This window comes from Aeribacillus sp. FSL M8-0235 (assembly GCF_038000355.1).
GTDB lineage: Bacteria > Bacillota > Bacilli > Bacillales > Aeribacillaceae > Aeribacillus > Aeribacillus composti.
The window spans coordinates 1,250,072-1,365,414 of sequence record NZ_JBBOBW010000001.1 but is presented as its reverse complement, the minus strand read 5'-3'; the positions used below and the strand labels follow the sequence as shown (position 1 = coordinate 1,365,414).

Annotated in this window: 97 protein-coding genes, 3 pseudogenes and 1 riboswitch (2 of these 101 running past the window's edge); of the genes and pseudogenes, 26 read left to right on the top strand and 74 right to left on the bottom strand. The window is 39.4% G+C overall.

The window, feature by feature from the left end:
- From NSQ71_RS06670 to NSQ71_RS06590, 18 genes are all read right to left on the bottom strand, one after another.
- Positions 1–301, bottom strand: the 5' end (the start) of a protein-coding gene (locus NSQ71_RS06670) for a long-chain-fatty-acid--CoA ligase (protein WP_240326789.1). 1,268 nt of this gene lie to the left of the window's left edge; only the first 301 of its 1,569 coding nucleotides appear in the window; its start codon is at positions 299–301; the stop codon falls past the left edge of the window.
- Between the two features lie 35 nt (positions 302–336).
- A complete protein-coding gene (locus NSQ71_RS06665; RefSeq protein ID WP_063389426.1) occupies positions 337–786 on the bottom strand; it encodes an acyl-CoA thioesterase in 450 nt (149 codons plus the stop codon).
- A gap of 33 nt (positions 787–819) precedes the next feature.
- The gene (locus tag NSQ71_RS06660) at positions 820–2,403 is read right to left on the bottom strand and encodes a benzoate-CoA ligase family protein (RefSeq protein WP_094245477.1); all 1,584 of its coding nucleotides are present in this window, start codon (positions 2,401–2,403) and stop codon (positions 820–822) included.
- 109 nt (positions 2,404–2,512) lie between these two features.
- A complete protein-coding gene (locus NSQ71_RS06655; protein WP_327863630.1) occupies positions 2,513–3,313 on the bottom strand; it encodes an enoyl-CoA hydratase/isomerase family protein in 801 nt (266 codons plus the stop codon).
- Between the two features lie 17 nt (positions 3,314–3,330).
- Positions 3,331–4,116 (bottom strand): enoyl-CoA hydratase-related protein, encoded by a 786-nt coding sequence (locus tag NSQ71_RS06650; protein ID WP_340733449.1) that lies wholly within the window; start codon positions 4,114–4,116, stop codon positions 3,331–3,333.
- A 5-nt stretch (positions 4,117–4,121) separates the two neighbouring features.
- Positions 4,122–4,769 carry a Phenylacetic acid catabolic protein gene (locus NSQ71_RS06645; RefSeq protein ID WP_445684686.1) on the bottom strand — a complete coding sequence of 216 codons (648 nt, stop codon included), beginning with the start codon at positions 4,767–4,769 and terminating at the stop codon, positions 4,122–4,124.
- Positions 4,766–4,996, bottom strand: a complete 231-nt coding sequence (locus tag NSQ71_RS06640; protein ID WP_063388948.1) for a hypothetical protein — start codon at positions 4,994–4,996, stop codon at positions 4,766–4,768. Before NSQ71_RS06640 ends, NSQ71_RS06645 begins: the two co-directional genes overlap by 4 nt.
- Positions 4,993–5,319, bottom strand: coding sequence for a metal-sulfur cluster assembly factor (locus NSQ71_RS06635; protein ID WP_340733447.1), 327 nt, complete (start codon positions 5,317–5,319; stop codon positions 4,993–4,995). Before NSQ71_RS06635 ends, NSQ71_RS06640 begins: the two co-directional genes overlap by 4 nt.
- Positions 5,319–6,254, bottom strand: a complete 936-nt coding sequence (locus tag NSQ71_RS06630) for a Phenylacetic acid catabolic protein (RefSeq protein ID WP_066251026.1) — start codon at positions 6,252–6,254, stop codon at positions 5,319–5,321. The genes NSQ71_RS06635 and NSQ71_RS06630 overlap by 1 nt, the downstream gene beginning before the upstream one ends.
- Positions 6,255–6,460: 206 nt before the next feature.
- On the bottom strand, positions 6,461–7,435 hold the full coding sequence (locus tag NSQ71_RS06625; RefSeq protein WP_340733443.1) for an MBL fold metallo-hydrolase: 975 nt from the start codon (positions 7,433–7,435) through the stop codon (positions 6,461–6,463).
- Between the two features lie 22 nt (positions 7,436–7,457).
- Complete coding sequence (locus tag NSQ71_RS06620; protein ID WP_066251023.1) at positions 7,458–8,333, bottom strand: PaaX family transcriptional regulator; 876 nt, start codon at positions 8,331–8,333, stop codon at positions 7,458–7,460.
- Positions 8,334–8,599: 266 nt separating this feature from the next.
- A complete protein-coding gene (locus NSQ71_RS06615) occupies positions 8,600–9,400 on the bottom strand; it encodes an enoyl-CoA hydratase/isomerase family protein (protein WP_339199470.1) in 801 nt (266 codons plus the stop codon).
- A 122-nt stretch (positions 9,401–9,522) separates the two neighbouring features.
- Positions 9,523–10,998 carry an aldehyde dehydrogenase family protein gene (locus NSQ71_RS06610; protein ID WP_445206620.1) on the bottom strand — a complete coding sequence of 492 codons (1,476 nt, stop codon included), beginning with the start codon at positions 10,996–10,998 and terminating at the stop codon, positions 9,523–9,525.
- Positions 10,999–11,003: 5 nt separating this feature from the next.
- Complete coding sequence (locus NSQ71_RS06605; protein WP_340733437.1) at positions 11,004–12,212, bottom strand: thiolase family protein; 1,209 nt, start codon at positions 12,210–12,212, stop codon at positions 11,004–11,006.
- A gap of 85 nt (positions 12,213–12,297) precedes the next feature.
- Entirely contained in the window at positions 12,298–13,023 is a 726-nt protein-coding gene (locus NSQ71_RS06600) for a 3-hydroxyacyl-CoA dehydrogenase family protein (protein WP_066251107.1), read from the bottom strand.
- Positions 13,013–13,870 (bottom strand): 3-hydroxyacyl-CoA dehydrogenase NAD-binding domain-containing protein, encoded by an 858-nt coding sequence (locus NSQ71_RS06595; RefSeq protein ID WP_130156789.1) that lies wholly within the window; start codon positions 13,868–13,870, stop codon positions 13,013–13,015. The genes NSQ71_RS06600 and NSQ71_RS06595 overlap by 11 nt, the downstream gene beginning before the upstream one ends.
- Positions 13,871–13,875: 5 nt before the next feature.
- On the bottom strand, positions 13,876–14,040 hold the full coding sequence (locus NSQ71_RS18515) for a PaaD-like zinc ribbon domain-containing protein (protein WP_430732319.1): 165 nt from the start codon (positions 14,038–14,040) through the stop codon (positions 13,876–13,878).
- Between the two features lie 1,234 nt (positions 14,041–15,274).
- Complete coding sequence (locus NSQ71_RS06590) at positions 15,275–16,567, bottom strand: homocysteine synthase (RefSeq protein WP_063389432.1); 1,293 nt, start codon at positions 16,565–16,567, stop codon at positions 15,275–15,277.
- A 637-nt stretch (positions 16,568–17,204) separates the two neighbouring features.
- Here NSQ71_RS06590 and NSQ71_RS06585 point away from each other — a divergent pair.
- The 3 genes and pseudogenes from NSQ71_RS06585 to NSQ71_RS06575 all read left to right on the top strand — a co-directional run bounded on the left by NSQ71_RS06585 (position 17,205) and on the right by NSQ71_RS06575 (position 21,375).
- Positions 17,205–18,563 carry a transposase family protein gene (locus tag NSQ71_RS06585; RefSeq protein ID WP_094245205.1) on the top strand — a complete coding sequence of 453 codons (1,359 nt, stop codon included), beginning with the start codon at positions 17,205–17,207 and terminating at the stop codon, positions 18,561–18,563.
- A gap of 302 nt (positions 18,564–18,865) precedes the next feature.
- Positions 18,866–19,630 (top strand): IclR family transcriptional regulator, encoded by a 765-nt coding sequence (locus NSQ71_RS06580; protein WP_094245469.1) that lies wholly within the window; start codon positions 18,866–18,868, stop codon positions 19,628–19,630.
- Between the two features lie 617 nt (positions 19,631–20,247).
- Positions 20,248–21,375: pseudogene (locus NSQ71_RS06575) on the top strand (IS110 family transposase).
- Between the two features lie 216 nt (positions 21,376–21,591).
- Here the strand turns inward: NSQ71_RS06575 and NSQ71_RS06570 are convergent.
- From NSQ71_RS06570 to NSQ71_RS06540, 7 genes are all read right to left on the bottom strand, one after another.
- The gene (locus NSQ71_RS06570; RefSeq protein WP_327847659.1) at positions 21,592–21,843 is read right to left on the bottom strand and encodes a hypothetical protein; all 252 of its coding nucleotides are present in this window, start codon (positions 21,841–21,843) and stop codon (positions 21,592–21,594) included.
- A gap of 33 nt (positions 21,844–21,876) precedes the next feature.
- Complete coding sequence (locus NSQ71_RS06565; protein WP_340733433.1) at positions 21,877–23,196, bottom strand: ammonium transporter; 1,320 nt, start codon at positions 23,194–23,196, stop codon at positions 21,877–21,879.
- Positions 23,197–23,267: 71 nt separating this feature from the next.
- A complete protein-coding gene (locus NSQ71_RS06560; protein ID WP_063389436.1) occupies positions 23,268–23,855 on the bottom strand; it encodes a dimethylamine monooxygenase subunit DmmA family protein in 588 nt (195 codons plus the stop codon).
- Positions 23,856–24,023: 168 nt separating this feature from the next.
- Positions 24,024–24,755: a hypothetical protein gene (locus tag NSQ71_RS06555; RefSeq protein ID WP_063389437.1), complete on the bottom strand. Its 732-nt coding sequence runs from the start codon at positions 24,753–24,755 to the stop codon at positions 24,024–24,026.
- Between the two features lie 29 nt (positions 24,756–24,784).
- On the bottom strand, positions 24,785–25,741 hold the full coding sequence (locus tag NSQ71_RS06550) for a PDR/VanB family oxidoreductase (protein WP_340733431.1): 957 nt from the start codon (positions 25,739–25,741) through the stop codon (positions 24,785–24,787).
- Between the two features lie 68 nt (positions 25,742–25,809).
- Positions 25,810–26,784 carry a heme-dependent oxidative N-demethylase family protein gene (locus NSQ71_RS06545; RefSeq protein ID WP_339211258.1) on the bottom strand — a complete coding sequence of 325 codons (975 nt, stop codon included), beginning with the start codon at positions 26,782–26,784 and terminating at the stop codon, positions 25,810–25,812.
- Positions 26,785–26,871: 87 nt separating this feature from the next.
- Positions 26,872–27,288 (bottom strand): hypothetical protein, encoded by a 417-nt coding sequence (locus NSQ71_RS06540; RefSeq protein ID WP_066251087.1) that lies wholly within the window; start codon positions 27,286–27,288, stop codon positions 26,872–26,874.
- Positions 27,289–27,769: 481 nt separating this feature from the next.
- On the opposite strand from NSQ71_RS06540, the gene NSQ71_RS06535 reads away from it, so the two are divergent.
- Positions 27,770–28,990, top strand: a complete 1,221-nt coding sequence (locus NSQ71_RS06535; protein WP_082830405.1) for an acyl-CoA dehydrogenase family protein — start codon at positions 27,770–27,772, stop codon at positions 28,988–28,990.
- A 432-nt stretch (positions 28,991–29,422) separates the two neighbouring features.
- On the opposite strand, the gene NSQ71_RS06530 is transcribed toward NSQ71_RS06535, so the two are convergent.
- From NSQ71_RS06530 to NSQ71_RS06495, 8 genes are all read right to left on the bottom strand, one after another.
- Positions 29,423–30,805 carry an ammonium transporter gene (locus NSQ71_RS06530; RefSeq protein ID WP_066251084.1) on the bottom strand — a complete coding sequence of 461 codons (1,383 nt, stop codon included), beginning with the start codon at positions 30,803–30,805 and terminating at the stop codon, positions 29,423–29,425.
- Between the two features lie 31 nt (positions 30,806–30,836).
- Positions 30,837–31,994, bottom strand: a complete 1,158-nt coding sequence (solA, locus tag NSQ71_RS06525; RefSeq protein ID WP_340733427.1) for an N-methyl-L-tryptophan oxidase — start codon at positions 31,992–31,994, stop codon at positions 30,837–30,839.
- A 35-nt stretch (positions 31,995–32,029) separates the two neighbouring features.
- Positions 32,030–33,388, bottom strand: a complete 1,359-nt coding sequence (gene glnT, locus NSQ71_RS06520; RefSeq protein ID WP_199757349.1) for a type III glutamate--ammonia ligase — start codon at positions 33,386–33,388, stop codon at positions 32,030–32,032.
- A gap of 23 nt (positions 33,389–33,411) precedes the next feature.
- Positions 33,412–34,770 carry an FMN-binding glutamate synthase family protein gene (locus NSQ71_RS06515; protein ID WP_063389442.1) on the bottom strand — a complete coding sequence of 453 codons (1,359 nt, stop codon included), beginning with the start codon at positions 34,768–34,770 and terminating at the stop codon, positions 33,412–33,414.
- On the bottom strand, positions 34,752–35,459 hold the full coding sequence (locus NSQ71_RS06510; protein ID WP_063389443.1) for a GltB/FmdC/FwdC-like GXGXG domain-containing protein: 708 nt from the start codon (positions 35,457–35,459) through the stop codon (positions 34,752–34,754). The genes NSQ71_RS06515 and NSQ71_RS06510 overlap by 19 nt, the downstream gene beginning before the upstream one ends.
- Complete coding sequence (locus tag NSQ71_RS06505; protein ID WP_063389444.1) at positions 35,447–36,343, bottom strand: class II glutamine amidotransferase; 897 nt, start codon at positions 36,341–36,343, stop codon at positions 35,447–35,449. The genes NSQ71_RS06510 and NSQ71_RS06505 overlap by 13 nt, the downstream gene beginning before the upstream one ends.
- 172 nt (positions 36,344–36,515) lie before the next feature.
- Positions 36,516–37,268, bottom strand: a complete 753-nt coding sequence (locus tag NSQ71_RS06500; protein WP_063389445.1) for an IclR family transcriptional regulator — start codon at positions 37,266–37,268, stop codon at positions 36,516–36,518.
- A 938-nt stretch (positions 37,269–38,206) separates the two neighbouring features.
- Positions 38,207–38,905, bottom strand: coding sequence for a helix-turn-helix domain-containing protein (locus tag NSQ71_RS06495; RefSeq protein ID WP_144598256.1), 699 nt, complete (start codon positions 38,903–38,905; stop codon positions 38,207–38,209).
- Between the two features lie 1,096 nt (positions 38,906–40,001).
- Here NSQ71_RS06495 and NSQ71_RS06490 point away from each other — a divergent pair.
- From NSQ71_RS06490 to NSQ71_RS06460, 7 genes and pseudogenes are all read left to right on the top strand, one after another.
- The gene (locus tag NSQ71_RS06490; RefSeq protein WP_063389449.1) at positions 40,002–40,238 is read left to right on the top strand and encodes a hypothetical protein; all 237 of its coding nucleotides are present in this window, start codon (positions 40,002–40,004) and stop codon (positions 40,236–40,238) included.
- A gap of 328 nt (positions 40,239–40,566) precedes the next feature.
- The gene (locus NSQ71_RS06485) at positions 40,567–41,865 is read left to right on the top strand and encodes a globin-coupled sensor protein (protein ID WP_340733420.1); all 1,299 of its coding nucleotides are present in this window, start codon (positions 40,567–40,569) and stop codon (positions 41,863–41,865) included.
- Positions 41,866–42,497: 632 nt separating this feature from the next.
- Positions 42,498–44,480 carry a bacteriocin-associated integral membrane family protein gene (locus tag NSQ71_RS06480; RefSeq protein WP_340733419.1) on the top strand — a complete coding sequence of 661 codons (1,983 nt, stop codon included), beginning with the start codon at positions 42,498–42,500 and terminating at the stop codon, positions 44,478–44,480.
- Position 44,481: 1 nt separating this feature from the next.
- A complete protein-coding gene (locus tag NSQ71_RS06475; RefSeq protein ID WP_340733418.1) occupies positions 44,482–45,090 on the top strand; it encodes an ABC transporter ATP-binding protein in 609 nt (202 codons plus the stop codon).
- A gap of 186 nt (positions 45,091–45,276) precedes the next feature.
- A pseudogene (locus tag NSQ71_RS06470) lies at positions 45,277–45,423 on the top strand (transposase); the annotation flags it as partial.
- A gap of 45 nt (positions 45,424–45,468) precedes the next feature.
- Positions 45,469–45,960 (top strand): DUF7878 domain-containing protein, encoded by a 492-nt coding sequence (locus NSQ71_RS06465; RefSeq protein WP_066246766.1) that lies wholly within the window; start codon positions 45,469–45,471, stop codon positions 45,958–45,960.
- A 242-nt stretch (positions 45,961–46,202) separates the two neighbouring features.
- Positions 46,203–46,514 carry an ATP-binding cassette domain-containing protein gene (locus tag NSQ71_RS06460; protein WP_340733416.1) on the top strand — a complete coding sequence of 104 codons (312 nt, stop codon included), beginning with the start codon at positions 46,203–46,205 and terminating at the stop codon, positions 46,512–46,514.
- 577 nt (positions 46,515–47,091) lie between these two features.
- Here the strand turns inward: NSQ71_RS06460 and NSQ71_RS06455 are convergent.
- Together NSQ71_RS06455 and NSQ71_RS06450 are read right to left on the bottom strand one after the other, a co-directional pair.
- Positions 47,092–48,681, bottom strand: coding sequence for a class I adenylate-forming enzyme family protein (locus NSQ71_RS06455; protein WP_340733414.1), 1,590 nt, complete (start codon positions 48,679–48,681; stop codon positions 47,092–47,094).
- A gap of 102 nt (positions 48,682–48,783) precedes the next feature.
- Entirely contained in the window at positions 48,784–49,185 is a 402-nt protein-coding gene (locus NSQ71_RS06450; RefSeq protein WP_063386378.1) for an acyl-CoA thioesterase, read from the bottom strand.
- Positions 49,186–49,489: 304 nt separating this feature from the next.
- On the opposite strand from NSQ71_RS06450, the gene NSQ71_RS06445 reads away from it, so the two are divergent.
- Positions 49,490–50,734 carry an IS110 family transposase gene (locus tag NSQ71_RS06445; protein WP_340733413.1) on the top strand — a complete coding sequence of 415 codons (1,245 nt, stop codon included), beginning with the start codon at positions 49,490–49,492 and terminating at the stop codon, positions 50,732–50,734.
- Between the two features lie 105 nt (positions 50,735–50,839).
- Here the strand turns inward: NSQ71_RS06445 and NSQ71_RS06440 are convergent, their stop codons facing one another.
- The gene (locus tag NSQ71_RS06440; RefSeq protein WP_066251651.1) at positions 50,840–51,688 is read right to left on the bottom strand and encodes a fumarylacetoacetate hydrolase family protein; all 849 of its coding nucleotides are present in this window, start codon (positions 51,686–51,688) and stop codon (positions 50,840–50,842) included.
- 46 nt (positions 51,689–51,734) lie between these two features.
- Complete coding sequence (locus tag NSQ71_RS06435) at positions 51,735–52,850, bottom strand: cupin domain-containing protein (protein ID WP_066251654.1); 1,116 nt, start codon at positions 52,848–52,850, stop codon at positions 51,735–51,737.
- A gap of 1,099 nt (positions 52,851–53,949) precedes the next feature.
- On the opposite strand from NSQ71_RS06435, the gene NSQ71_RS06430 reads away from it, so the two are divergent.
- A complete protein-coding gene (locus NSQ71_RS06430) occupies positions 53,950–55,170 on the top strand; it encodes an MFS transporter (protein WP_340733410.1) in 1,221 nt (406 codons plus the stop codon).
- A 130-nt stretch (positions 55,171–55,300) separates the two neighbouring features.
- Here the strand turns inward: NSQ71_RS06430 and NSQ71_RS06425 are convergent, their stop codons facing one another.
- From NSQ71_RS06425 to NSQ71_RS06375, 11 genes are all read right to left on the bottom strand, one after another.
- Complete coding sequence (locus tag NSQ71_RS06425) at positions 55,301–55,795, bottom strand: hypothetical protein (RefSeq protein WP_339194877.1); 495 nt, start codon at positions 55,793–55,795, stop codon at positions 55,301–55,303.
- Positions 55,796–57,196: 1,401 nt separating this feature from the next.
- Positions 57,197–57,961, bottom strand: coding sequence for a metallophosphoesterase (locus NSQ71_RS06420; RefSeq protein ID WP_340734411.1), 765 nt, complete (start codon positions 57,959–57,961; stop codon positions 57,197–57,199).
- 167 nt (positions 57,962–58,128) lie between these two features.
- Positions 58,129–59,379 carry an IS4 family transposase gene (locus NSQ71_RS06415; RefSeq protein WP_340733408.1) on the bottom strand — a complete coding sequence of 417 codons (1,251 nt, stop codon included), beginning with the start codon at positions 59,377–59,379 and terminating at the stop codon, positions 58,129–58,131.
- A gap of 572 nt (positions 59,380–59,951) precedes the next feature.
- Positions 59,952–61,826 (bottom strand): molecular chaperone HtpG, encoded by a 1,875-nt coding sequence (htpG, locus tag NSQ71_RS06410; protein WP_339194874.1) that lies wholly within the window; start codon positions 61,824–61,826, stop codon positions 59,952–59,954.
- A 304-nt stretch (positions 61,827–62,130) separates the two neighbouring features.
- Positions 62,131–62,601, bottom strand: coding sequence for a DUF1641 domain-containing protein (locus tag NSQ71_RS06405; RefSeq protein ID WP_063386390.1), 471 nt, complete (start codon positions 62,599–62,601; stop codon positions 62,131–62,133).
- Positions 62,594–65,539, bottom strand: a complete 2,946-nt coding sequence (gene fdhF, locus NSQ71_RS06400) for a formate dehydrogenase subunit alpha (protein ID WP_094245451.1) — start codon at positions 65,537–65,539, stop codon at positions 62,594–62,596. The genes NSQ71_RS06405 and fdhF overlap by 8 nt, the downstream gene beginning before the upstream one ends.
- A gap of 12 nt (positions 65,540–65,551) precedes the next feature.
- Entirely contained in the window at positions 65,552–66,340 is a 789-nt protein-coding gene (gene fdhD, locus NSQ71_RS06395) for a formate dehydrogenase accessory sulfurtransferase FdhD (RefSeq protein ID WP_311067091.1), read from the bottom strand.
- Positions 66,341–66,743: 403 nt separating this feature from the next.
- Positions 66,744–67,532: an ABC transporter permease gene (locus NSQ71_RS06390; RefSeq protein ID WP_327863096.1), complete on the bottom strand. Its 789-nt coding sequence runs from the start codon at positions 67,530–67,532 to the stop codon at positions 66,744–66,746.
- A gap of 1 nt (position 67,533) precedes the next feature.
- Positions 67,534–68,310, bottom strand: a complete 777-nt coding sequence (locus NSQ71_RS06385; RefSeq protein ID WP_340733404.1) for an ABC transporter permease — start codon at positions 68,308–68,310, stop codon at positions 67,534–67,536.
- Positions 68,300–69,280 carry an ABC transporter ATP-binding protein gene (locus NSQ71_RS06380; protein ID WP_340733402.1) on the bottom strand — a complete coding sequence of 327 codons (981 nt, stop codon included), beginning with the start codon at positions 69,278–69,280 and terminating at the stop codon, positions 68,300–68,302. The genes NSQ71_RS06385 and NSQ71_RS06380 overlap by 11 nt, the downstream gene beginning before the upstream one ends.
- A gap of 57 nt (positions 69,281–69,337) precedes the next feature.
- Entirely contained in the window at positions 69,338–69,634 is a 297-nt protein-coding gene (locus NSQ71_RS06375) for a DUF3219 family protein (RefSeq protein WP_094245447.1), read from the bottom strand.
- A 153-nt stretch (positions 69,635–69,787) separates the two neighbouring features.
- Between NSQ71_RS06375 and NSQ71_RS06370 the strand changes: the two genes are divergently transcribed.
- The 4 genes from NSQ71_RS06370 to cydS all read left to right on the top strand — a co-directional run bounded on the left by NSQ71_RS06370 (position 69,788) and on the right by cydS (position 72,829).
- Positions 69,788–69,982 carry a hypothetical protein gene (locus NSQ71_RS06370; protein ID WP_339211236.1) on the top strand — a complete coding sequence of 65 codons (195 nt, stop codon included), beginning with the start codon at positions 69,788–69,790 and terminating at the stop codon, positions 69,980–69,982.
- A 402-nt stretch (positions 69,983–70,384) separates the two neighbouring features.
- Positions 70,385–71,692 (top strand): cytochrome ubiquinol oxidase subunit I, encoded by a 1,308-nt coding sequence (locus NSQ71_RS06365; RefSeq protein ID WP_375338803.1) that lies wholly within the window; start codon positions 70,385–70,387, stop codon positions 71,690–71,692.
- A complete protein-coding gene (locus NSQ71_RS06360; RefSeq protein ID WP_063386398.1) occupies positions 71,689–72,708 on the top strand; it encodes a cytochrome d ubiquinol oxidase subunit II in 1,020 nt (339 codons plus the stop codon). The genes NSQ71_RS06365 and NSQ71_RS06360 overlap by 4 nt, the downstream gene beginning before the upstream one ends.
- Positions 72,709–72,721: 13 nt before the next feature.
- Entirely contained in the window at positions 72,722–72,829 is a 108-nt protein-coding gene (gene cydS / locus NSQ71_RS18510) for a cytochrome bd oxidase small subunit CydS (protein ID WP_445684685.1), read from the top strand.
- Positions 72,830–72,893: 64 nt separating this feature from the next.
- Here the strand turns inward: cydS and cydC are convergent, their stop codons facing one another.
- Together cydC and cydD are read right to left on the bottom strand one after the other, a co-directional pair.
- The gene (gene cydC, locus NSQ71_RS06355) at positions 72,894–74,615 is read right to left on the bottom strand and encodes a thiol reductant ABC exporter subunit CydC (RefSeq protein WP_340733400.1); all 1,722 of its coding nucleotides are present in this window, start codon (positions 74,613–74,615) and stop codon (positions 72,894–72,896) included.
- Complete coding sequence (gene cydD, locus NSQ71_RS06350) at positions 74,612–76,345, bottom strand: thiol reductant ABC exporter subunit CydD (RefSeq protein ID WP_340733398.1); 1,734 nt, start codon at positions 76,343–76,345, stop codon at positions 74,612–74,614. Before cydD ends, cydC begins: the two co-directional genes overlap by 4 nt.
- Before the next feature lie 347 nt (positions 76,346–76,692).
- On the opposite strand from cydD, the gene NSQ71_RS06345 reads away from it, so the two are divergent.
- The gene (locus NSQ71_RS06345) at positions 76,693–77,127 is read left to right on the top strand and encodes a hypothetical protein (RefSeq protein WP_117017355.1); all 435 of its coding nucleotides are present in this window, start codon (positions 76,693–76,695) and stop codon (positions 77,125–77,127) included.
- A complete protein-coding gene (locus NSQ71_RS06340; RefSeq protein WP_311067085.1) occupies positions 77,115–77,408 on the top strand; it encodes a YxcD family protein in 294 nt (97 codons plus the stop codon). Before NSQ71_RS06345 ends, NSQ71_RS06340 begins: the two co-directional genes overlap by 13 nt.
- 131 nt (positions 77,409–77,539) lie before the next feature.
- Here the strand turns inward: NSQ71_RS06340 and NSQ71_RS06335 are convergent, their stop codons facing one another.
- The 6 genes from NSQ71_RS06335 to NSQ71_RS06310 form a co-directional block, all read right to left on the bottom strand.
- Entirely contained in the window at positions 77,540–78,346 is an 807-nt protein-coding gene (locus NSQ71_RS06335; protein WP_311067084.1) for a hypothetical protein, read from the bottom strand.
- 244 nt (positions 78,347–78,590) lie between these two features.
- The gene (locus NSQ71_RS06330; RefSeq protein WP_130156735.1) at positions 78,591–80,168 is read right to left on the bottom strand and encodes a type I restriction-modification system subunit M; all 1,578 of its coding nucleotides are present in this window, start codon (positions 80,166–80,168) and stop codon (positions 78,591–78,593) included.
- 84 nt (positions 80,169–80,252) lie between these two features.
- Entirely contained in the window at positions 80,253–81,131 is an 879-nt protein-coding gene (locus NSQ71_RS06325) for an IS982-like element ISGth1 family transposase (RefSeq protein WP_311066496.1), read from the bottom strand.
- A gap of 661 nt (positions 81,132–81,792) precedes the next feature.
- Positions 81,793–82,101 (bottom strand): hypothetical protein, encoded by a 309-nt coding sequence (locus tag NSQ71_RS06320; protein WP_063386406.1) that lies wholly within the window; start codon positions 82,099–82,101, stop codon positions 81,793–81,795.
- A gap of 66 nt (positions 82,102–82,167) precedes the next feature.
- On the bottom strand, positions 82,168–82,458 hold the full coding sequence (locus NSQ71_RS06315; protein WP_063386407.1) for a hypothetical protein: 291 nt from the start codon (positions 82,456–82,458) through the stop codon (positions 82,168–82,170).
- 427 nt (positions 82,459–82,885) lie between these two features.
- On the bottom strand, positions 82,886–84,154 hold the full coding sequence (locus tag NSQ71_RS06310; RefSeq protein WP_339211227.1) for a methyl-accepting chemotaxis protein: 1,269 nt from the start codon (positions 84,152–84,154) through the stop codon (positions 82,886–82,888).
- 515 nt (positions 84,155–84,669) lie between these two features.
- Positions 84,670–84,758, bottom strand: a riboswitch (cyclic di-GMP riboswitch).
- 835 nt (positions 84,759–85,593) lie between these two features.
- Between NSQ71_RS06310 and NSQ71_RS18505 the strand changes: the two are divergent.
- A pseudogene (locus NSQ71_RS18505) lies at positions 85,594–85,722 on the top strand (ATP-binding cassette domain-containing protein); the annotation flags it as partial.
- An 85-nt stretch (positions 85,723–85,807) separates the two neighbouring features.
- On the opposite strand, the gene NSQ71_RS06300 reads toward NSQ71_RS18505, so the two are convergent.
- Positions 85,808–86,002, bottom strand: a complete 195-nt coding sequence (locus NSQ71_RS06300; protein WP_063386410.1) for a hypothetical protein — start codon at positions 86,000–86,002, stop codon at positions 85,808–85,810.
- A 578-nt stretch (positions 86,003–86,580) separates the two neighbouring features.
- On the opposite strand from NSQ71_RS06300, the gene NSQ71_RS06295 reads away from it, so the two are divergent.
- On the top strand, positions 86,581–87,624 hold the full coding sequence (locus tag NSQ71_RS06295) for an LLM class flavin-dependent oxidoreductase (protein WP_063386411.1): 1,044 nt from the start codon (positions 86,581–86,583) through the stop codon (positions 87,622–87,624).
- 65 nt (positions 87,625–87,689) lie between these two features.
- Here NSQ71_RS06295 and NSQ71_RS06290 read toward each other — a convergent pair whose 3' ends face one another.
- The 3 genes from NSQ71_RS06290 to NSQ71_RS06280 are packed head-to-tail and all read right to left on the bottom strand — an operon-like array spanning position 87,690 to position 88,676.
- Positions 87,690–88,070, bottom strand: coding sequence for a VOC family protein (locus tag NSQ71_RS06290; protein ID WP_066249966.1), 381 nt, complete (start codon positions 88,068–88,070; stop codon positions 87,690–87,692).
- Positions 88,063–88,524, bottom strand: a complete 462-nt coding sequence (locus NSQ71_RS06285; protein ID WP_066249963.1) for an SRPBCC family protein — start codon at positions 88,522–88,524, stop codon at positions 88,063–88,065. The genes NSQ71_RS06290 and NSQ71_RS06285 overlap by 8 nt, the downstream gene beginning before the upstream one ends.
- The gene (locus tag NSQ71_RS06280) at positions 88,509–88,676 is read right to left on the bottom strand and encodes a hypothetical protein (RefSeq protein WP_235600397.1); all 168 of its coding nucleotides are present in this window, start codon (positions 88,674–88,676) and stop codon (positions 88,509–88,511) included. The genes NSQ71_RS06285 and NSQ71_RS06280 overlap by 16 nt, the downstream gene beginning before the upstream one ends.
- A 1,281-nt stretch (positions 88,677–89,957) precedes the next feature.
- On the opposite strand from NSQ71_RS06280, the gene NSQ71_RS06275 reads away from it, so the two are divergent.
- On the top strand, positions 89,958–90,821 hold the full coding sequence (locus tag NSQ71_RS06275) for an SDR family oxidoreductase (RefSeq protein ID WP_066249957.1): 864 nt from the start codon (positions 89,958–89,960) through the stop codon (positions 90,819–90,821).
- A 485-nt stretch (positions 90,822–91,306) separates the two neighbouring features.
- On the opposite strand, the gene NSQ71_RS06270 is transcribed toward NSQ71_RS06275, so the two are convergent.
- From NSQ71_RS06270 to NSQ71_RS06215, 12 genes are all read right to left on the bottom strand, one after another.
- Positions 91,307–91,693 carry a retroviral-like aspartic protease family protein gene (locus NSQ71_RS06270; RefSeq protein WP_327848800.1) on the bottom strand — a complete coding sequence of 129 codons (387 nt, stop codon included), beginning with the start codon at positions 91,691–91,693 and terminating at the stop codon, positions 91,307–91,309.
- Positions 91,683–91,937: a hypothetical protein gene (locus tag NSQ71_RS06265; protein WP_327848799.1), complete on the bottom strand. Its 255-nt coding sequence runs from the start codon at positions 91,935–91,937 to the stop codon at positions 91,683–91,685. Before NSQ71_RS06265 ends, NSQ71_RS06270 begins: the two co-directional genes overlap by 11 nt.
- A gap of 914 nt (positions 91,938–92,851) precedes the next feature.
- Positions 92,852–94,300, bottom strand: coding sequence for a restriction endonuclease subunit S (locus NSQ71_RS06260; protein ID WP_339199364.1), 1,449 nt, complete (start codon positions 94,298–94,300; stop codon positions 92,852–92,854).
- Positions 94,297–95,778, bottom strand: coding sequence for a class I SAM-dependent DNA methyltransferase (locus NSQ71_RS06255; protein WP_340733380.1), 1,482 nt, complete (start codon positions 95,776–95,778; stop codon positions 94,297–94,299). The genes NSQ71_RS06260 and NSQ71_RS06255 overlap by 4 nt, the downstream gene beginning before the upstream one ends.
- Positions 95,779–99,024, bottom strand: coding sequence for a type I restriction-modification system endonuclease (hsdR, locus tag NSQ71_RS06250; protein ID WP_340733378.1), 3,246 nt, complete (start codon positions 99,022–99,024; stop codon positions 95,779–95,781).
- A gap of 448 nt (positions 99,025–99,472) precedes the next feature.
- Positions 99,473–99,562 (bottom strand): ImmA/IrrE family metallo-endopeptidase, encoded by a 90-nt coding sequence (locus NSQ71_RS06245; RefSeq protein ID WP_339195707.1) that lies wholly within the window; start codon positions 99,560–99,562, stop codon positions 99,473–99,475.
- A gap of 249 nt (positions 99,563–99,811) precedes the next feature.
- A complete protein-coding gene (locus tag NSQ71_RS06240) occupies positions 99,812–101,104 on the bottom strand; it encodes a TIGR02679 family protein (RefSeq protein WP_340733376.1) in 1,293 nt (430 codons plus the stop codon).
- 12 nt (positions 101,105–101,116) lie between these two features.
- Positions 101,117–105,268: a TIGR02680 family protein gene (locus NSQ71_RS06235; protein WP_340733374.1), complete on the bottom strand. Its 4,152-nt coding sequence runs from the start codon at positions 105,266–105,268 to the stop codon at positions 101,117–101,119.
- On the bottom strand, positions 105,258–106,388 hold the full coding sequence (locus NSQ71_RS06230) for a TIGR02678 family protein (RefSeq protein WP_117017513.1): 1,131 nt from the start codon (positions 106,386–106,388) through the stop codon (positions 105,258–105,260). Before NSQ71_RS06230 ends, NSQ71_RS06235 begins: the two co-directional genes overlap by 11 nt.
- A gap of 47 nt (positions 106,389–106,435) precedes the next feature.
- Positions 106,436–107,932: a TIGR02677 family protein gene (locus tag NSQ71_RS06225; protein ID WP_339199350.1), complete on the bottom strand. Its 1,497-nt coding sequence runs from the start codon at positions 107,930–107,932 to the stop codon at positions 106,436–106,438.
- Positions 107,933–108,084: 152 nt separating this feature from the next.
- A complete protein-coding gene (locus tag NSQ71_RS06220; RefSeq protein ID WP_340733372.1) occupies positions 108,085–108,213 on the bottom strand; it encodes a hypothetical protein in 129 nt (42 codons plus the stop codon).
- Positions 108,214–108,857: 644 nt separating this feature from the next.
- On the bottom strand, positions 108,858–108,980 hold the full coding sequence (locus NSQ71_RS06215) for a hypothetical protein (RefSeq protein ID WP_261308773.1): 123 nt from the start codon (positions 108,978–108,980) through the stop codon (positions 108,858–108,860).
- Between the two features lie 410 nt (positions 108,981–109,390).
- On the opposite strand from NSQ71_RS06215, the gene NSQ71_RS06210 reads away from it, so the two are divergent.
- The 3 genes from NSQ71_RS06210 (at position 109,391) to NSQ71_RS06200 (ending at position 111,705) form a co-directional block, all read left to right on the top strand.
- On the top strand, positions 109,391–109,909 hold the full coding sequence (locus NSQ71_RS06210) for a type II toxin-antitoxin system PemK/MazF family toxin (RefSeq protein WP_311067069.1): 519 nt from the start codon (positions 109,391–109,393) through the stop codon (positions 109,907–109,909).
- An 871-nt stretch (positions 109,910–110,780) separates the two neighbouring features.
- Entirely contained in the window at positions 110,781–111,119 is a 339-nt protein-coding gene (locus tag NSQ71_RS06205; protein WP_144597540.1) for a thioredoxin family protein, read from the top strand.
- 220 nt (positions 111,120–111,339) lie between these two features.
- On the top strand, positions 111,340–111,705 hold the full coding sequence (locus NSQ71_RS06200) for a hypothetical protein (protein ID WP_340733370.1): 366 nt from the start codon (positions 111,340–111,342) through the stop codon (positions 111,703–111,705).
- 47 nt (positions 111,706–111,752) lie between these two features.
- On the opposite strand, the gene NSQ71_RS06195 is transcribed toward NSQ71_RS06200, so the two are convergent.
- Both NSQ71_RS06195 and glcD read right to left on the bottom strand, forming a co-directional pair.
- A complete protein-coding gene (locus tag NSQ71_RS06195; protein ID WP_340734410.1) occupies positions 111,753–113,069 on the bottom strand; it encodes a (Fe-S)-binding protein in 1,317 nt (438 codons plus the stop codon).
- On the bottom strand, positions 113,069–114,481 hold the full coding sequence (gene glcD / locus NSQ71_RS06190) for a glycolate oxidase subunit GlcD (RefSeq protein ID WP_063386437.1): 1,413 nt from the start codon (positions 114,479–114,481) through the stop codon (positions 113,069–113,071). The genes NSQ71_RS06195 and glcD overlap by 1 nt, the downstream gene beginning before the upstream one ends.
- A gap of 134 nt (positions 114,482–114,615) precedes the next feature.
- Between glcD and NSQ71_RS06185 the strand changes: the two genes are divergently transcribed.
- A protein-coding gene (locus NSQ71_RS06185; RefSeq protein WP_339211216.1) for a CdaR family transcriptional regulator crosses the window boundary here: on the top strand, positions 114,616–115,343 show its 5' portion. 403 nt of this gene lie beyond the right edge of the window; 728 of the gene's 1,131 nt are visible here — the first part of the coding sequence; its start codon is at positions 114,616–114,618; the stop codon falls past the right edge of the window.

Genomic DNA, 115,343 nt, shown 5'->3' with positions numbered 1-115,343 from the left:
AATTGGCCACTATATAAGACAATTCTTCAACACGATATCGCGTATTGCATGGAACTAATATGGCGCCTATTTTTGCAATTGCAAAATATATGGCAAGAAACTCATGCCAGTTCGGCAGGCATGCAATGATGCGGTCTCCTTTCCCTATACCGAGCTGGTGGAAAGCGGAGGCGATGGAATCGGACATTTGTTTGATATCTTTGTAAGTTAAACGTTTATAGCCATCGTAAATGAATTCTTTATCAGGATAGCGCTTATATGCTTTTTCAAACACATCATGAATGGATACGTTAAGATCCACGCTACTCTCCTCCATTACATTTTTTCAATGTTCATTTATGCGCTGAGCCATGGATTGATCTGAGCCTGTTCACCAAACCCGTCTTCTTGAAGCAATTTTTTCACCTCTTCAGGTATGGGCACTGCAAATTTTTTTCCGTTTTCTTCTTTCACCCACCCCCTGAGCTCATATCCGTGCCCGGTTCTTGTATCTTCACGATATACTTCATGCTTCAGTTTTATTGTTTTCCGGTTCACTTCCATTACTTCTGTTTTAATAGTGATAATGTCGTCATAATATAACGGCTGCTCAAACGTACAGCGGACATCAAGCAGCGGAAGAATGATGCTGTATTCTTTGATGAGTTTAGCCGGAGCAAGGCCGATACTTCTAAAAAATTGATGCCCTGCAATATCAAACCATTTAAAATAATTCGGATAGTATACAATGCCGGCTGCATCCGTATCTCCAAAGTTCACCCTGAGCTGAAATTCGTTTCTTTTCAAATGTACGTACTCCTTTCAATGCTATGTCTTAAACTATTGAGCTGAATTCGATTTTAATAATTCCCGAAGTTTAAAACGCTGAATTTTTCCTGTTGCTGTTTTCGGAAGTTCGTCAATAAATTCTATAATTCGCGGGTATTTGTAGTGGGCCAGCTGCTGCTTCACGAAGTTTTTTAATTCATCTTCCATTTCTTTGGAGGGCGTTCTATCTTTTAAAACAACATATGCTTTTGGAATGACAAGATTATTTTCATTTTGCACGCTGACAACTGCAGCTTCCAGTACATTTTCATGTTGAAGAAGGCAATTTTCGACTTCTACAGGCGATACCCAAATCCCGCCAACCTTCAGCATATCGTCGGAGCGCCCGCAATACCAAAAATATCCTTCTTCGTCTTTATAATATTTGTCACCTGTATGAAGCCATTCTCCGACAAATTTTTTCTTGTTTTGCTCATGAAGGTTCCAATATCCATGTGCGATGCTGTCTCCGCGAATCAACAAATCTCCCATTTCATTTGGAGGCAATTCTCTGCCCATTTCGTCGACAATTTTTGCTTCATAACCAGGAACGACTTTTCCAGAGCTTCCTGCCTTTACATCTCCAATCCGATTGGATAAAAATATGTGGAGAGCCTCTGTTGAACCAATTCCGTCTAAAATATCGACATTGTACATTTCTTTCCATTTGCGGTAAAATGCTTTCGGAAGCGCTTCTCCAGCTGATACACAAACTCTGAGCGAGCTCAAATCGAATTGTTTTCCCGTTCGCGACACATAATCAATCATCGCTCCATATAAAGTCGGAACCCCAAAGAAAATGGTCGGTTTGTACGTTTCAATCGCCTGAAACATTGCTTCCGGAGTTGCGCGTTCTTTCACTAATACAGTTGAAGCTCCTGCTCCTAATGGAAAGTACATTCCTCCGCCAAGGCCATAGGCGAAAAACAGTTTAGATGCGGACAAGCATCGGTCTTCTTCACTTATATGCAATATTTTTTTCGCATATGTGCTGAAAGCATATTCCATATCATGCTGCAAATGGATGACGCCCTTTGGATTACCGGTGCTTCCGGAGCTGAACAGCCAAAAGGCCTGATCATCCTTGTTCGTCATGGCTGCATCAAGCTTTTTGCTTGCCCTATTCATCAGTTGGAGGAAATTTAAATGTGTGCCTGATTGTTCGCTTTCACTGTCCGGAATGATAATGATATCCTTCAAAAAGCAAAACCGTTCTTTGTAAACTTCAATCTTTTCCCAAATATCTTCATGGATGATTAAGCCCTTTGCCCGGCTGTTGTTTAAAAAATATTCATAATCGGATGGCTTCATCATGGTGTTGACCGGAATGGGGACAGCACCAATTTTTATGGCGCCAAAAAATGAATAAATAAATTCGGGTGTATCGTGGCAAACCATTAAAAGGCGGTCTTCCAATTTATAACCGAGCTCACGGAGCATGTTGCCTGTCTGATTGACTTTCTCCTGCAATTCATTATAGTGTATGCGCTCATCGCGATAACAAATGGCTATTTTATCGCCCAAACCTTTCTCTACACTTTCATCAATGAACCGCACTGCCGCATTGTAAAGCAAACCTAATCCGCGGAGATCCATTTTTTCACCATCCTATATATCAATTTTTTGAATAGATGAAGCGGCATTGAAGCCGCCTGAAGAAGATATATATTCAGGAGGCTTCACAATATATATGAAAAGCTAACGTTTATATCCCTTTCCAATTTGGTTTTCTCTTTTCTAAAAATGCGCTTAATCCTTCTTTTGCATCCTCGGAGCGGAACAACAAGTTTTGCAGCTCTCCTTCGTAGCGGATGGCTACGTTCAATGGCATTTCCTTTCCGTTCATGATCGACAGCTTGATGTTGGAAACCGCATAGCTTGCGCTTTCAGCTATCCTTCTCGCATACTCGAGCGTCCGCTCTCTCGTTTCCGCCTGCGGGAACACTTTGTTGACGAGACCAATGTCCAGCGCTTCCTGCGGTGTCAGCGTTTCCCCAGTTATGTTCATATCCAGCGCTCTCGAATACCCGATCAACCGCGCGAGCCGCTGCGTTCCTCCCGTTCCAGCCAGCACCCCAAGCGATACTTCCGGCAAGCCGATTTTTCCTGCTTCATCTCCCATGAATCGCAGATCGCAGCCTAGCGCCATTTCCAATCCTCCGCCGACTGTATGCCCTTCCAAGCAGGCGATATATACTTGCGGCGAACGGGCGATTTTATCCAGCGTTTCATTACAGAACAGGCAAAACTGTGTTTTATAGCGCGGATCCGCTGCTTTTAAGAAATTGATATCCGCTCCTGCCGAGAAAAATTTCGGCACATCGCTCATCAGCACGACCACTTTTATGTTTGGATCGAAGCGAAGCTCATCGATCGCTGCGTTGAATTCTTGGTAAAACTCCAGTCCATAGGCATTCGTTTTATTGATGTGAAGATGGATTTCCGCCACTCCGCTGTTTTTGACCACCGTTAAATTTTTGTTAGCAGTTGTTTCAACTGTCATCATTATTCTCCTTCCATTGTTCATTTATTATTTGAAAAATCAGGTTTGCGTTTTTCTTGAAAAGCCGCCAATCCTTCTAAACGATCCGGATGATAAATCGTTTTTTGATAACAATCCCATTCCGCTATCAGACCCTTTTCCATTAGTTCTCGAGCAAAACTGTCGACAGCCTGCTTCGCTAAACGGACAGAATGAATTGAATTTTCCGAGATTTTTTTCGCTATGTTAAGCGCTTTCAATTCTGCCTCGCCAGCTTCACAAATATATTCGACAAGTCCTATTTCATACGCTTTTTCGCCATTTATTTTTTCAGCTGTAAAAATAAGCTGCTTGGCCCTGCCGATTCCTACTAATTGCGCCAGCCGTTGAGTGCCGCCGGCTCCCGGGATTATTCCCCAAGAAACTTCCGTCAACCCGATGAGCGCCCCTTTTTCCATGACACGAATGTCACAGGCAAGAGCAAGTTCACATCCCCCTCCAAGAGCCAATCCTTTTACAGCCGCAATCGTCGGCATTGGTAAAGATGCGATATTTGTAAATGTTTTCCTGAGCAATGCGACATATTCTTCCACTTCTCGTTCGCTCATGGACTGCCTTTCTTTTAAATCCGCCCCTGCACAAAACGCTTTGCTTTCACCTCCCGTAAAAATAACTGCGCTTACATTCGAATGATCTTTTATCGTGTTTATCGCATAAGAAAGATCTTTTACTAAAAATTTGCTTAATGCGTTGGCACGTTTTGCGTTATTTAATTGAATGATAGCCACTTTGTTTTGAATTTCTAAAAGAACGCCTGATTCTGACATGAGCATCACTCATTTGCTTGAACAAGCTGTTCCGCATTTAATTGCTGCAGCCGTTTTTCAAATTTTTCCGGGAACGAAGGAGTTTCCGGGAAATAACCTTCCTTTTTCAATTCTTCACTTTTTTCAACTTTTGCAAGCCAAGCCTTTGCTTCCTCTGCAGCCTCCCTTAATGCTTCTTGAAATCTGTAGGGGACAGCTCCTTGATCAAGAAGAAGTTGTTTTGCCCAATTTTCTGCATAGATGATATGATCGTGTTGTTCGCGGACAAGCTTTTGAATCCGTGAAGCAACCTTGGAATGACTTGTTTTTAACACCGTTTGAAAGACGATATCGATTGCGGCATTGATTGCATATAGCGAAGCAATGAGAGAAATCCAGTTTTGAACGTTTACAGCTGTTTGAAAAGCTTTTCCTGTTTGTGCTTGAATGTCAGGCTTCTTGCCTTTTACCCCTTTTAAATCAAAACACCAATTGTACAAAAGTCTTGCATGCCCCAGTTCTCCTTGAGCCATAGCTATAGCAGACAAGGTCGCTTCCAAATTCGGACCGCTTACACCAACTTCCACTAAACGGTCGCCAAGCACATATTTGTTATCCGCTATTGTCTCCAGCAATTCAATCAAAGAATGCGTTCCTTGTTCCATTACGCTCACAATGCTTCAGCTCCTTTCTCTGAAAATAGCCAATCAGGTTTTTTCACCCAATTCAGCTTGTTTCGTTCCACGACAACCATTTCGGTCCAATCCTCTTCGTCGTACGTAAACGTTGCATACACTTTTGCCAGCTCGCTGTTTTCTGCTTCTACCGTGCCTATATGCATTAAGTTGTCTCCCCGATTAATGCGGGCAAAAATATCATAGGTTATTTTTTCTGCGATCATTTTGCACTTACACCCCAATACTTTAATTTTTCCCTTCCCTCTGGGCTAAGACGGTCGACCGTCCATGGAGGATCCCATACGACATTTATGTGTACTTCCTTTACTTCCTCTTCTGCAAGAAGCCGATTTTTTATATCGCTTTCAATCCATTCCATGCAGGCGCAGGAAACGGCTGTGTATGTCATCGTCACATGCACTTCCCCGTCATTCATTTGAATGTCGTAAATGAGCCCCATATCGACAACGCTTATTGGGAATTCAGGATCCATCACCTCTTTCAGCGCCTCCCAATATTTTTTCGTATCCACAGCTTGTTTGTGCATCATACCACCTCTTTTCTCAGCTGTTCTAATTCTTTTGCCCCTTTTTGAATTCTTCCTACAAACCGTTCATTTTGCGGCCCTCTTTGTTTAAATCGTTTAATGACGTTTTCCCATGTGTCCGGCTGGTCGAACAGCCATTTTTTATTGACTGGATCAAATTTACAAGGGAATGGGACATCGAGCACATATTTTCCTTGTTCTTCATCATAATGAGCTGGAACTTTTACTCCAATTGATTCACAGAATGGAACTGCTGTCGACAGCCATTTTTGACGGAGCTCATCGTTTGTTCTTCCTTTTAAGCGGTATTCAAGCTGTGCGGATCTGGATTTTAAACGGTCTTCTACACCAAAAAATTCAAGCGCCATTAAAAACATCCAATCAACCGCTTTTTGAACTTCCTCTTGCAATTTCGGATCATTCATGGCTGTTCTCATAATGATTTCACCATTTCTAAGATGGAACAATTCTTCTTTATCAACTTTCACTAATGCGCGTTTCCATGGCCCGTAAGATGTATGCTCAAACGCATCCCCAAGCAGTGTGTAGCCGGCGCGGTCAAAGAACGCATTAAACACTCCAAGCTCAATCCAATTTGACAGTTCAAAGTCAAAGGCATAAGGGTTTTTCCATTTATTTGGGGCTCGATTGTACAATAATTCGTCTGTATCTTCGCCCAAATCTTTCAGTAGCCTGAAAGCAATATGTGCATGACCGATTTCATCCTGCATAATGGCGAGTGCTGTAATTTTGTTATTTAAAGTGGGCGCTTGATCATAAACAGTAAGGAGCGGCGGCACACTTAACAATTCTGTATCTCCGACAATAATCAACGTCTGTTTTAATGCCTTTAAATATTCCTCATTCATGTCACCGACGCCTTCAACAATAAAACCGTTTTGAATTTTTTCTTTTAAAAGGGCTGCCTGATCCATTTTTCCACCTCTTTTATATTACGTTTTTATTTATTTCGTCTGTTTAACATAATATTATTTTACAACCGCCTCTTTTGTCAAGAAAAAATAGAAAAATCAAATTTTTTTGTTAATTTAAAAAATAAAAGGTTTTTCTCCTTCCTTTCGTTCTTGCCGTTTTTACGACCGCAAAAAAAGCGCATAGCTTTTTGCTATGCACTTATCCATTATTTATTTTGTTTATAAAAGACAATATCGTTACGATTCTCTTTTTTAATTTGCCCTGTGAAAACTAAATACTCCAAGTGCGACAAAGTTTCTGCGATCGCAAACCGCCATTGATGCGAATTCAAGCTTTTGTGCTGAAATAAATCTTGGGCAATATCATAGGCGGTACGGCCATCCTTCGCAAGTCGAAATATTTGATCCAAGCGCTTTTGATGATGATGGATGATTTCTGATATTCTGTCGTCAACTCGTTCGATCAATGCCCCATGGGCAGGAAGCGCCAGGTCTACCTTCAATTGCTGTATTTTTTCAAGCGAAGATATGTAGTTTCCAAGCGGATTTTTGCTTGAACCGGGCCATATGCTAATGTTCGGAGTAATTTTATCCAAAATATGATCGGCTGCAAGCAGCAGTCTTTCTTCTCTTTGATAAAAGCAAATGTGTCCATCGCTGTGACCAGGTGTCGGTATAACTTCCCATTTTCTTTCGCCTAGAATGACCTCGTCATCCTCTAGAATCGTCAATTCCGGAAACGTTACATGCTTTGCCAAACTTCTCATACTTTCTTCAATTTCATCCGCAAGATCTTCCGGTGTACCGTTTTTTCTGCACATTTCACCAATTTGCTCCGCCTGGCTGCTGTTTTTTCCCCAAACACGCTGCGCCATGGCAAAATCTTCTTTGCTTATATAAGCTTTTGCCCCTGTTCTTTCCTGCATCCACCCTGCCAACCCGAAGTGATCAGGATGAAAATGAGTGAAATAAATCGAATGAATCTGTTCATAACGAACATTCATTTGTTTCAATACTTGCTCCCAAGCTTCAATCGCTTCGGTATTATGAAATCCTGCATCAACAAGGCTCCATCCGTCTGCACCGCGCACCATATAACAATAGATGTATTTCATCGGAAAAGGGATTGGAACCGGAATGCGATATATATTTTTCCCGATTTGTTCAATATTGACCACCATTATGCACCTACTTGCTTTTATTTTAAACAATGTCCATAAAAGGGTTGATCGCTCTGTCCCGATTCGCTTCCAATTCACAATCGGGAGCTTTTTCAAATAAAGTTTCAAAATATCGAATAGCAGGTACAGACAAAAGCTGATGTACATTGAAAAATAGCTCTCTAGCTTTTAAGCCGCTCCAGTCAGCAGGCAGCAGGTCGTTCGGAAACCCCGGGTCGATAAAGAAAAAGCTGCGATATTCATGAACAAGCTTCGTTCTCTCAATAAAACATTCTTGATCTGATAATTCATTATTCCAAATGCGTTCCTTAAAATCATCATACTTTTGCCGATATTGATCAATGAATGATTCATACTCTTTGGCAATTTCGTCAAAATTCCATCCTCTATGAATCAACTCATGATTATCATGGGATACTACTGAACTGGAAGTAAATAAAATCACATACGGCTCGAGATGGTAATCTTTTATAAACTCCATCACCCGATCTTCAATAGGGTTTGGACTTGCCCACGTACCGTGCGAAATCAAGCCGAATCCCATGAGGCTCAGCTCTTTTCGAATTTGATTGCGAAGCTCCCTTTTTTCTTCCGGGACCGAATAGGTCAAAATTCTCCAATTCCCATCCCATTTGTAATTTCTCATTGAATAAACGCGGGCAAACCCGTCCATCATCGTTCTCTTCCCTTTATTTGTAAGAGAATAATAGCTTTTATTGCCAATTTTGCGAACTTTAAAAAAGCCTTGCTGAACCATTCTTAACGTGGCTCCCCGTATCGAAGATTCAGAAATGCCGAAATGGGACATCATTTGAATTAAGCTGCCAATCCAAACTTCTGTGCTGTAATGCTGAATGTACTCACCGAATAGTGTAAACATTAATGATCTTGGCTTCATTTTCTTACACCCGTCTTTTTCCTGAATTTTGCTTTTATTTTTATTATGCTGGATGGAATTCCATTTTTACAAGTTTTTTCTTCAAGATAGGGAGCCTTTTAATCTATTTTTTTATAAGTCTGAAGCTGTTTAAATCGACTCTGCCGATCAGAAAAAAAACTGCCTCCTCCTTGAGGAAGGCATATGACTTGTCTTTAAATTTCCGCATTATTTTCTGGATGAAAAAATACCGGCCGTTTATGGCCGATATGCTTCGTCCTTCTTTTTTATATCCCTTTCCAATTTGGTTTTCTCTTTTCTAAAAATGCACTTAATCCTTCTTTTGCATCCTCGGAGCGGAACAACAAGTTTTGCAGCTCTCCTTCGTAGCGGATGGCCACGTTCAATGGCATTTCCTTTCCGTTCATGATCGACAGCTTGATGTTTGAAACCGCATAGCTTGCGCTTTCAGCTATCTTTCTCGCATACTCGAGCGTCCGCTCTCTCGTTTCCGCCTGCGGGAACACTTTGTTGACGAGACCAATGTCCAGCGCTTCCTGCGGTGTCAGCGTTTCCCCAGTTATGTTCATATCCAGCGCTCTCGAATACCCGATCAACCGCGCGAGCCGCTGCGTTCCTCCCGTTCCAGCCAGCACCCCAAGCGATACTTCCGGCAAGCCGATTTTTCCTGCTTCATCTCCCATGAATCGCAGATCGCAGCCTAGCGCCATTTCCAATCCTCCGCCGACTGTATGCCCTTCCAAACAGGCGATATATACTTGCGGCGAACGGGCGATTTTATCCAGCGTTTCATTACAGAACAGGCAAAACTGTGTTTTATAGCGCGGATCCGCTGCTTTTAAGAAGTTGATATCCGCTCCTGCCGAGAAAAATTTCGGCACATCGCTCATCAGCACGACCACTTTTATGTTTGGATCGAAGCGAAGCTCATCGATCGCTGCGTTGAATTCTTGGTAAAACTCCAGCCCATAGGCATTCGTTTTATTGATGTGAAGATGGATTTCCGCCACTCCGCTGTTTTTGACCACCGTTAAATTTTTCTTTTCTATTGCTACTGTATCTGACATTGCAATTCCTCCTTTATTTATACGTTTAATATTTTATCGTTTCATAAACATAATATACTAAATATTCTAATAATTCAATAGAAATTATATTTTTTTTAAACGATCTTTTTTTATACATATAATTAGAGTCCAAAGAGATTTAATGGTTTGCTGCCGATATAAGAAACGACGCTTTTCGTTTCCGTGTACAAATTCAATGTTTCCAATGCCAGCTCCCGGCCAAATCCCGATTGCTTATAGCCTCCAAAAGGTGTTCCAGGAAATGCAGAAATTGGCGAATTCACCATAACAATTCCTGTCTTTATTTGTGCCGCAACACGGTGTGCCTTTCCATGATCGTTCGTCCATATAGCCGAACCTAATCCAAAAATGGAATCATTTGCTTGTCGGATCACATCTTGCTCGTCGCTGAATTTCATAACAACTACGACAGGCCCAAAAATTTCCTCTTGTGCAACTCTCATATCATTTGTGACATCCCCGATAACCGTCGGCAAATACCAATACCCTTTTTCATACTCTCCGCCTTCCGGTATTTTGCCGCCGTATAAAATTTTTCCGCCCTCTTCCACCGCTAATTTCACGTAATGATCAATTGTTTGCTGATGACTTTTGGAAATGACGGCCCCCATATGCACGCCTTCATCAAACGGATTTCCTACTCGTATACGGGAAGCTTTTTCGAGAAATTTTTCCATAAATTCATCATAAATGTTTTCATGAACAAACAAGCGGGATCTTGCTTCACAAGATTGTCCTGTGTTGTAAAAAATTCCATAAAGCGAACCGTTTACGGCTCCTTCCAGATCACAATCGTCAAAGACGATGTTCGGCGATTTTCCTCCTAATTCCAAAGTTACCCGTTTTAACGTTTCAGAAGCGCGCTTCATAATGTCCTTTCCGGTTTCCGTTTCGCCTGTAAACGCAACTTTGTCGATTCCAGGATGCTCCGTCATATATGGTCCGATTTCAGACCCGCTGCCTGTAATAACGTTCAGGACTCCTGCCGGAACACCTGCTTCATGGCATATTTCCGCAAGCATATAGGCTGTAATTGGAGTGTAGCTAGCAGGCTTCAAGACAACAGTGCAGCCGGCAGCCAATGCAGGCGCCACTTTCCAAGCGGCCATCATGAGCGGATAATTCCAAGGAATAATTTGACCGCATACCCCGACCGGCTCTTTAAGAGTATAGTTAAAAAAGCCGTTTGGAACTTGATTGACATCACCTTGGAGAGTTAAGCATGCAGCGGCATAAAATTCAAAATCTTCAATCGCCTGCATAATTTGACCCTTGGCAGCAGCAACGGTCTTTCCGCTGTTTAATACTTCAACGCGAACCAATTCTTCAAATCGCTCTCTCATCATTTCCGCTATACGGTTTAACAGGCGAGCTCTTTTCGCTGCCGTCATTCTCGGCCATTTGCCCGACTCAAATGCAGCACGGGCTGCCTCCACCGCTTTGTCAACGTCCTTCTTTGTTGCTTTGGCTACCGTTGCTATGACTTCGCCGGTTGCAGGATTATGCGTTTCGAATACTTCTCCGTTTGAGCTGTCTACATATTGTCCATTAATAAAAAGCTGATAGTGTTTTTTCATATTTTTCATTCCTTTCTATATTTTTCGACAATCGTGGCGATTCCTTGCCCGACGCCTATGCACATCGTCGCGAGTCCATATCTAACGTCTCTTCTTTTCATTTCATGAACGAGAGTGGTAACAATTCTCGCCCCGCTGCAGCCGAGAGGATGACCTAAAGCAATTGCTCCACCGTTGACATTCACCTTTTCCATATCAAATCCCAGCTCCTTAATGCAGGCAATGGATTGGGATGCGAATGCTTCATTAATCTCGATTAAATCCAGTTGGCTGATAGATAAACCAGTTCTTTGCAGCACTTTTTTCGTTGCTGGAATCGGGCCAATCCCCATATAAGATGGATTCACCCCAGCGACAGCGGAGCCGACAATCCGTGCCAGCGGCTTAAAGCCAAGTCTTTCTGCTATCGATCTCTCCATGATTAAAAGTGCGGAAGCGCCGTCATTGATTCCAGAGGAATTTCCAGCGGTCACTGTTCCGTCTTGAACAAAAGCAGGCTTTAATTTATTCAGCTTTTCCAAAGTCGTATCAGGCCTCGGATGCTCATCTGCATCTACTATCGTTTCTTCCCCTTTTTTCCCTGTTATTGTCACCGGAACAATTTCATCTTGAAAACGCCCTTCTTGTATAGCTTTTCCGGCTTTTTTATGGCTTTCCAACGCAAATTCATCTTGCTCCTGCCTCGAAATTTGATAGCGCGCAGCTACATTTTCAGCCGTCTCGCCAAGACTGATCGGCGGATACATTTCCGCTAATTTATCATTGACAAGCCGCCAGCCGAGAGTTGTATCATAAAAAGTTGGCGTGTCCCTCATTCCAGAAAGCTGCGGCTTCATCATGACATATGGAGCTCTTGTCATGCTTTCGGTTCCGCCTGCAATATAGACGTCTCCCAATCCGCCTTGAATCGCCAGCGCTGCTTGATTAATTGCTTCCAGACCCGATCCGCATAAACGGTTGACGGTCACGCCTGGAACTGTTTCAGGCAAACCCGCAAGAAGCACGGCCATTCTTGCCACATTGCGATTATCTTCTCCGGCTTGATTAGCGCAGCCAAAAATTACATCCTCCACATCGGAAGGATCAATCGGATTTCGCTTGAGCAGCTCTCTTACGACGTGAGCTGCCAAATCGTCCGGGCGGACCTCTCTTAATGCCCCGTTGAACCTGCCGATCGGGGTTCGGACAGCATCAACAATCACAGCTTCTTTCATTTTCTTACCCCCATTTTGACCGTTTTTTCAGGCATTTTCATTCATTTTGAACTTTTCCCGAAGTTACCATCATCAACTGGAATTTTTAATCATATTGATAAAAGCCTCTTCCCGTTTTCTTTCCGAACCATTTGGCATACACCATCTTTTTGATAAATGGAGCAGGCCGGTAGCGGTCCTCCCCTGTTTCTTTAAACAGTCCGGCTAAAACAGCATAAACATCATCAATACCGATATGATCCGCCCAGCGAAGGGGGCCCATCGGGTAATTCGTTCCTTTCATCATTGCTTTGTCTATGTCCTCTGCACTTGCAACACCTTCTGTTAAAGCAAAAGCAGCTTCATTAATAATTAATGATAAAATTCTAGGAAATACTAATCCTACGCCGTCTTCCACTACTTCGACCTCTTTTCCAACTTCTTCAAAAAACTGCTTAGCTTTCTCAACATTTTCTTTTTCGGTTTGCAAAGCCGGTGCAAGTTCGACAAGTTCACAATCTTCCCAAGGGAAAAATGCGGCAAATCCGACTAATCGTTCAGGATGTTGGAGCCAAGAAGCGGTTTCTGTTGCTGTTACACCAAGACATGTAGACAAAATGACCGTTTCCTTTGGCAATGTTTTTTCGATTTCGACCAACAGTTTTTTCTTTTGGTCGATGTCGAGATTTGTCGTTTCGATCACAATATCAAAATTTGAATGAACAGCCGATTGATCTTCGAGCTGATGGCCTGTTTCGCGCAATTGCGCTATGATCGAATCGGCTAAAGAGCCTTCTCCAGCTACTTTTACAGTGAATGATTTAGTTTTCATAGCGATAATATCCTTCACCGGCCTTTCTGCCAAGCTTACCTGACTGAACCATGCGCTGCTGCAAATAATGCGGACGAAATCTTTCCTCTCCGAAAAAACTATTGTAGACGGTTTCCGTTGTGGAAAAATTCACATCAATACCAATTAAATCTTGCAGTTCAAAAGGACCCATTTTAAAACGTCCAGCCTTTTTCATGATCCTGTCAATCTGTTCGGGCTTCGCCAAACGTTCACCTGCAATTTTCAATGCTTCATTGTAAAAAGGACGGGCAATTCTGTTTACAATAAATCCCGGTGTGTCTTCGCAAACAACCGGATCTTTATGAAGAGAAGAGACAAATTGTGCAAGCTTTTTCAACGTGTCCTCAGATGTTTTCACCCCTCTTACGACTTCTACTAAAGGCATTAGCGGAACCGGATTAAAAAAATGAAGACCTGCCACTCTTTCCCCTGTTTTGGTAACGCTTGCAATTTCAGTGACAGAAAACGATGATGTGTTGGTGGTTAAAATGGTTTGTTCTGGACAATGTTCATCCAGCGCTTGGAAAATGTCTTTTTTAATATTGATTTTTTCCGGAACTGCTTCAATCACAAGATCACACGCTTTCATCAGTGATAAATCGGTGCAAGTCTCAATTCGTGATATTGAATCTTGAAACGTTTGTTCCTCCATTTTTCCCTTTTCTACTAATCTGTTAAGGCGTTTTTTAATTTGAGTAAATGCTTTCTGAACGATCGCATCATTTAAATCATAAAGCAATACACGAAATCCATGCTGCACACACGTTTGGGCAATGCCAGAGCCCATCGTTCCGCTTCCTACAACTCCAACCGTTTGGATCGTCAAACAGACTACACCTCCTTGTTCAAATCATTTTGCCATCTTATAAATTCAAAAACGCTTTTACATTGGTTGCAGTAATATTGAGAAACGAGCTGAGCAGTGCCGAAAACAGCTATTTTCTTAACATTTGTAGAATCGCAAAAGGAACAATGCACCACATATTTGTCGGACACCGGTGTCACCTCTCTGTTATATTACGTTTTTTTTACTATCGTTTATTTAACAAAATATTAATAAAAACAACAGGTTCTGTCAACGAAAAAATTAAAATGTTATTTATTTTCTGGAAATTAAAATTAAAACGGTGGTGTCCAGAAAATCAAATCCCCATTAAAAACAAAAAATCATAAACATCGATATATCAACGTTTCTAAAACATTAAAGGGGGCGTCTATAAGGCCGGAAAATCGACTTATTAGACAGCCCCCTAAAATCAACATATGTATCATTTTTACCTATAAATGAAACGAGAGAATTTTACAGCGAGGGTGGTTTTGACGACAGCTAAACCGCGGCAGTTTTCTTTCTAGTTTCATACTGCTATGAGCGCTGGTTTCGAGAATAGTTTCATACTGCTATGAGCGCTGGTTTCGGGAAACGGTAATATGCAGAGTATGTCCATAAGTCCATAAATCGAGTAGGAGGGAGCGATTAACTCCCGTCCTCTCACACCACCGTACGTACGGTTCCGTATACGGCGGTTCAATTAAGATAATTGACGCAAGTCTTTATAACTTCCGTGAATAGCTGTTCTCTTTATGCCAGTGGTCACTCCACCCTCCAAGAGATCTCCCACGGGATTCACCGCTTCCTCCCTCAAGTGAGGTACTACGTTTTCTGTGTTCATCATGACTCACTGAATGCCAAGGGCTATTCTCTCTTAATTGTTCGGTCCTTCTTAGTTGTTCTAGACCAACTAATACTATGACCTCTGCTGACTTCTGACGGTTCAGCTATCTATCACTAGATAGGTTACCAAGGTTACTTGGCGTGCCAGCCAGACCTCCCCGGGTAAGAGTGTAATCTTTCCTTCCATCCATCTGCTTCATTTACTCTGTATCACCTTCGGCAGAAAGGGCTTTGTTTTGTCTTGCAAACTCACCCAGTGATACCTAGCCTCATATGAAGTTCGTGTTCCTCAGACCGGAAGTTTGCCGCTCGCTTCCTTCAGATTCCGCGTCACCACGGACACCCTTGCGTTAAGCTAACTGCTACTTCTGCCTTCGCAGCTCGGGACTTTCACCCTATAGATTACACCCATGCCGGGCGCACAATAAAAGTAGAGAAAAACAGTCGTTTTCCTCTACTTCTTTCGATATGAAAGCAGCTGAAGGTTGCCTGCTGCTTTTCAGTGTGAAGTGGGCTTATGCCGCAATCCCTGCAAAATTTTTAACTGGCGATACGATCTTAAGCTTGGCTTGCTCGAATCGCTTGTTCCAGATCGTAAATAATGTCATCAACCGATTCCGTACCGACTGATAACCGGACAAGACCAGGTGTAACACCTGTTGCCAGCTGCTCTTCGCTCGTTAATTGCTGATGAGTCGTGCTGGCAGGATGAATAATCAACGATTTCGAATCGCCGATGTTGGCAAGGTTTGAAAATAATTGAACCGAATCGATCAGTTTTCTTCCTGCATCAACGCCGCCTTTAATTTCGAATGTCAAAATGGCTCCCTGACCTTTCGGCAAATATTTTTGTGCAAGTTCGAATGAAGGGTGATTTTTCAAGCCTGGATAGCTGACAGATTCGACCGCTTCATGCTCAAGTAAATAATTCGCAACTGCAAGCGCATTTTCACTATGGCGCTGCATTCGCAAATGAAGCGTTTCAAGCCCTTGCAAGAATAAAAATGAATTGAATGGAGAAAGTGAAGCTCCAAGGTCTCTCAACAGCTGAATGCGCGCTTTCGTAATATAAGCAGCTTCACCAATGTCATCAGCATAAACGAGACCATGATAGCTTGGGTCCGGCTCGGTGAACTCAGGGAATTTGCCGCTTCCTTTCCAATCAAACTTGCCGCTGTCGACAATGACGCCTCCGATTGAATTTCCGTGTCCTCCAATAAATTTCGTAGCCGAATGAACAACTATATCTGCGCCGAATTCAATCGGACGGAGCAAGTAAGGGCTTGGAATTGTATTGTCAACGATAAGCGGAATTGAATGTTTATGAGCGATTGCTGCCACCGCTTCAATATCAAGCACATCCCCTCTTGGGTTTCCGATCGTCTCGGCAAATATTGCTTTTGTTTTTTCAGTAATCGCTGCTTCAAGATTTTGCGGATCCGTCGTATCGGCAAATTTTACCGTGATGCCAAACTTCGGCAAAGTATGTGTGAACAAATTATAGGTTCCTCCATATAAGCTAAATGAAGAAACAATTTCATCGCCGCTTCCAGCAATATTCAAAATCGAATAAAAAACAGCGGCTTGTCCAGATGAAAGCGCCAGCGCCCCAATTCCGCCTTCAAGCGCAGCTACACGCTTTTCAAATACATCAGTCGTTGGATTCATGATCCTTGTGTAAATATTTCCTTCTTTCTTTAAACTGAATAAATCTGCCCCATGCTGACTGTCTTCAAATACATACGAAGTCGTTTGGTAGATCGGAACAGCTCTCGACAAAGTCGTCGGATCAGGCACCTGTCCTGCATGCACAGCTAGCGTTTCGGGCTGAAGTTTTCTTTCGTTTGACATAGTTTATTTCTCCCTTCAATTCTAAACTTATATATTCGCAAAATTAAACCTACTAAAATAATAGGTTTAATTATATATAAATAAAATGTACTGCTTGTTCAGCCGGATGTCAATTACTTATCAAAACTTTCAAAAATTTTTTAGACTTCTTCAGTATAGCATAAAATCTCAATTGGAAGATAAACTTTTTGGATATCATTTCATGTAATGGAATGCTTTATAAGTAACCTTTCCTCGTATTTTCATTTGATAATAATTTTCCAATCTACTTATTCTTTTTTAAAGGGAATGCAGGATGAGTAAAAGGAATAAAGAATATACTGAGAGCAGTCCGAAAATGAAATTTCTTAAATTGATGCAATAAAAAAACAGTTTGCCATCATTAAGCAAATGGCGAGGAACTTCATTTTTCTCTTCAGACTTTTTTGAGAGGATTTTTCTCGCATCCCGGACAAATTTTTTATCCTTTCACACTTCATCTATTGCTAGTTTATATTTTCATTGACAAAGTCTTAGTAGTTTTTCAGCCCTGAAGAGTAAAAATTCTTCGAGATAATTCCACCCAAACTTTGCCAAATATGTGATAATAAGGGTATGTAAAAAACCTAATATATTGGCATTTGGGGGGGATTTTTTTATGGTAACGAGGAAGGAAAAGCGTGAAAAGGAAAAAGAGGTAAATTATTTATTCGAGTTGCTAAAAACACAAAATCACTTTTTTAAAAATTTAAACAAATTGCTCAAAACTATTGATGATCCAAGGCACCAAAGCTATATTACCTATGACACGGAAGTCCTTTTGATGATGGTTATTTTGAAAAATGCATGCAACTTAAAAAGTATGCGCGAAATGACAAACGAATTTAATAAGGAAGAGTGCATTAAAAATTTGGGGAAATTGTTGGGGAATGAAGATTTGGAAGAACTGCCCCATTATGACACAATCAATGATTTTTTGGCACGAGTGAACCCGGCAGAACTTGAAAGGATCCGAATCGATATGATCAAGAAATTATTCAAAAAGAGGTGTTTTGAATCCTATCGTATCAATGGGAAATACTGGGGTATTGCCATAGATGGGACCGGTATTTTTACTTTTGACAAAAAACATTGTGAACACTGCCTGAAACGGGAGCGCAAATACATAGACAAGGAAACGGGTGAAGAAAAAATAAAGACCATCTACATGCATCATGTCTTGGAAGCCAAGTTAATTGTGGGAAATATGGTACTAAGTGTGGCCTCCGAGTTTATTGAAAATGAATCAGAGGACGTGGAAAAGCAAGATTGTGAGTTGAATGCTTTTTATCGACTGACTGCTAGACTGAAAGACACCTTTAAAAAACTGCCTATCTGTCTGATTGCCGATAGTCTTTATGCCTGCGAAAATGTATTTAAACAATGCAAGGCGAATAATTGGAACTACTTATTCCGTTTTAAGGAAGATCGTATTAAAAGCATCACCGATGAGTTTCAAGCGTTAAAAAATATGGAAGAGGAGGAAGGCAAGAAAGCCAATGTGGTAAAGATACGTGAAAGCGAACAGCGAGGGGAAATCACCTGGGTGAACGATATTGATTACAGAGGCTTTGGGGTGAATGTTTTCGAATGCGAATTAGAAGATGAAAAAAGAAAACAAAAATTTACCTTTATCACAGATATAAAAATCACAAAAAACAATGCAAAGAAACTGATGAACGCTGGCAGAAGCCGCTGGAGAATAGAGAATGAGGGGTTTAACAGACAAAAAAACCTGCGCTACCACATTGAACACGCAAGCAGCCAAGATTACAATGCCATGAAAAATCACTACCTATTAACCCAAATTACAGAGATTATCATGGTGTTACATGAGCATGGGTCAAAAATATTGAGAAGCATGAAGAAAACGATAAAAGAAATATCCTCGCGATTGTTAGAAGCCTTCCGTGGGCAAACACTAACAGACGAGGATATCGCACAACTGGGAAAACCTATGCAAATTAGGTTTACCTAGCGAATTAATTGTACCAAAGGATGTGATGTTTGGCAAAGAAAAAAAGTTATCCACAACAAACAAAAATAAGTTATCCACATTTTTTAAAAAAATAAGCAAAATTGGTTCTTTTTGACCCTTTTTGTAAATAAATTTAACTGGAAAATTTTACCAACTGTGGATAAGTCGTAATTGCATAATACTACCGAAAATTGATAAATTTACTCCTCATAGCTGGTAGTTTTTTGAAAATATAGAAAAAATTTTGTTGAAGTGGTAAAATAAGATGAAGTATGCCTATCAGTTGAAGGATGGTTTTAGCAATGACAGAAAATAAAAAACATGCACAAATTCAGTCTTTGCTTGTAGGATTCTCAATTATTGACCTGATTGCCAAAAACGGCAGTCCGATGAAATTTAACGACATTCATCATTATACTAATATAGCAAAAAGCAATTTATATAAATATTTAAATACCCTTACGAATCTCGGTGTCCTTCATCGGGATAAAGGAAGCGGCTTATACTCTTTAGGGAGCACGCTCATTCAATATGGAATGGCAGCTGTCAATCAAGAGGACCTCATCGGCAAAATCACGCCATTTTTGCATGAAATTAATGCCAAATCGAAAGAAACGACTCTCCTTGCCGTATGGACAACAAACGGCCCAATGATCGTCAAAATGATCCATAGTCATTTAGGGCTTAACTTAGGCGGACAGGTCGGAACAATCCTTCCGATCTCCTCGGCAGCCGGAAAACTTTTTGCGGCATTTAAAAACGATCCAAGTGTAAACGTTTGGAAGGAATCGGAGTTGTCAAAGCTAAGCAAACAGGCGAAAGACGAGCTAATGACAGAGTTTCAGCTTATTGCCGATCAAAAAATATCGTTTGCGCAGGAAGCTTTAGCGCCAAGCATCGCTTCTGCCGCCATTCCGATTTTTAATTTTGAGCGGGAAATTTTAGGGTCTATTATTGTTGTCGGCTTTGAAAAATCGATTCCAGACACTATCGAACATGAGCTAAGCGAATATTTGCTTATAAAAGGAAAAGAAATTTCCGCCGTTTTCGGATGGAAAGAAGAATAAAAAAGAGCTTTTTGCACCCTTTTAAAGTAGAAGTGAGATGGAATTTAAAAAATAGGAATTGATTTTTACTATTTCATATGTTTCAGTAAAAAAGACGGTGTTCGCCTTCTTGTCATTTATAAGGTCAGATGTTATTTTTATCCTTATATGAAAAACCGAGCGTTAAAAAATCAACGCCCGGTTCTTTTGTGTACATACAAAACCCTCTTTTATTGATAACAGAAAATTCTGCTATCATCTTGTCGGTACTATTCTCCCAATAATAATTGATTAATCTCCTCATTTCAGAATCCCACAGCTTTCAAGGCTGTGGCTGACACAAAACTTAATACTCTCTTATTGTTAAATTTAAAATAAAAACATCCATGAGTAATTTTACTCCCCACCCATGCATGAAAATCCATCATTCCTTCCCATAATGGATATGAACGCAAACAGTTTTGAAAGACGTTCTCTTTAATGGTGGTTCGACCCTGTAATAAAAACTGTTTGAGTCCATTTGGTGTTCCACCCATTGTCAGCCCTTTTCGTGTGAAAAGGTGACTACGAACAGAAAAATGCCTAACGTGCAAATGGACTCCCTGTTTGCGAATTTATCGATGGAAGGAGTAAGAATCATGGATGTTCTTTATCATCGTTGTGCAGGATTAGATGTCCATGCCGAAACAATTGTCGTTTGTGCTCTTCTTGGAGAGGAAGAACACGTTCAAAAGGAAGTTGAAACATTTCCTACTTTCACGAAAGACTTGTTTCGTCTTCTGAAATGGTTAGAAGATCGTGGTGTCACTCATATTGCGATGGAGAGTACGGGCGTTTACTGGAAACCTGTGTTCAATATTTTGGAAGATTACTTTGACATTACACTTGCCAACGCTCAGCGAATCAAAAATGTACCGGGGAGAAAAACCGATGTTTCCGATGCAGAATGGATCGCCAAATTGTTGCGTTACGGATTGATCGAGAAGAGTTTCGTACCTCCTGAGAACATTCGAGAATGACGGGATTTAACTCGCTTGCGCAAAAAATGGATCGGGCAGTTAACCGCGGAGAAAAACCGCATTCAAAAAGTGTTGGAATGTTCCAATATCAAGTTAAGTTCCGTGATTTCGGATGTATTTGGTGTATCTGGGCGAAAGCTACTGGAACGTTTAATGAAACAGGGATACATCGAAGAAACCGAAGTCGATGCTTGCATTCACAGGAGTATGAAGAGGAAAAAACAACAAATTCAGGATTCTCTCTTTGGTACATTGACCAACCATCAACTGTTCATGATTCGCCAATCGTGGAAGCACATCGAATCGTTGGAAAGTTTACTTCGAGACATCGAAGAACGAATCGACCAACTCTTACAAGTATACAAACAAGAGATGGAGCTTCTTGTGACCATACCGGGGATCAAGAAGGAAACCGCTGCCGTGATTATCGCTGAAATCGGAGTCGATATGGGACAATTTCCAACGTCTCAACACCTCGCTTCATGGGCGGGAGTCGCGCCGGGAAATCATGAAAGTGCTGGAAAACGAAAAAGTACCCGAACGACGAAGGGGAATCCGCATATCAAATCGGCGTTATGTGAGGCGGCTTGGGCTTTGTCTCGATGTAGGAATCAACGTTTGGCAGCGAAATATTGGTCATTGGCGGCACGCAGGGGAAAGAAAAAAGCACTCGTTGCGATCGCGCACCGAATGCTTACCATCATTTACTGCATCATTTCTCGAAAAGAACCGTTTCGAGAGCAGTAAATAAATTAGTATAACCAAAAAGGTTCAGAAATATACGAGATACCTAAAAATAAGGTAGCTCTGCTTTCCTATTTCCTTTTTTTGGTCGTTAATAGGGTATCCAATTTGATTGTGGGGTATACCGCTTCAGCCATGGTTAATTGATTTTCACAGAAAAAAGAGTTTGAGTATGAAAACTCCTATTTTGATAAATCAGGACAGCAACCTGCTCTTATACTAGTTTACATTTTCCATTAATGGATCTGCGTACGTACCCTCTTTCGGAAAATCCAATTTTTCATCAACTGCTTTCGAAGCTAATAGATTTACTTCCGAAAAAGCTTGATTCTCATGTCGAAACATTGCGTAAATCAACGCAACACAGATGCCGATCGCAGCTATAATCGATAACACAACTCCTATAGAATGCGGGCCAAAGGTAAAATAAGCACCGACATGCTCCCAATTTGTTATTGGACTTGTATTCATTTACTATTCCTCCTTTACATTTTTATCCTTTTATTAACTAGTTTTGCTCTTTGACATGATCATTTTTAATCTTCCATTTTCTTGAGTAGATGGAATTCCTTCCGGAAAAGCTGTTGCAGGTATTTCAGTTAAATCAATACCAAGCATCTCTGCTTGCTTTGGTATTCTCAACATATTAAGCTTTTTCAAAAGCAGTGATGTCCAGTAGCCTGGGAGAAATCCTAGAAGGATCACAACCGCTGCACATACGAGTTGTCCAATAAAAGTGATTTCCGGGCCGTTTATATTGGGATAGCCGGAGGCAAATATCCCGACTGCAAGGACTGACCAGATCCCGATAAATCCGTGGACGGTAATAGCACCTACAGGATCATCAATCCCCTTCCTTTCGAGAAAATTTCCAATGAATGGACACATCAATCCTCCAATGACAGCTATAACAAATGCAAGCGCTGGATGATATAAATCTAAACCCGAACCTACTGAAATAACCCCGGCCAGCCCGCCTGAAGCGACCCAAAACGGTTCCCCTTTTGAACCTAAATATGCCCCTATTAAACCTCCCGCTAATCCCATTAAAGCATTGAATACAAAAGCCGATAAATTGGTGGGAGTACCGTAAATCGTCATCCATTCCCCATTTGTAACAGCGATTATACAGCCTCCGAGGAAGCCGAAAAAACCAACATAAATGAGCATCAGTCCTAATAAAGTGGACGGAAGATTATGCGGCAGAATATTAACAATTTTCCCATCCCCTGTATATTTGCCGATTCTAGGTCCTAAATTGACCACGACTCCTAATGCAAAAAACCCAGCTATTGCATGAATAACGCCTGCAGCGGCAACATCATGATAACCAAATTGCGTTAAAAACCATCCTTCTCCGTGCCAGCCCCAAGAAGCAGCTAAATTCCAAATAACTGATCCAAGAATAGCGGCAAGAATAAGAAATCCACTTAATCGAACCCGTTCGATCAGCACGCCGGATAAGATGGAAGCTGTCGTAGCTGCAAACAGCGCAAAAGCACCCCAGAAAACTCCACTCGCATGATCCGTTATATTCGGACCCATATTTTCACTCCAAGGCAATGCAGCTAATGCCGCTTCACTCATTCTCGGAATCAAACCGTCTGGAAACGCATTGTATATCCACCAGCCAACAAAATAGAAAGCAGGTAACACGACTGCTAACGTCATAATATTTTTCAAAGCCGTTGCCAATACGTTTTTTACACGGGAGATGCCGACTTCAAGAGTCAAAAACCCCGCATGGATCTGCAGCATGATTGCAATGCACCACCAATAGAATACTTCTATTTGGATTGCGGCAAACTGTTCAAATCCCTCCACATGATCATCCCCTTATTCTAAAGATTTCAAAGCCTTTAACCTACCATTTTTCAGGCCCTCCTTCTTCTGTTTCATGAAATTATTTTTAAATAACCTAAATATGCATCATGGAGCCTAGAATAGTGTCTTGAAACCTCTAACGATGCATGACACTTTTCACACGTTACTTGTTTTTGTGCTGTCAGCTTGTTCAGATGATAACACTTTACACAAAATACCCTTTCCTCTTTCTCCCCCCATCCTTGTGCCTGGATCTCATCTTCATTAAAACCAGCCCGCAATGCCAGTTTTTTCAGCTCTTTTAACATTGACCATTGAACTGAAAGAAATAGCTTTGTACCGATAAATTGACTTTCAAATATTTTGTAAATTTCCTCACTGGATGTTGATGAAAGGACAGTCGCTTCATTCGGAAAAAATTCTGTCCCCTTATACGAATGAAGGCTGCTATCATTTTTCTTCAATATATAGATTTGTTTCTTCGTCTGTTCTGGAATTTTTTTAATAAACATCAACGTTGGCAAAATCATCGGTTCATCAATGATAAACAAAAATTGTTTCCCAGTGATGAATTGAAATAGATTGCCAGCTTGCTGATTTTGCGCAAAAAATTCATCTGCTTCAGAAGCGCTTGTTTTCCCATCTGCTGTTTTAGTCATTTTTCAACCTCCTTGTTTGTTTTTCAACATGGTCGAATCGAATAAGCAATTTGTAATTTTCTCAATTCGAATTTTTCGAATATCAGGATATTCTCCAACGATAAGCTGCAGCTAGTTCGAATCAATATTAAGCAAACAAAGCATTGCCGTAACTTGATTTCTATCAAATTACAACATAGAAAGATAACGGCTAGTTGTGAAGCCCGGACCGTTCGAGCGTGTAAGCATATAAAGAGCATCTGTTAAAGGAATCCGGCGATAAGTTTCAATAACACGCCCATTGACAAATAGATTCTCCCGTTTTTGTTTTAATTGGGCAGCCGTTTGTTGAAAAAGTTTCTTAGATCTATTAAACGAGTCAAAAACGAAGCGTTCTGCTGCTGGACAGCTTGCAATACTCACATCGCCGAAATGAACCCGTCCTGACGGTGAATATGCTATCGCACTGACGATTCGTTGCTGCGCACTGCTGATGGTTTCTTGTAAAAAAGTCGCATGAACGGGTTTGATATCTTCCACAATCAGCCGGGTGATGCCCCGATCGTTAATCGCTTCTAAAATTTGTTCAGGGTCATCCTCCACGATAACCTCTTTATGGGGCGGCCATATATCCATCCAATAATGATCTAAGTGCTGTTTTCCGACATGGAAAATGAAATAATCAGGATAAATTCGAAGTCCGCCCTCCTCATCTGTTAAATCCTGACGATAAAAATCATAAAATCTGGTGACAGCTGCCATAAGCAAGGCGCTAGCACCAGCACTTCCTGCCGGTTCCCGTACGACTATTCCTAGTCGATCATATTGATGAAATCCCGGCAGCAACTCCTCAAAAGAACATTTCACGTCGTTTATCTTGAATTCAAAATCATCGATTCCGATAACCTTTGTTGTGTGCACAATTCCATTTGCTCCTTTCTTGTATGCTCTTAAAGATCTAAAACAAGACTGCCGGATTTTGCCCTTGAAACACATGTTAAAATGACATTGCTTTCTTTTTTCTCCATTTCGGTAAGAAAAAAGTCTCGATGGTCAATTTCTCCTTTTAAAACATGCAGCTGACAGCTGCCGCATCCCCCGATTTTACATGAATATGGCACATCAATATGAAGCTGTAATAAAGTGTCCAGCAAGCTTTTCCCTTCAGGCACCTCAATCACTTTGTTGCTTTTATTGAGTTTTACCCGGAATGGCTGCATCGGTCCTGATTTTGGCGGTGTAAAGAGTTCAAAGTGGATGCTTTTTTCAGAATAACCAATGACTTTAGCAGCATCGGCAAATTCTTTGATCATGGCCTCTGGACCGCAGAAATAAACATGGGTTCCTATCGGTTGATTTTCCATTAACTTTGTTGACATTTTCTTGTTTTCCTTTGAAAAATAAAAATGAGTTTCCTCTGAAAAAAAAGTGGAGAGATGGCGATAAAAGGCACATAATTCCTTTGAAGGAGCGGCATAATGTATTTCAAATGGAGCCTTCTTCTTTTTTAATTCCTTCGCCATCGAAAGAAAAGGTGTAATGCCAATCCCAGCTGCAAAAAATAAATGGCGTTTTGCTTGAAAGCTTAGCGGAAAATAATTTTTCGGATAACTAATGGAGATCTTATCCCCTTCTTTCACATGATCGTGCCAATAAATTGATCCTCCATTTGAATCCTCATTGCGGCGAACGGCGATTCGATAGTAGCCTGTATTGTCCGGATCACTTGTAAGAGAATAGTGGCGTTCGATTAAGCCTGTTTCAGTTTGCAAATAAGTCGTAATATGAGAACCCCCACTAAAACGAGGCAATGGCGAACGGTCTGCTGACACTAGCTTAAAACTTTTAATCGCAGCTGTTTCATGCGTAATTTGTTCTACAATCACTTCAAGTGTTCGCGCCATCATGTAATCCTCCTTTCATGTTTTTTAAAAACAGCTTCTTCACACGCTATTTTCTTCCAATTTTCCCAATTTCAATCTGTCAAGCTTTTTTCTAAATAGCGAATGATTTCTCCTTTGTATAAACTAAATCCTTTATATTCAGCCATATAGTCAGGTAAATCCTTTAAAACTCGAAAAAAACGTTTCAACCAATCTTCATTTTTTTTCAGCTCATCAAGTGATATTAAATGAGTATGAATACTAAATAAAATCCCATTGCTTCGCGGCATACGAAATAGCCTTTGATCCTCCACTCTTAAGTGGACAAGCTGACCGGCATTTTCTGAAGTTACCTTTTCCTTTTTTGGACCCCATTCATCAAAATTCTCAGGGAACGTGTCAAGGATTGGCTCCACTGTTAAAGTCCAGTTTAACCGTGTCCACGGTTTCCCTGCCTCGATTCTCAAAAGAAAATTGAGGACTTTTTTCGCTAAACCGCTGTCGAAAAAAACCGGTACAGGAGAATGGAACTCGGTGTAAGTCATGCCAATATCAAAGGCAATCGACCAATTGGCAGGAAAACACAATTGTCCTGCATCCATATATAAATCACCGTCTCTTTGCCCCATAAAAATGAGATCCTCTTGAACGTGTCTGCCGATAAAATCTAAAGGCTCGTAGGGCAATGTCGATAGATCGCCAAAAGTAAATGTATGTTTCTCATCCAAAAGCTTATTTTCAAACGTCCATTCATGACCATTTTTTATAACCGAGAAATACTCAGGGTAAATAATGGCAAGTTCATCTATTAAAAATTCCAGCACTTCCCACTGTCCATCGATTGAATGTTCTAAAGATTGAAAAGCACGTTCATGGTGGTTTAATAGTATTTGACGCTTTTTATCTATTTCTTCAAAATATTCGGGAGTAATATCTGCAAGTTTCCCGGATTCTAGAGGCCTCAAATTATTAGAATACCTGTAAGAGTCCTTTTGAAATGGAAATGGGAACCTTTTAATAAGCGGAATTTCTTTGATCATATGTTGGTTAGTCGTTTTTACACTCACTGCCCTCTCTCCTCCTCACGATCAAAACTGGATGAAAGAACCTCCCCATGAAGCCGCGTTACGACAAGGGGAAATTCTTTCATTTGTTTAATTTAAAAATGTTGGCTCCGGCAATCGATGTGCCGTATAAATCGCATCTCCATCGCTTTCAGCATCAAAGATCACTTTCGTTTCAGGGGTAAAGATAAAAACATCTCCCGCTTCCCCTACATATTTGTTTCCTTGTTCATCTCTGACGATGATCTGCCCCTTTATAATTACCTTTACTTCTAAGTAAGTATACAAAAATTCAAACTCTTCCGACTTTTGCATAGAGAAATATCCAATTGTTAAAGGCTTCTCTAATGGGCTAATCGGAACGTCAATAATTTGACTTTTCAAAGCCGGTATACTCAAAACATTGTTCAACTCAATTTTTTCATACGTTCCAGCTTTTATTAGCTGAATTCCTGGCTTTTGACTTAAAAATTGATGATCCATAGCTGTTACCGCTGATTCACTCATTCTTTCCACTCTCCTTTTTCAATTTTTATAATCAGAGTTATGTTATGTTATGTTTTGTAACAAAAAATGTATTATTTTATAACTCTGATGATCCTATTATAGTAACAACCGTAACGTTCTCACAACCGTTTTTTCTCAAATGGCGGGAATATTCGCAAAAATCTGTAAAATGTTCTGACAATTAGAGCTTTTCCTTTCGGATCATTCAACATGAGCAGGCAATGAAATTTTATTTCTTTGAGAACTTAACATTATTAGCGCCAATAATGAGATCAGCAACGATGTTTTACACGGAAAGGAGACAGGGAGAGTACCGAATCATTGTAAAATGTAATGACAAGGTTTTTGATTTATTCCCACTATTTAGGAAATCTCTGTTTCTTTGAAAGAATCGTCTATGTAAAAATAAAAGTACAATATTCATAATATTGTAATTTTTGTTAACATTCTTAACAGTAACCTTTAAAAAGGAGTGATGTCAATGGTAGTCAATCAGACAGAACTGCAGGAAGAAATTATGCAAATTCCAAAATGGTGGTCTTACCCAGAAGGATTCGAAAAACTAATTGAAAAAGCACATGAATTAGGCAAAAAGGAGCTGCTGCCCCGTGCTTCTATTTCAGACAAGGAGTGCCGTTATCCTCGGGAAAGCTTACAAGCAATTGCGGATGCTGGATTTGGAGCAGTTACAATCCCTGTTGACGACGGAGGCCTTGGCGCTGGACTAACTGGATTTGCTTTGTTAGCCGAAAGTTTTTCTCAATATTGCGCTTCCACTACTATGTGTTGGGTTATGCACACTGCTGCCGTCCAAACGCTTTATACAGCTGGAACTAGAGAGCAGCGGCAGCGTTATATTCCTGGGGTGCTAAAGGGAAAGATTGGCGCATTAGCCTTTAGTGAACCAGCGACTGGAAGCCACTTCTGGAATGTTGTTAGTTCGGCTCCCCGCAAAGGAAACGGATATTTGTTAAATGCGGAAAAATCATTTGTCACCAGTGCGGGCGAGGCGGATTGGTATATTGTTTGCACCAATTATCCAAATAGCATAGAAGACGATCCATTAATGTTTTTAATTGTAGATCATAATCAGAAGGGAATCGAATATTTTCCTTTTTCAGCTATGGGGCTTCGCGGAAATTCAAGCGGACCGATGAAGTTTAAAGATGTCTTTGTCCCTATTGAAAATCGTCTTGGGACTGAAGGCGGAATGAATGTTTATAATGAAAACGTCATTGATCCGCTCTTTTTATTAGGCACAAGTGCTTGCTGGGTTGGTATTGCTCAAGGAGCCTTGAATGCAGCAATTGACCAGGCAAAGAAAAAAGTCCATAAAGATACAGGAAAATCAGTTGCCGGCTACCAAGTCATTCGCCACGAATTGGCAAAAGCGCAAATTTTAATCGATAGTGCAAGAAGCATGCTTTATCGTACAGCTGAAGGGATGGATCAATGTTTAAATAGTGGAAAAGAATTGTCAGAATGCTTATACCCGCTTTGGGAACTCAAAACTCATGCAGCAGATATAGTCATACAAGTTACAAATCAAGCATTACAAGTTTCTGGAGGAAGAGGATATCTAACCGGGCAAGTGGAAAAATTTTTACGTGACGGTCGAGCAGGTGCAGTCATGGGACCCACAAACGAAATATTGCGCGAATGGATTGGCCGCACGTTAATTGGTGTTCCTTGGTTTGAATAATTTGTATCACTTGATCTGAAATATAACTGTTTGTGCCAATAACTTGTTTCTGAAATGCAAAAAAAGAGAATCGTTAGCCGAATAAATCGCCTTACGAGAGGAGGGAGCCCTGCCTTCCGATTAGTCGAAAGATATTTCAGAAACAAGCTCCACACCCTTTTGTATATTTTTTGCTTAAAATAGTTTTAAAGAAATAAGAGAACAAAACGATCACATGACGACAGATTTTTAATCTTTTTCTTTACAGTATAAAAAATTAACAATAATCGGCTGTTTTTCTTTGTCGAAATCTACTTGTTGTGTTTTTACAAATTCATCAAAACAAACATGAATCCTCACACTGTTTATCAGGTGAGGATTCTTTTATGCGTATACAATTGAATTGGTCATAGCTTTGCCGTTTTGACAACCAATGAAAAATACATTGCCATGCTAGGACATTTGAGAAGCAATATCGTTTGATTTACCCTTCTCTTCTATCGACTGATCAACATCTGAATAAGCCGGTTCTTGATGAAAGCTTAAATCAAGGCCAAGCAGCTCGTCTTCTTTTTTCACACGCAACGGTGTAAACAGCGAAACAATTTTCAAAACAATATATGTTCCTACTGCCGCAAGCAAAACAGCCACAATCACTCCTATAACCTGATGGAACAGCTGTTCAGGATTTCCATAAAACAAACCGTTATTCCCTGCCGGATTCACTGACTTAGTAGCAAAAAGTCCTGTTGCAATGGATCCCCATATTCCGCAGATGCCATGTACTCCAAAAGCATCTAACGTATCATCATATTTTAGACGTGCTTTCACAAAATGGATAGCAAAATAGCAGATAGGGGCGGATGCAAGTCCAATAATCAAAGCTGAAGGGATTGTGACAAATCCTGCTGCTGGAGTTATGCCAACAAGACCGCCTATTGCCCCAGTGGCAGTTCCTACTAGCGTCGGGCGCTTGCGAACCATCCATTCTATGATCAGCCATCCCAAGCCCCCGGCTGCTGCGGCAACTTGTGTATTGGCAAAGGCAAGAGCGGTAATACCATTTGCACTAAGTGCACTTCCTGCGTTAAAACCGAACCAGCCAAACCAAAGAGTGGCCGCTCCAATAAGAAATAAAACAATATTATGAGGAGCATCATTTTTCTTCATATGTTCATATCTCGGCCCAATTACGAGTGCAGCTGTTAATGCGCTAACACCGGAAAGTATATGAACAACCGTACCTCCAGCAAAATCAAGTTCGCCCATGGCAAAAAGCCATCCGCCTCCCCATACCCAATGAGCCATTGGTGCATAAACAAAGGTGATCCATAAAACCGAAAACATTACCCATGCAGGAAAAGAAATACGCCCTGCAATTCCTCCGGAAATAATCGCAACCGTTATAGCAGCAAATGCACCTTGAAAAATGGCAAATATATAATGAGGGATGGTTAATGAACCAAAAGCAGCCTCTCCTCCTACTCCGTTAAATGCCAGGTAGTCCAGTTTTCCAATGATTCCCCCTACATCCTGTCCAAAGCTGAGGCTGTATCCCCATAGCACCCAAACAATGGTCACAGTTAAAAGACTGACAAAGCTGTGCATCATCGTTGATACAACATTCCGTTCACTTACAAGCCCTCCATAAAAGAGAGCCAAACCAGGTACATGCATAAAAATAACGATAGCCGCTGCTACGAGCAACCAAGTTGTATCCCCCGTATCAACCACCGGCTCGTTCTCTTGCGCAAAGGCTGAAATCGGAAAAAGGAATAAAAGATAAAGAAGAAAAACGAAAAATATTGAAGCTCTTTTCTTTACGAAACCATCCATAGGAATCCTCCTCCTTACTTTTTTCATTACTCTAGCTTTCGGTAGCGATTTGTTCAAAACGATTTAATCGAAAAAAGGAAATATCATGTTTTGTTTTCCCAAGCGTGACTAAATCTGCTAAAATGCTCCCAACGATGCTGGCAAACTTAAACCCATGTCCGGAAAATCCACCGGCTAACAACACATTGCTGAAGTTTGGATGAAAATCGATAATAAAGTCGCTATCAGGAGTAAGTGAATATAAACAAATTTTACCATCGGTCAGCTCGCCGGCAGCCTGCGGCATATATTTTTCAAGAAAGCTTCGTACATCACGTTCATCTTCACAGTAAGAACCAAATAGTCTGTTCACGGAATCTGGATCACTTTCAATCCCCATGTCATGACGTCCTATTTTTACACCTGTTTTCCGAAAATTCGGAAAACCATAATAATGACCTTCTTTTGTGTCAAAGACAAAAGCAGGAAATTGACCAAAATCATATAGTCCATCCTCCAACGGTGCAAACCATGCAACAGGTTTTCGGATCACTTGGATCGGAAAATCGAGTTCCGGCAATAATTTCGGAATCCATGCACCAGCTGTGATCACTAAATTGGCTGCTTGAAAACGTCCCTTCTCCGTAATGACCTCCGACATATCCGATTGAATGGACAGCTTTAAGACAGGATTGTTTTCCAACAGTTTGGCTCCCAGTTTTAAAGCTTCTTCTTTATAAGTTTGAATACATACTTCACATAACAAAAATCCTGCTTGGGGATCAAAACAGGCAGTAAAATCTTCGGGAATTTGAATGCCTTGCCATTTGTTCATCACCATGCTTGCTGTGAACATTTCAATTGGGAGGTTGTGATGAATAGAGCTTTGAATCGTTTCATTGACAAAAGATGAATCGCGTTCGCCGACAACTAAAGTGCCTGTTTGATAAAATAACGTTTTTCCTGTTTTCTCTTGCAGTTCCATCCATAACCGGTATGCTTCTTTAACTAAATCAACATATTTTTCCCCTTGGCCATAACCAAATCGCAGCATTCTTGTTTCCCCGGCGTGGCTTGCAAAGGAATTTGGAACAGAAAATTGATCAATCATCAACACGCTTTGACCATTTTGGGCTAAATAATAGGCTGCAGCACTTCCTGCAGAACCTGCTCCAATAACAATCACATCGTACATCCCGTCATAATTCATACGAATTCCTCCATATAAATCAATACGATTTGTTTTTAGTAGCCTTTTAAATATTTTTCAACTTCCCATTCGCTGACATAGTCATGATATTCTTTCCATTCAGCCTTTTTTCGTTTAATAAAGGTCTCCATAAATGTTTCCCCTAGTGCCTTGACTAACACTTCATCGCTTTCTAATGCTTCAATCGCTTCATTCAATGTAGAAGGCAATTTGTCAAATTCATTTTCTATCGAATGGAACATGTATAAATTTCCGTTAAATGGATCTCCTGGATCCATCCGCTTTTCGATGCCGTCCAATCCCGCTGCTAAAATCGCAGCAGTCGCCAGGTACGGATTACAGGAACCGTCCATGGCCCGAAACTCAATCCTTCCAGCATCAGGAATGCGAATAAGCTGTGTGCGGTTATTCCCTCCATAAGAAATAAAATTAGGAGCCCATGTAGATCCAGATGAGGAATTTAACGCTCCTAGCCGCTTGTAAGAGTTGACAGTTGGACAGACAATAGCAGCCAAGGCTTTTGCATGATTGAGAATACCTGCAATAAAATGATACGCGACTGCAGACAATCCAAAGCCTTTTGGATCATGAGCATCTTCAAATACATTTCGTTCTTCCCGCTCATCCCATAAGCTTAAGTGCATATGGCAGCCATTCCCGGTCAGATTGGAAAATGGCTTCGGCATAAACGTGGCGATTAGTCCTCGTTCCTCTGCCATGGTTCTAATCATATATTTAAAAAATGTATGCCGATCAGCAGACGTCACCGCATCTGAAAAATCAAAATTGATTTCAAATTGTCCATTGGCATCTTCATGATCTGCTTGTGTGACATTCCATTTCAATTCATTCATATACTCAATCAAAGTGCCTAAAAATTCGATATTTCTCATAAGCGCCTGCTGTTGGTAACATGGTTTCAATTCTTTATCCTGTTCATCAAACGGGGCAATTTTCCCGTCTTCTCCCTGTTTCACAAGGAAAAATTCCGGTTCCACTCCCGTTTTCATCGTATATCCCATGCTTTTTGCTTGCGTCAGCACATTTAACAAAATCGTTCTCGTACAAAACGGCCAAGGAGTTCCATCTTCCGTTAAAGTTCCGGCAAACCAAGCAATCTCTTTATTCCACGGTAATATAGTCATAGAACGCAAATCAGGGATGCACAATATATCGGGATCATGCGGTCCGTGGCCGAGATCGCCTACAGCAAAACCGGCGAATCCAGCCCCTGATTGGCAGACTGACTGTAAACGGGAGGAAGGAATTAATTTCGCACGTAAAGAACCGTTCAAATCCGAAAAGGAGGCTAACGCCAATTTGATCTTTTTACCTTCGATATATTTTAACGTCTCCTCCAACACCTTGTTATTGCTTTCCACTATACCGATCAATGATCATCACCATCCCTTATTTTTTACACTTTTAAAAGATCTTTAAATGAACTCCCATGGTCAAGGCTTGCAAAATACGGTTTTTTGCCCCCTAATCCTACTAGAGGAACTCCTGTAATATAGGAGGTGACTAATGTTAACGAGCGCAAATCGGTAGGATCTAAATCACTGACTCTGCTTTTTCCGCACGATCTTGCAAAAATTTGCATTTCCATCGTGATCGAATTGATATAATTCTCCACTCTTTCAGCGGCAGCTGTAGGATCTAATCTCGCCATTAACTCAGGATCTTGTGTCGCAATACCGACCGGGCATTTACCCGTATGGCAATGATGGCATGCACCAGGTTCTGTCCCTAAGGCATGGTAGTCTTCTATATAAATTGGCCGCTGGCAATTAAGGGCAATTAACATTGCTGAACCCATATAAACGACATCCGCACCTAGTGCGATGGCTTTCGCTGCATCAGCGCCATTGCTGATTCCGCCGCCGATAATTAGCTTTACTTCGTGCTTCATACCGATATCGTAAAGTGCTTGAGCTGCTTCAACTACAGCGGAAATGGTCGGAATCCCTGTATGATCCAATTGGATTTCCGGTGAGGCAGCGGTTCCTCCTTCCATTCCATCAATGACGACTGCTTCCACCCCAACCTTTGCCGCCAGCTTTACATCATCATAAACGCGTCCGGCCCCAATTTTAATAAAGATCGGCACTTCATAATCAGTCGCTTCCCGAATTTGCTCTACTTTTACCCCTAAATCATCTGGCCCCATCCAATCGGGGTGCCGGCACGGGCTTCGTTGATCGACTCCTGCAGGAAGATCCCGCATTTTTGCCACTTCTTCAGAAACTTTATGTCCAAGAAGCGTTCCGCCCGTACCTGGTTTGGCACCTTGGCTCACGACAATTTCTACCGCATCGGCTTTTTTCAAATCATAAGGATTTAAACCGTAGCGGCTCGGAAGCAATTGGTAGACCAATTTCTCCGAATATTCACGTTCTATCGGATGCATGCCCCCATCGCCCGTACATGTACTGATGCCGCATCTAGTCGCTGCAATGCCAAGCGCTTTTTTAGAATGAGCATTAATCGCCCCAAAACTCATCCCTGCAATCATGATCGGTGTTTCGAGTACGAGGGGACGTTTCACCTTTCCTTCTCCTATAACAACTTTTGTATCGCATCGCTCCCGATACCCTTCCAGCGGTACCCTTGACAGTCCTGCCGGAGTAAAGACGAGATCGTCAAAGGAAGGTAAGTCCATTCTTTTTGTAGCTTGGCCGCGGATGCGATATCGTCCAATCTGAGCTTTTTCTTGAATTTCTTCAATTTTTTCCGGACTCCACACCTTGCTTTTTCTTATAAGATTTCTTTCCATACGCGAAACTCCTTTTTATTAAAATGATGAAGCAAGCCGTTAGGAACAATTTTTTGAAAAGAGGGCGGCGGTTCTATTTGATAGAAATCAAGCAAACTCTTTATCTCATCTTTTTCCTCTTCCGACACTTCCTCTACCTTTGTTCCATTCCCCAGCTCCGCAATTTTCCCGCCAACATAGATCACTCCATCATACATGGAATCTCCCAGCGCTTTCCCAGCATCTCCACAAATAATCATTTTTCCTTTTTGCATCATAAAACCGGTCATATATCCGGTATTACCGCCAATAATTAAAGTCCCTCCCTTCATGCTGATTCCCGCCCTGGCGCCTGCCTCTCCTTTGACAACTACGATACCGCCTCTCAGCGAAGCTGCACAGGAAGACGCTGCATTTCCATTTACGACAATTTCTCCGCTCATTAAATTTTCACCAACTGCCCAGCCGCAATTCCCGTTTATGGTCGCTGTCACCTTATCACATAAACTCACTGCATAGTAGCCGACATCTCCGTTATAAATGAGATGAATCGGATCTGTTATGCATACTCCAAGGTTATGGCGTGCGAGAGGGTTTTCGATGATGACCTCCTTTATATTATTTTTCGCAAAATCCCGAATCATTTGGTTGATTGAAGTCACCGTTTCACTCTTGCAATCAATTACTATACTTTCTTTCACAGATTCCATACCAATACCTCCTCTGCCCCTGGTTCTCTTACTGGCAAGCTTTCCCCAAAGCCATTTGTAATTGCTAAGCTTTCAGAAGCAAAAGCGATGAAATCATCAGTTTCCGCAAGCACAATCGGCTTCATACTAAAAGGTTCTTTTGCTAAACCGACTGCTGTCGGCGTAACAGCAATATAGCTAAAAGAGCCGTCTAAATCATGAACAGATGCTGTCATTGCTTCTTTTAAGCTGGCTCCTTTCTTCATTTCATCTACTAAATAAACGGCAATCACTTCCGAATCGTTTCCGGTTATAAATTGATAGCCTTTCTTTTCGTAGTATGCTCTCAATTTAATGTAGTTTGTCACATGGCCATTGTGAATAATCGTTAAATCTTTGAAAGAATTGCAACAGAGCGGCTGCGAATGGGAAATATCGACTTTGCTTTCTGTCGCCATTCTTGTATGGCCTACAGCAACTTGCCCGTCATATACGGAAAGCTTAAATTGCGCATCTAAAAGATGAGCTCCCCCTAAAGATTTCAACACTTCAATCGATTCTCCGATGTTTGCGACTGAAATGTCTTCGTCCAGCTGACTGATTCCTTGAACAATATGTTGGATATCTCCTGAATGGAAAATTTTTGTTCTGACGTAATTGCCATGATCAGATGAATACAGCACATCTGCTTTATCTTTTAAGAAGGAAATGATTTTCTCCCCGTTGCCCCTTGTTTCATAATTCACATCAACATATAAGACGTTCTCTTCCTTTGGATGGAGAATGGCAACTCCTGTTGAATCAGGACCTCTTCGAAACAAACTGTCCAGCATTGCCAATATGACTTCGCCTGTTTTCCTTTTGTGATTTGGATTTTTAAAGATGACACCACTGATCCCGCACATCTTTTTTCCCTCCAGTCGTTGAAAAATTTTTGGAACTTTTTGTGAGAGGTTGTGGTTATATACAATATTCCATAATTTTTTCCCAAAAAAAAGCTCATTTTATCGAATATTGGGAAAATTACAAAAACCATGTTACCTTTTCTTCCATAGGATGGACTTTTTCATCCTTTGGTCATCTGTTTGGTACCCAGCCTAGTTCTTCGGAAATTTCATTTGCGGCTCTGATTGTGGTAGATATTAAACCGGCTAACTCATCTTTCGTAAAACGCGTTTCCGGCCCGGCAACACTTAAAGAGGCGATCACTTTATTTTCCCAAGAGAAAATAGGAGCTGCCACACTGGCGGTTCCTTCTGTTGTTTCCCCGAAAGAAATACAATATCCATGCTTTCGAATTAACATTAAATGTCGGTGAAGATGATCCACGTCTTTTATCCTTCCATTTTTTACAAGATCTTTAATCACTTGGCTTCTTGTTTTCTCTTCCAAGTATGCTAAAATCACTTTTTTCGAAGCACCTACGCATAAAGGAAGACGCATTCCAATCGGTTCGACAATTCTAAGCCAATGCGGCGAATCAACACAATCAATAAACACGCCTTCACATCCTTCCGGTACGGTCAAGTACACACTTTCCTTTGTTTTTTGGGCCAGCTTTTCCATAATTGGTACTGCAGCATTACGAACCGATAGATTGTCTCGTATGGAAAGACCTAATTGAAGCAATGTAAGGCCTAGACGGAATTTTCTCGTTTGTTTGTTTTTATACACAAATCCATACTCTTCTAAACAAGTCAGCAATCGGTGCACCGTTTGAACGGGAATACCGAGCTTTTTACTGATTTCCGTAGTACTCCACTCTTCTTTATTTTCGTTCGGCTGAATAGTTTGCAATAATAAAATCGTTTTCCGAATCACCTCTGACATCTAAACCCCTCCTATGTAAAAAAATTTACATAATGAGAATGGAATGTTTGCTTTTATATTAACGAAATAAAAAATGATACAACGTTGTTTTGTCAGATCGGCCAACATACTTTTTATATTTTTTCTCATATAATGAGATTTTTTACTGGAAGAGGTTGAGGGAGGAATTTAATAAACGAGCAAGTTGAGTTAATTTTTCTCTTCTCCATTTTCTGTGTTCTCTAGAGGCGAACTGGGGATGTGTATATCGGATCATGTAACAATTTGCGAATTTATTATCCAAGCAATATACGACAAAATAATCCGTCATTTGGATGCACTTGTTGAAAAAGCGCAAATTGCAGCTGGTTGACCTTGTATCCTGAAGGTCTCATAAAATGGGGGTGTCTAATAAGTCGTTTTTACGGCTTATTGACGCCCCTTTAATGTTTTAGAAACGTTGATATATCGATGTTTATGATTTTTGTTTTTAATGGGATTTGATTTTCTGGACAGCCCCATGTCTCTCTCGTGTCGTAATGAAAATACCAGCCAAAACGAATAGTACACTAGCCAGGATGCCCTTAATAGTTCTTCTTTAGTTGAATGGTTTTAGTGTACTCGATTACACTTTCGTGAAAGGTTCGTATTGACAACAATTTCCGCTTAGAATAAGGTCAATCCGTTTCGAAATTCACTTACATATTTAAATTGTCGGTTTTAGTATAATATTGTCTTTCAGTTACAAAACGCCTAAATAAATCCAAACCTTCATTATAAAATAAATGCTTTGATAAAAATTGAAACGTTTATCCTTTCTTTGCTTTAAAAAATACCCTCCCATGTAGACGGTTAGGAGCATAAAATCATTACATTTGACTGTCTACCTGTTAAGGGAAAATACGAGACCTGCTCAATTTTTAAAAATGGTAACATACTTACCATTTTGGAATATAAAATTAAGCAAACTTATCATAACGTTTTTCAGATGCGGCAGCCCCCTCGGAAATCGATGTAGATGACATCCCCTTTTTTCGTTTGCCATACCTTTTAGTGATGTCTCTTTTCATTCTGGCAATAGTCATAATTTCAAATTTGTCGCCGTCATCCAATTGACGGAGGATTTCGATTAGTTCCTGCTCTTCTGGAGAAAGTTCGTTTTTGTCATTTTGTTGATCGATCATTTCGTTTTCACTAACTTTTATAGATGGATCGGCAAAAAGAGCAGCTGAGGCTTTAAATAGATTCATTAGTGCTTCAGGATCTAAGCTGACCGAACTGTTTTCGCCTTTCAAGCATTTTATGGTTAAATCCTGAAATCTTTTAAACAATGGAGATTTTTTAATTTTATCGTCTTCAGCTGAAGCACGGTCAGTCATTTCTTGTAAACAAGAATTTGACGTAAATTTATCATTAGTTTCAGAAATCGGAACACTAGTCAAATAAGCCTCGCCGTATAGCAAGAAATCATTACTCACTCCTAAAACTCTGCTTATTAATGATAGATTCTCAGCAGAAACTGAAACTGCTCCTCTTTCAATTTTGCTTAGAGCGCTATTCGTAATACCAGTAGCTTTTGCCATTTCCTCAAGTGTCAAACCTTTTTCTTTACGAATTCGTCTTATCCGACTGCCCAATTCCTTTTTGAAATCGTTCATTTTTTGTCAACCTCTCTATAATCTTCCTAAAAGAAATATTTTTAGTCCTAAAGGAAAATTTTGTTGATTTTCGTCTTATAGGAATATATAATGTAATCAAAAGTGGTAACCGATTACCTTGTCAAACAAAAATAAAGTGTAAATAGATGTGAAAGTTCGACAATCTGCGTAAGTTTCCTAGTCCATTGGTCCAAAAGAACCGTCATAAGTCATATCATGAAGGTTACCGATGGACTATATATCCGTTTAAATAATCAGCGCGCAGCGGTTTATCCTTTATATTAATCATCACAACCGCTTTTGCAGCCTTGAAACTGAACTAGCAGTTGAATCATTGTACAACAATAGCATCGCGATCCAATGATTGGAATATGCAAGCTGTTGTTCCGGTGCAGATGCTTTGAATGAAACAGGTACAGCGTGCTGACTGAAAAATGCAGCATATCAAATGTTCTATATGCCCGGAAAGCCTTCTGATTATTGATCTTAACAATGAAAGAAATAGACGAGCTCAATCAAAGGCTATACCCATTCGAAGCATCAAGCAGAGTTTTGCTATCTAAAATAGTTCTTTGAGCTGTTGTATAAATACTTTCAAATTCATACATAAACTGTTGAATCACTGTCCTTTAAAAATTACCAATTTGAAGCATCGAGAAAACAACTTGTTCCCAACTACATCAATCAGTTGAAGATATACAAATGGAAATGCTTCACTGTTTTTTAATACCATCTGCATTAAATTCTCCGAAATGATAGATAGTCTCTAAATAGAGCTAGTACTGGCATGAATTGAGAAACTTGGTTCTTTTATTTATCCACAGTTTGGTTTTACAACATGATGAGCAGGCTTAATCTCCTGAACAATCTGGTCGATGTGAAGCTTTAAGGATGATAAAAGCTCCTGCTGCGTTTCTCCGTCCTCGTTATACATGAAAATCTTTCGGAGATAGCACCAGGACATAGTTAATCAGCAATAGATTTTTGAATCAACATCTCATAACGAATTCTAATCCTCAATATAGTTATGACTCCCTTTCATTCTACCAAAATTCGGCATAGGGAAACAGAATGATCATAGAAAGGAGTGATTTAAATGGCGGTTCGCAAACAACGCATCACTCCGTTAGGGTGGAAAATCAAGCGGCGTTTGGCAGAACTTGAAATGACCCATAAGGAGTTTTGCGAGCAGCATAAAATCCCGTTAAGCCGCCTTTCTGAAATTATTTCAGGAACACGTCAAAACCGAAAATATCGCGATAAAATTTTAAGAGAGTTGGAAATCGAAGAGGAGGGTCAACCCCATGCCGAACAAGTGCAGCATGTCGGTTGAAACTGAATAATTTATAACAAATTAAGCAGAAGAAAAAACTCATTTGGTACGATGGTTAAAATTGTGGAAACTATTATTTCTGCTCTAGCCGCTCAATATCGTTTCACTGCCATCCGTACTCGCAGCGTGAATAGGTACATAAAGAAGCTAAATGATATTTAATTGCCTTATACAGCTAGTTAGATAATAGGGTTGGTTATCCAAAATCATCCCAACATTTTTGGAACGGATGATGTAAAATATTTCCAAAAATGTTATGTATTGTTGTATTTTTCGGGATTTATTCGTATTGGCACATGCCTACATGTTGTAACGGGGTGAAATATAGGTGATTTTCAAAAGAACAAAGCAAGAAAATTCGTATTTTAATTTTGATCAAGGGAAAGGCAATATAAGTATCACGAAAGGCAGTGAAATTGAAAAGCAAATCTTAATGATCGACCTAACAGAAAAAGATTTACAGATTATTAATGCTATACAGCCATTCGTAATAGAAAAAATTGATTTAATTGCTGATAGATTTTATAAGAACTTGGAAAAAGAACCATCGCTTTTAAAAATTATTAATGATAACAGTTCGATAGAAAAATTAAAAAAGACGCTTAGACAACATATTGTTGAAATGTTTAACGGAAGAATAGATGCAGCTTTCACTGACAAAAGAATTAAAATTGCACATATGCATGTAAGGATAGGTCTTCAAACGAAATGGTATATGTGTGCATTTCAGGATCTATTTTTAGCACTTATGGATATTATCCAACAAAATATGATGAATAAGGAAGATTGCTTTCTTGCCATAAGAGCGGTCTCTAAAATTATAAACTTAGAACAACAATTGGTATTAGAGGCGTATGATACTGAATCAATAAGATTAAAGGAAGCAATTGCAATAGAGGAACAAAAAAGGTCAGTTCGTAAAAATGTTGCAAAAGCATCTCAAAATCTGGCTGCAATCTCGGAGCAGACAAATGCTTCTTTCCAGCAATTAATCGCGCAATCAAACGAAATCGTTTCCCTTGCAAAAAACGGAACTAGTCTATCTCTAACCGCACAAGAACGTGCCGAAAAAGGAAAAGAACATATGCATCAACAGACATTAAACATGTCGAACATTTATAGTGCCGTTGATAATATATCAAATGATGTCCATTTATTATTGGAAATATCAAATAAAATGCAAGAAATCGTCGGCATTGTTACTGGAATTGCTGACAAAACCAACTTATTATCGCTTAATGCTGCCATAGAAGCTGCAAGAGCAGGTGAATCTGGCCGCGGTTTTGCTGTTGTAGCTGAAGAAGTCCGTAAATTGGCCGAACAAACTAAGAATTCAGTTTCAAAAGTATCTTCTCTCATTCAAAATACCCAAAAACAAGTAGAGGATCTTACAAAGTCGCTTGAAAAAATAAAAACAGAAGTGAATAACGGCCATCAAAACATGCAAGAAACAGAGAAACACTTTGAGCAAATTTTGGACACGATGGCTAAAACAATGGAGCAAAACAATAAAATCGAGACGGAATTGATATCGTTTGTAAATGTGGTAAATGAATTAGGAAAAGCGTTTGAAGAAGTGTCCCACTCTGCAGATCAATTAACGATGATTACAAAAGAAATGAACTAATCTTTCGAAGAGAGAGTTGGAAAATTGCCCAATCGACTACTTAAGAGATGCTGTAATTATACTGTGTCTCCCCCTTTGTAAAAGAGTTCTCACCTGTTGCATCGAAGCATGAGAAGCTGAAAAAAAATGCATACTATACAAGAACCGGGAGATGTTCTGTTGGTACGTGTCTCGGTTCTTTTTTATTTGCAAAATAAGTCTGCTTATGCAGTTAATGAAGCGATTTAAAAGGTCGGAAGCATTCAACTATTCGGATGCGGTCATTCACACATTTTAACAGATGAAGTACTTTAAAGCGTGCGGATCAATCCATATCGAATCACCAATACTTTATGAAGGTGCGCTTCGTTCGCCAACGTTGGATTTAATAGTTGATGTGCGAATTTTTGTAGATCTGTTGCGAAAAACACAGTTTAAAAGCTCTCAAACTCTTGATAACAAGGTTTTAAGATTTTTTCAATATTTCCACAAAAATATATAAAAATCAACGTTTAAATATGGAATTTTTTACACTAATTCCCTTATAATCAAAATGATAGCAGCTACTAAGCAATATGAAAGAATATTAGAACAGCTCCAATTAGACCAAGCTGACAAATATACCATTTTATTTAATGGAGGATTTATGATGTATGGTCAATAAAAAGAAGCTTGCGTTTTTCTCCCTGTTATTTTTTATAGCCTTCACAATTATAGGGGACGCATATATTTATTATTTAGATGGAAAAGTATTTGAAAGTGATTTTAAGTATACAACAGATGTGGAAAGTGAGAAGTTAAATCGAGAGTACATACAAGATTTAGACCGACTGAGCAAAGAACTAAATTTAAAAATATATGTCGTATCATCAACCGTTAATTCTAGTAATTCTGCTACCTATACGATCTATTCTACAGAGGAACATAAAAATTATTTTAAAAAAAGAATATTAGTAAAGAATGATCATTCTATATTTAAATCGTTAATTAGCGGCAAGAGAGAAATTATATTTAAACCCTTTAGCGATATTACTGAGATAAAAAAAGAAGAATACTTTTATGTTTTTGGCACTAAAAAAAGCGTGGAAAAATTGCGTTCTGAAACAATTGATAAATACGGAATGAGCAAACCCGAAGAAAACCGCTATCAAAATGATGCAATATTTATGATTATTTCGGCTTGGACCTTTGTGTTTTTCATTATATTCTTATATACCATGTTTGAGGTTAATAGCCTAAAAAAGGAAGTTTTAATTAAATATTTTAATGGGTCTGATAAGAAAAGTATAATTGTTCCCTTGATGATTACAAATTCAGTAACTATTATTAGCAGTGCTTTTATTGGTATGTTACTAGCGATTTTTATAACTGAATCATCTAAGTTTCTATTAATATCAGTTCTCATGTTGTTTGTTATCGTACTTTCTACAAATATTCTCTATCTTATGCTTCGCAATTTGGATATTAAGAAAACATTTGTAAGAAGCTATTACACATTAGGATATAAAATATTAGCCTTTTTTATATTGTTTATCATAACTGTAACCTTAATCTTAACTTTAACCTTCAATCTGAAGACGATTTACGATGCTATATTAACAATTAACCAGAGGGATCATTGGGAAGAATATTATGATTACGATAATGTCCTCTTTTTATTAAAAAACTATACCGAAACTACGAACTTTGAAACAGAAAGAGAATATGCAGTTAAATTTTATAATGATTATCTCGATAAATACCGAATTCATTTATCATTTGATTTTTCAAACAATGGCGGTATTTCGTCAAGTATGGTGAATGTAAATGAGTCTATAGTGTATTTGAATAAATATGCGAAAAAGGAAATTAAAGATTTAGGAATTGATTTAAATAAACTGAAAGAGGACAGATATTATCTCATTTCTAGATATACAGATGCGGAATTAAAAGAAAAAGGTATATTTGATCCATCAACACCTAATGAAATTACCAACTTGTTACAAAATGATGACGGGATTTTTGAAACAATAACTATTAAAAATCCTTACACATTATTAATACATGATATTAATATGGAAAATTTAGCTGATAATTATAAGAAAAATCCTATCATTATTTTTGATACCCATAGTAAATTACCTAGTAATGAAATGGGTTTCTATGTCTTTAATTCATTAGTTAAATTTAACAATGACAATAATTTTGAAGCTTTTATTAAAAAAATTGGCTATGAAGATGAAATTTTCTATAAAAATAACATAAAAGATTTATATTTAGAAAAACGTGCTGAAAAAATATTAGTTTTATTAATCAATATCATTTTAAGCATTATGTTGTTAATCTTATTTAATATTTCTTTATCTACCATTTTAAAAATGGATTTTAATTCTAGAGCCATTGAAATAGCACTTCATAAAGTATTCGGAAAAACTTTTTTTCAAAGGTATAAAGGTGTATTCAGATTGTTAATTGGTGCCTTCATTTTAGGTGTGGGAATTGCCTTAGCGGGAAAAATTATGTTCTATCATTTCTCTTTCCTTTATATTTTTTTCGCAAGTACAATTGTGCTGATAAATACTATTGTCATTCTTTCACTGTTTATAAATAAATTTGAACAGATAAGCATATCCCGCGTATTAAAAGGGGGTATATAAAATGCTGGAAATCAAAAATATAACAAAAAAATTCGGGAATCGTGTTCTATTCGAGGATTTCTCTTGTTCTATCAAGCAAGGTGAATTTGTCGTATTCAGCGGAAAGAGCGGCAGCGGGAAAACGACGCTTTTAAATATAATAGGAGGGATTGAAAAGGTAGATGCAGGGAAAGTATTTATCGACGGCTTAGATCTTTCGAAAAACGATGATATTCTTAAGGCATATAGAGAGAAGCTCGGATTTCTTTTTCAAAACTTTGCATTAGTAGAAAATAAGACTGTTGAAGAAAACATTCTGATGATCGACAAGAAATATAGAAACAATACCACTGTTTCAGCAGCATTAGAAAAAGTTGGATTGAATGGTTACGAAAAAAGAAAAATATATACTTTGTCCGGTGGAGAACAGCAAAGAGTAGCCATTGCGCGTCTGTTTATGAAAAAATGCAGTATTATATTGGCAGATGAACCGACAGGAAGCTTGGATAAATATAACGCCAATCTAGTGATGGAACATGTAAAAGAACTTAATAGATTAGGAAAGACCATTATATTGGTTACACATGATGAGGAATTAAAAAAAATGGGAGATGTTATCATTGAATTATAAAAAAAATTGTTGTCATATTTTCTTTATATTTCGGCATCCACACTTATGCCAATGGCCAATTGGTGAAAACATATGCGAAAGGATTCGAACAAAACCCATTAGGTGATTATGCGAAAAACGAATCAGATATGGTTCTTATAGTATATGAAGCCCCCCTTTTCCAGATATATACCAATTTATCAGTGCTGGCTCGAGGAAGCGATCATTAACATGTATCAAAGTGGCATGAGTACGCGTGAAATTAGCAAGTTTATTGAACGAATTCTAGGAAATGCCTACTCCCCAACAACGATTAGTCATATCACGGATGTGGTAAAGGAAGACATTGTAAAAAGGTGAAACAAAAATAAGAATAGTGATAGGATATGATGGTAAGATATGGACAGCATTTCCAGTAAAATAACTTTTGAATACAATTTTGTAGTTGATAATGGAATTATTTCAAATAAAGATAAACGTGATGTTCCTACCATATTAGCGGTAGAAGCTACACTTACAATAAAAATCAATAATGAGTTATACTTTGAAACAGAACTTGCTATTTTAGAATTCTATAAAGCATTATACGAATGGAAAAACAGAGTCACAGATGAACATATTCCAGAATTCCATTATTATACGATTGAATATGACGATTATGAAGATGGTGCTATTCTGTCTTTAATTCCATTTTCAAATAAAGCAAGAGTGAAATCTATTTGGGCAGAGCAAGATTTGTACAATGTTTTTGATTTAGACTATATCGTAAGGGAATTTATTCAATTAGAGCAAAATCTAAAACGAGATATAGAAAATTACTTTGGAATCGAATTGAAAAAATTCATAAAACATATCCCTTTGATGAAAGGTCCTTATTCGGATGATTATTAGCAAATAAAAGAGAGACTTGAATTAAACAAGTCTCTCTTTCTCTTTTCAAGAAAATATTAATATTAAAATTAATGAATTTTTCGGTTTGGTTTTTTAACTTTCTTCTGTCATATGTTTTCCTCTCCTTCTACCAAAAAATGTTTCAATGCAAACCGTTTAATATACCGCCCGTCTTTTTCTTTGTAACCAAAGAAGTCATCCACTTCCCTCGCCCAAACTTTATCTGTTGAAGAAAACATTCTATGATCGACAAGAAATATAGAAACAATACCACTGTCTCAGCAGTATTAGAAAAAGTTGGATTGAATGGTTACGAAAAAAGAAAAATATATACTTTGTCCGGTGGAGAACAGCAAAGAGTAGCCATTGCGCGTCTGTTTATGAAAAAATGCAGTATTATATTGGCAGATGAACCGACAGGAAGCTTGGATAAATATAACGCCAATCTAGTGATGGAACATGTAAAAGAACTTAATAGATTAGGAAAGACCATTATATTGGTTACACATGATGAGGAATTAAAAAAGATGGGAGATGTTATCATTGAATTATAAAAAAAATTGTTGTCAAATTTTCTTTATATATCGGCATCCACACTTATGCCAATGGCCAATTGGTGAAAACATATGCGAAAGGATTCGAACAAAACCCATTAGGTGATTATGCGAAAAACGAATCAGATATGGTTCTTACAGTATATGAAGCTCCCCTTTTCCAGACATATACCAATTTATCAATAAGTAATAGCAAAGATAAAGTGGATTTAATTGTTTTGACCCCTCTTTATATGGTCTTATTGTAAAAGATGATGAAAAATATAAACATATTCTTCAAAAAAAGCAAAATGCTATTAACGAAATAAAATCCGTGGCAAAAAAAGAATGGGGTTTAAACTTTTAAAATGAAAAAGAGAACTAGCACACAAAACATGAACTAGCACCCATTAAAAGTAGCCCTTATGCGTTTTTGTTCAGAAAATAAGATCTGCTGGTGCAAACATTGGGGCAGCTTTTTAAAAAAGGTTTCTCAGACTTTTTTATTGATCTTTTGTGAGTTCTGGTCACGTTTGACCAAAGCATGTCGTTTAAAACAGGCAGACAACCTTTGTTCGTTGTCTGCCTTGATACATGCTTAATTTTCAGATAAGGATGCTGCTTCTGCTCTGACAAGCCCTTTTGAAATTTTTCCGGACGGAGTGGTCGGCAGTTCATCTTTAATCACTAAATATTCTGGAAACTTATACTTTGCAAATCCTTTTTCCTGCAAATATTCTTTAATTTCCTCCAGATCAATCGTTTCATTTTCTCGCAAAGAGACGAAGGCGCAGCCCCGTTCGCCTAGACGAGGATCCGGAACACTGACGATTGCCACTTGTTTGATTTTCGGATGCATTTGCAATGCTTCTTCAATTTCTGAAGCATGATATTTTAATCCGCCGCGGTTAATCGTATCTTTCGTCCGTCCGACGAAATGAAGGTATCCTTTTTCATCAAGCCAGCCTTGATCCCCTGTTAAAAAATAGCCATCTTCCGTAAACGACTGGGCGGTTACTTGCGGATTTTTATAATATTCAATAAATAAGCTTTCTCCTTTAAAAGCGATTTCTCCTATTTCGCCCGTCGGAAGCGGTTTGTGCCGTTCATCTACAATGATGACTTCCCCGACCGGAGCCGGTCTGCCAACTGTTTCCCATGTTAACGAAGCTTCATCGCCCGGACGAGTAAAGGTTCCTGCACAAATTTCGCTCATGCCCCACTGAGCAGCAACATCGCAGTTTAATGTAGCCCTAAGATCTTGAACCATTTTCGCCGGTATTTTTGTTCCCCCAGTTAAAATAAGCCGAGGATTTAAACCGCTTACATTTTGCTGTTCGCACTGTCTTAATAAGTCAATTAAATGTGCGGGTGCAGCAGTCAAAAAAGATACTTTTTCTTTTTTCAATAAGTCGATAATTTCATTTGATTTATATTCTGGATAAAGTAAATGCTTCGCTCCATATCGAAGGCTAATGATAATCATCGGCAGTGAAAACATGTGGCATAATGGAGTTAAGCATAAAATGGTATCATTGTCCGTTATTTGATACTCCTTGCCATTTAGCAGATGGCACGGAACAAATGTCCGGAATGTATGAAGAACTCCTTTAGGATTGGACTCTGTACCTGATGTAAATAATATGATGCACGGATCATCAAAAGCCGGTAAGTTTTCATGTATGTCTTGATCAGAAACGGAATCAGGTTCTGATTCAAGCAAAGCTGTGATACTTATGCTGCGGTCATTCTTCTTTTCCCCTGCCACCAAAACATGCTGTAAATGAGGAAGCTGAGCCTTCAATTCATGAGCAAGTTGTTCATGATTGAATCCCTTCCAATTGTCAATTGTGACAAACGCTTTCGCTTCACAATGTGAAAGCATATATTGCAGCTCTTTTTTCCGGTAGTTTGGACTGAGCGGATTAAACACTAACCCAATTCTCGATGCAGCAAGATGTACGACAACAAATTCCCAGCAATTGGGCAGCTGTGCAGAGATGGCATCGCCTTTCTTCAAACCTAGCTGTATAAAATGCCTCGCCAATCTTAATGATAATTGATTCAAATTTTCAAAAGTATAGAAATTGTCCCCTTCTGCAAAAGCAACACGGTCTTTAAATTTTTTTGCCGATTCTTCAATCAATTCATGAATCAGCACATTTTCAGTCATCCGGTTTGCTGCCATTCAAATCCCTCCCATCAAAAGTAGACGGAAAACCGCCTTCTTACATACATGGCGGTTTTCCGATTGAGTTTATCAAAAACAACCTTTGCCTTCAGCTTAAAATTAAGACAAAAGGATGTTTTTGACATGTTCAGGAACAGGCACTGCTTTTGGCCGATCTTCTGCGACAGATGTCCATGCTCTCACTTCATGGCCTTCTGCTACAACTTGATCCCCTTTTTTAAACGTATGCTTGATTTTGAAAACTTTGTTGTTAACTTCTACTACTTCAGAATGGACAGCTACCTCATCATCATAAAGAAGAGGTGATTTAAACTGGCAAAATGCTTCCAAAAGCGGTGTAATGATCTTTTCATCCGATTGCAGCTTCGCCACAGGAAAGCCTGCGGAGCGCAGCAATTCATGCGAGGCTTGATCCATCCATCGGTAAAAATTCGGGTAAAACACGATGCCAGCAGCGTCTGTATCTCCCCACACTACTCTAAACGTATAAATATTTTTCATGTTTATATCCATTCCTTTCGCTTCGCTCAAGGCACAAAACGTAATGAAACAATTGTGCCACCGGCGTTATTTTTATTATTCTAAAGTCATAGGGATAACAGTCAACTACAAATCACGCGGAGGTGAGTGGGCCACTCTGGTTGCAGGGTGACCGCATGTTTATATGTGTAGATTGCCTTTCCAAGCACAAATAAGTGTGACTTCGAGCACGCAGACTTATCTTTGTATAAACAACTACTCGTTTATTGCTGGGCAATCAGTCAATGCTGTCTATCCCTATAATTCTCTGAAAGGATCATTCCCTATGGCCTTAAAAATTGTATACCCTATCTGTTGTGGAATCGATGTCCACAAAACCTTTGTTGTTGCCTGTATTGCCTCAACAATCAAAGGAGTTACAACTTACAAACGCCATCGCTTTTCTACCTATACAAAAGGATTGAATGAGCTGTCACAATGGCTTTGTGAAAATAACTGTAAGGATGTCTGTATGGAATCTACCGGGAAATACTGGATTCCTGTGTTTAATGTACTTGAAGCTTCCTGCAACATCACTCTTGCACACCCTAAGTACGTCAAGGCGATCCGTGGCAAGAAAACAGATAAAAAAGACGCCAAATGGATTGCTGATTTATTTAAGCATGACCTTGTGGCTGGAAGCTTTATGCCACCACTTGAGATTAGACAGCTGCGTGACCTTATGCGCTATCGTTTTAAACTGACTAATTTTATGTCAAGTGAGAAGAACCGTCTTCAAAACAGTTTAACCGTGTCTAACATCCAGCTTGGAAATGTTGTTTCAGATACCTTCGGCAAAAGCTCTATGAACATCATTGAAAAGCTCCTTAAGAACCCTTTAGACACTTCTTTTGATATTGAACCTTTAATCCACGGCTCCATGAAGAGTAAACTGCCTGAATTGGAGTTAGCCATTGACGGATTTATTACACCGGAGCAGGCTGAAAAATTAAAGGTGATGAAACAGCACTATGAAGACCTTCAATCTCGTAAAGCTGACCTTGAAAAAATAATTCTTTCCCTTGCCGCGTCCTACACAGAGGAAATGAACTTGATCTTAACTGTTCCGTCCTTTAAGAACATCTTTTCCGCCATTGCCGTGGTTTCAGAAATAGGTGTCAATATGAACGTGTTTCCGACAGCTAAGCATTTATGTTCCTGGGCAGGACTTACACCCACAAATAACGAGAGTGCCGGCAAGAAAAAGTCAGTAAGAATTTCGAGAGCAGGCTGCTACATCAAGCCTCTTTTGGTACAGTGTGCCACCGCTGTAGTCAAAAGTGAAAAACATCCCGAAATTCGAAACCGCTATTTGAAACTCAAAAAGCGCAGGGGTCACAAACGAGCAATTATTGCCATTGCACGTATGCTTTTAACAGCTATCTACAACATTCTCAAAAAGAAAGAACCATATAATCCGAATTTATATAAAAAAGCTGATGTTCTTCCAGTAAACCGTGAAATCACGGTAGAACAAGCTCTTTTATTAGCTAAATCCCAAGGGTTTCGTATAATTACTGTTGCAACCTAACCTTTATATCCAAATATTTCCATCAAGGTCATCGATCGATGGCTTATTTTACTATGCCCTCTATTTCAGTGGTCGCCCGTAAGAGATATTTCAGACTTCCACCTTCTAATTCTCATCTGCAAATTTTACGTTTACGGAAAATTCCCCCACACTTCCAACTTGAATGCGGACGACATCTCCATCACGGATCGGTCCGACACCTTCAGGAGTTCCGGTTGCGATAATATCCCCAGGGTTTAATGTCGAATAAGTCGATGCGACTTCCAAACATTTGTAGCAATCATAAATTAAATGCTTCGTGCTTCCGTCCTGGCGCAATTCTTCATTGACCCAGAGCTTCAATGAAAGATCATTTGGATTTTCAATCTCATCAGCCGTCACGATCCATGGACCGATCGGTGTGAATGTATCAAAAGATTTTCTCCATGTTCTCTCTTCATTTCCCCGGATGGAAATGTCCAATAAGGCGAAATAGCCGAAAATATAATCTTTTGCATCTTCATATTTAACATTTTTCGCTTTTTTGCCGATGACATATCCGAGTTCTGCTTCATGATCTGTTCTTCTGTCTTTAAATGGAAGCAAAATCGGATCGGACGGACCTGAAACAGATGACGGAGCTTTTAAGAACAGCGCAAGTTCTTCAATCGTTCTCGGAGCGTTGTTAAATTGTTTGTTCATCTCCTCTTGGTGCTTTTTATAGTTAACAGGAGCAGCCCATATTTTGCTTGGTGAAGGGACAGGCGCTCTAAAAACTACTTCTTCAAGATCGTACTGTTTTCCTTCTTGAGCTGCCTTTTCCAGTGTATCTTTCAATGAATCAAAATTTTCCATCAGCCTTACTAATGATTCATGCGGCTTTGTTTGATCCCAGTCAGCGGTAGTTGTTACATCTGAAACTTTTTGGCCTGTTACGATTCCTAATCGATTATCATTAAAAATGGCAATTTTCATAGGCACACTCCTCACTTAAATCGCTTCTGCACAATTTTTAATCTATTTACGGGCCTGGAGTAAATACTTTTTCAATTTTTTGATGCCCTTCCGGATGGGCCTCTTCATATTCTAATCCAAGAATGTCCATAACCGGCTTATCATTGAATGAGAACAAATAGGCGTCCTCCGATCCTTCATTGACATGCTCATGCCAGCTCCACGGCGGCAGAATGAAGAAGTCTCCTCTTTCCCATTCAAATTTTTGTCCGTTAATGACTGTGTATCCTTTTCCTTCAAGAACATGGTAAATGGCGCTGTGCACATGGCGATGCGCTTTCGTATGCTGGTTCGGCAGCAATCTTTGCATCATCGAACCGATTCTTTCATCTGCCGATCCTCCTGTTGTCGGATTGATGTATTCAATCGCATAACCATCATACGGATCTTCGTTTTCCTTTGGCGATTTACTCATTTGCTCTAAAACATATTTGGCGCGCTCCCATTTGTAGCCAATAATAGGAGAAGGATACCCAGGCTTTTCTTTTTTGCCTTTCGGAACGAACGCACCTTTTGCAAATTTTTCAGTTGAATAATTTTCAGGCGGCTGTTCAGGGTAAAATCCATTTTCATAAGGTTCGAAGAAAGAAGCAGCCAAATTTTTCACAAGTCCTACATCCAAACCGTCCAGCCAAATCATCGGTTCAGTTCCTTCATGTTTATGTTCATGCCATGTCCATGCAGGAGTAAGAATCATATCTCCCCGTTCCATGTACACTTTTTCCCCATTCACAGCTGTATAAGCTCCAGAACCTTCAATAATAAAACGGATCGCTCCTTGAGAATGGTGGTGCGAAGGAGCAAATTCCCCCGGCAGCAATAGCTGGATTCCGGCATACAACGTATGTGTCCCATATCCGACTAATCCATGTTTTAATAGATTAGGATTTTGCAAATAAACAACGCGCCGCTCAGCATCTTTTCCAGGTTCTAAAATTTCTCCCGCCTTCATAACATAATCGCGGATCGTTTTCCACTTCCATAAATATGGCTCCACATCATGAACAGGCTCTTTTGTCACCATGTGTCCTAAATCATACCATAGCGGACCTAAATAACTATTTTTCATCCCATCGTAATATTCTTTTAATTCTGTGTCCGTGATGACTTCTTTTTTGCTCATAGGAAACCCTCCCGAAAAATAAAATTGATCCAAAACTAATGATCATGTATGCGTTTCCATCAATCCTAAAAAAAAAATTTTTATTTGTTCCTGATATAGGGAACTTAATTACTTAATTCGATATTAAAAAAGAAAATTAATATTGTCAATAGTCAGAATTTATTTTCTAAAAACCGGGCGGATACCTCACTCAGCAGTGCCTGTGCATTCTTTCCTCATTTCAATTCATCTGCTCAATATTTGTCATCACGCTAAAAAAAGGCTTACAGAAAGTTTCTTTCTATTAAACTTTCATGCAAGCCTCATTTGTTTTGATTATAATCTTCGCTAAAATTCTGATACTCCAGTTTTTTCTTCTCCATTGAATGGTTACACCGAACTTTCCGCCTACAGCGTAGGATCAACTGGCATAGCAGCAGCATCATAGTTTCATAACTGTTGAATATTTCTCAATACTTCGTGCAAAAAATATTTTGGATCATTGTATATAACCTGAATTACCAATTGATCGACCTCGTGAAATATGAACCAATAAAAGGAGGACGCAATGCTTTACTGCCGGACAATGTATTTTTTATTAACTTTTTTAAACTATTCACGTACTTTCCACTTAATGAAGATAAATTGTAACAATTCCACGGTTTTTCTCTATGTTAGGTCAACTTCCGTAATCGGATAACGCATCTTCTGCCGTTTTTTTAAAACTTATTTGTTTTTCCTCTCTTTTCCGCTCACAATCACCCGCTGATTTCGAAAACTTATTTTCCTAGCTCCTGTTTCATTGAAAGATTTCCAATGGCATGGAAATCGATTCCTTCATTCTGGGAAATATTAAATCCCAAAATATCGAATATTTTGTTTTGAAATAGAATATGTTCCATTTTGAATACTAGAATCAAAATGAACACATGTTAATGAAATTTATTATTTAAATAGTGAATATTTTAATAGAAAGCGGTGAAAAACAATGGATAGCCTTCGTTTCACCGCTTTCTTCATACCATTTGCACGATTCTTTTATTTTTTTAAAAAAAGGTGTACAATTAGTTTGTTGTTTAAAAAGTCTGAAAAAATGATTTTTTTCAAAGAAGGGACAAATATGGAAGAAGCAAAATTATGGACGAAAAATTTTTTTAGTATTTCAATTTGTAATTTTTTTCTTTTTATGAACTATTATTATTTGCTGGTCACCTTGCCGATCTTTGTCATTCAAGATTTAAAAAGCAGCGAAGCTGAGGCTGGCTTAATAGCAATGGTTTATTTATTTGCTGCGATCGTGACTCGCCCGTTCGTCGACCAATTTATGGAGAAGCTTGGAAAACAAAAAATGTTGATTATTTCCTTGGTCATTTTCCTGATCGCCTCTATTTCTTATTTATTTGTCAGTTCAATTGTCTTATTATTGATCATTCGTTTTCTTCATGGAATCGGTTTCGGGATCGCGACAACCGCAACAGGGGCGATTGTGGCAGATATCGTGCCGGAATCGAAAAAAGGAGAAGGAATGGGATATTTTATTTTATCTTCCAATGTCGCCATGGTGATTGGACCGTTTTTAGGGCTTACCTCGTTAGATCATTGGGGTTCTTTTGTCATGCTCGTCATTGCCCTTATTTGTTCCGTTGGGGCGCTTTTGACCGGGGGAATAGTTAACCTGCATGAAATGAAGCCAAAACTAAATAAAAAAGAACTTTTCAAAGTGAATTTCAGCTTTGAAAAACTTGTAGAGGTATCAGCATTCCGCATTGCGTTGATTGCTGCCTTTTTAGCTTTTGCTTATTCGACTGTATTATCGTTCGTCTCCGTTTTTGCGGAAAAAATGAATCTTGGCGCCGGTTCGAATTTATTCTTCGTCGTGTATGCAATCGTTTTGCTCATTTCCCGGCCGTTTACCGGAAGGTGGTTTGACCGATACGGCGCAAATGTCATTGTTATCCCATGTATCGTTTCATTTGCCTTCGGATTATTTATATTGAGCATGGCAAATACATCCTTCATCTATTTGTTAAGTGCAGTATTTATCGGTCTTGGATGGGGAACCTTGTTTCCAAGCTTCCAAACAATGGCTATACAAATTGTCCCTCCACAGAGAAGAGCGGCTTCTCTCAGCACCTTTTTATCGATCTTCGACATCGGCATCGGCCTCGGATCGTTTTTAACTGGAGCAGTTGTTGTGTTTACTGGATTTACATCTTTATATTTTTACACTTCGCTTTATGTGTTGGTAGGTTTAGTTTTATATTGCCTCTTTGTACAGCATCGTTTTGCCAGAAAGCCGAAAAGTTTGGAGCACGATCGAAAATCTTCTCTTCAACAATAGCCCCCTTTAAGCAATGGGGGCTTTATCATTGCTTTAATCCTATTTACTCTGAGATTTTATCTAGTTGAATTAATCATCATCAGTGCTTTTTGGGGGTTATTGTTAGAAATATTGCAGCTAACCAGACTCACTATTTTGCAGCAAAATTTTCTGATGACGCCTCCTGTTCGATATATTGTTTAACTAATTTATAGCAATCATCAATATGTTTATTTCCTAAATATTTCATCGTTGCAAAGCTAATCCCGGCCGAAACCCCTATTCCAATGAGAGGAATAAGTTTGCTCGTCTGTTTTGCCGCCATCCGGGTTGCAGCTTTTTTCACCAAGCTCAGCACCAATTTTTTGCCAATTGTTCTTCCGATGAGTTCATTTCCTAATGAAGTTGCCAGTACGATAATGAGCTCTTTTGTTTTCGCGTCCAATTGATCAACTTGCTCTTTTGATAAACCAAACTTTTGATTAATTTCATTTAGCAGATCTTTCACAAGTGCAGCATCCACCGTCACATCAATACCCGGAATTGGAACAGCTGCAGCAATAGCAGAAACAGATGAACGTCTATTCACTAATTTACGGCATTCTTCCCGAATTTGATCCAATTGATCGATCGTTTTTGGCAGCATTAAAAAACCTCCGTTCCTAAATCATTTCTTCTGTCATCGCTTCAATGACTGCGTCGCTATGTAAAAAGAAGGCGACAAATTTAATCACCAGCCAATTCAAAGGGAAACGGCAATAAGAACGTTGCAGCCGCAAATATTTTTGAAATCTTTACTTTCTCCCTTTAAAGCTCCTGCTAAAGCTTGCGATTAGAAATAGTTTTTGCTTTTTCTCCATTAAATACCCCAATCGTGAAAAAAATCTTTTCTCCGCCTCCTTATAGGAAGAGTATACCATGTTTATAGGCGTTCAGAAATAAAGTCATCGACAAAAAAACCGGAGAAACGAATGAAAGGATGAAGTTAAAAAACTAATAAGCGCTCACAAAAAATTTTTTGTGAACTCAAGATCGTTGAAAATTCCGATTGATCAACACGCTGAACAATGGAAAAGCAGCAAGTATTGTTTATTCAATTTTACAATGGGAGCAAAAGGTGTGATTGCTTTATATTTTTTCATCGATTCATGCATTTCTATTAGAGGAAAAGCGTAAATTTAACTTTAGTTATTAGCAAATGTGGATCTTAGTAGATTCTGTGATTAACCTTTTATAAATAACAAATAAACGGAAAGCTGACTTTATTAAAGATACAAGAAAAAAAACTCTTTTTTGCAAAATCGAGTAGGAGGGAGCGATTAACTCCCGTCCTCTCACACCACCGTACGTACGGTTCCGTATACGGCGGTTCAATTAAGATAATTGACGCAAGTCTTTATAACTTCCGTGAATAGCTGTTCTCTTTATGCCAGTGGTCACTCCACCCTCCAAGAGATCTCCCACGGGATTCACCGCTTCCTCCCTCAAGTGAGGTACTACGTTTTCTGTGTTCATCATGACTCACTGAATGCCAAGGGCTATTCTCTCTTAATTGTTCGGTCCTTCTTAGTTGTTCTAGACCAACTAATACTATGACCTCTGCTGACTTCTGACTGTTCAGCTATCTATCACTAGATAGGTTACCAAGGTTACTTGGCGTGCCAGCCAGACCTCCCCGGGTAAGAGTGTAATCTTTCCTTCCATCCATCTGCTTCATTTACTCTGTATCACCTTCGGCAGAAAGGGCTTTGTTTTGTCTTGCAAACTCACCCAGTGATACCTAGCCTCATATGAAGTTCGTGTTCCTCAGACCGGAAGTTTGCCGCTCGCTTCCTTCAGATTCCGCGTCACCACGGACACCCTTGCGTTAAGCTAACTGCTACTTCTGCCTTCGCAGCTCGGGACTTTCACCCTATAGATTACACCCATGCCGGGCGCACAAGAAAAAAGCAGGAGTTCATCCTGCTTTAGCTATTGAATCATCTTCAACATTGTAGGGAAAACTTCACAATCTTAACATTACAATTTTAGAGATATGTTAAAAATACTATGAAAATTGATGAAACGTAATTTCAGGGCGGCTGCCAATTCGGATGTTCACTCCTGTTTGTCCTAGGCCTTCGCTAATATAAAACGGCCGCTCGTTATGGTAATGGAGTCCTTTAATAATGTTCATTCTTGGAAGCTTGCCTTTGTAAAAAAGATGGTACGGCTTTGGCAAATTGATTTGTCCGCCGTGGAAATGACCGGACAGCAAGTAATCAAACGGAATGTTTTCCATTTCAAGAATAACGCTTGGATCATGGGTCAGCACTAATCGCATTCCTTCTTCTACTCCGTGAAAAGCTTTTTGAACATAACTGCGGTTTGTCGTGTAATCATCAATGCCAATAATATTCAAGCATTCTTCTTCAAGCTGAATGGTCACGTGCTCATTTTGTAATGTCTTTATCCCGTAATGCTGCAGCATTTTTTTCAAAGTTTCAAAGTCTTCTTCCTTTAAAACATAATCGTGATTGCCGAACACAGCATACGTGCCGTACGTTGGATTTGTTTTTCTCAATACTTCCAAGTATGCGGAAAGTTTTGGGATGCTTCTCTTCCGGTCGAGAAAATCACCTGTCAGTGCAATAAGATCAATTGGTTCTGCTGAAATCAGCTCATCTAATTCCTTTGGGCTGATCGATAAGTTTTCTAGGTGTAAATCAGATAGATGGAGTATTTTTATATTCTTTGCAGAAGCTTTCCTATCGGGGCAGCGAACTGTGATTTTCTTAACAGCTACATCCTTTGTATTTTTACTTCCTTTTATTAAAAAAAATCAGTAGCGTTGCATAAAAAAATTTAATGTTTGTCAAGCTCAATAAAAATTCCAGTTATTTCATGTAACTGAATATTCAGACATACAATCTTTCTAAGCAAGCTTAAAAGGACAATGACGTCTTAATCGGCAGTCCACTTCCACAATTTGGCAATATATTACAGAAACATTGGATCATAAACTAAATCGTCTAGGTGTTCCACCTCCCCTTCTTCAAATTGGTACACGATGGTTTCAAAATCTTTTTCCCAATCGTATTTTTTCCGACCGTTGGACGTTCGAATTGGCTTTTTAAAAAGGGAGCGAACAAAACAGTCAAAACCTTTAAAAAGCAGATTCTGTAAAGTTCGCTTGATCTCTAATAAAGGACCATCGTGATTCACTTTTAATTGGAGCATGGCCTGTAAGCAATAGGTGATTAGGGCGATCCAAATTTGATTGTAAACGGCATTTTGACTTTTTCCATAAAATCTTTTTATCTTAAGGTGCTGTTTCATCCATTTAAAGAAGGTCTCTATCTTCCAGCGATATCGGTATAAATCTGCAATCTCTTCCGCAGAAAGATCAAAGCAATTGGTTATGATGATCACGGGATTCCCTTCGCTGTCGACCGTTTCGATCAATCGGAGAGGATGAGTCATTTTGGTATGATTACGGTCATTTCCTAAAATGACAATCTGATCCCTATAAATCAAACGTTCTGGATTGGGAATCCGTTCCGATAAAACTTCAATCTCTGCGTTCTTTTTAAGCCGGGTAATGAATCGCACCCCTTCTCGGCATAAGCGGTCGAACTGTTTGTAATCGACATACCCTCGATCAAACAAGTAAATCGCATTTGGATCGATTTCAATGAGTTCGTCCATCTGTGTGCGATCGGCATGTTTCGCGGGTAAGATAATCCCTTGATCCGGAACAGTGATATCCTTCGTTACAACAACCTTTAAATGGAGTCGAACACCAGCCTTTGTCTTACGAAAAGTTGCCCATGGATATTGGCTCAAACTCATGCTCATCGTGGTAGAATCAATGACCAGAAGACGACCAATGTTTCGGATGATCGGGGCATTTTTCATTTGCCCTTGGATCTTTAAGACCAGATATTTAAATACTTTTTCAAACAGTTGAGGGGATAATTGGCCTAATTTGCGAGAAAGTTGCGAAGTACTAATTGCATCAAATTCCAGATATGTCTGCAACTCTTCCTTGTCTTTCAAATGTTTGGCCAATTTTGTTAAGCTTTCCAATTCATTTATCTGAGCGATGATACAAAGTTGTAAAAACTTATACGCTGTTAATTTTTTAATGTATTTGTCAACGTCAATCACATTAATTAGTTTTGAAAAAGTTATTGGATCGATCTCTTTAAATAGTTCATTTATTGTGGATTCTGTGGTATTCTTATCCATAATGGTTTCTCCTTATTCTTAGGATTTGGATAGGACTGCCAATCCTAATTATAAGGAGTTTTTTTATATCCAAAAAGATGAAATTTAACATAAAATTGGGCTTGACAAATTAAAATTAACTTAATGCAATGCTACTGAAAAAAAATATGAAAAGTCCAAGAAAAAATAATATAACAAAAAATAGCATAACCAAACTCCTCTCTCCCCAAAGTATAACGAACTTTCTCAAACGATCCTAGTGGGAGTTAAAGGAATTTGAAAAAAAACTCTTAGCTGCAAAAGAGCTCAAACTATTAACAAACCTGCCTTCCGCCTCTGCCGGAAAGACAGGTTTGCCTTTCTTAATTATTTTGCGCATGTCCATACGTTAAAAGCTAAAACAAGCATTCATTTTCATATCTGCGAAATCCATCCGCTGCTGCCTTGCTGCTCTTTTGCATCAGTCAATCGGTTCTTTGTGCTTCTTTATCTATAAATCGTGCACCTTTCAGCCAGCTAAGTTTTTCCGGTTGTGGCGCTGAACTCTGCAAATTGTTCAAGCTTTGACAAATCGCTAGATGTGCCCTGGATTTTTAAGAAACCATAATTTTACAAATGTCATTTGTAAACTCAACAGGATCTTGGACTGGCAGGCCTTCAATTAGCAAAGCCTGATTATATAAAATGTTTGTGAACAGCTTCAGCTTCTCTTGATCGTTTTCATACGCTGCTTTTAGCGTTTGAAAGACTTCGTGATCTGTATTAATTTCAAGCACTTTCTCCGCTTTAATGTTTTGGCTGTTCGGCATAGCATTTAACACTTTTTCCATTTCAATAGTGATTTCGCCGTCTGTTGATAAACAAACAGGATGTGTTTTTAACCGTTTTGATGCTCGCACATCCTTTACTTTATCACCCAAAATGCTTTTCATTTGTTCGAACAGCTCTTTATGTTCTTTTTCAGTTTCTTTTTTGTTTTCTTCTTCGCTAATTCCTAAGTCGCCGCTGGAGACTGATTTAAATTCTTTCTCTTTATATGTCATTAACATTTTGATCGCAAATTCATCGATATCCTCTGTCAAATACAAAATTTCATAGCCTTTATCTGCAACCAGCTCAGTTTGCGGCAGCTTTTCAATTCGTTCATACGAATCGCCCGTTGCATAATAAATATATTTTTGCTCCTCAGGCATTCTTGATACATATTCTTGTAAGGTGACAAGTTTTTTCTCCTTTGAAGAGTAGAACATAAGCAAGTCTTGCAATGTTTCTTTATTTGCGCCGAAATCGCTGTAAACGCCATACTTTAATTGTCTGCCAAATGCTTCATAAAACTTTTCATATTTTTCTCTTTCATTTTTTAATAGGTTTTCTAGTTCGCGTTTAATTTTGTTTTGAATGTTTTTCGCAATGATTTTCAATTGCTTGTCATGCTGGAGCATCTCTCTTGAAATATTTAACGATAGGTCCTCAGAATCAACCATTCCTTTAACGAAGCTGAAGTAGTCAGGCAGTAAATCCGGGCACTTGTTCATAATTAACACGCCGTTGGAATACAGTTCAAGCCCTTTTTCATATTCTGCTGTATAGTAATTAAATGGCGTTTTTTCCGGAATATATAAAATCGCCTGATAGCGAACCGTACCATCTACGCTAATATGAATATGTTTTAACGGTTTATCAAAGCCATAATGCTTTTCGGCATAAAAGTTTTCATAATCTTCATCTGTCAGTTCACTTTTATTTTTCCGCCAAATCGGAACCATGCTGTTGATTGTTTGTTCTTCAACAACCTCTTCAAATTCGTTCTCGTTCTCATTTTTCGGTTTTTGTACTTTGACATCCATTTTGATCGGATAGCGGATGAAGTCGGAATATTTTTTAATGATTTGTTTTAACCGATATTCGTCAAGAAATTCGTCATAGTTGTCATCTTCAGTATTCTCTTTGATTTTTAGTATGATCTCCGTTCCGACCTCTTTCTTCTCATATGGTTCGATTGTAAAACCATCAGCGCCTTTTGATTCCCATTTATATGCTTGATCGCTGCCCAGCGCTTTACTGATGACAGTGACAACATCCGCTACCATAAAGGCGGCATAAAAGCCAACGCCGAACTGTCCAATAATGTCATAGCCGTCTTTTAATTCGTTTTCTTTTTTAAAGGCGAGCGACCCGCTCTTTGCAATCGTACCAAGATTTTCTTCCAATTCCTCTTTTGTCATGCCTATGCCTGTATCAACGATTGTGAGCGTCCGCTTTTCTTTATTTGGAATAACTTTTATGTAGTATTGATCCTTTTGAAAGGTTAACGAATCATCAGTCAGTGCTTTGTAATAAATTTTATCAATCGCATCGCTTGCATTTGAAATTAACTCTCTCAAAAAAACTTCCTTTTTTGTATAAATGGAGTTGATCATCATTTCTAATAACCTTTTCGACTCGGCTTGAAACTCTTTTTTTTCCATGACCGCCTCTCCTTTCTAAAAAGCGTATGTGCAAAATTAAGATAAAAATTAGCACTCTAATCAATCGAGTGCTAATCATCATTTTTTTAATAACAAATATTTAATTTTATGTCAACTCCGAATGATTGACCGCTTTGCACTTTTCTTGAGTTTTTCTTTACGAACGATAGGCAACAGTCGTTTTCGAATGAGAAGGGCTTTGTCTTTCCACATAATGGTTGCAAATTTCTTTACCAATCAGGATGTTTTTCAGCACAAAAGCATTCCCTCGCAACTTTCAAGCTTCACTTTTATTGCCAATCCTTTAAGATTTCCCCATTCCTCTTAAAAAATGAAGAAGCATAGTAATCGATCGGTTGATGTCAGGATCTTTTAAAGCCGATAGCAATTGGAAAAAAGAAGTTGTTTCTTCTTTATTGACGCTTGCCGCAGCTTCTTGTATTCCAGCATTCATTCTTGTCGTCATTACCTGCAGCTTTTCGAGATCGATTGTTCCCAGCAGCATCAACAGATTGACGATATTTTTTAAAACATCAATGTTCGGTTTTCTGCTGACTTCCTTAACCACGTTTTCTAGTACTTGATCTTTCCGCGCTAAAAGGGCATTGGCGATTTCCAGAACACCTGCATCGTGAAGCTTCCGTAAACATGCTATGCCTTCTAAAACTGCCTCTTTATTGTCTGCTAACGCTTGCTCGATTTCTAATAAATTTTGCTTTCTTTTTTCTTCTTGTGACACTTCGATTTTTTTGATGGTTGTAATTGGTTTAGCCATGTATTTTCACCTTGCTTCCGGGAAACGTGTAGTCGCTGCGCTCCCATTTCTTCTCTACTTTGACCCCAATTTGCGGATTTCTTTTTCCGTTTCGATGGTTGTTTGGACGAATTGGGGAGTCTCCTTTTTCCTTCAATACGACCATTTTTACGGCAATTTCTTTATATGCCGGTGTGTTCGTATCGCGGTCAGCATGATTGCCTGTTAAACGATTAATAGCCAATTCGCCCGTATCATTCAATGGGATAAAGATTTCATGCTTTTGCACGCGATCCGTTATGTGAACAGGGCCTTTTACAGAGCCGTATTTGGAAATAAGCTTGACAATGGCTCCTTCTTGAATACGGCGTTCTTCAGCCAATTCTTTCGAAATTTCTATAAAAGCGTTCGGGGTTTTCCGGCTGATTCCTTGTGATTTATACGTCATGTTCCCTTCATGGAAATGTTCTAGCAAGCGCCCGTTGTTCACGTGAAGATCATACTCTTCATCTACATCATATAAATAATCGACTTGAAGCGGATAAAGCTGTGCCTTTCCATCGGCAAACGGGAATTGATCTTCATAAAGAAGCGGCGAGTCGGTTCCATCTTTCTCAACAGGCCATTGCAAGCTTGAAAATCCTTCTAAACGGTCATAGGAAACACCGGCAAAAAGCGGTGCGAGCGACGCCGCTTCTTCCATAATTTCTCCAGGGTGCTGATAATCCCAATTGAAGCCCAGCGCTTTCGCCAGCATACAATAAATTTGCCAATCAGGCTTCGAATCTCCAAGAGGCGGCAATGCTTCATACAATCGCTGAATCCGGCGTTCTGTATTGGTAAAAGTTCCTTCTTTTTCTAAGCTTGGACTGGCCGGCAGCACAACATCTGCATATTGGGCCGTTTTTGTTAAAAATAAGTCCTGCACAACGAAAAATTCCAGCTTTTCAAAAGCGGCGCCGACTTGATTGATATTGGCATCGACAATCCCCATATCTTCGCCAGTCACATATAATGCCTTCAGAGCGCCTTCATGAATCGCTTTAACCATTTGATGATTGTCTTTTCCCGGATTTTTAGGCAATGTCACGCCCCAAGCTTTTTCATAACGGCTGCGGACTTTTTCATCCGCTACCTTTTCATATCCCGGGAAAAAGTTCGGCATGCTTCCAAAGTCGCTGCACCCTTGAACATTGTTATGGCCGCGCAGCGGATAGGCTCCAGTGCCCGGTTTGCCGTAATTGCCTGTCACTAATAACAAATTGGAAATGGCAGTACTCGTATCACTTCCGCGCTGCTGTTGAGTGACTCCCATCGCCCAGCAAATGACCATTGTTTTAGATTGATGAATCGTTTCAGCAACCTTGATCAGCGTGTCCTTGGAAATTCCCGTCACTTCTTCCGCATATTCCAACGTAAACGGCTCTAAGCTACTTTTATATTGTTCAAAGCCGTTCACTCGTTCTTTGATAAACTCTTCATCATGCCAATTTTGGTCAATGATGTATTTCGTTACAGCTGACAGCCAAACAAGATCCGTTCCCGGCTTTGGCCTGATAAACATATCGGCCCGCTCCGCCATTTCATGCTTTCTTAAGTCAAACACGAGCAGCTTTTGTCCATAAAGTTTTTGCGCTCGTTTGATTTTTGATGCCAAAACCGGATGCGATTCCCCTGTATTGGCGCCAATAATGATGACAAGATCAGAGGAAGCTATGTCAGAAAAAGATCCTGAATCACCGCCATAGCCGACAGTACGAAATAGTCCAACCGTTGCTGGAGATTGACAATATCTTGAGCAATTATCAACATTATTCGTTCCTATCACTTGACGGGCAAATTTTTGCAGTAAATACGATTCTTCATTCGTTGCTTTGGAAGAAGCTATAAATCCTAAAGCATCAGGGCCATGTGCATCTTTTATTTCTTTAAACCGTTTTGCAACATATCGAATCGCCTCATCCCATTCAACTTCTTTAAAATGGTCGCCTTCCCGGATCAACGGTTTTGTCAGCCGTTCTTCACTATTGACATAATCCCAGCCGAACTTCCCTTTTACACAAGTGGAAATTCCGTTTGCCGGCGATTCCGGTGTTGGTTCAACTTTTAAAACTTTTCTGTCTTTTGTCCATATATAAAATGAACAGCCAACTCCGCAGTATGTGCAAACTGTTTTCGTTTTCTTGATCCTTTCCTTGCGCAGCTCAGCTTCTGTATCTGAGATGGCCATTAGCGAACCGTATCCTGTTTCCACTTCCTTCGTCAAATTAATCATCGATCGTAATGTACCAGGTTCTACATTTGTTAAAAAGCCGGCTTCCCCTAACATTGATTTTTCCATTAAGGCATTGCACGGACATACAGTTACACATTGGCCGCAATTTACGCAGCTGGACTGATCAATCGGCACATCGTTGTCCCAGATCACACGAGGCTGCTCTCTGCTCCAATCAATCGTCAATGTTTCATTTACTTGAACATCTTGGCACACCTCTACACAGCGTCCGCATAATATGCATTGATTTGGATCATATCGATAAAATGATCCTGAATAATCCACTTCATACGGTTTTGGTTGGAACGGAATGCTTTGATGTTCAATGCCTAAAGCTTTAACCGTATTATGAATTGTACAATCTCCATTGTTTTTATCGCAAACTGTGCAATATAATTCATGATTTTTTAAAATTTGATCCATCGCTAATTTTTGAGATTCTTTTACTTTAGAAGTCTCTGTTTCAACAACGAGTCCTTCTTGGACTTTGTAGCTGCAGGCTCGTACAAGCTCCCCGTTCACTTCCACCATACAAGTATCACATGTTTGAATTGCGCCCAAGCTTTCATGATAACAAACGTGCGGTACATCCATTTCATGTTCGAGCAAAGCCTGCAGAAGATATTGATTTTCCCTTGCGGTTATTTCTCCCCCGTTGACCGTAATCGTTACATTTCCCACGATACGTTCCCCCTGTTATTTTGTTATTCTGTTGCTATGTGTATAAATGTTCATTTTATTTTCCCGTATAAACCCAACAGTTGTAATGTTTAAATCTTCTGCCAATTGAAGTGCCAAATTTGTTGGAGCCGATTTTGATAGAAGTATACCGCATCCAATTTTCGAAACCTTCAGCACTACCTCTGAGGAAATCCGCCCGCTGAAAGCGATTATTTTATCATTTAAAGAAATGCTTTCGTTTAGACAGAAGCCATATAATTTATCTAAAGCATTATGTCGTCCAATGTCAGAAAATGTCTTAATCAATCCCTCTTTTGAACATAATGCCGCATGATGAATGCCTCCAGTACGCTTAAAAGCCGATGAAGCTTCATTTAACATTTCCATTAACTGAAAGCATTGTGCGGCAGAAATCGTCATGCTGCTCAAAATTGTTTTCGCTGTTTTCACATCATTATAAAAATAAAACTGTCGGCTTTTTCCGCAGCAGGAGCCGATAAAGCGTTTGGAAACAAACTCTTTCTTATCCCCTATCGGCTGATGCAAATGAACATAGGCAAACCCCTTATCCTCATCAATTTGAAGCGCTTTCACATCTGCTTTTATGCGGATTATCCCTTCTGAAGCTAAAAAGCCCAATACAAGCTCCTCTACATGGGACGGCGAGCATACTAATGTGGCGAATTCCTCATTGTCCACAAAAATTGTTAACGGATACTCTATCGCAATTTCATCTATCACCACTTTCTTGTTTTGATGATCAATTTTGATTATTTCTCTTTTACAAATAATTTCTTTTTCCATAATGGGAACCTTCCTTTTTAATCACACCTTTAAAATAAAATATTCGACAGAAGCAGAAAAAATCCTTTTCTTCTTTTTTTCTCTATTTGTCCATACAAGGAAACTGTTTCACTGGAAAAACCTAAGCTAGGTCAGCCTGGGAAAAATGAGGGGAGAAATATATATCTTTCAAGCGACATCGACTGATTTTGGCAGACTGCTTGTTCGAAAAAATCATCCATTGATCATTGTCTTTTATCGTGCCAAACAGCTGGGGAAAAGCAACTGAAAAACTGTAACCCCTCTGCTTTTTCATCTATCCATCTAATAAGCTATTCGGTCATTCCTTAACCAACATCTACCGTTTAAAATTATTAGCAAATTTTTCACATTCTCTGCTGCCATTTTTCAATGCACGGAATATTTAACTGCTTGCACTTGTGTACGATCGGAGCGCATACCGCCAGAACCGGCGCGATATCCATAAGAACAGCCCGGCAAGTACAACGGATAGGATTGTTGTCATCCCGTTCCATTTTCCAAGCAAAGACAACGCCGGCGTGCTTGTAATAAAGGCAGCTGGCAAAATGTATGTGAGCACGATGCGAAGCCAGCCTCTATACATTCCGATTGGGAACCGTGTTGTTTCAAAAAATGAATTAAAAACAAACGATAGATCATCGATACGAATAACCCAAAAGGAGGTGGTCATCAGCATCATCCACAGCGCGTAAATCAGGACAAGCGAAGATCCGATACTAATGAAAAACATCACTGCATCCATTATTGTCGGCATATAATGTTTTTGTATTAACGCATAGATTATCAAGCCGATGCCAAGAAGCACATCAATTAGGCGCCAAAACACTAAATGGCGGAAGCTGACATAAAACATGCTGTCGACCGGCTTTGTCAATACATAATCAAACGTCCCCATGCGAATATGCTGCAGCAGACGGGACATGTTGGGCCGCAGGGCAAAATCAATCAATCCTTGCAGCGTATTGAATATACCAAGAAGCAGCAGAACATCCGCATATTTCCAACCGCCGAGGTTATCTGTTTGATAAAAAAATATTTGAATTGTCAAAATAGCCATCCCAATGCCAAACAAACTCGACAGGAAATTCCCTAAAAATTCGCTGCGATATTCGAGCTCCTCCACTAAACAAGTCCGAAAAAATTCACAAAAAATGCGCCAATGTCTTTTCACATTATCCCCCCACAGCTTGGTTTTTCCTTAGACCAGCCTTCCAAAGCAACAATACTGCAAGCATAAAAAACATGCACCAAACTGCAGCCCATCCAAATCCGTACACAATATCCATCCCTTGGACGCTTCCGGTCAAAATTTCGATTGGAAACCCGACCATATATCGAAAAGGCAAATAAAAGCTGATCGTTTTCAAAAGCGGCGGCAGGAGCGACATCGGTGCAATGCGGCCCGACAAAAAGAGAGACACCGCTTCAAACATGCCGTACAAAGCCGTCACTTTTGTCACCCAAAAACCTAACAGACCAAATGTGTAGCTGAATAAAAAACGAATGACCGCTGCCAATAAAAGCGCACAAAAGAATAACAGCCACTGCGCCGCACTTATTTGATCCAGCCGCAGCGCCGGAATAAAGACCGCCAATAGGCCCCATGCCGGAATTAAAATGACTAAAAATAACGCTTTATACACGATATTTTCAGCAATGGCCCAATGTATCGGGTGAAACGGACGGACAATTTGATAAGAAAAGGTTCCCTCCCTTATTTCCCGCTCCAATTCCCAAACGTCCCAAGCGCTTGTCATGCGTTCAACAAAAATCAATGCCGCAAAGTAAAAAATAAACTCATTCTCCTGATCAGGATCAATATTCATCCAGACCATCATCGTGATCAGCGGCTGAACCATGGCTCCTGTCATCCACACGATCGTCGCCAGCCGGTAGGCAAACATCTCCACATATTTCATGCGAAGGAGAACAGAGTATTTACGAAACATGTGCATCCTCCTGAAACGCGAGCGTTATCACTTCTTCCATCGGCGGGTCTTCTATATTTAAATCGCGAACATCAAACTGCTGCAAAAATCGGGAGGATACCTCGTGAATGCGTTCCCTCGGCACACGAAGCGTTACTTTACCCTCTTTTGCATCGACTAATTCGCCGTATGCATCCCATGAAATATCGGGAATGGACGAAAGCTGAACCTCTAGCAATTTATACGGCGTCAATTTTTCCGTCAACATGTCCAATTCACCATCATATAACAGCTTCCCATGATTTATAATGAGCACCCGATCGCACAGCGCTGTCACATCGCCCATGTAATGCGACGTCAACAATACTGTCGTTCGGTGCTCGCGGTTATATTGTCCTATAAAGCGGCGGACTTTTTCCTGCGTATGGACATCCAAGCCGATCGTCGGTTCATCCAAAAATAAAACCTTCGGCCGATGCAAAAGCGCGGCTGCTAATTCGCATTTCATCCGCTGTCCGAGAGACAAACTCCGCGTTGGTTTCGTCAAGAGCTCTTCTAACTCCAGCAGCTCGACAAGCTCATCCAACGTTTGCCGAAACGCACGGTCTTCTATTTCATAAATCGCTTTATTGACGAGAAACGTTTCCATTGGCGGAATATCCCATATGAGCTGGCTTTTCTGTCCCATGACTAAACTCATGATCTTCTTAAATTCCGCTTTTTGTTCAAACGGTACATATCCGGCAACTTGAATGTTCCCGGAGCTTGGATAAAGCAAACCGGCCAGCATTTTAATTGTCGTTGTTTTCCCCGCTCCGTTCGGCCCTAAAAATGCGACAATTTCTCCCGAAGGAATGGTAAATGAAATGTCTCGCACCGCTTCCACAGTACGAATTTCCCTTTTAAACAAACTGCGTACAGCCCCCGTCCACCCTGCTTGCCGAACGTGAACTCGAAATTGCTTGTACAAATGCTCTACATGAATTGACATAGTGCCTCCCTCTGTTTCTTCGAACACCATGGGATTACGCCATTGAAACAATCATTGTTAAATCGTCTCAATTAATTCTAATCGAAAATCACCAACCTGATTTTTTTTATACAAATTCGTCACAGAAGTGGAATAATTTTGTATCGTCCCCCTAAAGTTCAGGTCTCTTTCAGGAACTGACACATCAAACGTTTGCTGATACAGCAGCGTCGTAATATCATGATATTCATCGCTTCTCACCTTAAAAGCAAAACGAATTTTATGTAATGGCTCACCGTTTGGTTGATGAACCACTTCCTCTTCATACTCCTCAACTTGTATCTCTACACCATTCAATATTACTTTCTTCACCATACGATCCATCCCTCCTTGGCAGCTGTTTACAAAAAATCATAGCACGAATGCTTCCTGCCCACAAACTAGCATGCTTATGAATATACAACAAAAAATTCGAAGCTGTCATTTTTTTGACTCTATTTAGCCTGGATGAACTGGAGCTAAAAAACCGTGCGATTTAGAACGGACTATGTAACATTTTTGATTTTATATAGTCAAGATGAACTGCAGCCGTATTTTTGTTTGCCAAAAAAATATACATTTAGAGGCGGCAGCAACAATCCGTTCGATTACGGATTCAAACGTTCTGCCAATTTCGCAGCCAAACATAAACAGAATCTTATTGGCTGCTTTCAGGCTTTTTAAGCTAGGGAAAACATGGATTTTTTTCACAGGACTTAACCCTATATTTTCTTAACCAGGCAGATAATCCGATATGATTTGAAAATCATGTATATTCTTTAAATATTTGTACAAACATATGTTGAGCAATGCTGATTTTTTCAGATTTTCCAGATGGTACAGGCTGCCTAAAATGCTATAATATGGCATAAACTAAGCGAAAAGAGCCAATGTTCACATATTTTTCATTCTCTATATATACATTTGTCAAAGAGAATTGACAAAAAGCACATTTTTATAAAGTAAAATGAAATCATATTGTATTGGTTCATCCTGATCATATACTCATGACCGGTTTCAAAGATTTATCCCATTCAAAAGGAGGAAATAAAATTGTTATTTGAAGACCCCGTATTCAGCAGTCGAATGCTGACTATCCTTACACTTTCTTTTCACGCTATTTACGCAACCATTGGGGTAGGCGTTCCGTTGATGATCATGATTGCCCAGTGGGTTGGGATCAAAAAAAATGACGAACATTATCTTTTAATGGCTAGACGTTGGGCGCGGGGGTATGTCATCACCGTAGCTGTCGGCGTTGTAACAGGAACTGCGATTGGACTCCAGCTGTCATTGCTCTGGCCGAATTTTATGGAACTTGCCGGAAATGTGATCGCATTGCCACTTTTTATGGAAGTATTTGCTTTTTTCTTTGAAGCAATCTTTCTCGGAATTTATATGTACACTTGGGAACGATTTAAAAATCAGCGGAAGCACCTGCTCTTTCTGATTCCTGTCTCCCTTGGCGCCGCCTTTTCTGCCTTTTTTATTACCATCGTCAACTCTTTTATGAATGCGCCGCAAGGGTTTGACATTGTAAATGGTGAACTCATCAATGTCAATCCGCTGGGTGCGATTTTTAACCCGGCCATGCCGACAAAAGTCGCACACGTAGTCGCAACCGCCTTTATGACAGCCGCCTTTACGCTGGCATCTATTGCAGCATTCCAATTATTAAAAGGCTCCAACCATGTTTATCATAAAAAAGCCTTGTTTTTAACTATGAAAATAGGACTGATTTTCTCCATTGCAACAGCTGTTATCGGAGATTTTTCCGGCAAATATTTAGCTGAGTACCAGCCAGAGAAATTGGCGGCAGCGGAATGGCATTTTGAAACAGAAGGAAATGCTCCTCTAGTCATGTTTGGTATTTTAGATGACGAACAAAACATTAAATATGCACTTAAATTCCCATATTTGCTCAGTATTTTGGCGCATGGAGATCCAAATGCAGAAGTTATCGGACTAGACCAATTTTCAAATTTTGAATCTCCTCCGCTTTATATTCATTATTTTTTTGATATTATGGTAGCCATTGGCGTTTTCATGATTTTATTAGCACTTATCTATTGGATTGGAGTGAAGCGCGGATGGGCTTTCATCAACCAAAAATGGTTCCGCATGCTCATTGTGCTCGGAGGGCCTCTATCTTTTATCGCGATTGAGGCTGGCTGGTGGTTGACTGAATTTGGCCGTCAGCCTTGGATCCTTCGCGGAATTATGACAACGGGTGAAGCAGCAACTTCAAGCGGCCATGTAGGTCTTATGCTCATTCTTTTTGCCATTTTGTATTTGATTTTAGGAATCGGCACGATTGTGATTCTTCGCCGGTTGTTTAAAAATAATCCGGTGGAAAGAGAGCTTGAAAATCGATTAGGCGGTGAGCAGTCATGAGCTTGGAGATTATTGGGATATCCGTCCTTTGGATCTTTTTGTTCGGCTATGTGATCGTTGGATCCATTGATTACGGCGCTGGATTCTTTAATGCTTACAGCATTTTGAGTGGCAAGCAGCATATATTGTCCAAAATTATTCAACGCTACCTGTCTCCCGTTTGGGAGGTAACCAATGTATTTTTCGTTTTCTTCTTTGTTGGGATTGTCGGTTTTTTCCCAAAAACCGCATTTTATTATGGGACAACTCTCCTTGTTCCGGGAAGCATTGCGATTATTTTGCTTGCCATTCGCGGGTCTTATTACGCATTTGAAACGTATTCATCAAAAGGACATAAAGGGTATGCCTTTATGTATGGATTGTCTGGATTATTGATCCCTGCATCATTATCTGTCGTCTTAGCCATTTCTGAAGGCGGATTTGTCTCGATGGTGGATGAGCATCCAGTTTTAAACTACGTAGCATTATTTAAAAGCCCATTATCTTGGAGCATCGTCGTTTTAAGTATTACGGCCGTCCTTTATATTTCAGCTGTTTTTCTTACATGGTACGCGAATCAAACTGGTGATACAGACGCAACGAATTTAATGAGAAAATATGCTCTTTTCTGGGCATTTCCTTTAATCATAACAGCTTGCGGCATCATTTATGAACTGAGCTATCACAACCAAGAGCATTTTGAACGCATCCTTAATTTATGGTGGATGTTCGCTTTATCGTTTCTTTTATATGTCGGGACTGTCTGGCTCATTTGGAAAAGAAAAAATTATGGATTGGCATTCGGATTGTTAGTAGGTCAATTTCTGTTAGCTTTCTTTGGATATGGAATCTCCCATTATCCGTACTTGCTTTATCCATATTTGTCCATTTATGACAGTTTTACAAACGAAGCTATGGCCATTTCCCTGATCATCGTTTTTATTTTAGGATTAGCCCTTTTGCTCCCTTCCCTTTATTTACTAATAAAACTGTTTCTGTTCGATAAAGATTATGTGAAAGGGCAAAACGCAAAATAAGGAGTGTGGAACGATGAAGACTTTTTTAATTACGTTTGCCCCCTTTCTCGTGCTATTCGCTGCTGCAGCTTTATCATTTTGGACAGCAGTGAAAGATGAGCCCATATCCAAAAGAGGATAAAAATTGAAGCAAGCTTAGAAATCAATCGAAAAAAAGCCGACAGTTTGCTCCATGTCGGCTTTCTTTAATTTGCTGTAAAGACACTTTGTTCAATTTGCTTCATTTGATAAAAGTATCCTTTTTTGTTCATCAATTCTTTGTAGGTTCCCGCTTCTACAACAGCTCCTTCGTCCATAACGATAATTTGATCCATGTTTTCCAGTCCGGCCAGACGATGACTGACAAGGATGACGGTATCATTTTTAGCAGCTTCAAACAGATGATGATAAATAGACTGTTCCGTTAAAGCATCCAAAAATGATGTCGGTTCATCAAGTATCCATAGCGGAGCTTTTTTCAACAATACCCTGGCGATCGCCAGTCTTTGCTTTTCCCCGCCTGATAAATTTCCTCCTCTTTCTAACAACGGATCGGCCAAAGAAAGATAGTCAAGCTTCACCTTTTTCAGCACATCTTCCAAATCTTCGTCAAGCACTGTATCTCTAGCAATCATTAGGTTATCGCGAACGGTACCGTAGAAAAAGTGGTTGTCCTGCAAAATAACGTTCGCATTTTTCCAAAGGCTATCGTCATCTAATTGATCGATCGGGATGCCGTTGATCCGAATCACCCCTTGATAGTTTTTATAAATTTTTAATAAAAGGGCCAGCAAGGTCGATTTGCCCGAACCACTAGGTCCGACAATGGCTGTTTTCGATCCTGCCGGAAATGTAATTGAAACATTTTTTAAAATTTCACCAAATAAATGAAAGGTGACATTCTCCATGACAATTGATGGAGCTTGTTGACCGGGAAGCTCCTTCATTTCTTTCTCATCAGACGTTTTTACAGAAGAGTCTTGATGCGTGGCGTCTGATAGTCTTGCAGCAGCTTGGCGGCTGTCCTCTAAATAACTTGGAAAAGCAGCCATCGGTGCCGCATGTTCAAAAACAGTTAATGAAATCATTACAAGCATGGCAAGAAAAATACCATCTAATTGACCGTCTGCAACGAAATAGACGCCAAGCAAAAGAATAATCCAAGAGACAATTAAAGATACAAACGTATTGACAGATTGACTGAAGAGGTTATGGATTGCTTCACGTTCCTGTTCTTTCAAATAAGCATCGGAGCGTTGGGTAAGCTTCTCTTGTTTATGCTCAAGCTGTTGATAAATTTTTAAATCGCGAAACCCATAAAAAAACTCCGTAACTTCTGTCGATAAATTCCCGCGGCTTTGCCGAACATGATGCTCTACTTTTTTTAGTCTGAAAGCAAAGTAAGCCGGAATTAGGACAGTGGTGAAAATCAAACCGATACATAACAACAAGGCAATATAAAAGGAAAAGAACGAAGTGAAAAAAATGGTCCATAAAAATATGAGAGTGGATACGATCGGCGGATAAAAAACACGCAAAAAGAAGTTTTGCAGCGTTTCCACATCGCCGACAATTCTGGAGAGGAGATCTCCGCTCCGATATTTAAGAAAAATCGCGGGCACCAATGGCTCTAGCTTTTCAAAAAAAGAAACTCGCAACCGGCTTAATATATTGAATGTGGCGCGATGAGAAAAATAACGCTCCCCGTAACGGCTACCTGCACTGATAAACCCTAACAGTTTTATACACGCTATGAAAACAGTCAGCGTGTAAATTGGCGGTGTAAGAGCTGCTTTAGAAATCAAATAGCCGCTTGAAGCAAACAAACTCACTGTCGCGATTCCTGTTATAAATCCGAAGAGAATGGACAAAAAAAGATCTTTCTTTTCTGTTAATGTCAGCTTTGTAATAAAAAGCAAATCTTTCATTTTGCCATGCCTCCCTGTTGGAGCGTTGTCATTTTCTTGTACGCTTCAACTGATTCCAGCAATTCTTTATGTGTTCCGGATGCGATGAGTTCTCCATTTTCCAAAAAAAGAATTTTATCCGCATTTATAATAGTATAAAGCCGATGAGCGACGGTAATGACGGTGGAAGATTGAGCTAATTCTTTGATGGAATCCTGCAAAATTTGTTCTGTTTGAAGATCCAGTCCAGTCGTCGGCTCATCAAACAATATAATGGATGGTTTTTTCAAAAACGCTCGTGCCAGTGCAATTCGTTGTTTTTCCCCTCCGGAAATTCCCCTTCCTCCTTCTCCAATAGGTGTATCAAAACCATTTTCAAGTGATTGGACAAGCTTTAAAATTCCTGCCTTTTCGGCTGCTTGTTCGATTTCCTCTCTCGTTGCATCGAGTTTTCCTCCCAAAGCGATATTTTCCGCAATCGTTCCAGAAAAAAGATACGGATTTTGCGAAATATAGCTGATTTCATTGAACCAGCTCTTTTCGTTCAAATCAGACCGCCGAATTCCATTCACATAAATTTCCCCTTCAGTAAGCGGAACAAGACCTGCAATCACATGTAATAAAGTCGATTTCCCAGCGCCGCTCTTTCCGACAATTGCCACTTGCTCAAACGGGCGGATTTCAGCATTTATATTTTTTAAGGCAAACCTATCTCCCTCGTAACGAAATCCCGCTCCTTCTATACGAATGGCTGGCGGACCTTCATCTTTTGGCAAAAATGCCTTCCCCCATTTTACTGGCTTTCCGATTGCATTTAGCTCCTCTTCAATCTTTCTTGCCGCCCCCATACTTCCCCTGCCTGCATGAAAGGCGCTTCCTAAATCTTTCAGTGCATTATAAAACTCAGGAGCTAGAATCAGCATGAAAAACGCGGTAAAAAAAGAAATGTTTTGAAAAATAATTAAGCGAATCGCCACATCAAGGGCAATCAATCCCATACTAAGCATGGAAATGAACTCCAGCATAAAAGAAGAGGTAAAAGCAATTTTCAATACTTCCATCGTCGCATCCCGAAAGCCATGGCTGCTTTTTCTGATCGCTTCTTTCTGCTGTTTCGCACGGTTGAACAGCTTAAGGGTTGTCAGCCCTTGCAAAGTGTCAAGAAAATGTCCCGATAAAGCGGTCATTTTCTCCATTTGCTCCTCCGATTTCTTTTTCGTTTTGTAGCCAATGATGATCATGAATATCGGTATAAATGGCGCTGTGATCACCATGATTAATCCAGTAAATGGATGGCTAGCAAACACAACGAAAAGAATGAGAAGAGGTATGATCGACGTTTGAACTGCCTTTGGAATATAAATGCTAAAGTAGCTGTCGATTTCATCTACCGCATCCAGCAATACACTTGCTTTTTGTCCTGTTTTCCCTTGCAGCGATACTTGCAGCGGGTTGCTTGAAAATTTATTTAATAAAGATTGGCGAAGATCTTTTTTCACTTTGGACGCTATTTTAATTCCTGTTAAACCGCTGAAATAATGGGATGCAGTTCTGGCCAAAAGAACAATGAACAAACTTATAAGCAACTGGAAAACATCAGCAAAAGACTGTTTCTGTAAGAAAATGCGATCGACAATCGCCGCAAAAAAATAAGCTTGTCCAATAATGGCAGCACCAGAGATGAAAGCAAGCACGATTAGCAACATCAATTTTGTTTTCTGCTTAAAAGCCAATTTTTTTAGCTGAACCATCCTTTCATGCCTCCCAAAAAAACACGTCCATAGATACGTTTGATGAAACTTGAAGAAACTCTTTTAACATGGCAGTCCAAACGTTTTACAGTTCGCAAATACTTTTAAACAAGTGTACATGATAAAATATATTCAAGTAAAACAACGGCCTCACCATTTTTTAAAAGTCTTCTATTCTTAGTTTACAGCATTGTAATAGTGAATAACATGCTTAGATGAAAGAAAAATTTTCATTCGTTTATATAGAAAGATATCAAATCGTGAAACTAATTTGATTTTCTATCGTATATAACATTGAAACTGAGTTCACAAAAATACAAATACTTTCATATAGGGGGAAGTCGAAATTGAAAAAATTATTAGCAGCTTTGTTTACTTTCGCGCTTATCTTTTCACCTGTTGGAAATGTTGTTTTTCAAGATCATCCAACGATAGTAGAGGCGAAGTCATACAAATCAGGGAAAAAAAGCTTCAATTTGAATAAAAATACCACAACGAACAGTTCGAATTTCCAAGATAAAAAGGCAAACACTCCAAAAAATCAATCTGCCGCCTCCAAAGGCACATTCTCATCAGGAGGATTTTTCAAAGGCCTTATGTTAGGAGGGCTTGCCGGATTATTATTTGGCGGACTGCTAGCAAACATGGGTATATTCGGTTCAATTTTAGGTTTATTCATTAATTTACTGGCAATCGTTATTCTCATCTCGATCATTCGCAAAATTTTCGTCCTGATCAAACATAAAAAAGAAAAAGAGGCTGCAAACCCATGGAAAAGCTGATCATTCCGGAGCAAGATATTATTAACGCCATCTGCGTGTACATTTCCCGAAAAAAACAAATAAAGCCGGAAGAAGTTGTAGTGGAGCTGATGTATGACGACGATTACGGCTTTTCTGCCGAAGCGTATGTAAACGACCGAAAGCAAGTACTTATTACCGCAAACATCATCGAAGCTCTGCGTCTTTGGCTCGATGAATTTTTAAACGAAGACCCGTACTCTGGGATTGAACTTGTGTTGGATGATGAAGAAGGAATTATTGCCATCGTCAAAGGAAGATAAACGAACAATCCTTAAAAATAATCAGCACAAATTCGGCTGACTATGGATTGCGCTGGAACATTATGAAAAATGTTTCGGCGCTTTTTCATGTTTCCAATTAAAATCCACTCTGAATCTAAAAAAACTCTATTTTATTGATTTTTTAAAATGCGATGAATCTCTTTAATCTCTACCCCGTATTCAACTGAACGTGCTGACAATTCCTCAATCACACGCTGCTGACGTGCTACAAATTGTTCTAAATTCTCAAAAGTTTTAGGGATTCCTGTAATTTTTCGTTCGATATTTTCCATTTTTACTTCTAATCGGGATTGTCCTTCTTTTAGCTCTTTCAGCTGTTCCTTTACACCTTGTTGTTCGGCTGCCAAACGGTGTTGTCCTTCTCTTAGTTCTTTCAGCTCTTCCTTCATATCTTTTTGCCCAACTGCTAAACGAGACTGACCTTCTTTTAGTTCTTTCAGCTCCTCCTTCATACCTTTTTGCTCAACTGCTAAACGAGACTGACCTTCCTTTAGCTCTTTCAGCTCTTCCTTCATACCTTTTTGCTCAACTGCTAAACGAGACTGACCTTCTTTTAGCTCTTTCAGCTCCTTCTTCATATCTTTTTGCTCAACTGCTAAACGAGACTGACCTTCTTTTAGCTCTTTCAGCTCCTTCTTCATATCTTTTTGCTCAACTGCTAAACGAGACTGACCTTCCTTTAGCTCTTTCAGCTCTTCCTTCATACCTTTTTGCTCAACTGCTAAACGAGACTGACCTTCTTTTAGCTCTTTCAGCTCCTCCTTCATACCTTTTTGCTCAACTGCTAAACGAGACTGACCTTCTTTTAGCTCTTTCAGCTGTTCCTTTACACCTTGTTGTTCGACTGCTAAACGGGATTGTCCTTCTTTCATTTCTTTTAGCTCTGATAATATTAATTTTAACGCTTCTTCCATCATATTAAACCTCCATCATGATTCATTTTATAATAACAAATATCTATCCTCTAAACGTTTCTACATAAAATAATAGAACAAATGTTTGGTTTTGTGAAGAAAAAGTTTCATATTAACTTCTGCTTTTATAATGATTATAATACACTTTTCTCTGACAGAAAGGTCTTAATACCACCTTTTTTCCTCGATTAATCTTTATTAGGAAATTTTCGAAAGCACCGATAAAAAAATTTCACATTTTCTCAGATCATTCATTTTTTTCCCTTTTGAATACTAAGTTTGACTTTTCCCCATTCCGATACATCAGCTCCTCCAGGTTTTGTTTGATTTTTTCTTGTAGTTTGTTCGATTCTTCAAATTGTTCGAGCAACCGTTTCGTTAGTTCGGCTATTTTTTGCTCAAAAGGAATGTCTTCTTCTTCTTCTTCTGCCTCTGTTCCGACGTACATGCTTGGTGTCAGTTTGTAGTCGTTTTGTTGTACTTCTTCAAGTTTTGCAATTTTACAGAAACCTTCAATATTTTCGCAGCTTTTTGCATGTTCATATTTAAATGCTCGATAAACTGATGCGATTTTATCAATTTCTTCTTTAGACAATGCTTTTTGCTTGCGGCTGACGGGCTTTCCCATTTTTCGGGCATCGATAAACAAAATTTTGTTTCTTCGAGCACGGTAACCGTTTTTTCCATCGCGGTTTTTGCTTAAAAAGAACAAACAGCACGGTATGCCTGTTGTGAAAAACAGTTTTTCCGGCAATTGGACAACGCAATCGATGTACCCTTCATCCACCAATATTTTCCGCACTTCCTTTTCTTCCTTAACATTAGTTGTCATTGCGCCATTTGCCATCACAAACCCTGCTGATCCTGCATCATTTAAATGGTATAAGAAATGCTGCATCCACATATAGTTTGCATTGCTGTTTGTAACAGGCCCGATCAAGCGCGGATCGCTTTTCGATATTCTGTCCGCCCCCCAATCTTTTTGATTAAACGGCGGGTTGGCAATCACATAATCAGCCTTTAATTCAGGAAATTGATCGTTCAACAGCGAATCTCCCAGCCGTATTTCCGCATTGATGCCATGAAGCAATACGTTCATTTTTCCAAGACGTACTGTCGTGACGACATTTTCCTGTCCGTAAAATAAAAGAGACTTTTTATTCGGCGCATACCTCCCGCTTTGAATAAACATTCCACCGCTTCCACACGCTGGATCAAACACGATACCTCTTTTCGGTTCAAGCATCTCCACCAGCAATTCCACAATACAGGATGGGGTAAAAAACTCGCCGCCTCTGTTCCCTTCTGACGAAGCAAATGAACTAATAAAATACTCATAAGTACGACCGAGTATATCTATGCTGTCTTCCGAGCTGCCACTAAACACATCACGTGAAAAAATTTCAATTAATCCAGCAACATTTTCTACCGGTAAGTTCAAGCCTTGATAAATTTGCGGCAGCACCCCTGTCAATTCTGGGTTTTCTTCCTCGATTCGCTTCATCGCATTATCGAGAATTTCTTTAATATTCGGCTGTTTAGCATTTTTCATTATATAGTGCCAGCTTGCTTCCTTCGGGACGACAAACACATTTTTATCTCTATATTGATGAGAATCTGAAACGAAACCTTGCTGCATTTCTTCATTTTCCGCAAAAATTTGCTCCAACTCATTGCAGCTCTGTTCATATTTATTCGAAAGATAGCGCAAAAAAATAAGCGGCAGTACATAATGTTTATAGTCAGCTGGAGCCACGCTTCCGCGCATTTTATTAGCTGCTTCAAATAATTCTTTTTGGAAATCAATCTCTGCTTTAACCGCCATGGTTTTCCCCCTCTAAATCTTGCTGTCGATTCATTGTATTTTAAAAATATTTTAGCATAATCTACCCGTGGTGCTAGTTGAGTCTTAACGCTCAACTAGCCCAAGAACAACAAGGGAGTAAGCCAGTAAAATACCATCCAGTGCCGTTTCAAATCCAGAAACCGAGTTCGCTCGAATCTCGGTGATCCGATACGAATCGACTAAAATCGAAAACACGGTTTCAATCACTTTGCGTTTTCGTTTCATCCACTGTTTCCATGCGTCGGATTGGAGAATTCGCTGATTTTTTCGAACGGGCGTCCAAAAAGCGACTCGATGCTCTTCGTACAGCTTCTTTTGCAGTTTTTGGCTGATGTACCCTTTGTCACCTAGGTTATATGGATGTGGAATTTGCGTCATGACGGTTTCAGCGGCCACCCGATCGTGACAAGACGCTTCAGTGACGACATATCCCATCGGAAGCCCTTGGTCGGTGACCTGCAGATGAAGTTTCAACCCATAGAAAGCGATCTTTTTCGAAGCACAATAGCCAATATCCGCAATTCCACGAAACCGTTTGGCGCGATACATTCGGGATGAATGACACAGCTCGATCGGCAAACTGTCCACGACCGCATACGCATGGTGTTGTCCACGCTTGGCCAGCTGGTGCCGCATCCACTTGATCGCAAAGCCAAGCGCTCGGCAGCGACGGTTGTATCGAGAACGTTCAGGGAACAAGTCCTTGGAAAACAAATTCCCGATCACAAACCGGTGCCAAGCCCGTTCGGAAGTGAAGCCTAACAACTTTCCAAGGACATGGACGGCGATGATGACCTCGTCCTTCTGTTTCAACAAATGAAGATTTCGACGTTGAAGATGAATCTGGATACTCGATAGTTGAGCTGATACAAAACACAAAATCGATACATATTGTTTTTGAAGTTTGGCTCGATCTGTTGTAAAATGAAAGTGCTCTTGCATGTGAATTCTCCTTTTAAATGTTTGGTCGCACTTTCATTTTAAGGAGATCCTCATGCAAGGGCTATTTTTATGCTTGTCTGATTTTATCTAGCACCACGGGTATAATCTGTCTTCCTCTTTTTCAAAACAAAAGAGCGGCCCATGCTTTGGCCGCAATAAGAAACAAAATAAATTTTCGAATTTTCACAATATGAACTGTCGATTGATATCCTCTTCCTGCAAACTTTTGGGCATTTATGTTCTTCATCAATTCTGAATTTGGTTGAAAAAATAATACCCTTTCTACATATGCTGCTTTAATCAAGAAAAACGTGCCAGTGCTTTTTGCTGAAGGGATAAAAAAATTTAATTTACAAAATCTTTAAACTTTCACTGCATCCATACAGCAGCTTTCTTTTCCAATCTTCTCGATCATTTACGTGCTCACCATTTTATAACTAGATCGTAACCCGGGCTGAATTCAAATAAAGGAAGATGCTTTACAGTCTTACAATTTTTTGCATTTTCACATTTTTTTAAAACGTACCGTCCCTATCATCATAACAGTTTCAGAAATGATCAAATGCTAAAATAAATCCCAAACGATAAAACTTAAAAAACTAGGTTACCTGTCATGTTTCCCTTTAAAAAAATGAAGGAAAGTAAAATCTCCTTTATTATTTTACCTTCCCCATACATTAGGATGTAACAAATTGACTCTTGAAGAACCGTCACGGTTCAGCTTTTTATACTTGTTTGTTGTCTCCAATAATTTACGTAAAGCAAACTCAAACTCTTCGTGCGATAATTGCTTAGTAGCCAATAAATAGTAAAGAACGGCAAATGCAATGGGTATCGTATCAACTTGAATATTTACATCAACATTTACATCTGAATTACCGCTCGAATCAATGGAAGATTTATTTGATTGAGGGCTTTGAGTAGAAGCATTCCGTAACCAAGAGAACTCTCCTTTATCTAAATGTTCCATAACATTCTCACCCTATATTATAGGTGGGACAAAAAAGACATCTCACCCACATTTAATTATGCTCAATTAATCTCTTTGCTCTTGGTTTTGATCTTGATCAGATTCTGCTTTCGACCGAACTTTTGCATCTGAATCGGAATCAACATGAATATCAATTTCCACTTTTGAGTTGCCGCTATTATTTACTTTTGCAATATTTGTGTTACGATCAATATTTTTTAATTTATTCTCTAATTCGTTGTCCGTATCCACATCAACGTCACTTTTAAAATCTACATCAGCTTTTGCCTTTGCGTTCGCACGTTTTTCTGAATCGGAGCGTCTATTCTCTTCTTTGTCTGGATACCATACACTCATTCGTTTCACCACCTTTCTTGCTTTTGTCAATATAGTATTCATAATGAAATAATTTACTGGTCAAATATTCTAGTGAAAACATGGATTTTTTTCAAAAAGATGCGGCGGGAAAGTTAGAAAGGTCGAAATAAACGAATCACTCATGCAGAACGGCACGAATGGAATTTTTGGAGGCAAGGTGCTGGGCGATACGGAAAAGATTTCACAACATCATAAATGAGCATTCAAAAGCTGAAGTTCAAAATTCTGAAGTCCATAAAATCAGCTGAGGCAACGATTCTTTCATTGCCTAAATATTTGTTTTATATTCATTCTCAGATTTATTTGAATCATCTCGAAGGTTTATATTCTATAAACTACGGTATAAGCAACAGACGGCAGCATCCGGAATGCTTATGTTCTATAAAATGGGGCTGTATTCCCCATTTTATAGCTTGAATTTATGAACTAATTCTTGCATTCCTTCTGCCATTGTTGCAAGCATTTTTGCTGAAGAAGTTATTTCCTCCATCGAAGCTAGTTGTTCCTCTGTAGACGCTGCTACTTGTTCGGATGTTGCTGCGTTTTCTTTTGCTATTGTTGTAAGTTCATCCGCTGTAGATGTTATTTCTTCTACTTCCGCTGAGACTTGTTGAGCAATTGAAGAAATATCCTCAATTTGCGGTGCAATATCCTTCATATTTTGAACGATTTGAGCAAATTTTTCAGATGTTTCCTTCGTGATCTCAAGACCATTTTCGACGTTATGTGTTACTTCTGTCATAGCTTTAACAGAGTTTTCTGTATCGCTTTGGATTCTTAAGATTAAATCAGCTATTTGCTTTGCTGATGCCTGAGATTGTTCAGCTAGTTTCCGCACTTCATCGGCTACGACCGCAAAACCATTTCCATGCTCTCCCGCTCTTGCTGCTTCAATTGCCGCATTTAAAGAGAGAAGATTCGTTTGATCGGCAATTCCACTAATTACATCAAGAATTTTACTAATTTCTTTTGATCGTTCATATAAAGACTTAACCATGCTATCAGTCTCTTTAACTAATTTATAGATTGAATTCATTTGGTCAACTGTACGTACAACGGAACCTTCACCATCTTCAGCTTGCTGAGAAGTTTGTTTTGCAAGCTCTGCAACCTGATTAGAACTATCTGCAACACGGATAACCCCTTGTGCAATTTCTTCTAAAGAAGCAGCATTTCGTTCTATTCCATTCGTCTGTGTTTCAGCTCCGCTTGCTACTTGTTGAATGACAGAAGCAACTTGTTCTGTTGCAACTGTTGTCTGATCGGCACTTGCTGTTAATTCTTCAGAAGATGCAGCTACTTGTTCTGCAGTGTTTCTTACTTCCCCAACAACATTTCTCAAGTTTAAAATCATTTCATTCATTGATTGAACTAATTGACCAATCTCATCTTTCGATTTTGTTTCAAGCAGCTTTGCAGACAAATCTCCTTCTGCCACCATTTTCATACGATCTACTACTTGGAAAATTGGTTTTACAATCCGATTCGAAAGAACAATTGCAATCGTCAAGCTGACAAGAACAGAAATAATAACAGTTAGCACAAATGTATTTCCTGTTCCTGTTCCATCTGCAGTTAAATGTCCAAGTTGATTTAAATCAAAAATTGCTGCGGTAGTAAATAATAAAATAACAACGACAAATCCACTAATAATCTTTAATCGCAGACTTTTCATTATTGTCCTCCTTACACCGTTTTATTTTAGTGATTTTTACCAATTTCAAACAAAACTGAATCAATTGGATAATTTTGTGGTTTAACAAAAAATTTTTTTATAGTTTTGGGGAATAGTAGGTGTAGGGTTGGAGTTGCTCTTCGTTGATGTCGATTACTTCTTTTAATGCATGAAATATTTCCTACATCTACTTCCTTAACTATTACTACCACTAATCTGTTTAATCAGTAGATGAAATTCCGGGAAGGCGTTGAAGTAAATCAATTTCAGGAATATTCCCTGGGAAATTCATACTCCCTTTTGACACAGAGGGTTTAGACCGATTGAGATGTTTTTACAATGGGCCAATAGAATGAACTTTGCCAAATATGTATTTTTATTTTACTCCATCACCAAGCCTCCTTTCCTATGTAAAAATAAAAAAACTGCCCTTAAAAATTCTAAAGAGGGCAGTTGAATAGACAATACATCCGCTAATAACCTTCTTAAAAAGAATCAAAACCATTCTTTATAGGAAGGGCAGCTGGCTGGCATGTCTATCAAAATAGATTTAGCCCCTTTAGCTTTGCGTCCTACCCTTTCGAGTAGTTTGCCGAAACAAAATTATATTTTTGTAGAAATTTGAAGGAATTTATCAAATAATACCTCTTACTTAATTGTATAACAAATTTTATAGTGAAAATGGTATAGTTAAAATGAACTATTTTTAAAATTGATAGGCAAAAAGTTTTAATCGAATGTATGACAATTAGCCTGTTAATCACGAGAAATTTAGGATCAATTGATTAGTAACAAGCCAACGTATAATAGTCAGCTTCTTGATTTCTTTATTGGTGAAGACAAAAGACCTATGGAAGGCAGTAAATTTTTCAATTTATTCTCTACATGACAGAAGCTATGACACAAAGCCAACCACTTTTAATAAAAAACAATACAAAAAGCGGACGAAGAAAACTTGTTCTTTTTCTTCCGTCCGCTTTATTTTTGTGGCTTATCGGAGAAAGCTTTTCCAGAATATTGATGATTTACATACAGACGGGGAATGACCTCTGATTATGGGACTTGACACTCATCAGCATGTTATTATTTTTGTACCTCTTAAAATAGAAAAATATACTCTGTTTAAGAAAAGAATGGCAGAGAAAAATGGAACATAAATTTTTGCCTTAACCTTAAGCTTGGTACAGTTATGAATTTTAATCTATACAGGGCATATCCCAATAGAATAAGATGTCTTTCTACATCAGGAACAGTTAAAATAGTTGGACATTATTTTTTTAATGAAAAGCATGTAGCTGCTCTTTGAAAAGAAATAAGAATGGCTCTTCGATGCTCCAATGGTGACGAAATGGCTGGTACAGATAAAGCCCTCAACAATTCCTAGGAAGCCGCTCGTAAAACTGCGGAGAATTATTTTAAAAAAGTTGATTTTAGCTGAAAAAATGAACTATTATCCAAGTCAACTTTCCGGAGGACAACAACAGCGCGTGGCAATTGCACAAGAGCTTGCTATGGAACCAAAAGCGATGTTATATGATGAATCGACATCTGCCTTTGATCCCGAATTACATCTTGCAATCTGCGGATAAAAAAAGCCGCCTTAAAGTCATTCTAAAATGACCGTTTAAGACAGCTCGTCGAAAAAATTTTCGTTTACCAATAGTACGGATAACCGCCATAAAATCCTCCGTAATACGGCGGATAAAACGGATATGGCCGCGGTCCTACCAGTGCACTACCTAAAAAGCCGCCGAGCAAGCCGCCAAAAAACGGCGCACCGAAGAAAAAGGGGTTCCGCCCTCCGAAGAAAAAGGGTCTCCTTCCGAAAAATTGACGTTCCGGGTACATTTTCCATACCTCCCGTTGTAACAATTTACATCTCAATATTTTTTATGCATTCGTCACGGCTTTTGTATGGGCATATGTTGGATATCCGGCAAACGTCAAGATTTATTTTAAATAGATGGAAGAAAGAATCCCTCCGCTCTCAGCATTCTAAAGAAGCCTCTATGAAGATACGTCATGATTTTGGGGTTCCGCAAAAATGCCCGTTTCCGGGAGAAAAATGCTTTTGGATAATAGACAGGCGTTATTCCCAGTCTGGAAGCGAACAACGGATATGAAAAGCACCGTGCGGTTTTCCCGTTCCGCTAATGAATCAAAAACGTTGGGGCAGCGACAAACACACCAGCATTCCCTCTCCATAAGCGAATTAGGGAAAAATCTTGGGGCATCTCGTCTTCCCTGTCAGCTAAATTTTTTTTACGATAAAATCGCCCGAAACGAACTTCCCATCCATAGCAAAACACCCTTGAGGAAAGGCGATTGCTGCCTTAAGCCCTTTTTATTGCCTGGCGTCGAATAAATAGGGTAAGATAAATCTAACATCGGTATGAACGAACAGTAATCAAAGGAGGGGCCAACGGATGGAAATCGGCATTTACACATTTGGAGAACGGACGGTTGATCCGGAAACCGGTCAATTGATCAGCCCGGGGGAACGGCTGCAAAACTTGATGGAGGAAATTGAACTAGCCGATCAAGTCGGACTGGATGTGTTCGGCATTGGTGAACATCATCGTCCCGACTACACCGTATCGGCTCCAGCGGTAGTGCTTGCCGCTGCCGGGACCCGCACCAAACGCATTCGGTTGACCAGTGCAGTAAACGTCTTAAGCTCTGACGATCCGGTGAGGGTGTTTCAACAATTTGCCACCTTGGACCTGCTCACTCAAGGCCGCGCTGAAATCATGGTCGGCCGCGGTTCGTTTATCGAATCCTTTCCCCTTTTTGGCTACGACCTGAAAGATTATGACGAGCTTTTTGAAGAAAAGCTTGATCTGCTGCTCAAACTGCGAGAATCCGAACGGGTCACATGGGCGGGAAAGCATCGTCCGTCGCTGGACAATCTAGGGATCTATCCGCGGCCCCTGCAAAATCCGCTTCCGGTTTGGATAGCCGTTGGAGGAACCCCGGAGTCGGCCGTCCGTGCAGGCATGCTCGGTCTTCCGATGGCACTGGGCATCATCGGTGGTCTGCCCGAACGGTTCGCGCCCTTTGCTCAATTACACCGGGAGGCAGCGCAAAAGGCGGGGCACGAAACGCCACACCTCAGTATCAATTCACATGGTTTTATCGCCGATTCGTCGCAGGAAGCAGCTGACATTGCATTTCCAGCGTTTAAAACGATGATGGATCGGCTGGGACGGGAACGCGGTTGGCCGCCATTGACCCGGGAGCAGTTCGAGTTCTCTCTTTCCTTACGGGGCGCCAATTTTGTCGGCAGCCCTGAGCAAGTGATCGAAAAAATCTTGTTCCAGCATGAAATTTTCGGCCACGATCGCTTCCTTCTGCAATTGACCGTCGGCACGCTGCCGCACAAAAAAGTGTTGCGTGCCATCGAACTGCTGGGTACTAAAGTGGCACCGGCCGTCAAGCGGGAAATTGCCCGCACAAATCGGAAACCGTAACCGATATCCGCTAAAAGAAGCTAGCAGCAAGAAAAGGTTTCGGCTGGGCAACAACGGGTGCTGAATCAATTTAATCGGTGGACCATTTCATACTTGTTTCCGCAAGGATCCTGAAAATAAACCGCATAATAAGTCGGGCTGATCGGGAACTGCCAGGGGCCGCTGTCGATGGTGCCCCCATATCGAACTACAAGCTCTGCAATCCGGTCCACCTCCTCCCGGTCATGCGCCCAAAACCCGATCAAATTCTCGTTTGGCTTATGATTGGGATCTTCCGTGATAGCGAAATAAGGAACGCTCGGAAGCTCTCCCTCCGCTGCAAACACTTTCCATTTTTCCGAATGGAAAGTGCGGGTAAAACCCAATGCAGGAAGAAGATTCTCATAAAACGTGCGCACTTTCTCCCATGAATTTACTCTTAAATCGATATGACTGTATCTATTCATTGCGCCCCTCCAAATAATTTTTAATTTGCTCCAGCTTGTCTGCCCAGAAGCGTCTCATCAATTCTCTTACATAGACATCATCCAGCATTTCCTGATGGATGGCGATCGTCGTTTTGCCCGAATCCGTGGGCAGCAAATACAATTGAAGCCGGGAAGGCTTTTCCCATTCCGGAAGTTTCCATTTCATGCGGAGCTTTCGAAATGGCAAAACTACCGTAAGTTTCCCGCAGATACCTTCCTTAGATTTAAATTCGTAACCCTTTTGCAGCCGAAACTCGGAGACGTCCCCGATCCATAAGAGCAAGCCATGCGGCGAAGTCAAATAGTCCCAAACCTTTTCCTTCTCCACCTTTATCGTTTTTCGGACGCCGATTTGAACGCCCGCATCTTTGGTGACACCAACAGGAATCCTGCCGAGCAGCTGTCCATACTTGACGGTCAGCCATTCCCCCATTCATCCGACACCTGAAATTGTTCGCATATGTGCTCCTTCATATGTTCGTGAGACCAAGAAGGATCCACAGCCTGTTTCAAGGTGGCAACCCATTCTTCCCAGGTAATTCCCGTCGCATCCTGAACAGCCTGTCGAAAAACGGCCCCTGGCATTTTCATTCCTCCCCTCTTTTCAGTGAAAAAAGAAACACGATAGGATCAAAATCTTTTTGACGGCATCCTGAGCGGCATGGATACTGCACGACAGGTTGTACTTCGCAACTATGCAAATAAGTCAGTTGGATGAGGCCGTTCATTTGTATTGGATGCAGCCAGCTTTTTCGTCATTATTTGAGGATAATCACTCTATTAAATGATCAAACCTTTTTCTTTCCATCAGACAAAATGAACGAACGGATGCTCTGCATTTCTGCCATCACCAACCTCAAGGGACAAAGAGTCCAAGTAGGAATCGTAGCCCCTTCAAACTTCACAAAATATACAGAATCAGGATTATCGAGATAGACTTATAACTCATGACAAAGAGAACCGATAGAAATCCTTGCCCCTGCAAACTTCGTAAAAACAAATCAGAATCATCGAAATAGACTTATAGCATACGACATTGAGAACCAATGGAAATCCTCACTCCAACTAACTTCGTAAAATAAACCGAATCAGGATTATCGAAATAGACATGTAACTCACCACAAAAAGGGCAAGTGGCAATCGGCTCCCCTGTAAACTTCGTAAAACCGGATCAGGTTTATCTAGAAGATCTATAACTTACGATTTTGAAAGACTTCCATCGATTTGTCGCTTTCAGCTATATTTTCAGTAAAGCTCCCCGTTTCAATACCTCCACCGATTTCAATATGGATCGGCAATCTGATGTTGAGCCCTCTCCTTCAAAAAATTTTATGAATTGCTCACCTACATTTTAACAGAAAATTCAGAATATTAAACCGTTGTTTTGGAGTATTTTTTCCTCAATTTAAGAACTTACCCCAGATCCCCTGTCCTTATGTGAATGTAACAAAAACTGTTTAAGAGGACAAAAAATCTCTATCATATATAAAAAAAACACGAAGCATCATAGGTTTATCTAGTTTAGGGAAAGAGAAAATAACTTTTTCATGAGTTGAACAACAGGGGCAAACTATTAAAAAGCTAAAAAGAGGAGTTGACTTGTAAGAATTTTGATTGCACGGCCTTATCTATGATAGGCGCGACAAAAATGATAGGAGGCGTTCACCTTGTTTAGCAGCACAGGCATAAGATTTGATTTACATTTCTGATGCAATTATAATGGTGGGCAAGAATGGCCGAAATACATAATAAACAGTCATTCCTCAATCCAGTCTTTAATTGCGGCCGCCTTCGTTTATTTTTGGCTTCGCCACCTAGATGATGTTATTTATTCAAAAAATCTTTAGAAAAAAAGGAGAAATGTTTATGTCAATTGCGGTTACTGGTGCTACTGGTCAACTCGGTGGGCTTGTGATTCAACATTTGCTCAAAAAAGTTCCCGCCAGTCAAATCATTGCCATCGTGCGTAATGTTGAAAAAGCCTCTACTCTTGCCGATCAAGGCGTGGAAGTTCGCCATGGCGACTATAATCAACCGGAATCTCTTCAAAAGGCTTTTGCAGGTGTCTCCAAGCTGCTCTTTATCTCAGGTCCGGATTCTGATAATACGCTTCGTATCGTTCAACATGCAAATGTCGTAAAAGCTGCCAGAGATGCGGGAGTCAAACATATTGCTTACACAGGGTATGCCTTTGCTGAGGAGTCATTAATTCCCCTTGCATACGTTCATTTAGCAACGGAATATGCCATCCGTACGACCAATACCCCGTATACTTTCCTGCGTAATGCCTTATATACGGACTTTTTTGTAAATGAGGGGCTGCGCGCATCCATAGAATCTGGAGCAATTGTTACGAATGCGGGAAGCGGGATCGTTAATTCAGTAACACGCAATGAACTTGCTTTGGCTGCCGCAACGGTGCTAACAGAGGAAGGGCATGAAAACAAAACGTATAACCTTGTTTCCAATCAACCGTGGACCTTTGATGAACTTGCCCAAATTCTCTCCGAGGTTTCCGGCAAAAAAGTCGTGCATCAGCCTGTCTCATTCGAAGAAGAGAAAAATTTCCTCGTAAACGCTGGTGTCCCTGAGCCGTTTGCTGAAATTACGGCAGCGATCTATGACGCGATTTCCAAAGGAGAAGCGTCCAAAACATCAGATGATCTGCAAAAACTGATCGGATCCTTGACCCCTCTGAAGGAAACCGTAAAACAAGCCCTGAAAAATTAAAAATTGACCAAATGACATAAAATGAAAAAACAGAACATCCAATGGCTGCAAACTCATGACCTGCTTTATCTTAGTTCGGTAGCAAAAAAACAAGAGATGTCAAGAGTGACATAGCTTAAACTTTTAGGAATCAAGCTCAATTAAAAACTCGGGACGGACATTCCGTTTCGAGTTTTTAATTGAACAGGATAAAGATGGTTGCAAGTATAATCATATTTGACTTAGTGTTAACAGAAGATGTTGTGATTAGGTATTTCAATATAATTCAGATTTCGAAGTCAGTGAATCTTTACTTCACCAATTGCTAAATGCGGAATGAAGAGGAAAAAGATCGGAATTTTAAACAGAATTTTCTGAATATAAATCAAAAAAAGAGTCGGATGATTTTATCAAAGGCTCTCTTTACTGATATCTACCGCACTTTGACATATTTCGGATGATGCACAGTGGCACGAATTCTTTTTTGAATCACAGACACCTATCCTTTATTTTGGACCGGAACGGTACATTTCTAATTTGTCTAGGTCTAGAACAAGTCCAGCGTCTAGCAATATATCTAATCCTAACAAACCGTTAATCCCTTCATAGTCCATCCCACTAAAATCAATCTCATACTCTCTCAGTTGAAAAGAACCTAATTTAATAGAGTCCAATTTCTTCGTAAATGCGTGCTCTTTTCCTCCGATTCCGTAATAAGTAACAATATGATCGCCCATCTCTACTCGTAAATTAATATCCTCTACTACATTTTGAGAAATCAGTGTTTTGACAGCACCAGTATCAATGACCATATTATCAATCAACTTAGACCTTCCTTGATAAACAATTTCTATCGATGTAAACAACAACCCATCACGATATTCAATCTGCATAACGAAAATTTCCCCTCAGACCAATCGTTCCACGAACTTTTAAGACAATCTCCTTGTGACTAGTGTGATAAACAAGCTGATCCCCTTTTGATTGCAGTAACTCACGAGTTGCATCCTCATCCGAAACCGTTTCAATGACAGCCACCTCTTCAATAATCTCCTGATCACCCTGTAAATGAGACTTCAATACCTGTAATTTCACAAATTGGTTCGGATACAGTGAACGCACTTCCTGCCATTCCATCTCCATCACCTCAACTTGTTCTTTTAATTGATTATATCACTACCCGAAAACTGAAAAAAGAATAGGCACCTCTGATGCAATATGCATCACTAGCGGAAAGATAAAAATTCATTTCGCCGAATGTTTTACATTTATGCATTTAACGATCGTACATACTACTTGTAGGATTCGATGTTGGTCAAAGAGTCGGAGTATATTGATAAAACCAGCGTTCTGCTGTTGTGTAAGCGAGTTATAACAAGCGAGCGACTTCTTGAATCGTTTTTCCGATACGTAACTGGGCGACCCACAATATTGAAACGATTCCGTTGCGATACTGTGAGACGGAAGCCCCGGATAGGAAACAGTAACTGTAAGGAAACAGGCTTGGCAGCGATGTCTTTCTATGGAAAGCTCAACCCAGTATAGCCATGAATCCATTGTTTTCGTTTCGATGACATGTTAGTTGTCCGTCCGAAGCAAGTCGGGCAGATCGGACAATGAGGAGGGGAAGTTCAAAAATCCAGCGTTCTCCCTATTTTCGTTCTCCTTGAATAAGAAAGCCTGTAAATTATATGCAAAAGAAGTTTGATTTATCAAGGTTTTTTAGCTGTTGAAAATTAACTCCGTTCATTAAATTTAACTTAAAAAAATAATTACGTTAGCAAATGTGTTAGCAAGAAAGTAAGTATGTGGTCTGTTGTAGTTAATATGCGTAGTACAAATAACAGAATGACGAAGACAATGTTGAATGAGTGTACTATCCCGCTTCACAACTTTGCGCAATGAAAAAAGAGGGGCTGTCCAGAAAGTCAAATCCCTATTGATAACAAAAAATCATAAACATCGATATATCAACGTTTCTAAAACATAAAAGGGGGGCCGTCAATAAGCCAAAAAACGACTTATTAGACAGCCCCTCCTACATAAATATTTTATTTAGATTTTAACACTTCCTTTAACAACTCAATCGCATGTTTGTCGGTTAGATCGTTCGTACCAAGCTCGCCGCGGAAGGCTTTGTTAAGGATAGATTGACGTAGTGAATCTATTTCTCCTTCTAATGCCTCTATTTTACTAATTTCGACTTCTTTAACATGTAAATGATCTAATAACTCAACAATTTTGTCTTGTTCTGCTTTTGGTGGCAATGGAAATAAATAATTCTCTAAAAATGATTTAGGTACACGTTGTTGTCCTACTGCTCCTGTCATTTCCTTTTTAGCTTCCATCCTAAATTTTTTAGATCGGAGTAAGTAATATATTAACTTAGTGTTAATATAAGGGTTTGTTCTAATCACGTGAAACTCAGTTGATCCAAATCCAAAACCATTTATTAAATTATGAGCAATGGCAGTTTTTCCATTTTCCATACATGGAGTTATTTTGGCAAAAAGAATGTCATTCTCAAGGAAAAATGTATAACCTTTCTTGACTTCAGCATACTTCCTAATCTCTGGATTTTCTATTTCACCTGTTTTATCATTTACAGAAGGCATAGGAATAAATGAGCAACTTTGAATATCTTCAATATCCTCTAATTTCTTCCTAGCTGGGTTAATATCGACAATATCACCTAATCTAACCCATCTCCAATTTTGAGGGATTGGAAAAGGTGGATTAATTTCGTATTCATCTCTTTTGTTCTTTTTTTTATAGACATTTTGAATTTCTTTAAAAATATCATCAGCACTTTTAATGATTGAGCTCTTAGACCGCCATTTTTTAGTTAACTCTCCTCGAAATGCCTTGTCTAAAATGCTTTCCCAGCGAAGTTCAAACGACCCTTTTACTTCTTCAATTAACCACTTCGCTTCATCAATTTTCGCAAAAAGCCGCTCAATCTTCTCAGCAATGCGTTTTTGTTCATTGTAAGGAGGTAATGGTAATTTAATGTTAGACAAATCATTTTTATTAAATCCTGCTTGGGCTGAACGAGAGATCATTTTCAAAGGTCCTTGAAAATGTTCTGTTTGTAATAACCAATATAAGTATTTTCTATAAATATGTTCTTTTGGATAAACTACTTTAGCTAATGCAACATTGTATGCACCGCTTAGTCCTGTTAAAATCCTGCCAATTGAAGCTCCATACCTTGCTATTAAGATGTCTTCTTCTTCAATTAATCTTAACTTACTTGTGTATGGAATATATGTCAAATAATCATCTGACGCAAAATCTCTGATCTGAACTAGTCTTATATAATCTTCTTTTGGTTCATTTATAAATTGACTTTTAGGAGGTTGTGTTCCGCCCTGAATATCTAATATTGAAGTGAAGTAAAAATATGCCCAATTCTCCGGCACTTTATAAGGCTGTTCTTCTTCCGGCACTAATGCTTCTTCTAGTAGTTCTTCTATCGATTTTTGTTTCTTTTTGCTCATTTTTCAAGCACCTCAGATGTTTCTGCGACTTTTAGCATTTCTTTAAAATCTGTTTGGTAGGTGTTAGGTTGTTCGACAGCTTTTAACTCGGCAATGACTTCGTTTAGTAACGAAATCGCTAGTTCTAATTTTTCCACCGCTTCTTCTGCAGATTCGATTGGGTCCGGCAGGTTTTCGTAGACGGACAAGGATTCATCAGCAATTAGCCCAATATCCAAACTGTCGCCTTTTTTCGCAATTTCTTCACGTGTGAATACATTCCAGCGCTCGTCTTTGACTTGGCTGCGATCTTCTGCCGTATAAGCCTTGATAAATCCTTCAAAATGTTCTTTCGTTAGCGGATTCCGTTTGCCAAAGGAAGGCATATTCGTGCGTAAATCGTACACCCATACTTCTTTTGTATTGCCGACATCTGTTTTCCCTCGGGTGAAGAATAAGACGTTCGTTTTCACCCCTTGGGCATAGAAAATCCCTGTCGGCAAGCGTAAAATCGTATGTAAATCGCATTTGTCCATTAGGTCCCGGCGAATGTCAGCGCCGACTCCGCCTTCAAACAAGACGTTATCTGGAAGGACAACCGCGGCACGAGCTTTGCCGTTTGCCTTGAGAGCGCGGTAAATATGCTGCAAGAAATTCAACTGTTTGTTCGATGTTGTAAAGGTGAAGTCAGTTCGTGTTGCCCGCTCGCCGCCTTTTTTTGTTCCAAAAGGCGGATTCGTTAAAATCATATCAAAATTTTTCAAACTTTCACCTAGTGAAGAGAGGGTATCGCCTAACAAGATTTCCCCATGAATATCATGAAGCAACGCATTCATGACCGCTAGACGATGCGTGTCTCTGACAAGCTCTACTCCTGAGAATGCCTTGTATTTTTGAAATTCGATTTCTTCTTGAGATAAGTCAAAATAATCATCGGTTTGTTTACGAACATGGCGATCTGCCGCGATCATAAAGCCGAATGTTCCCGCAGCAGGGTCATGGCAGCGTTCGCCCGGCTGAGGATTGACAAGTTCGACAATAACATCAATAAGGACGCGAGGCGTAAAATATTGCCCCGCTCCCGATTTCACTTCGCTCGCGTTTTTTTCTAACAGCCCTTCGTATAAATCCCCTAATCCTTCTTGCTTCGCATTGTACCAATCTAAGTTATTGGTCGATTGAATAATTTTTTCTAGGTTCTTTGGTTCTCTAATATTAGATGTCGCATCTGTATAAATTTGTTTTAATAATTCATTTTCCTCTTTTCCTAAATCAAGCAACAGCTGTTGATAATGCTCTTTAAGTGCGATCCCGTCTTTTTCTACTAACGAATCCCAACGATATTTTTCAGGAATCATATATTCTTGACCGGTTTCTTTCATCATTTTTAAGAACAGCAAATATGTTAGCTCTGTCACATATTGGTGATACGTAATGCCGTCATCACGAAGAACGTTACATAAATTCCATAGTTTTTGGACGATTTCTCTGTTGTTCATCTACGCTTGCTCCTTCTTTTGGTGATAGTTATACAAATTATAATTAATTTCGCGAACAATTTGTGCTAATTGTCCATCGAAAATTTGATTTAATTGTTTAAAGCCTCCACGGCTCTTAAAAGGTTCATATTCAAAAGCCTTTTCAGGGTCCGGATGAAGAACAGATTCTTGCAGTAATTGCTTTTCAATACGTTCCAGCCATTTCTTTTGAACAGGCGGCCATGCTTTCATTTGGTAAATTTTCTTCATGGCGTGTTTAATTCGTTCTTCATGACTAATAAGCGGATCGCCTAACGCTTGCTGGCGGATGAAGGCGATGATGTCCGCTGCGATGTCTTCATTTTTCGCCTCGCGCCAAGCTGCTTGTAATTTTTTCTCGGAAAAACCTTTTTGGTCCAATTCAAGCAACAATTTCTTTAACTCTTCTCTCGTTAATTCAGTTGGACGTTGACATACAATCATTAGCGCAGGGATTTTGTTCATATTGTTTCGGATAAACTCTCCAAATGATTGTAAATAATCATCCGGTTTTTCCGCATTTCCATATCCGCGTTTAACTCCAATAAGTTCATCTTCATGCGTGGAAATATATTGTTTATTTTCCCGATAGCGATTTTCATCCATATAACGGAACATCGATTTATACTCTTTTAACTGTCCAGTTAATTCAGCAGGATTCAAGTTTTTTACCCAATCTATAAATTCATCAACTGTTTTTCCACCAGATAATACTTTAAAGTCTTGGTGCTGCTTCTCTGACCATTGGCGTTTTTTTCGTTGGATTTTGGCTATAATTTGTTCTTGTTGATGTTGAAGGTGTTCTTCTTTATCTAAACCTTCTAATTCTTCTACTAATTGAGTCAGTGAAATATTTGGTCGAGTGACAACAGGCTTCATGCTTGTATATGGTTTTAAAGACTCATAGATTCCAACCGCATCGAAAATATTAAAGTGATCTTTTCGGATTTCTTCACATCTTCTCGTTGCTCGGCCTAGCATTTGCTCATAAAGAATCCGAGAGCGAACGCGGCGCAAGAAGACGAGATTTGTAATTGCTGGAACATCGACACCTGTCGTTAGCAAATCCACCGTCACAACAATAGTTGGATATTTTTCATTTTTAAAGCGTCGAATCGCACCTGATGGGTCTTTAATGGAGCCTGTAATTTTCATAATCGCATTGTCTTCGACTTCACCGTATACTTTTTCAAATTCTTCTTTTAAAAGACGTACGACTAAGTCTGCGTGATCATCTGTCGCTGCAAATATCAATGTTTTGCCTTCATCGTCAGGAGAAATATAATTCGTCAACTCTCGTATAATAACACGATTAAAGCTTTCTGTGATAACTTTTGTATTAAAATGTGCAACCTCAATATTCACTTCATCTTCAAGGTATTCTTGTGAAATTGTGCCGGAAACCGCATCATATACGTCGACCTTTTCACCTTTGGCCCAAGCGATTCCTTCCTTTTTTAATACCGTTTCAAATTGATATGGTGGTTCATGGTCGACTAAATATCCATCGACGACTGCTTCACGATAAGAATAAGTGAAAACCGGCGGTCCAAAAATTTCTGTAGTATGCAGCGCAGGAGTTGCTGTTAAACCGATGCGAACGGCATCAAAGTAATCAAGTACTTTTCGATATTTGCTTACATAATCATTGTGATCTCTTATTTCAATTTCTATGTCATTCATCTCTTTATCTAGTGTATAGCCTCGATGGGCTTCATCGACAATAATGCAATCATATTGATCAATCGATGGAATGTCTTCTGTTTTCTCGTTGTAGAAAATGCGTTTTAACATTCCTTGTACGGTAGCGATATGTACTTTTGTTTCATCATCTGGTTTTTGATCGTATAACGATTGTAAGCTATAAATTTCAGTGAACGTATGGAAATTTTCCAGCTTACTTTCTTTAAAAGCGCTTTCCGCTTGTTCTCCAAGAGCTTTTCGGTCGACAAGGAATAATATACGATTAAAACGCTTTGCTTTGATCAATCGATAAATGAGACCAATCGCCATTCTTGTTTTCCCTGTTCCGGTTGCCATGGCGATTAAAATGTTGCGTTTTTTCTCTTCCAATGCTTTTTCGACCGCTTGAATAGCTTTGACTTGATAGTCTCGTAATTTAAGATAATCAAATTTTTCATCACGCAAAAATTGTTCCGAACGTTCCGTATCTTTTTCTAATAGATTTTTCAGTCCTTGAGGAGTGTACCATCCTTGAAGTGGTCGCGGGTGATTCGTTGATTTCCGCGCATCTAAAAACCAAATGCCTGACTTTTGTTCTAGCTGTTTTAAAAAGGGGCGGCCATTGGTTGCGAACAAAAATGGAACATAGTAATCTCCCCATGGTTCATGGATCACTTCATGACCATGCCGAACAATAAGTTTTGCATATTCTTTTGCTTGCTCAATGTCAGACGGGATATCTTTACTAGCACGTTTCGCTTCAATGATCCCTACTAGCTCGGGGCCAATAAATAAAGCATAATCAGCGTAACCATGTTTTAAAGGCCACTCCGCAATCGCCATGTTTTTTCCTTTTTCCGGACGAACTCCTTTTGAGAAACGCAGCTTTTCTGAATCAGCCTCCCAGCCAGCATCACGCAATTGCTGATCAATAAGAATACGGGTTTCTGCTTCCGTCAATTCAAAGTTGGCAACGGCGCGTTGTGAGTACTCACGTCGTTTTTGTTTCTCTTCATTGCTAATATATAGCTGTTCTTTGCGTATCTTCTCAAGCTCTGTTTCCAAATGAGCAAGCTTTTCTTCGTATGACTTAACTACATGGTTCAATTCATCTTCTGATATAGATGTTTGCGGTGTCGGTTCGATATATTCTGGAGCTTGAAATGACCAATCGCCATACACTTCCATAAACCAAACCGCAATTCGAAACGCCATATGCAATAAAGCTTTTGCCTCATTTACTTCACCATAGCTCGGATTATGTACCGCTTGATTCCCTTTCAAACGAATGACCGTAAATAAGTCATATATTTCCTTCGGCAGAATTTGCTCATAAAAAAGAATTCTCAGACGCTCCTGTTGATCAGTTCTGCGTTCTTCCTTTATTTCTTCTAACGCTAAAATATATTTTGTTATAGTTTCAGCAAATTTTCTAAGCTCACTTATCGCCACATTTGGATTTTGATAGACATTTCGTTCTGCCGTTTCCCCAACACGGGCGAGAACTTCCCATTTTTCTTCTAAAAAGCGAAAATTGTGCGACATATACACACCTCACCCATAAGAACATGTATATAGTGCTATTTTATCATAAATTTTACAATATATATCATTCCAGTCATACATCTATTTAATAGAGCTAAGTCCGTATAATTGTGTAAAAATGAATGGGTCTAAAAATACTAGCCAATTTCAAATCCGATCCTTTCAGATGCTTGAGCTTGTAAAATCTGGTTTATTTTAACCGCAAATTTTTTGAATTTCCTTGAAGGAGTTGATGCAACATTTCTAAATCTAGGTTAATCTTGTTTTGGTACATTCAAATCTTTTCTCCATTAGAGTTTGGCGGTCCAACTTAATGGCAACTGAGTGTTTTTATTTCCTTTGGTACATTTGCTTTTGCTGGCATTGGTATTGAATTGTAACTTATTAAACATATATGATAACTTCTTACAATCATCGCATTTATAGAAACCATCCAAAATTTCTTTCATTAATAAACTCCTCTAGCTTTATATGAGTATAGGAAGAGCTTCCTCGGCAATATTAGAGCAGCTGCAAAATAATTCGCTTGTCTTTCCATTTCAACATAGGAATTATGGACCACTTGCACCAAAATGAGCATGCTTATCATAATAAAGAAATAGACATTCGAGTTAATTTAAAACCAACAAGAAGCTTAAAACCTCAAATAATGAAATATGTTAATATAAACTCGAAAAGTAAGCACGTCTATCCAAACGTGTATTTTCTTTAACTATGTAACCACCTGTCCCATTCGCACATTGTTAGCAAATCGAATGGGAACAGACTCGCAAATCATGTTTCCAGCCTAATCCCACATGTGGCGACAAATATCTTCATAAAGCTTCTTCAGGATTTCTTCTTGATACCCAGCTTTTTTTATTTCCCGCATTTTCTCTTTGATCGGCTGCAATTCTTCGATCGTAACAGTTTCTAGTTTCGCTACTCGGTCATCCGACAGCAAAACCTCTGGAGATGACGCTAAGTAATCTTCTAATTGGAAATGCCATAAATGAATATGCTCCTGATTCCGCTCCTTTAATCGCTGCGCCATTTTTAGTCCTTCAGGATCAAAATCTCCAGAATAATATATTTGACAACCTTCTTGGATGATTAAGTCTATTAACATTAGTGACGCTAGTTTAAATTGCCCATTTGTGCAAATCAGCGGCGGGAAAGCGTCAGGAAATAAATCCAACAAAGCGGAAAATACGCCTGAGTTCTCAACGACAAATACGGTCTGCCCCTTAGCAGGATATGCACGTTTTAACTTCAATATTTCCCGCAATGGCACATTGAGTACTGTATTCGTTTTTACAGCAGAAGCAAACACAGAATGAATTCCCTGTTCCGTTTCTGTCAAAATTCCCGCACATGTCACAAAGTTTAAAATATCTTCCCGTAAAATGCCAAATGATTGCAGGAGCTCATTGACTTCCTCGACTGATGATAAGTCATAGTCTTGATCAGAGTAAAATTGAAGTACATGAAGAAATACTTTTCCTTGAAACGTATGCAAGTCAAATGCGTGCGGATCTTTTAGCACTTTTTGTGAAAAAATTGAAAGACGTTCATAATCACCTTTTTTCGGCAAATGCTGAAGCGCAGTGCACACATTCTTTAAAACAGTCTCCAAATGTTCCCGATCTTGCGAATAGGCGATATGAATAAAGCGGTTTTGGGGAGCTGATTCAGCTATAAAAGACAGAAGCCTTGCTTGTTCGGGATATTGATGAATAAGGTTTTGAAAAAATTCTTCTTTTTTCTTCCGATCTGTTTCCCTCTTCTCTTGATTGGTTGTAATGTCTTCACCAAAATAATTCTCAAGTAACGTAACGAGCGGTATACCGGCAAAGCGCGTTTTCTCTAATTGTTCGGCAAACATTTTTAATGAAACCGAAGGAGTAGATTCTTGATGAAAATCCTTCCCAAAAAACGCCCCGAGCGCTTCTTTTTCTTCAAAGGAAAAACCGTCTAATTTGACCGTTCCGCCGATTCTCCCGAGTGATTGATATTTCTTTTTCATCAGCAAAAAAAGGCGGTGAAAGCCAGGTTCACCGCGAAAAAACTCAACAGCATCCGCTACTTTTTGTTCCAACATGAACCATCCTTCCTATATGGATGATGTAAAAGTAAATTCTTCGTCCGGATTTGACGCAAGTCGTTTCACTTTTCCATCCCAATGATAACGAATAACCGTAACGTACGGTGCATTTTTCGGGCGAACTAGCTCGCAAATAGAAAGCGATGGTACCGTGTCGTAGTCTCCCCAAAGCGCCTGAGAGTTCATGATATAGTTAAAACCAAGCTCTTCGACTAAAGCAAACATATCACGAATGTTATTTTCATCAACACCGGCAAACGCTTCATCTAACGAAATAATATATGGAGCATCCTCTGCAGCCTCTTGATAACGTGAATATGCCGCAGCAAAAAGTGGAATATACATCGCCATCGCCTTTTCTCCGCCGCTAAATTTATAAAACTTTTGGTTCGTTAATTCCCGCTTTGGTTCATTTGTTTTTTGGTAATAAAGCGTAAACGAGAACCACTTTCGGTAATCGAGCACTTCTTTAATGACTTGGTGAAGCGTATTGCCTTGCCCACGTTCTTCAAGCATTTCTCTCGCTCGGTTGATTTTTGAGCGGAAATGCATCGTAACCCGCTGCAAATCTTCTTCCTTTAGCAGCCGCGAATTCATTCGCAACAATTCGACTAAATCTTTCGTGTCCATTTCTTCTTCGGTTTCCGCGGTCTTCGGCTTCCATTGAATTGAAAATGTCAGACCTGAAGAAGTATCACGTTTTTCCATTAATGCGTTCATATCTTTTACCCAGCGTTCGGCACGCTGTATGCGGCTTCGCAATATTCGCCCGATCGTTTTCAAAATAATATCTTCATACAATTCGCGGTCCTGTTCGTTAATATATTCTTTTTGCAGCAATATATCTTTTTCAATCTCTTTTAATACATAATATGGTGTAACGCGTTGTCCTTTGTAGTCTAGTAAAATGATGATGCGTCCTGCTTTTTCCTTCCAATCGTTCGCTTTTAGCTCCGATTCCTCATCTAATGAAAGCTCGACGAACGGATTTTGTTTGTTCCAATCGGCAGGTTCCTGTGCCGGACGATATTCGATTAAATTCGGTTGTTCTTGGAAAAATATTCGGTTTAATCGTTCGGTGACAGAAAGTCGTGTATTCTCTTTTAATACAGAACCATATTTCTTGGAAATGTCTATTGCTTTGTCCAAAAGTGAGCCTGTTTCATTTTCGTCAACAAACACTAGCCCTCGTTCCAATTCTTTGGCAAATAGCTCTTCCCATGCTTGGACAAGAACCTTTGCAAATTCCAGTTTTCTCTCTAAACTGCTTAATTTGTTTTCCATGTTTGAAAGTTGATTCCCGATGTCTGCTTGCTTCTTAATTTTCTCAGGAATTTCCGTTTTTAAAAACGTTAATCGTTCTCGAATCTGTTGAATCTCTTGGCGAATATGTTCCGCTCCCATTTTCGTTAACATCGATTCGATATGCTCAAGTTCAAGTGATACCCGCTGTTGTTGATCGAGAAGAACATTGATTTCGCCTTTCGCTTCGTCTATTTCGTTTTGTAATGCTTCAAGCTGATCATTTAGATTTTTGATCATTTCATCGGTGTGCACAATGTTTCCATGAGTAATTTGTACGTCATTTAACTCTTTTAAATATGATTTCATATAAGACAAAGCATCTTCGTACCCTTTTTTTGAAAACTTAAGGTCCAGTCCTTCTGTCTTGTTGCGCAAAGTATTTTTCACTTGCTGCCATTCTCGAGCGATTTGTCCGAGTTTTTCATTTTTCCTTACTGTTTCTTGTTCTTTGCTTGCTGCCAGGAGTTTCGTTTGCTCCCACTGGTCATAGGCATATTTGACATTTTTGTCAGTTGGAAACAATTGAAACCCTTCCGTAATGTGGCGGATTCGTTCATCAATGGCTACCAGCTGCTCTCGTTTTTCTCTGAGTTGAGTGTTTAAAAGCTGTAATTCTTCCTCAAATTGCTGAATTTTCTCAAGACGCAGCCGTTTCCGTGCGGCTCTTCCAATATACTTTGCCTTTTCCCTTTCAGGGGCATGTCCTTTTAAAAGTCCTAGTGAATATTGTCCGGATTCGTTTATGACAAAATAATCCTTTTCTTGCGGTTCGTCCGATACGATAATACTGCGCAATACCGCTTCGATTCGTTCCTTAGAAACACCTGAGTCATTCTCTACATCAGGTTTTAAATAATCCTCTAGCGTGTGTGCCATCATTGCCGGGTTTGGCATGATTACTCGATCATATTGGATATCTAAATCCGCTTCAACAATTAAAGCGTCGAGCAATCCAGCATGATTTAATGTAGATTCGATCCGTTCCCGCAACTCTTCAGAAACGTGCTCCTGAAATTCCACAGCTGCATAAAACGGAACGTAAGGTATTCCTTTCTCTTTTAACAAAACCCTTGTTTGCACCGTTTGCATGTCTCGTTCTGGTTCAGGATCTTTTTGTTCCTTCCAATAGCGTAATTTTTCTTCCGTTTCACGAATTTCATTTTCTATCAATTTCATTTCATGTTGTTTTTTAATTTTTTCCGCTTTCCACGATTCTAAAGATTGATAATATTGATTCGTAAACGGTTGTTTCACCTCTTCGAAATGATAGCGCTCATATAGCTCATTCAACCTTTGTAAAAATACTTGAAATGCTTCGTCATCCACCTTTATATCCGGATACATTTTGCTCCATTCAAACACGCTTTCCTGCAAACGGGATTTTTCGTCTTCAACCAGTTCATACCATTTTTTCTCTTCATTTTTTAGTTGGTCTAATTCCCTATTTAATTCGCCGAGCTCTTTATACGTTTCTTCATAACGTAATTGAATTTCATCATGTTCTTTCCAAAGTCCGTTAATTTGCTCCAGTCGATCAAAATGTGCATTAGCTTCCCGCTTCCATACGGTAAAATCAAATTCATATTCTCGGTTCCGCTGAAAATCTTCTTCGTTGATTGTATGCTCGGAAAAAGAGCTTTCTAACGCATCGTTCCGCATCATTTCTAACTGTTCTGTTAGCTTTTTCAATAACTGTTCGAAACGTTCTTCATACATGTTTAAGTTTTGTTCAATTTTCCGTTCTTGCTCTCGTTTTTCATCTATAAATCTTTCTTTCTTTTTGAGCTCTTTGTTTACATTCTGCAGTTTTTCCGCTGTTTCATTACGCTTTTCTTCTGCCTGAAACACTTCATGATTGGATAAATCAAGTTCCCGTTTACGCAGCACTTCTTGTTCAATCGATAATTGTTGAGTCTCTTCTTTCAATGTCGCAAGTGTTTCCTCATATTCACGATGTTGTGCGACAAACTGTTTCTTTTCTTCAGCTAACTTTTTAAAGCTTTTTTCCGATTTTACATATTCATTCGCTTTCTCAGCCAACATATACTCATTGTAAGTCGAATAATGCTGGCAAAGATGCTTTAGAGCCTTCTCGTCTTTTTCAAGCTGTTCTAATTGTTGTTTTGCTTGATCCATATTTTCTATCGTTTCTGACAAGTGTCGCAGCTCTTCATCTGTAAGTGCTGGCAGCGAGCTTTCTAATATTTCGTAGATCACAGTTGGCTTAAAATCTTTTGAAAGCTTCGGACTGCGTAATTGAATGAGTAATTCAATCAATTCGTGGAACGCATCAAGCGACTCAAATCGAAAAATATGTTTATTCACTAACTCCATATATTCACGTTGCGAATCAACAACCGTACCGCCTTCACCAATAACAGTGATCAACTCCCGTTTCGTTAAAGGAATTTTTTGCGTCTTCCCGTCTGTCTTTTCTTCTTTATATAAACGCAAGTCTTTGCCGATGCGCCGATTGTCAAAAACGACAAATCCCCAAAAATCCATATTTTTCTGCCGTTTTGCCCGTAAGCCGATACCCGTTGTGATATATTGTTCAGAGTTTTTTCGCTTATATTCTAAAAATAAATAGCCTGTTCGTTCGTCCCTGTCGACGAGTTCTTTTTCCCCAAGCAAGTAATCTTCCATTCTTCTAGCTCGGGAACCGAACGGATCGAGGCGATCAGGACTCTTTTTTCCATCAAGCAGAACCGGAAGAAAACTTTGCATCGTCACCGATTTGCCGGAGCCGTTGCTTCCACGCAATAGAAGTTTTCCGTCTGCGAAATGAAAAAATTCTTCATCATAATACCAAAAATTTAACACTCCCGCTCGATATAACTCCCATTTACTCGTCATCTTCATTCGTTCCTTTCATTAGAAAATCATCAGGATATGTTCCGACTAATCGACCTAAAAGGGGGTAGAGAATAATCATCCCAGTCTCCGCTTCACGTTCTGCCATTTTCCACTCCTTTAATGCACTCAATACTTCATCAGAAAGCTGAGAGATTGTCATGTCGCGGTATGTTTTACTCCATCCTTCGGAAAATTCGTCACGGCATTTTTTTAACAGACCTAAAAAATCATTTGGTGTTAAGCGGATTTGTCCATATTCATCAGGCATGTGAACATCAAGATGCTGGCGAATAATTTTGGAAAAATGAAGAATAATCTCCGAAGTACCTTTTTGATCTGGAAACAGCGTATAGCGGCTTTGACGTTCCGGTAAAGTTAAAAGTGCCGCATTTTTAAAAAGTTCATAGTGATAATCAGTATGTTTTTCAATATCTTCCCGCAAGCGATGGCGAAAGTTTCTTAAATAATAAAAGTCAGGATCGTCTTTTTGTCTTCGATAAATGGCTGGCGATAAAAATAGTTGCCGATATATCCGATGGCGGCGATAGTCTTGCGGGGACGCTTTCCATTCTTCTTCTAAAATCTCCTCTATCGTTTCATATTGAAACAAGTCTTTCGGATATGATCTCATAAAATAGCGGGATACAACGGGAACTTCATAGAGTGCTTCATGGTCTTCTTTATTTGCAAACCCTTCAAGATCCCCATCGACGCGTTTTACGATACCAATTTGCTCCGACGTCCTCAGCACCCGAATGAGCGACTTCCGATGTTGATAATTCGTCCAATCGATTGGCAGTTCCCCGGGATACATCGCTTGAATCTCTTCACATAAATCGGACAGAAGAAATTTCTCATCGACGGCTTTGCTCTCTAAATATGCTAATAAGCAGCAAAACAGGGCATAATCTAATATATCTTGAAAATCTTGAATACCCATCCACGATTCTGGCTCAGCCGGGATTTTCTCGAGCTTTGCAAAATAGCGGTGAATGATTAGCCGATATCCAAACTTTTCTTGCAAGTAACGTTTCAATACTTTTTCACGTTCTCTAATCTTTTGATAAAGCTCTGGTTCCTCTTCCCGGACAATCCAGAAGTTTTCAAACAGGGCTGTCATGGCTTCTTTCGCTTTTTCATCAAACCCTTGCTCCGTCTTTTCCAATGTTACATCTCTCCCTTTTCGAGGACATAAAGTTCATAATTCGGCATCGTAAGTGTTCCGTCAGCAGCTTTCAATTGAATCGAGGAAGAATCCTTTTGCAAGATTTTCACTTTCCATCCGTTTTCCGTTTTTACGACTCCGTCTTGTTTTGTCATTGATTTTGCTATCCAGCTTAACAATGTTTTTCGAATGTGCGGTTCGATCACCGGCAACTCTCGTAATACGATTTTATTGTCTTGAATGAGGTTCTCTAACTCTTCTTTCTCACGTTTTTTCTCCAGCAAAAATTTCTCCTTCATCTCCTGTTTCTCTTTTTCATGTGTTTCGATCGCTTCCGGCTTTTTCTTTTCACGGTAATGGCGAACGCGAGGCTTTACCGTCCATTCTGTCGGCTCTTCTTCCCAAATATCGCGATAAAAGTTTTCTGTTGCATCGTTCTCTGTTATGAGATGCTTTGTATGGAAACAGCCGAAAACAACAGAGGATAGTCGGTGGGCATCTACTAAACTCGGAAGCTCGGAAAACCACTTTGCTAAATGGAGAAAATCTTTCTTGCGGCTGCGGAAATTGTGATGACGTTCCCCCAGCCTTTGCACGACCCGGGTCATGCGGCGAATGGCTTCATTCGTTTGGTGCTGAAGAAAATACAATTCACTTTCACGTCCTTCTCTGCCTAAAAACCATTCTTTTAGACCTTTCCATTTTTCGAATAAATCTTCTTCAAGTTGTTCTTTCGTCACTTCCATTTCTTCTAATCGAGGAATCGTCATTTGATAATCAGCAACAATTGCGACTAGTTTGTGAACATCATCTTCTGCGATATCTTCCAACAACTTTTCAATTTTTAACGATGTTTTCTGTAAGGCAACGATGAAATCGCGTAAATATGTCGTAAATTTTTCTTTATATACAAGAAAGGCTTCCGACATCATTCGTTCTTCCGTGTTCTCACTGTTAAGGTAAGCGATGTAATCCGCAGAATTTTGAATGATTTTTTTGAAATAATCGAATGTTTCTTCCCAAATTTGATTAATCTCTTCTCGTTTTTCTTGAAAATCGTTTTGTATAATATTTTCTATTCGAACGAGTGAAGAGTATAAACGGTCAAAACGCGTTTTTTCTAAAGATCCTCCGAATGAATCCCCTAGCTTCTCTAACGTGCGGATCATCCTCTCAATTTCAACCGTGTAAGGACTGCATTGATAACGAAACCGTTTCTTTTTAAATTCTTCGATTGTGCGAATATTCACCGTCTCTTGCCGAGCAATTAAGTTTTTCCATTTGACAAGCTGATCTAAATCCTGCTGGAGATCGTCTTCCGTATAGTTCTGAAACTCCTCATGCTCTTTTAAAAATGCAAATACTTCTTCAGGAAACAAATATTGCCGCATTCGTTCATGCTGCATATAAAAATATCGTAAAATCGCCCGATAGCGATAAGCATTGTCCGTTGCCAAATACTTTGCCTCAGAAATCGGCTTCAGCCATGAAGAATCCATTATGCATCACCTTATGAATTATGTTTTTATTTCTATTGTAATAGATTTGCAGAGAGATTGAGACAAGATTTTGATGGGGATTTTTTTGCTGTTTTGATTTTTTGGGTATATTTCGTTTTTACGATCTGTTTTGTAAGCGTTCGCCAACCATCTCATCCTGTTTGTATGTGCTCTTTTGTTTTTTTAAATCCTTTCAACACTTTTAATGCTTGTAAATCGGTGTTCCTGCCGTTTTCCGAAATACTCCCGGCAAGCGGTGATCCACGCGGTTCTATCTCCATTGAGAAAACCAGTCCATCATCGGGTCATAGCTGTATTCTTCCATCATAAACCTTTCAAGCCCTTCCTACACCGGCTCATTTCGTCTGATGCACATAGTGACGTTTGTTTACCAAGGGCACTCGTGATCGATGTACTCCAACACCTGTTGAAGCAGTTCCCCGAAGGTTTCTTGAATCATCGAAAATAATTCCATTTCGATCTCTTTTAATGTTTGCTCCCCTCTCTTTTCTCCTTGTGTTTGGTTTGTGCACTTATCACAATACAGGAAGAGAGTCCTTTTTGCATTTATTTTGCCTTTCCCCCTACTATTTAAGAGAAACTCCTGCTTCTAACGGAAGGATCTTATCTTTCTCCAACAAACATTTTACTCATACAGAGCGAAGATGCATATGAATGCTAATTTAATAAATGTACAATTTTGATTCTCGCATGAATACTGAACTTGAGGGAAAAGAGGATGCATGCGAAATGAACAATCACAAAAGAGATGAAGAGACCAAAACACTTTTTCTTCTTTTGCTCTTCCTCTTTGGCCACAGTGATCATTTTGCGTGTCTCCATGGATTCCTTTAGAAACCGCGTGAGAAGTTCATCCCTTTCCTTTATGTATTTCTGTTGTTGATCTAACCTCATCATGAGTACTTTAGCAGATCGTTTTGTTTGGCACCATCACTTTTAACGTTTGTATATTATCGTTATAACGATCTAATTCCCGTTTTGTCTTCATTTCGCAAACTGCTACGTTTGATTGTCGAACACATGCCATTACTGCTTCTGCCGCTTGTTTCTGGCGTCATATCGCTGCTCTGTTTTATCTCCATAAAACGCTTCAAGAGAATATAATGTCTTTTCTAAATAGCCTCGCTCCCACCCGCGTCTTGCTTGGAGAATGAGAGCATACTTTCTTAAAGCAGATTCCTTCATTCTTAACTAGGTACACACGTCTCTCGGTTCAATCAATATTAGTCCTTCGTCTATATCACTAGTCAAAACACCGATACATTCTGTTATTACACTGTTATATAATCATTCTATTGATGTTTCGGCATACCCTGCAAGCGACAAAATGATGGGAATGTATAGCGAAAAAATATTGAAGCTTTAACAAACTTTAAGATCATGACGTGATACAATCATGAGTGTAACGGTATAAAACAAAGGGAAAGGGAGAAGAAGATGGAATCAGATGCAGTAAAACGTGAGCGATTACGTTTAAAAAAAGCTGACAAAAAAGCTAAACTAGACGAATGGTATCCCAATAAGATCACATTAGCTAATGAATGGATTGAGAATGAGCAAACGCAAATGAAACGACTGATCGTTCAAGGGGCCATTTTCACTTGTGAACTCGGGGAAAATATCGGCACAGAGCAAAACGGAGAACGACCGGTGCTTGTCCTTTCTAATAACAGAATTAACCGTACATCCGGTAATGTTAAGATAGCTCCGCTGACTACAAAGTTAAAAACCAAAATTATAACAGATCGGAAAGGAAAAACAATGGTATCGCCAAAACTTGCGACACATTATTTTCTCAAAAAGGAAGTCTATCCGTTTTTAACGCAGACTTCCGCCGTAAAGGTGGAAGAATTAACGACAGTCAACAAAGTAAGGCTAAAGCAACATATCGGCAATATAAACAAGGATGATTTAAATAAGATTATGAACCGTGTAAAATGGGTATTTAATCTGTAACGTACTTACAACGTATTGACAGTGTATTGATCATGTATTGACATTTCCCAAGGTTTTTTCTATACTTAGAATACAAAATAAGTTGTCTGTCTCGTCACAGACCATTTCACACGTGAAAAAACGTGGATTCGTTTGTATTTTCCAACGGAGAGGAGCCTAAATGGTTCCTCTCCTTGCATAATATCAGCAAAAAGCTCATAACTTAATAATAAGTTGCCTGCCGCGTCGCAGGCCATTTCACCCCGTCAGCGGGGGATTCATGTTTTTTTGCCCCAGTACTTAGGTGCTGGGGTTTAATGTATTTATTGGAGAAGATTTCTTACGAAGAAAATCTACATAAAGGTCTGCAATGTTGAATGATTTCGCATCAAAGCGGCTGAATGACTTGTGTAATTCAACATAATTAATGTACGTGTTCACTTACAAGGGGTAGAAAAGAGCATCCGTTGATTTTGCTGCCAGCTGCCTAATAAATAGAAAAAGGTATTTTTGCCCGGCAGATCAACGAACAAGAACAATACAAAGGGCAATAAGTTAAAATTTCTTTGTTATATACAAGAAAGACTTCTAACATCATTCGTTTTTCCGTGTTCTTTACTGTGAAGGTAAGCGATATCATCCGCACAATTTGAAATCATCGAACGTTTACTCTCAAATTTGATTCATCACTTCCAGTTTTTGTTCATAATCATTTTTTCAAATATTTCTATTCAAACGATTAAAGAATAGAAGCCGTCAATACACATCTTCTAAAGCCCCTCCAAGTGAATCTCCCGCTTCTCAACGTGCGAAGCATCTGTTCAATTTCATTATACCTTCCTATGGTATAATGAAGTAAGTTTTTTGATCATGAAAGGGGACGAAATGAATTTTGCAGACAAACCATGATTTATTTTCCATAGAAGATGTCGAGCAATTTATTAATAGTCATCATTTGGCATTTTTATATATATCCAAAACAAATTGCAGTGTTTGTCATGCTTTGCTGCCAAAGGTGGAAAAAGTGCTGGCTGAGTTTCCAAAGATTCAAATGGGCTTTATCAACGTCGATGATATTCCGAGCATAGCCGGTCACTTATCCATATTTACCGCGCCTGTTTTAATTTTATATGTCGATGGAAAAGAGGTTTTGCGAGAAGCACGGTTTGTTCATGTTGAGCAGTTTAAGGAGAAAGTGAAGAAAATTTATTTTTTAGCGGAGCAATCGTAACTTGTTTGCGGGTGAAGGCGCCTTTTGGCTGAGATGTTTCACAGAGGCGGAATGCTAACAAATGTATTCCATGAGCGGAGTCTTCTACACATAGGGGCTGTCTAATAAGTCGATTTTCCGGCTTATAGACGCCCCTTTAATATTTTTGAAACGTTGATATATCAATGATTATGATGTTTCATTCTGGACAGCCCAAAAAATATTCTTGTTCTAAAAGGGAATGAATCTGCTTAAAGTTAGACTGGATCATCAAACGAAAGCAAACTTGCCAACGCCGCAAGCAAAATCCTCCAATGATGAAAATGAAGTCTGGAATAAAAAGAAACGTTTAGTTATTTCATTCATGAAAAATCTATATGTTCTCACAACCGTAAAATCTATCTTGATGGCGGTTGAAATAACGGAATGCATGCGCGGTACATTCCGTTTCTTTTCTTCATTTTATGTTGAATTTAACTTAAAATCAGACACAGATGCTTCCGAAGGTCTGAGACACTTGAGTAGAAGCTACTTCAAACAAGTCCGTTTCTTAGAGAAAGTCCTCCCCCATAACCATCTGAACAAAAAACTGCAGCTTAACAATTAAACATTCACATTAAGTTTCAAAATTACATCAAATATAGTGCTTGTTCGTTATTTCGCTGCTTCTAACAATAGATCCACAATATGAACAGCTTTTACATCCTTTAATCCTTCTCTTTCAATTCCTAGCTTCATTTGCATGAAACATCCTGGATTAGCTGTTACTATTGTAGTGGCTTTGGTTTTTTTCATTTTTTCCATTTTCTGATCTAAAATTTCCATGGATGTTTTCGGTTCGACAATGTTATAAATGCCTGCAGAGCCGCAGCAGCTATCGGCATTTTCCATTTCTGTGAATGTTACTCCTTTAATTGAACGAAGCAATTCTCTAGGAGCTTTTGACGTTTTCATGACGTTTCTCAGGTGACAGGAATCTTGATATGTGACGACTTGTTCAGGAAGTGAAAGGCGAAATTGTTTGTGAAAATCAAGCTCATATAAAATGGACGTAATGTCTTTTATTTTTGCAACAAATTTTTCAGCGCGCTCTGACCATTGCGGATCATCTTTTAATAAGTGATCATATTCAATCAAGAAAGCGCCGCAGCCACCCGCGTTTGTTATAATATAATCTACTTCGTTTTTTCCAAACGCTTCAATATTTTGTTTTGCTAATTCTTTCGCTAGTTCTTTTTCTCCGCTATGACCATGCAAAGCTCCGCAGCATGCTTGTGTTTTAGGAATAACAATTTCACACCCGGCTTTTTGCAATAATTGAATGGTTGCATGATTTGTTTCGAGAAACAACGTGTCCATTAAACATCCGGAAAAGAAAGCAACAGTTGCTTTTTTCTCTCCTTTTGGCGGGAAATATTCAGATCGCTGTTTCAGTGTCTTTCTCTCAGGAACATCAGGCAATATTTTTTCCATTTCGCGGAGATGATCTGGAAACAGTTTCATAAATCCTATTTTACGTGCCGCTTTTTGAAGTCCAGAGCTTTGATAAAATCCAACTAAGCTAGTTATGTTGATTAAATTATTTTTCTTAGGAAATAGTTGTTTAAAAACCACATTTCGAACTGCCCGCACAGGTAAAGAATGCTTTTTATTTTGGTTAATTATGTCTCTTGCTTCTTCTAATAAATGTCCATAATTCACACCCGATGGACAAACCGGCTCACACGCACGACATCCTAAACATAAGTTTAAAGACTTTTCAAATTCATCATCCGGTTGAAGGACCCCATCATAAACTGCCTTCATTAAGGCAATTCTTCCTCTTGGTGATTGGCTTTCTTTATATCCAGACACAATGTAAGTTGGGCAAGATGGCAAACAAAAACCGCATCTCATACAATTTAACAGCTCATCTTCGTCCATGCGTTCCTTGAAATCTCTTTGGATATTTTGCTTTTCTGATTCTGTCATCATTTTGAGATCACCACTCGTTTTCGTGTATCCTTTGCAAATAATTTCCCAGGATTCATAATATTGTTTGGATCCAATGCAGCTTTGATCGACTTCATCACATCGATGCCAGATTTCCCTAGCTTCCATTCTAAATAAGGCGCTTTCATGGCCCCTACTCCATGTTCTCCAGTAATTGTTCCTCCCAGTTCAATGGCCTTTGCAAATATTTCAGCAAAAGCTTTTTCCACCCGTTCCATCTCATCTTTCTTCCGAATATCTGTCGTGCAGGTAGGATGAAGGTTTCCGTCTCCCGCATGACCAAACGTGCATATTTTTACGTTATGTTTTGCGGCTATTTCATTAATGGCTTTGACCATTTTGGCAATTTCTGATCTTGGAACAGTCGCATCTTCTAAAATGGTAGTTGGTGCTAGTCTGGCTAAGGCGGACAAAGCGGTGCGTCTCGCTGTTCGTAAAGCTTCAGCTTCTTCTTCTGACTGGGCAATTTGTACAGATACGGCGTTTTCACTCCTGCATATTTCTTCCATGACCTTCATATCTTTACTCACATTTTCAGGCGTTCCATCTTGTTCAATCAGTAATACGGCTTGAACGTCTGTTGGCAGTCCGATTTGTGAATAGTCCTCCACTACTTTTAGCGTCGGCTGATCTAAAAACTCTAAAGTTGCCGGAATTACTTTATTGGCAATAATTTTCGATACGGAACGCGCAGCAGCTTCTAAATCTTGAAATAAAGCAAGCATTGTCTTTTTTGATTCAGGCAGTGGGATCAGCTTTAATGTCGCTTCTGTAATCACTCCTAACGTTCCTTCAGAACCTATAAATAAGCGCGTTAAATCATACCCTGCCACATCTTTCGCTAGCTTTCCTCCTGTTCGAACAATTTCCCCATTAGGAAGAACCGCCTCTAGCCCTAGCACATAATCACGAGTTACTCCATATTTCAGTCCTCTTAATCCTCCAGAATTTTCGTTAATATTTCCCCCAATTGTAGATATTTTCATTGAGCTTGGGTCTGGTGGATAAAACAAACCTTTTTGTTCCACCGCATGGATTAAATCAAGTGTGATAACTCCCGGTTGACATGTGACGGTTAAGTTTTCCTCATCGATCTCTAAAATTTTGTTCATATGTTTAAATAGAAGAACGATTCCTCCTTCAACTGGACAAGTGCCGGCGCATAAGTTCGTACCAGAGCCCCGCGGAACAATCGGTATTTTATTTTCATTACATAATTGCAATATTTTAGATACTTCCTCTGTATTTCTAGGGGAAACGACCGCATCCGGAATCGATTGAAAATTTGGAGTCGCATCATACGAATATACTAACCTTTCAACTTCCGAATCTTCAAAATTTTCTTCTCCTACAATATTTATGAATTCCCTCTTTATATCAGGAGCAATCATTCAAACCCCTCACTTTTATTCTTTTCGTTTTATTATAAAGAATGAGAGTCATATTATCTATGTATGATGATATAATTAACATACCAAAAATGCCTATTTTATTGTCTTTTTAACCAAAAGGGTGGTGATACGAGTTGCAATTATCCCCAAAGCTGGCTGCTAAAATTATTTCAGAGGTTCAGGACGTAGTCAAAGAGGATATTATATTAGTTGATATTAATGGGATCATCATATCCTCCACTGATGAGAGTCGGATCGGCTCTTTTCATGAAGGAGCTACGATTGTTATTAAGTCCAAACAAAAGCTTTACATTGATCAAATCAAAGCACAAGTGCTGAAAGGAGTCAAAGCAGGAATCAATATGCCCATTATGTTTCATAAGAAGGTAATTGGAGTGATCGGAATAACTGGCGAACCGAAACAAGTGGAGCCTTATGCGGACTTAATTAGAAGAATGACAGAGCTCATTATACAAGAAGCATATTATACTGAAAGAAACGAATGGGAAATAAGAGGAATAGAATCGTATCTTTATGAATGGATCAATGCTTCATCTGTGGACAAAGATTTTTTAGAGCGCGGGTTTATGTTAGGCATTCCTGTGTATGACACTCATGTTTGCACACTCATGGAATTGGAGATACACACATTAAATAATTACGATATTCATCGAATTCAAAAAGAAATCATAGAATTGTTTTATTCTATCTTCGGGAAAGAAAAACATTTTATTGTTCGATGGGGGCAAGAGCGCTTTTTAGTATTAAAAAAGATGGATGCTTCTTATAAACAAAATTATTTTTACAGTCAGTTAAACGATTTAAAAAAAAGATTCGAAAACAGATACAAAAGCACTTTAGC

What these genes read in the sequence shown, in the direction of transcription:
- NSQ71_RS06660 (WP_094245477.1), bottom strand. Translation starts at nt 2,403, where the DNA reads ATGGATCTCCGCGGATTAGGTTTGCTTTACAATGCGGCAGTGCGGTTC.
- NSQ71_RS06655 (WP_327863630.1), bottom strand. Translation starts at nt 3,313, where the DNA reads ATGATGACAGTTGAAACAACTGCTAACAAAAATTTAACGGTGGTCAAA.
- NSQ71_RS06650 (WP_340733449.1), bottom strand. Translation starts at nt 4,116, where the DNA reads ATGTCAGAATCAGGCGTTCTTTTAGAAATTCAAAACAAAGTGGCTATC.
- NSQ71_RS06640 (WP_063388948.1), bottom strand. Translation starts at nt 4,996, where the DNA reads ATGATCGCAGAAAAAATAACCTATGATATTTTTGCCCGCATTAATCGG.
- NSQ71_RS06635 (WP_340733447.1), bottom strand. Translation starts at nt 5,319, where the DNA reads ATGCACAAACAAGCTGTGGATACGAAAAAATATTGGGAGGCGCTGAAA.
- NSQ71_RS06630 (WP_066251026.1), bottom strand. Translation starts at nt 6,254, where the DNA reads ATGGATCAGGCAGCCCTTTTAAAAGAAAAAATTCAAAACGGTTTTATT.
- NSQ71_RS06625 (WP_340733443.1), bottom strand. Translation starts at nt 7,435, where the DNA reads ATGGTGGTCAATATTGAACAAATCGGGAAAAATATATATCGCATTCCG.
- NSQ71_RS06620 (WP_066251023.1), bottom strand. Translation starts at nt 8,333, where the DNA reads ATGAAGCCAAGATCATTAATGTTTACACTATTCGGTGAGTACATTCAG.
- NSQ71_RS06615 (WP_339199470.1), bottom strand. Translation starts at nt 9,400, where the DNA reads ATGTCAGATACAGTAGCAATAGAAAAGAAAAATTTAACGGTGGTCAAA.
- NSQ71_RS06610 (WP_445206620.1), bottom strand. Translation starts at nt 10,998, where the DNA reads ATGAAAAAACACTATCAGCTTTTTATTAATGGACAATATGTAGACAGC.
- NSQ71_RS06605 (WP_340733437.1), bottom strand. Translation starts at nt 12,212, where the DNA reads ATGAAAGAAGCTGTGATTGTTGATGCTGTCCGAACCCCGATCGGCAGG.
- NSQ71_RS06600 (WP_066251107.1), bottom strand. Translation starts at nt 13,023, where the DNA reads ATGAAAACTAAATCATTCACTGTAAAAGTAGCTGGAGAAGGCTCTTTA.
- NSQ71_RS06590 (WP_063389432.1), bottom strand. Translation starts at nt 16,567, where the DNA reads ATGTCAAACGAAAGAAAACTTCAGCCCGAAACGCTAGCTGTGCATGCA.
- NSQ71_RS06585 (WP_094245205.1), top strand. Translation starts at nt 17,205, where the DNA reads ATGGTAACGAGGAAGGAAAAGCGTGAAAAGGAAAAAGAGGTAAATTAT.
- NSQ71_RS06580 (WP_094245469.1), top strand. Translation starts at nt 18,866, where the DNA reads ATGACAGAAAATAAAAAACATGCACAAATTCAGTCTTTGCTTGTAGGA.
- NSQ71_RS06570 (WP_327847659.1), bottom strand. Translation starts at nt 21,843, where the DNA reads ATGAATACAAGTCCAATAACAAATTGGGAGCATGTCGGTGCTTATTTT.
- NSQ71_RS06560 (WP_063389436.1), bottom strand. Translation starts at nt 23,855, where the DNA reads ATGACTAAAACAGCAGATGGGAAAACAAGCGCTTCTGAAGCAGATGAA.
- NSQ71_RS06550 (WP_340733431.1), bottom strand. Translation starts at nt 25,741, where the DNA reads ATGATGGCGCGAACACTTGAAGTGATTGTAGAACAAATTACGCATGAA.
- NSQ71_RS06540 (WP_066251087.1), bottom strand. Translation starts at nt 27,288, where the DNA reads ATGAGTGAATCAGCGGTAACAGCTATGGATCATCAATTTTTAAGTCAA.
- NSQ71_RS06535 (WP_082830405.1), top strand. Translation starts at nt 27,770, where the DNA reads ATGGTAGTCAATCAGACAGAACTGCAGGAAGAAATTATGCAAATTCCA.
- NSQ71_RS06530 (WP_066251084.1), bottom strand. Translation starts at nt 30,805, where the DNA reads ATGGATGGTTTCGTAAAGAAAAGAGCTTCAATATTTTTCGTTTTTCTT.
- solA (WP_340733427.1), bottom strand. Translation starts at nt 31,994, where the DNA reads ATGAATTATGACGGGATGTACGATGTGATTGTTATTGGAGCAGGTTCT.
- NSQ71_RS06515 (WP_063389442.1), bottom strand. Translation starts at nt 34,770, where the DNA reads ATGGAAAGAAATCTTATAAGAAAAAGCAAGGTGTGGAGTCCGGAAAAA.
- NSQ71_RS06510 (WP_063389443.1), bottom strand. Translation starts at nt 35,459, where the DNA reads ATGGAATCTGTGAAAGAAAGTATAGTAATTGATTGCAAGAGTGAAACG.
- NSQ71_RS06505 (WP_063389444.1), bottom strand. Translation starts at nt 36,343, where the DNA reads ATGTGCGGGATCAGTGGTGTCATCTTTAAAAATCCAAATCACAAAAGG.
- NSQ71_RS06500 (WP_063389445.1), bottom strand. Translation starts at nt 37,268, where the DNA reads ATGTCAGAGGTGATTCGGAAAACGATTTTATTATTGCAAACTATTCAG.
- NSQ71_RS06495 (WP_144598256.1), bottom strand. Translation starts at nt 38,905, where the DNA reads ATGAACGATTTCAAAAAGGAATTGGGCAGTCGGATAAGACGAATTCGT.
- NSQ71_RS06490 (WP_063389449.1), top strand. Translation starts at nt 40,002, where the DNA reads ATGGCGGTTCGCAAACAACGCATCACTCCGTTAGGGTGGAAAATCAAG.
- NSQ71_RS06480 (WP_340733419.1), top strand. Translation starts at nt 42,498, where the DNA reads ATGGTCAATAAAAAGAAGCTTGCGTTTTTCTCCCTGTTATTTTTTATA.
- NSQ71_RS06475 (WP_340733418.1), top strand. Translation starts at nt 44,482, where the DNA reads ATGCTGGAAATCAAAAATATAACAAAAAAATTCGGGAATCGTGTTCTA.
- NSQ71_RS06465 (WP_066246766.1), top strand. Translation starts at nt 45,469, where the DNA reads ATGGACAGCATTTCCAGTAAAATAACTTTTGAATACAATTTTGTAGTT.
- NSQ71_RS06460 (WP_340733416.1), top strand. Translation starts at nt 46,203, where the DNA reads ATGATCGACAAGAAATATAGAAACAATACCACTGTCTCAGCAGTATTA.
- NSQ71_RS06455 (WP_340733414.1), bottom strand. Translation starts at nt 48,681, where the DNA reads ATGGCAGCAAACCGGATGACTGAAAATGTGCTGATTCATGAATTGATT.
- NSQ71_RS06450 (WP_063386378.1), bottom strand. Translation starts at nt 49,185, where the DNA reads ATGAAAAATATTTATACGTTTAGAGTAGTGTGGGGAGATACAGACGCT.
- NSQ71_RS06445 (WP_340733413.1), top strand. Translation starts at nt 49,490, where the DNA reads ATGGCCTTAAAAATTGTATACCCTATCTGTTGTGGAATCGATGTCCAC.
- NSQ71_RS06440 (WP_066251651.1), bottom strand. Translation starts at nt 51,688, where the DNA reads ATGAAAATTGCCATTTTTAATGATAATCGATTAGGAATCGTAACAGGC.
- NSQ71_RS06435 (WP_066251654.1), bottom strand. Translation starts at nt 52,850, where the DNA reads ATGAGCAAAAAAGAAGTCATCACGGACACAGAATTAAAAGAATATTAC.
- NSQ71_RS06430 (WP_340733410.1), top strand. Translation starts at nt 53,950, where the DNA reads ATGGAAGAAGCAAAATTATGGACGAAAAATTTTTTTAGTATTTCAATT.
- NSQ71_RS06425 (WP_339194877.1), bottom strand. Translation starts at nt 55,795, where the DNA reads ATGCTGCCAAAAACGATCGATCAATTGGATCAAATTCGGGAAGAATGC.
- NSQ71_RS06415 (WP_340733408.1), bottom strand. Translation starts at nt 59,379, where the DNA reads ATGGATAAGAATACCACAGAATCCACAATAAATGAACTATTTAAAGAG.
- htpG (WP_339194874.1), bottom strand. Translation starts at nt 61,826, where the DNA reads ATGGAAAAAAAAGAGTTTCAAGCCGAGTCGAAAAGGTTATTAGAAATG.
- NSQ71_RS06405 (WP_063386390.1), bottom strand. Translation starts at nt 62,601, where the DNA reads ATGGCTAAACCAATTACAACCATCAAAAAAATCGAAGTGTCACAAGAA.
- fdhD (WP_311067091.1), bottom strand. Translation starts at nt 66,340, where the DNA reads ATGGAAAAAGAAATTATTTGTAAAAGAGAAATAATCAAAATTGATCAT.
- NSQ71_RS06385 (WP_340733404.1), bottom strand. Translation starts at nt 68,310, where the DNA reads ATGTTTCGTAAATACTCTGTTCTCCTTCGCATGAAATATGTGGAGATG.
- NSQ71_RS06380 (WP_340733402.1), bottom strand. Translation starts at nt 69,280, where the DNA reads ATGTCAATTCATGTAGAGCATTTGTACAAGCAATTTCGAGTTCACGTT.
- NSQ71_RS06375 (WP_094245447.1), bottom strand. Translation starts at nt 69,634, where the DNA reads ATGGTGAAGAAAGTAATATTGAATGGTGTAGAGATACAAGTTGAGGAG.
- NSQ71_RS06365 (WP_375338803.1), top strand. Translation starts at nt 70,385, where the DNA reads ATGCTGACTATCCTTACACTTTCTTTTCACGCTATTTACGCAACCATT.
- NSQ71_RS06360 (WP_063386398.1), top strand. Translation starts at nt 71,689, where the DNA reads ATGAGCTTGGAGATTATTGGGATATCCGTCCTTTGGATCTTTTTGTTC.
- cydS (WP_445684685.1), top strand. Translation starts at nt 72,722, where the DNA reads ATGAAGACTTTTTTAATTACGTTTGCCCCCTTTCTCGTGCTATTCGCT.
- cydC (WP_340733400.1), bottom strand. Translation starts at nt 74,615, where the DNA reads ATGAAAGATTTGCTTTTTATTACAAAGCTGACATTAACAGAAAAGAAA.
- cydD (WP_340733398.1), bottom strand. Translation starts at nt 76,345, where the DNA reads ATGGTTCAGCTAAAAAAATTGGCTTTTAAGCAGAAAACAAAATTGATG.
- NSQ71_RS06340 (WP_311067085.1), top strand. Translation starts at nt 77,115, where the DNA reads ATGGAAAAGCTGATCATTCCGGAGCAAGATATTATTAACGCCATCTGC.
- NSQ71_RS06335 (WP_311067084.1), bottom strand. Translation starts at nt 78,346, where the DNA reads ATGATGGAAGAAGCGTTAAAATTAATATTATCAGAGCTAAAAGAAATG.
- NSQ71_RS06330 (WP_130156735.1), bottom strand. Translation starts at nt 80,168, where the DNA reads ATGGCGGTTAAAGCAGAGATTGATTTCCAAAAAGAATTATTTGAAGCA.
- NSQ71_RS06325 (WP_311066496.1), bottom strand. Translation starts at nt 81,131, where the DNA reads ATGCAAGAGCACTTTCATTTTACAACAGATCGAGCCAAACTTCAAAAA.
- NSQ71_RS06320 (WP_063386406.1), bottom strand. Translation starts at nt 82,101, where the DNA reads ATGGAACATTTAGATAAAGGAGAGTTCTCTTGGTTACGGAATGCTTCT.
- NSQ71_RS06315 (WP_063386407.1), bottom strand. Translation starts at nt 82,458, where the DNA reads ATGAGTGTATGGTATCCAGACAAAGAAGAGAATAGACGCTCCGATTCA.
- NSQ71_RS06310 (WP_339211227.1), bottom strand. Translation starts at nt 84,154, where the DNA reads ATGAAAAGTCTGCGATTAAAGATTATTAGTGGATTTGTCGTTGTTATT.
- NSQ71_RS06300 (WP_063386410.1), bottom strand. Translation starts at nt 86,002, where the DNA reads ATGTACCCGGAACGTCAATTTTTCGGAAGGAGACCCTTTTTCTTCGGA.
- NSQ71_RS06295 (WP_063386411.1), top strand. Translation starts at nt 86,581, where the DNA reads ATGGAAATCGGCATTTACACATTTGGAGAACGGACGGTTGATCCGGAA.
- NSQ71_RS06290 (WP_066249966.1), bottom strand. Translation starts at nt 88,070, where the DNA reads ATGAATAGATACAGTCATATCGATTTAAGAGTAAATTCATGGGAGAAA.
- NSQ71_RS06285 (WP_066249963.1), bottom strand. Translation starts at nt 88,524, where the DNA reads ATGGGGGAATGGCTGACCGTCAAGTATGGACAGCTGCTCGGCAGGATT.
- NSQ71_RS06280 (WP_235600397.1), bottom strand. Translation starts at nt 88,676, where the DNA reads ATGCCAGGGGCCGTTTTTCGACAGGCTGTTCAGGATGCGACGGGAATT.
- NSQ71_RS06275 (WP_066249957.1), top strand. Translation starts at nt 89,958, where the DNA reads ATGTCAATTGCGGTTACTGGTGCTACTGGTCAACTCGGTGGGCTTGTG.
- NSQ71_RS06270 (WP_327848800.1), bottom strand. Translation starts at nt 91,693, where the DNA reads ATGCAGATTGAATATCGTGATGGGTTGTTGTTTACATCGATAGAAATT.
- NSQ71_RS06265 (WP_327848799.1), bottom strand. Translation starts at nt 91,937, where the DNA reads ATGGAATGGCAGGAAGTGCGTTCACTGTATCCGAACCAATTTGTGAAA.
- NSQ71_RS06260 (WP_339199364.1), bottom strand. Translation starts at nt 94,300, where the DNA reads ATGAGCAAAAAGAAACAAAAATCGATAGAAGAACTACTAGAAGAAGCA.
- NSQ71_RS06255 (WP_340733380.1), bottom strand. Translation starts at nt 95,778, where the DNA reads ATGAACAACAGAGAAATCGTCCAAAAACTATGGAATTTATGTAACGTT.
- hsdR (WP_340733378.1), bottom strand. Translation starts at nt 99,024, where the DNA reads ATGTCGCACAATTTTCGCTTTTTAGAAGAAAAATGGGAAGTTCTCGCC.
- NSQ71_RS06245 (WP_339195707.1), bottom strand. Translation starts at nt 99,562, where the DNA reads ATGGAAAGACAAGCGAATTATTTTGCAGCTGCTCTAATATTGCCGAGG.
- NSQ71_RS06240 (WP_340733376.1), bottom strand. Translation starts at nt 101,104, where the DNA reads ATGTTGGAACAAAAAGTAGCGGATGCTGTTGAGTTTTTTCGCGGTGAA.
- NSQ71_RS06235 (WP_340733374.1), bottom strand. Translation starts at nt 105,268, where the DNA reads ATGACGAGTAAATGGGAGTTATATCGAGCGGGAGTGTTAAATTTTTGG.
- NSQ71_RS06230 (WP_117017513.1), bottom strand. Translation starts at nt 106,388, where the DNA reads ATGACAGCCCTGTTTGAAAACTTCTGGATTGTCCGGGAAGAGGAACCA.
- NSQ71_RS06225 (WP_339199350.1), bottom strand. Translation starts at nt 107,932, where the DNA reads ATGGATTCTTCATGGCTGAAGCCGATTTCTGAGGCAAAGTATTTGGCA.
- NSQ71_RS06220 (WP_340733372.1), bottom strand. Translation starts at nt 108,213, where the DNA reads ATGGAGATAGAACCGCGTGGATCACCGCTTGCCGGGAGTATTTCGGAA.
- NSQ71_RS06215 (WP_261308773.1), bottom strand. Translation starts at nt 108,980, where the DNA reads ATGGCATGTGTTCGACAATCAAACGTAGCAGTTTGCGAAATGAAGACA.
- NSQ71_RS06210 (WP_311067069.1), top strand. Translation starts at nt 109,391, where the DNA reads ATGGAATCAGATGCAGTAAAACGTGAGCGATTACGTTTAAAAAAAGCT.
- NSQ71_RS06200 (WP_340733370.1), top strand. Translation starts at nt 111,340, where the DNA reads ATGAATCTGCTTAAAGTTAGACTGGATCATCAAACGAAAGCAAACTTG.
- NSQ71_RS06195 (WP_340734410.1), bottom strand. Translation starts at nt 113,069, where the DNA reads ATGACAGAATCAGAAAAGCAAAATATCCAAAGAGATTTCAAGGAACGC.
- glcD (WP_063386437.1), bottom strand. Translation starts at nt 114,481, where the DNA reads ATGATTGCTCCTGATATAAAGAGGGAATTCATAAATATTGTAGGAGAA.